Consider the following 107,538-nt stretch of genomic DNA (forward strand, 5'->3'; position numbering starts at 1 on the left):
GATCTTTTGGCGCTTAAATAATAAAACCATAAGTTATTATTATAAAAAAGTACTTATGGTTCTTTCTTTTATGTGTAAGCTATTTGACGCTTACCTATTATCAATGATGAACTTGAAATTAAATATTATCATAGTTCTACGTTTGAAGAATGTACTGATTTTGTTTTGAATGATGGGATATTGATGTTGGAAGAATTTAAAAAGATACTAAAATAGAGTGAGATTTTCTCACTCTATTTTTCTCTTTCTTCATTACGTTTACGTTTATATTCAATAATAAACATAACTTCCTTTAAATCCTCATCTGGTAATTCTGTCAAAAGTCGTGCAATATTAGCAATATTATAGTAATCATATTTCTTACCACTTATTATTTCTTCAACACTGCGGCCATATAAATTAGAAAAAATCTTGAGTTCCCCAACTGTAATATCTCTTTTACCGTTTTCAATATCAGAGATAGCAGAATGTGGTACTTTTAAATATTTGGCTACTTCTTTTTGAGTAAGATGTTTAAAATTACGATAGGATTTTAATCTGGCTGCTAAATCTTTATCTATCATCGTCACACCTCCAGTAAATAAATTTTAGCATTTTCCTTAGCTATCTTCAATAAAATTTTATGTTTTTATAAGTTATTCACTATTATAATAACATTTTTTTCTAAAAAATGATAATTAATCATAAAAATATCCATTTGTATGATTAATAAAACTAGGAATTTGTTGGATTTTACCAGCTAAAATTTGTTTAAATTGATCATAAATAAATCTTGCTGTTTGACCATCTTCATCGCTAAATGATAACAAAATAAAATCTACATTTAGATTATCAAGTTTATTTATATATAAACTATGACTATTAAAAATCAGATTATTACAGTTATTATCTGTTAAGATCCTAAATTTTTCATTTTTACGATCAACTAAATGATAGTTTCCTTTTTTACACATGTTACAGTCAATCATTTTTTTCTTAAAATAATGATTACTAATCAAACAGTGCTTTAAATGCATATTAATTGTTTTGCCATATACTGTTACAATTATGTTTTGTGTGATATTCGATAAATTATTGATTTGTTTTTTACTCATTTCTAAAGATAAGATGGCATCATAGGCTTTTAAATAGTTTAAGGCATAACTATTATAAAGATTAAAAGTTGTATCTAAAATGCACTTTTTATCATTAAATATTTCTAAAGCACCATAGTTTCCAACTAGTATGGCATCGATTTCTAAATATAATTTACTATTTTTGAAGTTAAATAACTGTTTTTCATCGTTTAAAAAGCCCGTAAAAGGAATAATTTTTTTATGATGTTTTTTGGCAATTTCAATAGCGTCTTTTAATTGTGGTGATAATGGAAAATAATAAGCCTCAATATCTACATCAAGCAAAGCTTTTAGCTGTTCTACAGAATAAACACGAACACAAATACCCTTGATCATTTTAATCAAATGAGTAGTTTTCTTTTCTTCTATTAATGGAGCTATTGAATTAAAAGCTGTTAGAGATGCAACTAATTTATCGATTGCCTGACGACGCATTTCATTGATTTCTTTAAGACTAAAAAAAACATTTTCAGGAATTTCAACAATTATATCAGCAGCTTTAAAAACAGTATTGCCTAATTTACTAAGCTGTTCTTCGATACGTTTAGTATTTAGTGGTGCTTTGCTGGCAGCTTCCATTATTAGCTTTGATACAACCGTAATTGTTTTATCTTGATATGTAATAGTAAGGGTGGGATGATCATTTATTTGCCCTTTAAAATGCATTGTGATAGGATTTTTAATTTGTTCTTTTTGATAGCTGTCATGGGCTTTTTCAATTAATTCGATATCAATTATTTTATATACAGATTCACCTTTTTTAACTGGTGTATTTAATTCGATTTCAATAATATCTTTGGCTGCAGCCTGATTTACTAATCGATGATTTAAAAATAGTTTAGTTATTGTTCTAGTATAATCAACACTTTTAAAACTGATCCTATCCCCTTGTTTGATCTTATCGATCAATTTAATCTTTACAACTTTTCGCTTTTTATCATAATCAAGAACAGAACCTAACTTGATGCCACGATTACCAGGATAATCATCAGCCATTAAATCTTTATCCTGTAATAAATAACCATCCGTAAAGCCGCGATTAAACATTTGTTTCATCTCTTTAATTTGTTTAGAATAGTTTTTTGGATTCTGTTTTTGAAAATAAGCATCAATAGCTTCACGATATTGTTTAACGATTATAGCAACATATTCTGGTCTTTTCATACGCCCCTCTATTTTAAAAGAGGTAATTCCTGCTTCAATTAAATCACCAACATTTTCAATTGTGCAAAGATCTTTAGGTGACAATAAATATGATGGTACCTGATCGAGATTTTTACCATCTTTTTGCAGTTTGTATGCTAAACGGCATGGCTGCCCACAGGCTCCTTTATTTCCGCTTCTTTTAGCAATCATACTAGACATCAAACACTGTCCTGAATATGACATGCATAATGCGCCGTGGACAAAGACTTCAATATCCAATTTAGAGTTATTACTAATATTTTTTATTTCTTCAAGACTATTTTCCCGAGCTAAAACAATTCTATCAACACCAATACGTTCAAAATACTTTACCGCACTTAAACTATATATACTAGTTTGAGTAGACATGTGGATTTCAAAATCAGGAAAATATTTTTTTACATATGCCATTAAACCAAGATCTTGAATGATCAAAGCATCAACATTTATTGATGATAAAAACAAAAGATAATCTTTTAAATTTTCAAACTGATTATCTTCATATAATGTATTTACCGTAACATAGATCTTGACATTTCTTAGATGACCATAAATTACTGCCTGTTTTAATTCATCTCGATTAAAATTAGTAGCAAATGCTCGCGCACTAAAATCATTACCACCTAAATAAATGGCATTAGCGCCATTTTGAACAGCCGCCTGCAAAGCTTCATAGCTTCCTGCTGGTGCTAATAGTTCTATTTGTTTTTTCATGATTGATCCTTAATTAGTGATACACACATTAAAGCTGAGGCATTAGCAGCTTTATTTAAATATTCATCAAATTGGATAGTTGAATCACCTTTATCAAAAACATCACTTAAAGAACGGGTAATAATAAATTTAGTATTAAATTTATAACATGTTTGTCCCACTGCTGCTGCTTCCATTTCACAGCACTTAGCATCTTTAAAATTTTCTTTGATATAATCAACTGTATTTTTATCAGCAACAAACTTATCACCAGAAACAATTAAACCAGCTGTAGAGTTTAGTTTTAAATTTTCAAGGACATTTTTTGCTCGATCAACTAATTCCTGATCAGCTTTGATTTTTGGCGGTAATCCAGGAACTTCGCCTAATACGCGATCAGGAAAAGCGGTAATATCAAAATCATATTGGCAGACTGCATCTGAAATTACCACGTCTCCTACTTCCTGATCTAAACAAAGACCACCAGCAGAACCAACGTTTATGACAAAATCAATTTGATAATTTGTTAAAAGCAGGGTCGTACAAATAGCTGCGTTTACTTTTCCGATTCCGCCTTGTAATAAGACAACTTCTTTGTTTTCAATCGTCCCTTGATAAAAAGTACAGTCTAAGATAGTTTTCGTATCTACAATATTCATATATTTTTTTATTGCGTCTACTTCTTCTTTCATTGCTCCAATTATACCGATCATTTATTTACCATCCCTTCTTTTACGACAGACAAAAATAATTCTTTGTGATTTATCATGATATTTTTCAAATTCACCGTAATACTCTATTTCCATAAAACCGGCCTGCTGCAACATTTCATAGTATGTTTCAATACTATAAGTTTGCTGATGATGTATTTCTTTGATATGTTCGTTGTTTTCTTTATCGATTATTTCAATCAAATGTTCGATTTTTCCAAATGCTGTCTTTTTAGCTTCCCATTTAAAATAAAAATCATCAGCATCTTCTTCTTCAAAATAACCATCAAGAATTTCATCCATTTTATAAAGACTATCAACATCAAAAATAAATGTTCCATTATACTTCAAAGCCTCATATATATTTTTAAACGTTTGTTTAACTTTTTTGCGACTTAAAACATAATTTATTGAATCACATAAACAAAGAACCAAATCAACAGCAATATCTGTTTTAAAATCACTCATGTCAACACGACCAAGCATTAAATTGACATTAGCTTCCATGGCCTTTAATCTTGCCACTTCCAGCATATCTTTTGATAAATCTGTAGCATAGACATTCTTATTATCATTAGCCAGACGAATAGCGATTTCTCCAGTTCCACAGCCAAGTTCTAAAACTGTTTTAAAATCAGCTTTTTCATTAATGAATTTGTAATAATCATGATAAAATTGTTCATCCATCAAGCTATCATAATAATAAGCAAAATTTTCATATGACATTATTTTAAATACCCAGAAATATCAATTCTTGGCATATCTGACCATAATTTTTCAAGATTATAATTAATTCTTTCATCTTGATCAAAAATATGAACGATAATATCTCCATAATCCATTAATAACCATTTACTGTTACGGCGCCCTTCTATTTTTTTCACCTCAAAGCCACTATTTAACATATTTTCTTCAACACTGTCTCTAAGTGCATTCATCAAACGCTCATTTGCAGCTGAACAGATAACAAAAGTATCATAAATTGGACTAGCCATTTCCATATCGATTGCAACAATATCCTCTGCTAATTTATCATCTAAAGCTTTTATAATAATTTCTAATTTATTCATTAATATCTCCTTTTACATATTTGTTATAAATTTCAAAAAAACATTCATCGATTTTTCGCCCTTTTTTATTGGAAAAATCATAAAAATCTTTTAAGCAGGCTCTAAATCCGGCCACAACATCCTTTTTACATAAAGCAATTTCTTGACTAGAGTCATAATCACGGCTAGGATCATATTTATCGGCTTCATATATACACATATCTAATTTAGACATATTGATAGAAGCTGTAGTATGATGTCTAATAGCTTGTAGAATTTCCAGGTCATCTACTAAGTACTCATCTTTAGCCACAAGATATGATAACCATTGATGCCAAATCGGTTCTGGTTTATCAAGATACTCAGGAAAATATTTTTTCATTAAAGCTAGTGCCTGATCATGAGGCATTTCTTTAGCAATATCATGCAACATTCCAGCAACATATGCTTTCATTCCATCTAAACCATTACTTTCAGCAATTTCCTTAGCTAGTTTTGCCATACTGACCGTGTGAATATATCTTTTTTTTGACATCTTAGTTTTAACGATCGTTTCTAAATAAATGCCATTAGCTACGATATATTTTAAAACTTCAGGAGTCAAGGCATGTAATTTACCATTACGAATATCACTGCTAGCATCATCACTAGCAATAAGATCTAATTTAGTAAAATTATATTTTTTTAAATTATCATTTATTTGATAACCAAGGCGTTCAAATACTACTAACGATACTAATTCGCTTATTTTTTTAGCGTCTTTCCATTTATGAAAAAGACTTGCCTGATCCATCCCCATAATAAAATATAAATGGTCATCGGGATAAATGGATTTTAAATAATTGATCGTATCGATCGTATAATTTTTATTGCTGCCATCTTGATCTATTTCATAACGACAAATTTCAACACTACGGTATCGTCTTAAAGCAAGATCCAACATTTCTAAACGCTGTTCTTTATTAGCTCCTGTAGTATCTTTCCAAGGATTATTTGCAGTTGGAACAACTAATATTTTATCAAGTTTTAATTGTTTTAAAGCTTCTTCGATCACTCTTATGTGTGATTGGTGAATGGGATCAAAGCTGCCGCCAAAAATACCGATCTTCATCATGGTAATTTATAGATTCCTTTTTCACTAGGACGATATAAAAGAATCGTTCTTCCTAAAATTTGGACGACATCAGCTTTTGTTTTCATGCTTATTTCAATTGCAACTTCATTTTTAGTTTCACTGCAAGATTCTAAGATCTTGATCTTAATTAATTCATGTGCTTCTAAAGCAGCATCGATTCCTTCGATCTGAGTTTGGTGAACACCTTCTTTTCCAATTTGGAAAATTGCATTTAAATTGTGTCCTATTCCTCTTAAATATCTTTTTTGTTTTCCTGTTAACATATTTTAAATCCTTTCTTAAATTAAAGCTTCGCGAATAAATACCCCAATACCTCTAGGAACATGGATCTTTACCTTCGCATTTGGGCAATTAACACTAATAAACCCTAATCCGGAAATGACAAGATCCACTTTATGTTGTGGTAGTTTAAAATCATAAACTTTCATTTCTTTAATATCTTTGACTGTTTCAATTTCCGGTTTTAAAGTTAGGTGGCGATTATATAAACTATCACTTTTTTCTAACTTAGTACGATGAATTTTAAGTAATTTAGGAAAATAACAAGTAAATGAACTATGTTTCCCACTTATAAAATCCATTCGGGCAAGACCGCCAAAATACAAACTTTGTTGATCGTTTAATTGAAAATTAATAGGTCTTAGTTCACTTTTAGGAATAATTACTTTAAGATCTTCATCTTTTACTAAATGAGCCATTTGATGCGAATTGATAATTCCTGGAGAGTCATATAAATAACTTTGATCATCTAAAGGAATTTCGATCAAATCAAGTGTCGTACCAGGAAATTCACTCGTTGTAATCAAATTATCATCACCGCTGCCATAATGTTTTAATAACGCATTTATTAACGAAGATTTTCCTACATTAGTCACTCCAACAATATAAACATCTCGACCATGGCGATATTCATTGATCTTATCGATCAGCAAATCTAAGTTATAATTTTTTACCCCACTAGATAGAATCACATCGACTGGTTTGATGCCGATTTCTTTTAATTGACGACGTAACCAATGTTCTATTTTAATATCCTTTAATGATTTAGGTAAAATATCACGTTTATTGCCAACTACGAGAATATCGTTGTTATTTAAATGTCGCGGCAAACCATTTATTAAACTTCCATTATAATCAAATAAATCAATCAAATAGACAACCAAACAATTTTGATCACCTATTTTTTGAAGAATATTTAAAAAATCATCGCTTGTAAGATTTGTTTTTTGTAACTCATGATAGTTTTTTAAACGAAAACAACGTTTGCATAAAACCTTTTCATTATTTAAAGCATTTTTAGGGATAAATCCAATCTTTTTTTCATCTTCACTTTGAATTATGGCTCCACAGCCAAAACATCTTATTTTTTCGCTCATACATTCTCCTTTTCAAAACTATCCCCATTGTACCTTATTTTGCACTACTTTTAAAGTAAATAAAATGAACAATTCATAAATATTTTGTCCTAAAATAAAAGATTTACAATATATATGTATCAGGGGTGAAATTCATGTTTTCAACAATACTATCATTATTAACAAACGGCTTCTTTTTATCATATATTAAATCTAAATCTTTTGAAATTCCTTTAAGTGCAAAGGAAGAAGAAAAATATTTAGAACGTTTTTTTAATGGTGATCAAGAAGCTAGAAATATTTTAATTGAAAGAAATCTTCGACTTGTTGCTCATATCGCTAAAAAATATGAAAATAATAAAGATTTACAAGAAGATCTAATTTCAATTGGAACAATTGGTTTAATCAAAGCAGTTGACAGCTACAAACAAAATCATAAAACTAAATTAGCTACTTATGCTTCAAGATGTATCGAAAATGAAATTTTAATGCATCTTAGAACCAACAAAAAAACCAGCTTAGATGTTTCATTAAATGAAACTATTGGTATCGATAAAGATGGCAGCGAAATTGTTTTAGGTGATATTATTGCCGCTAAGCAGGAAGAATTTATTGATATCGTTGATAAAAAAGATACTTTAAATAAATTTGCTAATTATTTTAAAATCTTAGAGCCACGAGAAAAAGAAACATTGATCATGCGTTATGGCTTAAATAATACAAAAAAATATACCCAAAAAGAAATTGCTAAAAAGTTAAATATATCACGTTCTTATGTCTCACGGCTGGAAAAAAGAGCATTAATAAAATTGTTAAAAGAACACATGAAGGAAAAACCGTAAAATAATTTTACGGTTTAAAATTCATCTTCATTTAATATATCTTCTAAACTTATTTTTTCGTATTTTACAGGTTTAGATTTTTTTACTGATGGATTTTTCTTTTTAGTTATTTTATTTTCTATAATCGGTTCATCAAGTTCATCTAATAAAGTATGCTCTTTAGGCTGTTTGAAAATATCCGGTACAGCATCTTTTGATTTTAGATCCTGATAATCATCAGTAGAAATTGGTGTGTCTAAATAAACATCATCAATAAATTGATTATTTGTCAACTTAGTAAATGCAGTCGGTTTTTGTTCAAGGGAAGCATTGTGATAATCAGATGCTTTAAATGTAAAATTAGTTTGATCATTTAATGTTAAAGTTATTTGCTGTTGATTATTGATAACAACAGCTTTTTTGACATAAATGACTTTGCTTTTAGGATTTTTATACAATAACGTTCCCTTGGTTGCTCGATTACATGGTGTAATATCACCAATTTTGATTCGTTTTATGCCACCATTTTCACTAATCAACATTAATGAACAGCTTGTCATTGGATCAAAAATATTTAAACTTATTAATTCATCATTTTTTAAATTGATAGCTTTGATACCAGCAGCTTTTATTCCCACCACGGATACTTCCTGTTCTGAATATAGAGCTCCATAACCTGCCTTAGTAGTTAAAATAATACCTTGATTGTTATCTGTTAATTTAACATCGATTACTTTATCATCATTTTTAAGTCCCATACATTTAAGCGGTTTTGAAAAACGGGTAACTTTAAAATCTTTTAATAAAGTTCGTTTTATTTGACCGTTTTTTGTAGCCAGCATTACATATAAAGGCAGATTAAAATCTTTTACTAAAATAGTTCCAATAATTTTTTCACTTGAACTAACTTTGATCAAATAACTAATATGTTTACCAGCATCTTTCCATTTAAACTCTTCAATTTTATGAACCGGAACAAATAAATAATTACCAGCGTCTGTAAATAACAATAAATGATCCAGCGTGTTAGCCTGATACATAGAGACAAGATAATCATTTTCTTTTTTACCAAAAGGCGTTGTTCCTCTAGCTTTGATTGAACGCTTACTGATTCGTTTGATATAACCATCTCTAGTAATTGAAATATTAACGTCTTCAGATAAGATCATTGCCTTTTCATCAATTTTAATTTCCTGAATCTCATCACGAATCATTGATAATCTTGGCATAGGATACTTTTTCTTGATTGTTTTTAATTGATCGATAATTACTTTACGTAAAACATCATCGCTATCTAAAATATTATTTAAATAGGCAATTTTTTCATCTAATTCCTTATTTTCATTTTCCAATGTAACAATATCAGTATTAGTTAAACGATACAATTGTAACATTACGATTGCTTCAGCCTGCTTTTCACTAAAATCAAACTTAATGATCAAATTATTTTTAGCATCACTTTTATCTTTAGATTGTCTGATTGTCTTTACGACATCATCTAAAATAGATATTGCTTTAATTAAGCCGCTAACGATATGCTTTCGCGCCTTAGCTTTGTTTAAATCATAAATTGAACTTCTAGTAACAACATCAATTTGATGATCAATATATCCATCTAAAATATCCATAATTCCCATTAATACAGGACGTTTATCCCTGATGGCTACCATATTATAATTATAATTTTTCTGTAGATCAGTATTTTTATATAAATAATTTAATGTATTTTGTACTGAAATATCTTTTTTTAGATCAATTACGATTCTAAGTCCATTACGATCAGATTCATCACGAACTTCAATAATACCATCGATACTGCGATTAAAACGAATTTCATCTATTTTTCTTACCAATTCAGCTTTATTCACTTCATAAGGGATTTCCGTAACCACGATCTTATTCATTGTTTTTTCTTCAAGTATTGTAGTTTTACTACGAACAATGACTTTTCCTCGACCGGTTTTAAAGGCATTTAAAATCCCTTGTTTACCCTCTACTATCGCTCCAGTAGGAAAATCGGGACCTTTAACAAATTCCATGATTTTCTCTAACGAACAGTTAGGATATTTAATGCGGTGAATCGTCGCCTCGATCACTTCTTCTAAATTATGCGGGGGAATATCAGTAGCATAACCGGCTGAAATCCCCGTCGCTCCATTTACCAGAAGGTTTGGATATGCTGCTGGTAAAACTGTTGGTTCGTATTCAGTGTCATCAAAGTTTAATGACATCAACACAGTTTCTTTATCTAAATCTTTTAATAATTCAGCAGCAATTGCTGAAAGTCTCGCTTCAGTATAACGCATCGCTGCAGCTGGGTCATTATCAATTGAACCATTGTTCCCCTGCATATCAACTAATGGTGCTCGCATTTTCCATTCTTGTGATAAACGAACCATCGCATCATAAACAGAAGTATCACCGTGAGGATGATAATTACCAATGACATTACCAACTGTCTTAGCTGATTTACGATATGGCTTGGTATATAGATTTCCTTCTTTGTACATCGAATAAAGAATTCTTCGCTGTACTGGTTTTAAACCATCACGAACATCAGGTAAGGCACGATCTTGAATGATATATTTTGAATATTTTCCAAAACGGTCACCCATAATGGTTTCTAATGACATGACTATTTTTTTATCCATATCAAATTTCTCCTTAATCAATTGCAAAATTATCTTCTAATGTAAACTGAACATTTTGTTCGATCCATTCACGCCGTGGTTCAACCTTATCACCCATTAAGACAGAAACCCGTCGTTCTACAATTGCAGCATCATCGATAGATACTTGAATCAAAGTTCTTGTTTCTGGATTCATCGTTGTTTCCCATAACTGACTGGCATTCATTTCTCCTAAACCTTTATAACGCTGAACATTATATCCACGACCAATTTTTTTCTTAGCTTCTTCTAGTTCATCATCTTCCCAAGCATAGATAGCTTCCTCTTTTTTTCCGTTTTTCTTAGAAACTTTATATAATGGCGGTAAGGCGATGTATACTTTTCCAGCTGTAATCAAATCACGCATATAGCGATAGAAAAAAGTTAATAAAAGAATTTGAATATGAGCTCCATCAGTATCAGCATCGGTCATGATGATGACTTTACTATAGTTGCTGTCTTTTTCATTGAAATCGGGACCAACACCAGCGCCTATAGTATTAATGATAGTTGCAATTTCTTCATTCTTTAAAATTTCGCTCATCGCTGCTTTTTCTGTATTCACAACTTTTCCACGAAGTGGTAAGATAGCCTGATATTTACGATCACGTCCCTGTTTAGCACTTCCCCCAGCAGAATCTCCTTCGACCAAATAAAGTTCTTTCCGTTTTTTATCTTTTGACTGTGCCGGAGCCAATTTACCACTTAAAATTCTTTCTTGTTTTGCCCCTTTACCTTTTCGAGCTGCCTCGCGAGCTTTTCGAGCGGCATCGCGGACCTGGGCTGCTTTAATCATTTTTTTAGTTAGAACATCAGCTGTTTCTTTGTTTTCTTCTAAATAAAACGATAGTTTTTCATAAACAATATTATCAACAATATTTCGTGCTTCTGGTGTTCCTAATTTAGATTTTGTCTGCCCTTCAAACTGTAAAAAATGTTCCGGCACTTTTATCGAAATTATTGCCGATAATCCTTCACGAACATCATTACCTTCTAAATTTTTTTCTTTTTCTTTTAACAAACCGTATTTACGGGCATATTCATTAAAAGTTCGCGTTAAAGCAGCTTTGAATCCCGTTTCATGAGTTCCACCATCACTAGTTCTAACTAGATTAACAAATGACAGTGTATTTTCTTGATAACCGCTTGTAAACTGTAAGGCCACATCTACTTCGATTTCATTTAAAGAACCTTCAATGTTAATGATCGGATTAAGGGTTTCTTTTTCATAATTTAAATATTCAACAAAAGCAGTCAAACCATTATCATATTGATAAGACACTTCTTTATTATTCCGTTCATCTTTCAAATCAATCTTGATTCCTTTTAATAGAAAAGCACTTTCCATCAATCTTTCACTGATCGTAGAATAATTATATTCGCACACGGAAAAAATATCCGGATCAGGTAAAAAATGAATCGTAGTCCCGGTTTTATTAGTTTTACCAATCACTTTTAACTTGCTGATCTTATTACCGCCATCTTCAAATTTTTGATACCAGATTTTTCCATCACGATAAATCGTTACTTCTAACCATGATGATAAAGCATTAACAACAGAGGCTCCGACACCATGCAATCCCCCTGATGTTTTATATCCCCCATCTTCACTAAATTTTCCCCCAGCATGGAGAACTGTCAAAATAACTTCAGTCGCTGGTCTTCCTGAAGCATGCATTCCAGTTGGCATTCCTCGACCATGATCACTAACTTCAATACTATTATCACTATGGATTGTTACTTGAATGTTATCACCAAATCCGCTAAGAGCTTCATCGATAGCATTATCGACAATTTCCCAAACCAAATGATGTAAACCGCGACTATCGGTTGAGCCAATGTACATTCCTGGTCTTTTTCTAACCGCTTCTAATCCTTCAAGAATTTGGATATTTGATTCATCATAATTACTTTTAGCTGTCATTAATCAATTGCCTCCTTTAATCACTTTTGTCATTATAACTAAATTATCTGTATTTTTCAAAGGTTATTGTATTTTAACGTGTTATGAAAAAATAATCATTTAATATTTTATCACAACTATCTTTAAATAGTTAAAGTTTTAGAATAAATGATTGCTTTTTTAAACTAATAATATATAATAAATGAAGGTGATAAATATGATTTCAGTAATTTTAATAATTCTCGCATATCTTTATGGGTCGATTCCATTTGCATTAGTAATTGGAAGACTTTTTTATAAAACAGATGTTAGAAACTACGGTTCTGGTAATTTAGGCGGTACAAATACTGGTCGAGTTTTAGGAAAAAAAGCGGGTTTTGCAGTAATTGTTCTCGATGCTTCAAAAGCTTTATTAGTGATGCTTTTGACTAAATATTTTTGTTCAGAATTTTCTTTAAATGAAGATCTGCCTTATCTATGTGCACTGTTTTGTGTTATCGGCCATTGTTATCCGATCTTTGCAAATTTCAAAGGGGGAAAAGCTGTATCGACAGCAATCGGATATTTTTTTGCTGTTGATCCTTTAGGAGCTGTTTTAGCTCTAGTAGTTTTCTTTATTGTTTTAAAAATCAGTAAATATGTATCGCTTTCATCAGTTTTAGCTTCTTTATCAGTTTTACTGGCAGTTCCTTTTTTGGATATTTCGTTAACTGGTAAATTGGTTACTGCGGCAATTATTTTATTATTGGTTTACCGACATCGTGAGAATTTAAAAAGAGTTAAGCAAGGAACAGAAAGCAAAATAAGCTGGATGTAATAAAATCAGTCAAAATGACTGATTTTATTTATAACTAATAATTTCTTCATCTTCTAGATGACTAGCATCGCCAATATATTTGATTGTAAAATTTTTACCATCATAATCTACTTCACTAAGCGAACAACCACGCACGACATGCTGATTGATCTTAGTTAGATCACTGATTTTATAGTTAAGCATCAAGCCATGTAAAATAATAAATAACATTCCATGAATCGTAATAAAAATATTTTTATCATGATGTTTTTGATAGATATCAGCAATAAAATCTTTTAATCTTGATTGAACCTCAAGATATGATTCACCATTTGTTAATCTAATTTGATCATCAGGATGATTCCATAAATCATCATACTGCTTATCATTTACTAATTCTGCTATTTTTCTTCCTTCATAAATACCAAAATTCATCTCTTTTAAACGATCATCTAGAATAATATGATCAAATAAAATCTCACTTGTTTGTTTAGCACGATTGATCGGACTACTATAACAATAATCGATCGGTAATGTTTTGATACGTTCTTTTAATAGCAAGGCATCTTTGATGCCTTGTTTTGTTAAAGGTGAATCTTTCCAGCCCTGAAGTCTTTTTTCTTGATTCCACAATGTCTTTGAATGTCTAGTAATAAATAATTTCATAAAGTAAAAATAAGGGTCTTCCCCTTATTTATATTGTGCCATAATAGATGACATAATTTTTTTTATTTGTACTTCGCTAGGTTTGCGTCCCATTTCCATATACATTGCACGAATCATTTTTTCATTGATTGGTGGATTTTTTTGTAATTGTTTTTTAAACATATAACGAGCCCCAAAGAAACCAATAATAGCGCCGATAATTACCCCAATAATCATATTTAAGATCATGTTCATACCTCCAATTTTTTTACTTGCTCACTAATTATAACATAACTTTTTGAAATTTGATATAAAATCTCAAAGAATATATTGCTTTTTTTAGCTGCCTCAATAATTACATAATAATCAAAAACTTTACAAACTATTTTTTCTTTTGTCAACTGATTATCAATAATATGAATATTATTATCTCTTAAATAATCGTAACGTTCTTTTAAGCGATGTTCAATATAATCACTTACTCCCTCGTTATTACCAAAAAAGCATTCCATCTGCTTAGTTAAAAAAACATTTTTGGGTTCCAATTTAATAATTTTTTCTTTTATTTCCGGATATTGTTCAAAAAGTTCCCTTACATTAGGATTTAATCTATATATTTTATATGTATTCATTTCTATCACCGTAATAATCTTAGCAAGATCAAATGATAAAAATTGTCAAAAAATGTTTAAAAACAAAATATATTATTTTTTAATTTAATATTGAAAACAGTTTATCCAAAGAATCTAGTTTACAGCTTGAACAATAAAAAGAGTTGTATCAAAACAACTCTTTATAAGATTTCTTTAATATTTTTAATAACATTTTCCACTGTGAAACCATAGTTTTCAATTACTACATTAGCTGGTGCACTAGCTCCAAATTTACTTACTGACATTGTTTTACCATCTAATCCAACATATTTATGCCAGCCAAAATCACTAGCCATTTCGATTGCTAAACGAGCTCTTACATCATTAGGAAGAATCGATTCTTTATAAGCTTTATCTTGTTCTTCAAACAATTCCATCGATGGCATCGAAACTACCCGAACATCGATATTTTCTTCTAATAAAGCTGCTTTAGCTTTCATTGCTAGATTTACTTCACTACCAGTAGCGATAATTATTGCATCAAGATGATCGACTTCTTTACCAACGATATAAGCACCCCTGCTTACTCCTTCATATGAAGTATTTTCCATTGTCGTTACATTTTGTCTAGTTAGAATCAATGCTGTTGGTTTATTAGTAGATTCGATTGCTAATTTCCAAGCCGCTGCCGTTTCGATTGCATCTGCAGGTCTTAATACCCGAATGTTTGGTAAAGAACGAAGCATTACTAACTGTTCAATTGGCTGGTGTGTCGGTCCATCTTCTCCTACAGCAATTGAATCATGTGATAAAGGAATTATGATTGGCAATTCCATTAAACAAGACATTCTTAATGCTGCTTTAAAATAATCAGAGAAAACTAAGAAACCACCTGCTGATACTTTGATTCCTGTATGTAAGGTAATTCCATTCATCATGGCAACCATAGCAAATTCACGAATTCCAAAAACTAAATTACGCCCATCATAATTTTCAACGCTAAAAGCATTTTCATTAGCGATTTCCGTTTTTGTTGAACAAGCTAAATCAGCAGTTCCTGACATAAATGTAGGATTTTGTTTAGCTGCTTCCTGAATTAATTGTAATGAAGTATTTCTTGTTGCATCATTGAAACCAGGTTTGTAATTTTGGATGATTTCTTCAATATCTAAACTGTATTTTCCATCAATTGCATCTTTTAATTCTTGAGCTAATTCAGGAAATTCTTTTTCATAATTTTTAAATAAACGCTGCCATTTATTATAACGATTTTTACCACGTTTAATACAACTATTTGCAAAATCGTCATAAACTTCTTCAGGAACATAAAATTCCTCATGATCAAATCCATAAGATAATTTAGCATTTCTACCATCTTCTTTGCCTAAAGGACTACCATGTACCTTGTTTGTTCCCTGATTACTTGATCCATAACCAATAACAGTATTAACAATGATCAAAGTAGGTTTATACAATTCCTTTTTACCTTTACGGATTGCTTTTTGAATATCATTAATATTATTACCATCTTTAACATTGATTACCTGCCATCCAATTGCTTCATAACGTTTTTTTACATCTTCACTAAACGACATTGATAAAGGACCATCAAGAGTAACTTGATTAGCATCATATAAAACAATTAATTTTCCAAGTGAAAGATGTCCAGCAAGTGAAGCAGCTTCATAAGTTACCCCTTCTTGCATATCACCATCACCACATAATGCAAATGTATAATGATCAACAATATCATAACCATCACGATTATATTTAGCTGCTAAAAACTTTTCTGCTAAGGCCATTCCAGCAGCCATTGGAATTCCTTGTCCTAAAGGACCAGATGAAGCATCTACACCATCAGTAAGATTGCATTCAGGATGTCCTGGTGTTGTCGAACCCCATTGTCTAAAATTTTTTAAATCATCCATTGAGATCTGATATCCTGATAGATGTAACATTGTATACAATAACGCTGAAGCATGCCCTGAAGCTAAAACAAATCGATCTCGATTAAACCATTTTGCCTGCTTATGGTAAAAATTCATTTCTTTAGTAAATAACGTATATACAGCAGGTGCTGATCCTAAAACCATTCCAGGATGCCCAGAATTAGCTTTGTTGATAGTATCAATGCCTAAAGCACGAATTGCTGCAATTGATAAATTCGATGTTTCCATTTATTTCTAATTCTCCTTTTACACATAAAAAACTTATCCTTATTATACACAAAAATGTCTAAAATTGAATAAGTTTCTAAAAATATCTTTAATTTTTTGATTTTTCATCTTTTAATTTTTTTGGAGTTACATCATTTCCTTTTGTATCAACTACTTTGATTGTCATTAACTGCTGTTTAAAACCACTTCTAAAAGCTTTTAAATACTCCTGACGTAATTTTTCTTGTTCTTTCAACTCAGCTGGAGTGATACTGCCATCCTTTTTCTTTTTTGCCAGTTCATTAATTCTAGTAATTAATTTTTGATCTATACTACTCATTGCCTTTCTCCTTGTATAAAAAAAGGTAGAGAGTTTTAGATATTTCCCTGTTTTGTACAGGTGGGTACCTTTAAATACACTTTAGGATCCCTATTCTAAGATAGGTCTTCAACACCGCAATTTAAATCAGGTTCCCTTATCTATGATGTGGAAATTTATTTACTCTCTAACCAAGGTTATTATAACATAAGCATGACAAGTGTCAACTATTATTAATAACCGTTATTTAACATATTTTACTTTTTTTTAACAATACAAACACTGGTATATTCACTGTCAAAGTATTTAAACATATCATAAATATCATCAAGAGTGATTTTAGCAATCTCATCTACTAAATCTAACGCAATTATTCCTTCAAAATAATAACGACTAAATAAATTAGCAATGCTTTCAGGTCCATTGAATAAATTAATGAATAAACCAATATTTTTCTTCTTGATTCTTTCGAAATCATTTTTAGAAATTTCGATATTTTGGAAATTTTGAATCAAAGTAAGTATATGTTCCTTTAATGTTTCATAATCATCACAGTCACAGCCTATCTGGATAAATGCATAATCACGTTCCTGGGTAAAATTAGCACTAAATGAATCATTGATGATTCCTTTATTCAACCAGTCATTATATAATCTAGCACTTTTTGAAAATAATAAATCGAATAAAAGATTGATTGCTAATTCACGTCTGATTTTTAATTTAGGATCATCCAAGATTTCATTTACTTTAATTGAAACAATTATTTTATTCATTTCAACATCCATCGTTAAAACATTTTCTTTGATCTTGATATTACATGGCTCAATGTTTTTTTGACAAACAATAGGTTTCGCCGGTGCAAAATTTTTCTTAGCCTGATTTTCTTTAATTACTGTCATTGCTTTATCAGCTTCAATATTACCAACGATAAAAATCATCATGTTACTTGGATGATAGAAAGTATTGTAGCAGATTTCTAACATATCTTTAGTAGTATTATTAACGGTTTCTACTGTTCCAGCAATATCGACTGCAACGGGATGATTGTTGTAGAGATTTTGAATCGATCCGAAATAAACTCTCCAGTCAGGATCATCATCATACATTTTAATTTCTTGACCGATGATTCCTTTTTCTTTTTCAACACTTTCTGGTGTGATTTCTAATTTTTGAACAAAATCTAATAATAATTCAATACATGGATATTCATTAGCTGTGGTACTAAATAAATAGGCAGTTCGACTTGAAGAAGTAAAAGCATTAGTACTTGCTCCTAATTTAGCAAATTCATCAGATGCATCACTACCATTCATATCAAACATCTTATGTTCAAGAAAATGAGCAATACCATCTTCAACTTTGATCATTTGTTCTTGACCGATTGGTACAAACCGCGTATCGATTGCCCCAAATCTAGTTGAAAATAAACCATATGTTTTTTCAAAACCTGGTTTTGGCAGTAAATAAACTTCTAAGCCATTATCCATCTTTTCGTGATATAAGGTTTCTTTTAAAGTTTCAAAATATATTTTTTCCATTATTTATCACTCCCTGTAAGCAAGAAAATCGTATCTAAATGAACTTTTTTACTTGCAGCAATAATTTCTTCTTTAGTAACATTTAAAATATTTTCTAGATATTCATCATCTGTTTCCTGTTTGTTAGTTAAATCACGATTATAAGCCAAAGCAATCAAGCTCATTGGTTCGTCTTTTGTTTTTATAAATGAGCTTTTTAACATCAACTTAGCTAAAGCTATTTCATCGTCATTAAGATCACCATTTTGAATTTTAGCTAATTCTTCGATAATCAACTGTTTAGCCTTTTCATAATTACTGCCTTCAATTCCAGCATTAACTGTCATGATACCGCTAAAAGCCCCATAACTAGAGGAAATATAATAACAAAGACTATGCTTTTCTCTGACTACTTTAAACAATCTTGATTGCGAAAAGCCACCAAAAATAGCATTAAAAACCGTCATCGCATAAGTACTTTCATCTAAAAAATTACAATCTACTACAAAACCAAGATTTAATTTTGCCTGAGTTACATCCTGTTTCTCAATTACTTCAAGCACTTCTTTTTTTGTTGATTTGAAATTTGTTACTACTTCATTTAAATGCGGTGCAGAATCAAAACTTAAATTTTCTTTGCATATTTCAACAATACTTTCATCGACATCACCAACAACATATAAATGTTTTACATCATTTTTTATACAATCTAATAAATACTGATACAATTCTTCATTAGAAATTTTATCAAGTTCTTCAATATAACCATTATTGCTGATTGATAAAAATCCTCCTTCACCCATATTTACAAATAACTGATTTAGACCATACATAAATTTATCATCATTTTGAACGATCAAACGCTCTTTAAGCTCTTTTTTCTTGATATTAAAAGTCTGCTCATCAAATTTACCATTCAAAGCATTAGGATGATAAAGGACATCATTAAATAACTTAATTTGCTGTTTTAATAAATCTTCTTGATAAGGTAAAAAAGCTTCATTGATACAAACACTGGAAATATTTAATACTTGTGATAATCCTTTAGTCGCTAAATTAGTTCCAAAGTTCATCCCATAAAGATCTTCTAAATGGGTAGATAAAGCTTGTGTTGATGGATATTCTTCAGTTCCACCAGTTAACATAAATGCCAATAATGATCTTTTTGTGACATTTTCTTTAGTCAATTTATTTTCTAATTTTAAAGACATCGTTATATTCTTAAATTTCTTTGTCGGAATTACATGCAATGTATATCCTGATAACTGATAACTTTTTTTCATATGACACTCCTTCTTTAAATCTAATGTCTATATTATACACTAAAAATTGAAAAATAAAATTAAAACCATATTTTCTTGATAAAATCCTACTCATAATTATTTTCCAAGATCAAAAAAGATGTCTGCTTAGACATCTTCTTCTTGATAACCGCGAATATATACCTCACGAGGTTTTGAGCCGATTTGAGGCCCAATTACACCATCAGCTTCTAATTGATCAATGATTCGAGCTGCTTTATTATAACCAATTCTAAATTGTCTTTGCAGCAATGAAGTACTAGCCTTTTGAACACTGATAACAAAACTGCGACACATTTCGTATTCTTCATCTTCCTCTTCTTCTTTTGAAGCTGCACTCATCGAAGTGGTGTTCAACTTAACATTAATATATTTTTCATCATAATTAGCTCCCTGCTGGCTGGCTGTATGATGAGTTATCGCATTAACTTCTTCATCAGATACAAACGCACCTTGAACCCGAACTGGTGAACTTGAACCCATTGGAGAAAAGAGCATATCGCCTTTACCAAGTAGTTTTTCAGCACCTGAAGTATCTAAAATAGTTCGTGAATCGATTCCTGATGATACTGCAAAAGCAATTCTTGAAGGAATATTGGCTTTAATAACTCCCGTAATGATATCAGTTGAAGGTCTTTGGGTAGCTACGATCAAATGAATTCCCGCAGCTCTGGCCATTTGGGCTATTCGCATGATACAGTCTTCAACTTGTTTACTGGCAACCATCATTAAATCAGCTACCTCATCTAAAATAATGACATGAAATGGTAAAAATTCTAACTGTTCATCTAAAGCTAAAGTCTCATTCTTTTTATGAATATAGCTATTATAGCTTTCAATATTTCTAACATTAGCTTCAGCAAACAAATCATAACGTCGTTCCATTTCTACAACTACTTCTTGTAAAACCGCAGCTGCTTTTTTAGGATCGGTCACGACCGGAGCTAATAGATGCGGAATCCCATTATAATTAGCTAATTCTACTTTTTTAGGATCGACCAAAATAAATTTAACTTCATCGGGTCTGGCCCGCATTAAAATACTGCAAATAATCGTATTGATGCAAACAGATTTACCGCTTCCGGTTGCCCCGGCAATCAGTAAATGCGGCATTTTATTTAATTGAGCATAGATTGTTTTCCCACTAACGTCTTTTCCTAAAGGAACCAAAAGCTTATTTGCCTGCAGTTCTTTAGGAATATCTTTAATAACTTCTTTAAAAGTAACTGTAGTTGCAATGCTGTTAGGAATTTCCACTCCAACTGCTGGTTTACCGGGAATTGGAGCTTCAATACGAATATCTTTTGCCGCTAAAGCTAATTTTATATCATCTTGTAACTGAATGATTTTATTGACTCTGATTCCCGTTTCGAGTTTTAATTCGTATTTAGTAACAGATGGTCCGATAAAAATATCGCTAATGGAAGCATTAACACCAAATTCATGAAGAACATTAGTCAAGGCTTCGGCTTTTTTTAAAGCATTATCTTTATTATCACTGGATTTTTTGGAAGTTGGATTTTTTAATAGTGATAATGCGGGTAGACGATAATTTTTATTGATTTTCTGCTTTGTTTTTAAACTGTCATTATCATGTATTTTAGGTTCTTTTTCTTTGATTTCTAAAGTCATTGATTTTTCATCAAATTCCATAGCTGAAGGAATGCTGTCATCTTCTTCTAGATGAGCTGTATGGATTCGCGCTGATGTCTTCTTTTCTGGTTTTTTGTCATCTATTTCAAATATGTCATCAGGAAAAAAAGCAATATCTCTTTTTTTAGTAAAGAAATCAATAAATTTGCTTTGGGTTTTTTCTTTGTTTTTCTTCTTTTTAGAAGTTGTTTGTTTCTTTTTTCGCTGTTCAAGATAAAATTTACTTCCCAATAATGCCAAAGAAATCACTAAAACAAAGCCAGAGGCGATGATTGCTCCTGTTTTATCAAACAAAGCACTTAATAATCCGTATAACAAGGCTCCGATAAAGCCACCACGGTTACATGGGGCTTGTTGAATATATTGGTCAATAACTTTCATTCCGGTCATATTATTATCACTAAGTGAAGACATAAATGTTAAAACTGCTCCCGATAACAAGTAGAAACCAATGGCGTTAGGACCATTAAAACGAGGTAATTTCGCATGATAGATTACATATATACTAACTAGGATCAATGCCACATAACCAATTCCTACAAAATTACCTAATATGTATGTACATAAAAAATTTAGCTGTACTCCTATTAACCCTAGTTTTAACGTTGCAACGATCGTTAAAAACAATCCTACAGCAGCAATGATTCTAACTTTTAAATCTTCACTAAGTTGTTCTTGTTTAGATTTTTTTGAACGACTTGTTTTAGCCATGACTCACACTCCCTACTCTAACTCAACCATTATAACATAACCATCTGTTTTAGCCAAAGAAAAAAGCAAGTTAGACTTGCTTAAATTTCGATAATAATTGGTAAAACAACTGGTTTTTTACCGGTTTCTTTAACAATAAATTTATTAGACTTTTCTTTGATTTCCTGACGGACTTCAATTGCTTCTAAATTAGGATCATTTTTCATTTGTTCAACACATTTTTCAGCAATATCCGCAATTCCTTTAATAATATGTTCAGAATCTCTCAAATAGACAAATCCCCGTGATTGGACATCAGTATTAGCGATAATTTCACGACTATTACTATCAATAGTTACACCAATAATAACTACACCATCATTTGAAAGCTGAATTCGATCATCAATAACTTTATCACCAACATCACCAACACCGATTCCATCGATCATTACATCCTCGACTTCAATTGTATCACGATAATCTTCTAATTTTCCATTTTTGAAACTCAAGAATTCACCGTTATCGATCAACGGAATATTTTTTGCATCAATTCCCATACTCTTAGCTACTTCCATATTAGAAATGAAATGCTGATATTCACCTTTAATTGGAACAAAATAAGTAGGATCGAAAATTTGAATGATTACTTTAATATCTTCTTGAGAAGCATGCATTGAAAATAACTCTTTGTTTTTTAAAACATGAATTTTAGATTCTGTTTTATACAATTCATTGATTGCTTTATTGGCAATCTTTTCAGTTCCTGGAATTACTGGAGATGCCACGATAAAAGTATCATTTTCATTAAGTTTTAAATACTCATCACCACCATCAATGATATCACTAATATCATGATATATACGCTGTGGCTTACCACTTAGCAAAATCACTAAATTATCATCAATGCCTTTTTTACCAATATCAGTAGAAAATCCAATTATTTCTTTAGGCACCTGAATTACTGCTTTTTTCAAATGCTGTCCGATCCTTACGATACTGTTTGTACTATCATACTTATCACGACCATAAAAAACGATCTTACGCTTATATTTTTTTGTTAGCTCAACGATTTCTTTTGTTCTAAAGATGTTTTGAGCATAGGATGAAATAATAATTCGTCCTTCACTATCTTCAAAAATATTATCAATTTTTTCAGTTAATTTATGTTTTGGAGAAGTATAGCCAGTGTTTTTAGAATATGATGATTCACACAACAATACTAAAACACCTTTTTTGCCAATTTCCATCATTTTTTGAATATCGCATCTAAAACCATCGGGAGCACCAAAATCAATGATAAACTCACCGCCATATACGACATAACCATCTCTTGTCCATAAAGCAACACCAACACTTCCAGGAATAGAATGAGTAACAGGGAAAAATTCTACTGGTACCCCCGCTATATTAATTGAATCATTACGTTTGACTTTTATAAGTTGATAATTAAGTTTTAAATTATTATGTTTTTTATGACGTTTCATCATTTGATCAATTAAATCAGCAGTTAAAGTTGGCGCATATACAGGAACATTGACGTTCTCTAATAAATATGGTAACGCCGCCATTACATCATCATGTCCATGAGTAACAATGATTGCTGCAATTCGTTCTTCATTTTCTTTTAAATAATCAAAACTAGGAATGATAATATCTACTCCTAATTTATTGATTTCTGGAAATCTAAAGCCAGCATCTAAAATAAAAATTTTGTCTTTTATTTCAATACAGTACATACTTTTACCCATCTCAGCTTGTCCGCCAAGAGGTAAAATTTTTACAATATCTTTTCTCATCTTTTCCTCCCTTATTATTTTATTATTTCAAACATATGTAAAAAACAATCTCTAATATATTACCATAACATAATGCACTTGGCTAATACTTTCTAAAAATATTGTAACAAAATTTAAAGAAAAAGAAAAATAAAATTACTGCCTCTTTTCAATACTTTTAATAAAATTATACCCATTAAATTTATTTTATATAAAAAATGTTAGAACGATGTACATCAATACCTCCTTCCAACATTTTATTTTTATGATTTCAAATTAATAAAACTGCACTTTTAATCACTTAAAACAATTAAATCATGCAATAAATTAAGATCTTGTTTTTGCATCTTGACCTTAACATAATAACTATCTATTTCTTTAGTAGAAGTAAGCGCAAATTTTTCTAAAAAGTTTCGATAAATATCATCATTTTCCAATTCACAACCAACAAAATGAACTTTTGTATAAGCGTCGATCTTTGTATACCTGCTCGTCAATTTATGAAGATCTTCTTCTAAAATAAGATAATCATTTTCATATTTATCATATAAATAATTAAAATCTTTTTTGCTGATTTCTTCATCAAAACGAATCAGCCAATAATTAAAATCAATTGACATCGTTTTTATTTTAGTATCATCATGATTAATTAAAGTACCAATATTCCCATTATAAATAGAACGTAAATTAATTTTGAAGCCATCTTTTTTATACCCCTCTAAAAGAGCTTTATAACAGATTATCCGAGCTTTATGTTTCGCTAGATCCAACGCCTGGCGATATCCTACATGTTTAATTAAACGAGCTCCATTGATATATTTAGGATCTCCTGTATATATACCGCAAACATCGCTATATATATAAACTTCATCTAAATTCATTCTTCGCGCAATATAAACAGCACTATAATCACTGTCACCTTTTTCTAAAATACGAACATTTTTAAATTTATCTACTCCTTGAAACCCGGGAATTATGACAACATCATATTTTTCTAAATATTCCGTTACTTTTTTCTTATTAAAATCAACAAAACGATGCCCTTTAACTTTTAAACCAGCTTGTAAAGATGAAAGTGAAATAGCTTTTATATCTTGTTTCTTTAATTCACTTGATAAAACAACGCTGCTGATCGTTTCGCCACAACTGACGATCCGACTATATTCATCAAAAGATAATTGCCAGGAAACTAACTCTTTTAAAGTATCCGTAGCATAAGGATCGGGATAGCGCCCCATCGCACTTACAACTATTACTAATTTATGATCTAAATGTTTTTTTATTATTTCAATTACTGAATCAATTGTTTTTTTATCACGTAAAGATGTACCCCCAAATTTTAGGACTCTATACATCTTTATTACCTTCAAATACAGGTTGTACTTGTTTATTATTCAATGCATTGATTAAAGTCTGGAGTACTAAATTTTCGTCAAATAACATACTATTTGGTTTTTTTATACAATCATCTTGATACATTGGAACTAAATAAAAATGTTTAGTATTTAAAATCTGCATAATATTTTTTCCTGAATTACTTAGGGCATCATTTGTTGCAATTGCTAAAACAACATTATGTTCATTACGTAAAGTTGATTTACAAGCCATCGTTACTGCATTATCATTGATTCCATAAACAAGCTTTGCTAATGTATTGCCACTACAAGGCATGACTAGCATCAAATCTAAAGGGATTTTAGGACCAAAAATTTCCGCATTTACTACATCAGTAATAACTTTACGTTTTGCTATTTTTTCGATCTTTGCAATCAGTTCATCAGCTTCACCAAAACGAGTATCACAAGTTAATATTTTTTCACTGACAAATACATATAGATCACAGTCTTGTTTTGCTAATTCATCTAAAACGGTTATTGTTTTTTTTAAAGAACAAAAAGAACCAGTAATTCCAACCCCTATTTTTTTATTTTTTAACATTACGATCAACCGCCCTTTTAATTGCTTTAAATAAAGCTAGAGCACTGCTATGATATGCATATTTGGTTGGTAATTGTTTCAACAAATGATAATTAGTATCACGTTTATTACTTTGTAATCCATACGGCTTTGAAGCAACATCATAAATTTGGCACATATCGTCTTTCGTTTTTAACATTTCTTCAGTAATTACATTACATGGAATAGTATTGATAATAAAATCATATCCATCTAATGTAAGCTCATTTAAACGTATATAACGATATCCCTTAGTAATTACTTCATCATGATGGTGATCACTGCGATTAGAAATTGTGATCTTAGCATTAAATCGTTCTAATTTATTAGCTAGATCTTTGCCACAATGACCATAACCTAATATTAAGATATTTGAATTTGAAAGACTAATATTATTATCAATGATCATATAAGCAATTAATGCTTCATCACTAATATAAGTATTTTCATTAATAAATTCTTCATCATGATATAAATAATCATACTTAAAACCTTTTAGTTTACTTAAATAACATAATCGCTGATTTTTTAATAATGTCAAAACAACGGCATCACAAGCAAAATCTACTTGTTCAAAACTTTTACCATCTTTTCCCAAAAATACGATTTGACAAGATGATATATAATTTTTATCATTTTCTATTTGATAACCAGCTTTAGCCATCAGCTTAGCTAAATATTTACACCGATTATCAGTTCCATTAATATAGACTAACATATTCCACCTCTATTATAAAATATGAAAATAATTCAAGTTTGTTACAGGGTTGATGAATTTCTTCAACCCTGTAGATCAATTCCCATCTCTTCACTAATTAGTCCAAGAATAACTTCAATCCGCTCTTGAAGTAAATCAACAGCCTGATCAAGAATTATTTTTTCATCTACATTACGATCATAATTTTGAATTTCAAAAACACATTTAACGACAAAAAGCTGTTCTTTTTTCTCACCCACCTTGATTTGATAATTAAGGCTTAGATTTCCTCTTTGACTATGGCTATAGCCTATTTCAATATGAGCCTTAATATCTTTAGATACTCGAGTCTTTTTGTCATTAACAACATTTCCATGAATACTTCTTAATTCAATTTTCATTTAAAATTCCTCCTCATTATTCTTTACTTCAAAAAAAAGGATTTTTCTTTTATTATTTACATTTTTTTTCGATTTTATTAAAATAACCTCGATGGAGGTCAAAAATGTACTATCTAATGCTTATTTACACATTTTTACTATCATTAAAAACTTCCTGGACATATAATAATTTTACTTACTTGTCATATCAAAAGGATCTAAGAATTCATTATCTACTTTGGATCATGATCATTTCTTGTTTTTTACTATACAAAATAAATAAATTATTTAAAAAAATTACTTATTTATCCCCTTTAAACAAAACATTGATAATATTTAGTTTTTTATCAGTAATAATTGGTTCCTTTTTGCCTTATCATCCTGATAATGAAAATATTATTTCAATGTTACATATTATTCTGTCATCTTTTGGGGCTTTATTACTATTAGTAATACTTCAATTATTAATTAATCGAATCATGTTAATAGATTTTGAATTTTATCAAAAAACAAATATTTTATTTCATCGCTCATTGTTGATATTAAGTATGTTTATTATTATGTTTGGCACAATTAATAGCATTATAGAATTATTTCTTATTTTTACTGTATTGATATTATTAAACATGATTGAAAAACATTTTTATAAACTGAAAAGAAATTTACGAAAATAATAAAAGTTGCTGTACTTGACCAAGCTTAAAAAACTTAGCTTTATCAATAAAACACGTCGGCAGTACAGTTGTTGAAGGATTAGCGGCAAAGCCAATTATCGATTTTGATATTGTGATTGCTTCAACATCTGATTTAAATAAAGTAATCGAAAAATTAAATCAGATTGGCTATATACATGAAGGCAACTTAGAAATTCCAGACAGAGAAGCTTTTAAATATACGGGAAAAGAACATTTACAAACGCATCATTTATATGTATGTCCTAAAAATTCAAAGGAGCTGCAAAGACATATCACTTTTAGTGATTATTTAAAAAGCCACCCTGAGGCTATCAAACTTTATAGTCAGGTAAAAAAAGAGGGCGCAAGATTATTTCCTGATAATATTGAAAAATATTTAGAATATAAATCAGATTGTATATCTGAGTTATATAAAAAATGTGGTCTTATAAAATAAAGACAGTGATTTTTAATTGAAAAAGGAGACTAATAAAAATGGATTTAAAAAAATTTAAATGGACACGAAAACCAGAAAGTTACAAAATATATGATGATCGAATTGAAATTATTACAAAACCATATACTGATCTATGGCAAAGAACATATTATCATTTTCAAAATGACAATGCGCCCGTTTTACAAATAGAAACAGAAGAGAAATATTTTAGTTTTATTGTAAAAACAGATTTTAAAGAAAGTCATCATCGGTTTGATCAATGTGGCATTGTCATGTATTTAGATAGTGAAAACTGGTTAAAGGGTTCTATAGAATATGAAAATGATGAATATCAGCATTTAGGCAGTGTTGTAACAAATCACGGTTACTCAGATTGGGCTACTACAGCAATCGATGCTTCGATCAAATCGATGTGGTATCGTTTAAGCAGAAGAGAAGATGATTATTGTATCGAATGCTCTTATGACGGAGTTACTTTCACCCAAATGAGAATTTGTCACATGTTCAAAGGCGCTAATAAAATTGCTTTTGGTATTTATGCCTGTTCTCCTGAAAATTCTTCATTTAAAGCCGTATTTTCACAAATGCAAATTACAGAATGTCAGTGGTCTGCCCATACAGGGCAACAGCCTGATTAAAGCAGTTATTGTAGATTTTCGAAAAAATATTTCCTATTTTCAATTAAAAAAAGATTTCAAGATCTGAAATCTTTTTTAATCAAGATATTTTTATCTCAAAACCTAATTCATACAGAGTCAAATTATCATCAATAACTTCTTCATAAATTCCAGCAGCTCTTTTCAAGCCAGCCTTTTGATAAAGATTTATCGCCGCCTTATTATTATCCACAACAAATAATCTTAAATACTCACCATTCATTTCCTTTGCAAGAGCCATTGCTTTATTAATAGTAAGAAGACCCATTCCCCTTCTTAAATAATCGACATTTACACCTAAACGTTCAATATATAATGCTTTAGCATTTTTATCTGACCAATTTACACTTTTAGAACTGCTACTTAAATCACATAAAACAAATGCCGAAATAATCTTATCATCGTCCCATAATAAATAAAGCTGATTATTTTCAATATCATTTTTAAAATATTTACAAGGATAGATCTCATCCCAAATATGAATACCATTATCATTCATTTTAGCGATAATTTTTTTATACATTTCAATAATTTGTGATAAATCTGACATCACAGCTAACCTTAAATTCATCTAATCCACCGCCAAACTAATCTTCTGATTCATTTTAAAAAATGGACACTTTTTTTGAATACACTGATTATTCATCGTAGAACGCTTACAAACGATCTGGCTGCTTTCCATTTCAATATTCAAATGCTCCTTAACAAATTTGATTGCTGCTAAAATTGCAAGATATGAATCTCGTTTACAACATCGCGGCCCGCCATGCTTCGCGATTTGGTTTAATGAAGCCGCTGTCATTTGATTTGAAAGTCGCCATTCAATGTTAGAAAGTGGGGTTGATTTAGTAACAATAGCAATAAACATCCCACTGCTTATTCCGGCTCCACAAGCACCCCAAAAACCGCAAATTCCCCCAGGAATCTTTTTACCCCGATTTTGCATTTCTATTAAAGCACTTTTTAGATCTAGATCGTCACCTGCGTTTTTATAAGCCGTCAACAAAGCTGAGCCTACCATTATATGATGTTCTGGACCATGCATATGACAAAAACTCAAATCCATTAATTTTTCCATTATCATAATTGGATCAAGTGAAGTTTCATTTAAACAAACTTGAATGATATTATCGATTCCCTGCATATGACACTTTTCGCATACATAATGTCCATTAATACAGCGTGTTTTACTATACTCCTGACGGTGGCAAAGAATACACTCCATCAACGTATCAGTCTCAAGATATTCTAACGGCGCTTTACAAATCAAACATTCTTCTTTCATCCTTGCTCTCCTTTACAAATCATAATATTTCTTTTAATTAATTTTAACATGAATGAATTTATTCTCAAAGCAGATTTAATTTTTAGGACTAAAAAAGAAGAGCTGCCTCTTCTTTTTAATTAGTTTTATATTTTAATTCTAATCTTTCATCTTTGTTTAAAGATGACTGTCTGATACTTGCAAAAATTGAACCAGAAATATTATGCCATACACTAAAGATAGCTCCTGGTAAAGTAGCAAGCGGATTAGCTGCAAAATTTACGGTTGCTAATGAAACCGCTAGACCACTGTTTTGCATTCCTACTTCAATTGCAATTGCTGTAGCTTTAGAATATTCAACATGCAAAACTTTGGCTGCTACTAAACCAAGCATCATCCCTAATAAATTATGAAGGATAACTACACATAGTACTAAAATACCACAGGCTATGATTTTTTCGGTATTAATTGCAACAATTCCGGAGATGATCATTACAATCGATACAACCGAAACAAGCGGTAATATATCAGAAATTTTTTGAATCTGTTTTCCAAATAAACTGCGAATCAAAATTCCTAGTAAAACAGGAATCAAAATAACTTTTACTACCGATAAAACCATTGACCAAAAAGTAACTTTTACCCATGTACCGGCTAAAACATAAACCAATAATGGCGTCATCAGTGGGGCAATTAAAGTTGATATGATCGTCATTCCTACTGAAAGTGCGACATCACCACCAGCAATATAAGTTATCACATTACTAGCCGTTCCGCCAGGACAGCAGCCTACCAGGATAACACCTATTGCCAAGTCTTCAGGTAATTGAAAGATAACTGCTAATAACCATGCGGCTAAGGGCATGATCGTATACTGAGCTACACAGCCGATAATAACTTCTTTAGGGTGTGAAAAAACAATTTGAAAATCTCCCATTTTTATTGCCAGTCCCATTCCAAACATTGCAACTCCTAAAAAAACAGAAGTATAATCGGTTGTCCAGGCAAAACCCTGAGGTATTAAAAAGGCTAATCCGGAAAAAATAATGATTATAATGCCAATATATTTAGTTAATAATGAACTGATTTTTATGATTTTTTTCATTGATTACACCTCATATGAAAAATTATCGATCAATCGTGTTTTACCAATGTAAACAGCCATTGCAATAAGAACATTTCGATCAACTTTTTTTACTGGCTGCATCGTTAGGGCATCCACTACTGAGATATAATCAATTTTAGCAAGCGGTTGACTTTCAATAACCTTTTGCATAGCTTTTATTACATCACTGGCCAAACATCCTTGAAAAATGACATTTTGTCCTTCTTTAACAGCTTTTGATAAACAAAGTGCCACTTTTCTTTCTTCACAATTAAGATACGTGTTTCGTGATGATTTAGCAAGACCATCGCTTTCACGAACGATTGGACAGCCAATGATTTCAATATCAAAATTTAGATCCTGTACCATTTTTCGAATGATTGCTAATTGCTGAGCATCTTTTTGACCAAAATATGCTCTATCAGGGGTAATAATATTAAATAATTTTGCTACTACCGTACAAACACCTTTAAAATGAACTGGTCTTGATTTACCACAAAGGGTCGTTGAAAGTAAATCGATATTTACATATGCCTGGGGGTCACAATACATATTTTCTGGATCAGGATTAAAAATCAAATCTGCTTTCAGACTTTCACATAACTCACTATCACGTTTAAAATCTCGGGGATAAGCTTCTAAATCTTCGTTAGGTCCAAATTGCGTTGGATTAACAAAATCTGAAACCACAACAATATCATTTTCTTCCCGACATTTTTTAATCAAACTTGCATGACCTTCATGTAAAAAACCCATCGTTGGTACAAGACCGATCGTTTTTCCTTCTTTTTTCCATGCTTTAATAAGTTTTCTTGTTTGTTCTACTGTTTTTGTTATCTGCATTTTATTCTCTTCTTTCTTATGGATTTAGAGATAGTACCCTTAACTGACATCACTGCTGATTATTTCATATCTTTTAATAAGCCGTGTTTTTCATAATTAGTTACTCGGCTAATTTTATTCTCCTCATCCACAAAGACAACTGCAGGTTTATGTGATTTTGCTTCTATTGGATCATAATTTCCATAGGCCATAATAATAACCTTATCGCCAGTATTTACGCATCTTGCAGCAGCACCATTTAAACAGATCATCCCACTGTCCTTTTTACCACTAATAGCATATGTTTCAAATCTATTTCCATTATCAACATCTACAATTTGTACTTTTTCATATTCTAAAATTCCCGCCGCTTCAAGCAATTCTTCATCAATCGTGATACTTCCGACATAATCTAATTTAGCTTGAATAACGGTAGCACGATGAATTTTTCCTTTTAACATCTCTATTGTCATTTCATACATCCTTTCTTGATTTAAAATACAATAAAAAAGCATTTATAGGGCTATGACCCTAAAATGCATGATAAATTATTTGTATTTTTTGAGTCCCATTTAAAAAATATAAGCTCTTTATTTACTATATTTATATGAAATTCCAGTGAATCAGATCGAGTATAGTTTTGTTGCCAAATACTATCTCCATTGCTCATTTAAGCATGTTGATAATTGTTTGTCAATATAAAAAGATGCCCTGTTGGCATCTTGAACTATTTTTAAATATTTTCTTCTAAATATTTATACTGCATTCCCTCTTTGATTGCTGAACTATCTATTCCAAGGGCTTCTAAAAGAGTATATGCAAAAGCCAAAGCAGCCCCAGGACCTTTACCAGTAACGATATTACCATCTTTTAAAACTAAAGCTTCCTGATAATTTGCACTATTTAACTGGGTTTCAAAACCAGGATAACAAGTAACTGTCTTTTCTTTGATAACTCCTGCTTTTTCTAAAACGATTGGTCCCGCACAAATAGCACCAATGATTTTATTATCAACATTAAATTTTTTTACTAGCTCAATTACTCTTGGATCATCTCTTAAATTAGTTGCTCCGGGCATTCCCCCAGGAATAACAACAGCATCATATGTTTCAATTGTTTCATCATATATACGATCCATCAATATTTTTATTTGGTGAGCGCTAATGGCTTCTAATTTATCCATTCCTACCATTGTACATTCAACATTGGCACGACGCATTACATCTACTACTGATAATGCTTCAAGTTCTTCAAATCCATCATGAAATAAAACTGCTATTTTTTTCATCTTAAAACCTCCTTGACTGTTATTTTATCACTAAACTAATCAAAATGCATTATTTTAAATTGAAAAGCAGCTAATATCGTACTATAATTACATTGTTGTTAAAATAAAAATTTAGTAATAACTTGATATTAACTATCTAATTATTTAATGACTAAAATATTATTACACCGTATCTAAAGGAACGGTAGTGGAGGAAAAAATGAAAAATAAAAAAACTAAAGATCTTGTTTTGTATGCAATGTTTATTGCAATTGAAATGCTGCTTGTATTTATACCATTTTTAGGATATATTCCAATTGGTCCATTGCGTGCAACAACACTACATATTCCAGTAATTATTGCCGGAATTATTTTAGGTAAAAAAGGTGGTTCGATCATCGGATTAGTTTTCGGTTTGAGCAGTTTGTTTTATAACACAATTAATCCTACTGTGACTTCATTTGTTTTTTCACCATTTATTAGCGGAAATATTTTAAGTGCTGTTATCGCTATTTTACCTAGAGTAATGATTGGTTTTGTTGCTGGTTTTATTTTTGAACAAGTAATCAAGCATAAATGGAATAAATATGCTGGAATGATCGTTGCTAGTTTAGCTGGTTCATTAACTAATACTATTTTAGTACTAAGCGGTATTTATTTGATTTTTGGTCAAAGTTATGCTCAAGCAATTGGTCAAGATTTTAATTTGTTATTAGCATACTTAATTGGAATCGTTACTAGCAGCGGTTTATTAGAAGCTGTTGTCGGAACTATTATTGCTGTTCTTGTTTGCCAGCCTTTATTAATGTTTACAAAGAAAGGAAATTAAGATGAAAACAATCGTTGTAGGAATTAGTGGCAGTATTGCTGCCTATAAAGCTTGTGAACTTGTCAGAGCTTTAAAAAAGAAAGAATATGATGTAGAAGTAATTATGACTAATAATGCAACAAAATTTATTAGTCCCCTTACTTTAGGAGCTTTGATCAACAAACCAGTATTAATTGATGATTTTGATGATAATGGCTATGAAATCAAACATATTAGTTATGCCAAAAAAGCTGATTGTTTTGTTATTGTTCCTGCGACTGCTAATATCATCGGTAAAATTGCCAACGGTATCTGTGATGATGTATTAACATCTTCTTTTATTGCTGCTACTTGTCCTAAATTGATTGCTCCAGCGATGAATGTTAATATGTATGATAATCTTGCTACTCAGCGCAATATTGAAAGATGTAAAACCTATGGGATTAAATTTGTAGAACCAGGATATGGACTTTTAGCCTGTGGTGATACTGGTCGTGGAAAACTTGCTGATTTAAACCAAATCGTTGCAATGATTGAATATTGCTTAAGTGATAAACCATTAAAAAATAAACGAGTCTTAGTGACCGCTGGTCCCACTCAGGAAGCCCTTGATCCAGTAAGATATATTACTAATCATTCAAGTGGAAAAATGGGTTATGCTCTAGCAAAAAGAGCCTTTGAATTAGGCGCAAAAGTTACGTTGATCACTGGGCCTACAGGTCTTGATTTTCCTTATGGTATAAAAACTATTGAGATCCAAACAGCCAAAGAAATGTTCATGGCAGTTAAAGAACATTATCAAAAACAGGATTTTATTATTAAAGCGGCTGCTGTTGGTGATTATCGGGTCAAAGAGATTGCTAAAGATAAAATTAAGAAAAAAGAAGAAACTTTAACTTTGGAATTGATCAAAAACGATGACATTTTAGCTTTTTTAGGAGAACATAAAACTAATCAAATTATTTGTGGCTTTGCAATGGAAACACAAAATTTAATCGAAAACGCTAGAAAAAAACTTATTCATAAAAATTGTGATCTTTTAGTTGCCAATAATTTAAAAGAACCAGGGGCAGGATTTAAAAATGATACAAATAAAGTAACCTTTTTAACTGCTGAAAATACTCAGGAAATTGAATTAATGTCAAAAAATAATTTGAGTGATTTGATTTTAAAAAAATTAATAGAAATTCAGGAGGAAAAAGCATGTTAATTGTAATTGATATCGGTAATACCAATATTACCATGGGGCTAGTTGATAAAGATGAAATTATCGATAATTATCGTTTAACAACAAAATTAGAACGTACCTCTGATGAATATGGTTTTATGCTCTTGAGCTTTTTAAGTGCTTCAAATATTCTTATCGATGAAATTGAAGATATCATCATTGCTTCAGTAGTTCCTAAAATCATGTATTCTTTTACTAATTCAATCAAAAAATACTTTGATCGTGAACCGATTATTGTTGGCCCTGGAATCAAAACGGGGATCCGTATTAAAATCGATAATCCTAAAGAACTAGGTGCCGATCGTTTAGTCGATGCTGCTGGGGCTTACTATATCTATGGCGGTCCCTGCTTAGTTATTGATTTTGGCACTGCTACAACGTTTGATGTCGTAAATGAAAATGGTGATTTTTTAGGTGGGGCTACAGCACCAGGAATCGGTATTAGTATCAATGCTCTTTCTAGTCAAGCTGCAAAACTGCCGGAAATCGAAATAAAGAAACCTAAAAATATTATCGCTAAAAATACTGTTACAAGTATGCAGGCTGGTATTGTTTATGGATATGTCGGTCTAACCGAAAATATTATTAATGAAATAAAAAAAGAATATGGGCAAAATTTAAAGGTTATTTCAACTGGTGGTTTGGGACGTATTATTTTTAATGAAACTAAGTTGATTGATGTATATGATCCTGATCTTACATTTAAAGGTTTAAAAATCATCTATGATAAATATAAAAGAAAAGCATAAAAAAACGATTAATTAAAATCGTTTTTTTATTTACCCTAAATTTAATCAAAATTCTTTTCTACTTCATTTATTGTATATGTGACAATATTACTATTATCCTCTTGAAACATTAGAATAATATCTGCAAGCGGTATTCCCTGTACATTTAGTTCATTTTCAAGCCATTTTTCATTTTGTCCAATAGTTTTAAGATTTTCATAAAAAATTTTTCCTTCTTTAACTAATACTGTTGGCAATTTAACTTTATTGATCTTAATATTCAAATCATCTACTACAACAGGCCGATATTTTTCTTTTGGAAAAAAACTAAAACTACCATTAGTTTCTAACACTACCGTTTGCAGTTCATTTAAATTAAAATAACCAGCAATACGACATTGCATTAAAAATTCATCAATATCTAATTTAGCTTTTTCCAATTCCTCATTATAAATTTGATTATTCTCATATAAAACAACTGCTTCACCATCAATAATTTTTCTTAATTTCAAAGAAGAAGCAGCTAACTTAGATAAAGTTATTATTACAATTGCATAAACGATCATTGCAATTAAAGGTTGTAAAATATTATCAAAACCACCCATTACTAACTCACTGGCAATACTACCTATCGTAATTCCATTAATATAATCATACATATTTAATTGACTAACCTGACGATACCCCATCATCTTAGTAATAATAAACAAGACAACTAAAGATATGATCGGAACAATTATATATTCTAATATTTGCATAATCTCACCAGTAATATTATGGACAAAATCAATATAAATAAACGAAAAAGAATTATTCTTTTTCGTTTATATAAGCATCTTCAATTTCTCCAATATAAATATAATGATAATCATGATCAGGATAATTTTTTTCATCAAGACTGTCATCAATAAACCCGTTTGGTTCAATTTTACCTTGATATAGTTTTTTACAAATAAAAACCATTTTTCCTTGTTTAAAAGCTGGCTGTCCCTCAAGCAATTCTACATCAAAATCAACCTCTTTGATTTTATCGCCATCACGTCCCGATTTAGAACCTAATATACCTAATTCTTTTTTATAACCTTCAAAAAAAGTTAAAGTAAAATAGTCAGAAGCATCGACAAACTCTCTTGTATAACGTTGAGGTCGAATATAAACAGTTACGACATTTTTATTCCAAATAACTCCAATCCCGCCCCAGGAAGCAGTCATCGTATTGATTTTATTTTCTTTTAAAGCACTAATTAAAAGCCAGTCTTTCCCAATCGTTTTAAATGGATTTAAAACGATTTCATTAATATCAATTTTTTTAAAACTCATTTTAATCATCCTTTCTTAGTTTACCAAATAAATCGATTCCTTTTTTAGCTGTCATAAGATTTGGCACTCGATAAGTCCAGTTTATATCATTAACTTCACCAGGAACATTAAAGCGCTGGTCATTGTCAACACCAAGCAGGTCCCAAATCGGAATAATTACATCACTAGCCTTTGAATGTAAGCAGTAATCTAAAATTGCTAGATTTAAAGGCAGTTTATCGCCTACAGTTTCTACAATTTTATCACAACTTTGCTGGTCTAGATTATCGATCCAGCCTTTGATTGTTTCATTATCGTGAGTCCCTGAATAAAAATAACTATTATTGTCAACTTTATCAAAGCCCTCATCAAGCATAAATTGAAACACTTTCATCCCTTTTAAGTGATAATGATCTTTTAATTCAATTACTTCTGGTCTTAAATATCCTAAATCTTCAGCAACTAATTCAATATCTCCTAATTTTGCATAAAGACAATCAAACAATTCATAACCTGGAGCATATTTCCAGCAGCCATCAATAGCACTAGTAGAAGCTGCCGGAATATCCCAATAAGAGTCAAATGCTCTAAAATGGTCAATTCTGGTAATATCAAAAATCTTACATGCCCAGCCGATTCGGTCAACCCAAAACTTAAATTCATTATTTTGTAAATGTTCCCAATTATAAATTGGATTCCCCCAATATTGACCTGTAGCACTAAAATAATCTGGCGGTACTCCGGCCACATCTGTAGGATAGCCGTTAGAATCCAACATAAACGATTCGTTATCTAGCCAAACTTCTACAGAGCCATGATCCACATAAAATGGCATATCACCAATTATCTTGATACCATGTTCATTGGCATATTTTTTTAAAGTAAACCATTGTAAATAGAAAATGTATTGAACAAATTGATAATACCCAATTTCAGCTTGATATTTACTCAAATCAACTTGATGAAACTTAGGATACTGTTTAAATCCCTGGGGCCATGAAGCCCAATCGTATGAATCATTGATATTGGCAAAAGTACAATATAATGCATAATCATATACCCAAGGACATTTTTTTAAAAAAAGATCATATTCATCATTACTTCTAAAATTTTTATATGCTTTTAATAAATATTTATGCTTAAACGCTCTAATTTTATCATAATAAACTATCTTTGCATCAGCATTAAATTCCGGGACCTTATCTAACAGTCCCATTTCTACTAACTGTTCTAAATCAATATATATTTCATCCCCAGCAAACGTACTTACTCCACGATATGGAGAATTAGCTTGAGTTGAAGGATGAAATGGTAAAATTTGTAAATAATTTGCGCCATTATTTGCTAGAGCGTCAATAACTGCATAAGCATTTTTGCCTAAATCACCAATCCCATGATTTGATGGAAAACTAGATAAAGGGAATAAAACTCCACAATTCATCTTAATATCCTAAATCCTGGTTAACAACGACTATTTTAATTCGATCGATGTTACCTTGATATCCTAATTTAACATAACTGCTGCAAATACGTTCTGGCGATAAACAATCCATACATACTCCCGTTTTAGTACATGGTGTCTTTTTATTTAAGCGTACAGCATTAGCTGGAGCGCTAATTGTTTTAATGTGATTAATGGCTTCAGTTTCATTTTCAAAAATTTTATTTTTTCCTGCAATTACAATAACTTCCTTAGGTCCATAGATCATCGCGGCTACTCGATTACCATTTCCATCCACATTATATAAACAACCATCAGTTGTCAAAGCATTAGTGCTGGTAATAAAAATATCACTAGTAAAAGCTTTTCTAAATACTTCTTGCATCTGCTTTCTTGACAATCCTTCTTCATAGCGATCATATAAAATCACATCACTTTGTCTAATTAAATCAATGACTCCAGTTTCAAATAAAGTCATCGATCCCCCCAATGCAATTGTTTTTTGGTTACATAAATATCTTTTTAAATAATTATGTAATTGTTCAAAATTATCTACAAATGTTATTTGCATATTATTTTGATTAAAAGCTTTGATCATTCTATCTTCTCTAATCTTAATAATTTCCTTCAAATTCTCATCCATAATTGTAAGTCCTTTCAAAAATATCCACGAATATTATATTATTTGTTGACTAAGAAATCAATAAAGCAAAATGATAAACTATAAATGCTACAACGTATGCTACACCGGTTTGATACAGTACTGTTAAAATTGCCTGAAGCCATGAACCTAGTTCTCTTTTTGTTGCAGCAAAGGCGGCAACACAGGGCATATATAAAACCGTAAAGGTTAAAAAGGCAAAGGCACTTGCTGGTGTAAGTAAGCCGTTTAAAGCATGATATAAAGCATCAGGAGTACTTGAATTAGTTAATACTGATAATGTTGAAACAACAGATTCTTTAGCTGTGATTCCCGTAATCAATGCGGTTGATAAACGCCAGTTAGAAAAACCTAATGGAGCAAAAATAAATGATAGTTTATTTCCAATAAAAGCTAAAATACTTTTTGAACTGTCACTGACCATTTCAAATTTAAAATTAAAACTTTGTAAAAACCAAATCAATAAAGAAGCAATAAAAATAATTGTAAAAGCTTTTTTTAGAAAATCCTTTGCCTTTTCCCACATATGCATAATTACATTTTTGGCAGTAGGAATTCGATAACTTGGCAGTTCCATTACAAAAGGAATTGGATCGCCTGGAAAAATCGTTGCTTTTAACAATAATGCGGAAAAAATAGCCACTAAAATGCCAATACAATAAATTGTAATCATTACAAATGGCGCTTTAGTACTAAAAAAAGCCGCAATGATCATGCCATAAATTGGCAATTTAGCACTACATGACATAAATGGTGTCACAACTATTGTCATTTTACGATCACGAATAGATGATAAAGTTCTTGTTGCCATGATTGCTGGAACTGAACAACCAAATCCAATTAGCATTGGAACAAATGATTTTCCTGATAATCCAATTTTTCTTAATAATTTATCCATAACAAAAGCAACTCGTGCCATATAACCACTATCTTCAAGCATAGATAAAAAGAAGAATAAAACAACGATCAATGGTAAAAATGATAAGACACTGCCGACTCCGGCAATTACGCCATCTTCTAATAAAGAAATCAACCAAGGAGCAACTTGATGATTTGTTAAGAATGTTATTAATGTATCCCCAACAAAATTAACGCCTAGCTCCATCAAAGATTGTAATGGTGCTCCAATTACATTGAATGTCAAAAAGAAAATTAATAACATTATAATAATAAAAATTGGTATTCCCAAATACTTATGTGTCAAGATTGCATCAATTTTTTCAGAACGTATTTGTCCTGTGGTTTCTTGTTGCTTAAAGACTGTTTTACTAGTAATATCTTCAATGATTTGATAGCGCATTTCTACTAATGCAGCATCTTTATCAAGACCTTCTTTTTCTTCCATATCTTTAATAATGTGTTCAATAATATGCAGCTGTTGTGAATCTAATTTTAATTGTTTGATTATTTCTTGATCACCTTCTATTACTTTGGTAACTGCGAAGCGTTTAGGAAGATTAGCTTTTATCGCATTTTCTTCAATTAAATGATTGATTGAATGAATTGCTTTATGAATCTCACCACTACATAAATCTAAATGGGAACAGTTATTTTCTTTCAATATCGATTCAACTGCTTCAATCAATTCTTCGATTCCCTCATTTTTACTAGCCGAAATAGGAACTACCCTTAATCCTAAAGCAGTTTGCAAGCCATCAACATCAATACAGTTACCACTACTAATAACTTCATCCATCATATTTAAAGCTAAAACCATCGGAATATTCAATTCCAGTAATTGCATTGTTAAATATAAATTTCTTTCAATACTAGTTGCATCAATAATGTTGATAATCATCGATGGCTTTTCTTTGATTAAAAAATCAGTAGAAACAATTTCTTCCATCGTATATGGTGTTAGTGAATAAATACCTGGAAGATCGACTAATTTAATCGTGGGGTGTTTTTTTATTGAGCCGGATTTTTGCTCAACTGTAACTCCAGGAAAATTACCCACATGCTGATTAGAACCTGTTAAAGCATTAAAGAGTGTTGTTTTTCCACAATTTTGATTTCCAATCAAAGCAATTGTTTTAGTTATCATTATCAATCACCTCAACTTCTATCATTGATGCATCATCTTTTCTAATCGTTAAAACATAACTGCGCAAATATAATTCAATTGGATCTTTCATAGGCGCAACCTTACGAACTTTAACTACTGTTTTAGGAGTTAAACCCATTTCTAGTAAACGTCGTCGTAATAGTCCTTCTCCATGAACAACAGTAATTTTACCACTCATTCCTGGTGTTAATTTATCTAATGTCATGATATCCCTCCTCGTATTTAAATTACCTGATACATATATATTACAACTAAACTATTATTTAACATCAAACATAATAAATATTAAAAAAGTCACAAGATATTCACAAATTGTGACTTTCTATTCATCTCTTACTTTAATATTTATAGTTTTAATAGATAAGATATATATTATGATAATTTTTGCATAATTAATTTATCGATTAAATTATACACTATATTATAAAATTTTTATAGTCTCCAAATTTTTAATTCTTTTATTTAATAATAACTGCTATTATTTACATCATCAATTAATAATGTTAGAATGAGTCAAAAAGTTGGAGGCTCGAAATGAAAAAATTATTAGTTGTAATTGATTATCAAAATGATTTTGTAAATGGTAGTTTAGGATTTGAAAAAGCTGCTGCACTAGAAGAATATTTGGTTGGTTTAATCAATAAATATCATCATAACAATGATGATGTTATTTTCACATATGATACACATCAAGAAAATTATTTAGAAACTCAAGAAGGTAAAAACTTACCAATAACTCATTGTATTGAAAATAGTAAAGGCTGGCAGCTGTATGGTAAAGTAAATGAACTTGCTGTAAATGATAAAAAAATTTTAAAAGAGACTTTTGGATCATTAGAGTTAGGTAATTATTTAAAAGACAAAGACTATGAAGAAATTACTCTAGTTGGTATTGTTTCTAATATCTGTGTTATTTCTAATGCCATAATTATTAAAGCAGCTCTACCAGAGACTACAATAATTATTGATCCAAAAGGAATTGCCAGTAATGATCCTGTCTTAGAGCAAAAAGCACTTGATATAATGAAAAACTTACATATAAAAATAAAGGATGGCATTTAAGGGTTCTTACTTGATAATGGACAATTAAAAACGAATAACTAAATAAATTTTGGGTTTTTATAAGACCCTCTTTTTTATATCTTAGATGAATTTGGTTCACTTCATAATAGTTCAATTAGCATAATTAAGATATCAACGAAATTAAAAATTGTTTCATTTTGCCAATATAAACATAAATTAATATACTCACTAAATTCTATTTATTATTTTTTAAACATTTCTATAAACTGACAGTTACCACTTTCCTTTCCTTATTCTCCCGCCAATCAAAATTATAGTAAATACGATAACAAAAAATATTCCAGAGATCCAAACGGGAGAAAGTACCCATATCCACGACCAGTCAATTAGTCCTATTGATTTCAAAACAATAAATATAAGAGTTAAGGTAGAGGTGATCCCCATACCACCAGTTTGAACTTTTTTATCCATTATCATCACTCCTTGTATAAACTAGAATTTTAAAAGCTGTTACATACTAACTATTTTTTTAATAGTATTTGCTGTTCGTATCGTCAATTTATTGCTAATGTTTGCATTTGCTGTTTTAGACCACCAGTTTGTTTTCTGATAATCTTTGCGATTAAAAGACCAAAATATCACTTCTTTGTAATTTTCTATCTTCTCTAATTCTTTCTTGGGTTCACCAATCTCATTATATACATCAGAAAATTTTACTGGTGGCATAATAAAAATCAGATTATCATAAATTTCTTTGTTGTCATCATCCCACCATTCAGGTGCGTTATGTAGAATATCAATAATAACATCTTTTGAAATAACAAAAACTGGAATATTTAAAGTAAACTGCGTTTTAATCATTTTTTCAATTTGATTTGTAATATTCTTTAGATCATCTTCATCACTAGAAAAAACTACATTGCCACTGTTTAAATAAGTCTTTACTTCTTGAAACTCAAGGTTTTCAAAACCTTTCTTTAATTCTGCCATAGAAATTTTATTTTTCCCGCTTATATTGATACCTCTTAATAAGGCAACATACTTTTTCACACTTTTAACCACCTTTAATAATTTGATTTTATCGAGTTAAGCAATAAACCATTATTGCTTGTTGAACCTCCAGCAAATATTTCTTAAATTCATATCCACCAAAAAATTCTGATTCAATCACTTCTTCAGAAACTTCTTCTCCACGATAAAATGGCGGACACGGATTTAGAATCACATTATCATTTGCCATTTTCATTACATCAGTCGTAACATGACAATCTTTGAAATCTTCAAAAGCACATGCAGGTAAAGAGTCAGTACATACAATATCTTTGCCTATCACTGCATCATGAATATTATTATAGATCGTTAAACCATCAATTTCATAACCGCTGCCACAACATTGTTCTAAACTAAACCCCATGACCTCAGAAGCCTCTTTCCATGCCAATCCTATATTCCCGCATTCTCCAACAAATAAGAATTTATCTTTTATAAAATTCTTTCGTATCTTAGACAAAGTATACATATCTGCTAAAACCTCACAGGGATGATTTACATCTGTCATAGCATTGATAACAGGTATTCTTAAACAATCAGACATTTGTTCCAATAAATGAATATCTTTATGCCGCACAATAACCAAATCGGCCCAGTTATTTAAGTATCCACACACATCTCTTATATCTTCTTTTTTGTCTAAAGTTTCCATTGGAAAAAGAATTGACTGTCCGCCTAATAAATAGATTCCTTTTTCAAATGTTACTCTTGTCCTGATACTAGAATCAGGACAAAATAATAGTACGCTTTTTCTTTTAAGTAAGCTTTGGTATTTTCCTTCTCTAATTTCATCTGTCAATGCAAATATATTATAAATATCGCCTGCATCATAATCTGTCAATCTAATTAAACTTTTCAAAATACTTACCTCCATAAAAATCTATCTTGTCAGCCCGATTTAATTTTAGGCTCTTTACAAACATCATACAAAACATTTTTGAAAAGCGGCATCATATCTTATTCATTAAGTTGATATTCTTGAATTAATTCATCTTGCATAGTATCAATTCTATAAACATGGTTAAACATACTAACATTTCTTTGATATTTAAAAATATTAAGTATTTAATATAAACTTTTCTATTTGTTTTATCAATATCAAATTCAATATCTGTCTATGATTCTATTATACTACGCAGTAAAGACAAATTCTAGCAACTGAAATTATAGTATTTGCTATCATTTTTAACATGATTCAAGAATATAAATCAAAATTATTCACTTCATTTTTTCCAATCTATAAACAATTGTTTGCTAGGAATATTTCCAATAATATCACTTTGATGACGTGAGCAGTTATACTCTGAATCAAAAAATTCTATAATCTTTAAATTACAACAGCTGACTTGATATTGAGTATAAAATCCTGTATCATATAATTTATATCATCAGTATCAACTGACGATTGAAAAGGGACAGTGTTAGAGGGTGAGAAGCTTTAACGGGCTGTTTCTTTTCTTTTTCCTTTCATAATATTGATTGATAGATATCATACACTATTCTGCAAATAAAAAACAGATTAAGATTGATGCAGTGCAGTTTGAAACGGCATCTTTCTTAATCTGTTTGTTTTTTTTTATTTGCAGTTTTTGTATTATTTTTTTGTAGAGAATTTGCGGTTTAACAGTGGGACAAATTATAGCCAATTTTACCATCGATTATTACTATTATGACATCAACTTAAAAAAGCAGAAATTAATTATGATGATTTTATCTAAATTAAATAGTTAGTCAATCAGCAATTGGTAGATAGCGAAAAACATTGTCTAGCGTGTGCGCTGGCAGTATCGTACATAACTATCTTTCTCAAAGATTGAAGAAATTCCCTCTCACTTTTTAGATAGAGCTACCCACCGTTCTATAAAGCATTCGTTGTTCTTGAACAACAAGAACAACAGAAAGTATCAATGCTAATGCGTCACTAACAGGTTGAGCAGCAAAAATACCATTAATACCCCAAAACCTAGGAAAAACATAGATAAGTGGTATCAAGAACAATATCTGTCTTAAAAATGTTATCACGATTGAGGGCATTGGTTTTGCAAGCGACTGAAAGAATGTTGTTACAAGCATTACAAACCCTAAAATAGGTGTAATACAAAAATTTGTTCTTAGTCCAATAATACCAAGTTCTAACATTTCTTCAGAAGCACCAAAAGCTAACAGAATCGTTTTTGGAAAAAACATGACAATGAGCCAAATAATACAAGTAACACCAACAGAAAAAGCAGAGGCCTGATACAAGGTAGACATAACTCTCTTGTAATTTCCGGCGCCAAAGTTATTGCCAACAATAGGCTGAATTCCCTGGCTGATACCACTTGCAGGCATAATTACAAAGGTCATAATACTTGCAACAACAGCATATACACTAATAGCTGTATCGCCACCATACTTACCTAATTGACTGTTATAAACAAGACTAATTAATCCCATAGCCATTTGTGCGAGCCAGAAAGCGAAACCACAAGAGATGATTTTTTTAGAAAGTTCAAAATCAAAAGAAAATGTTTCTCTTTTTATCTCTACTTTTGTGTATCCTTTCAAAATGATATATACACCAAACAACGTGGAAATGATTTGTCCTATTACAGTCGCCCAAGCTGCACCTATAACGTTCCAGTCTAAAACCGCCACAAATACAGCATCAAGAATAATATTTGTTACTGCGCCAATACCTGTAACGCACATACCTAAAACAGGTTTTCCAGAAACACGAACAAAATCACAAAAAACTTGTGTAAGACCTTGAAACAAACAGCCTAATGCAACAATCCGATAATATTCAGCTGCATATACATATGCTGTTTCTGTTACTCCAAATACTTTAAGAATAAGATCTTCAAAGATAAGTAAAAGTACAGATAAGAAAATTTCAAAAATAGCGACTAAAATCAACGCATTTCCAAAGGAACGATTCATATCTTTTTGTTTGCCTTTTCCAGCAAATAAGCTGAATAAAGACGAACCGCCTGCGCTGCAAGTAAGCCCAAAAGCCATCATCATATAAGAAAGCGGAAAGCAGATCGATAATCCAGCCAATGCAGAAGTACCATTAAAGTTTCCTATAAAAATACGGTCAACGATGTTATAAATTGCTGTAATCAGAAGCGAAATTGCTGCTGGAATAGAATACTTCAAAATCATAGGGAACAATTTCCCTGTCAAAAAATTATTTATTTCATTCATAATTATATACCTTTCATTTAAGTTAGTTTCCTAAGTATTAAACTAAAAATTTTGGATAACATATCTAAAATTTTTATTCAGACAGGTTATCCATCATTTTCTCAATTACTTTGAAAAAGACCTGTAAATCTGTCTCGGAAATGTCCTTTACAAGGGTTTCTTCCAATGCAGTCAAGTCATCTACAACCTGCTGCTTGTATAATAAAGCTTTATCTGTCAAAACAATCTTTTTCAATCGATTATCATAAGGAACCGGTTCACGAACAATCAACCCATTTTTTTCCATTTGCTTTAATAATTCAGTAGCAGTAGATGGGCGGATACTGTATTCTTCCTCGATATCCTTTTGAAATATATCATCTGTCTGTGCGAGTAAAAAGTGAAGTGTTCTTCCCTGTGAACCACTAAAATCTTTTCGAGAAGAAAGCATATCCAATTTTCTACGTAATTTGTTAGATAGCTTACTTACATATCTTGCTGCACTTTGTGTAAGAGAAATCATAGCGTCCTCCTTGCTTAGCTTCCTAAGTAATTCTACCTTGCTTTTTTTGTTTGTCAATATCTGATGAACTGCAAAAGCAGTTAAAAGAACATATAGGCAAGTAAACTATTTTATTATGAAGGTTATTCACATTTGACATAAATTTTTTTAATTTTAGACAAGTTGATTTTTTCTATCATTAAATAGTCTTTTCCTTTGTAGTAGCTAGAAAAAGATGACAAAAAGAATTATGCCTTATTCATCTTTCTTTGCACCATGTATGACAGCAGTCTATTTCAAGCAAGTACCACCAATAAAATAGTCATTTTATTAGACCACTTATGCATAAATTTTTTCTGTTTACAATTATCCTTTACCCTTATATTTATTCATAACAAGAATAATATTGCATAAAATCGTATATAACTATTAATAAAAATATTTTTTCCAATTACTTTTACATAAAATAAAGCAACAAGATATATCTTTATTTACAATAAAACACTTTTTTTCATAAAAATCATATCTTATCTGCATTTCTTAGATAAATTCTATCTTGTAACAAGACTCAAATAAGAGTATACTTATAGGTAAATCAAGGGGGTATTTTAACAATGGAAATTAAGATTGAAAGAGCTCAAACTCTAAAAGAAAAACCAGATCAAAATAATTTAGGTTTTGGTAATTATTTTACTGATCACATGTTTGTCATGGATTATACTGAAGGTAAAGGATGGCATGATGCAAGAATCGTTCCTTATGGACCTATTGCTATGGATCCTGCTACTATGGTATTACACTATGCGCAAGAAACATTTGAAGGATTAAAAGCATATCGTGATCCTCAAGGAAATATTACATTATTTAGACCAGAAATGAATGCTCGTAGAATGATTAATTCAAACAAACGTATTTGTATGGCAGAATTACCAGAAGAAATGTTTGTTGAAGCAGTTGAAGCAATCGTCAAATATGAGCAAGACTGGATTCCTACGGCTAAAGATACATCATTATATATTCGACCATTCATGTTTGCTAGTGAAGCTGGAGTTGGGGTTCATCCTGCTAAAACTTATAAATTTGTAATTATTTTATCACCTGTAGGAAATTATTATCCTGAAGGTGTCAATCCTGTAAAAATTTGGGTTGAAGATGAATATGTACGTGCTGTCAAAGGTGGAACTGGGTTTACTAAATGTGGTGGAAATTATGCTGCTAGTATCGCTGCCCAAGTAAAAGCTGAAGCACATGGTTATACTCAAGTTTTATGGCTTGATGGTGTTCATCGTAAATATGTTGAAGAAGTGGGAACTATGAATGTAATGTTTTTAATCGATAACACTATCGTTACAGCTCCTCTTGAAGGATCAGTATTGCCTGGAGTTACTCGTGATTCAATTATTCATATTCTTAAAGATTGGGGATATAAAGTTGAAGAACGTGAACTTAGTATTGATGAATTAATGGAAGCTGGACGTAATGGAAAATTAACTGAAGCATTTGGTACAGGTACAGCAGCTGTTATTTCACCAGTTGGTCAGCTTTATTATAAAGGCGAAGAAGTAGTTATCAATAATTTTAAAACTGGCGAATTAACACAAAAACTTTATGATACTTTAACAGGAATTCAATGGGGTCGTTTAGAAGATAAATATGGTTGGGTTCGTCATATTAAATAATTAAGATATTATATACAGATCAGTTAAACTGATCTGTTTTTTTATAAAGTTTATGAGCTTATACTGATTCATATAGTAAAACCACAGATTTTATCTGTGGTTTTATCAAAAATTTAGCTTTACTTACGCAACTAACATAGTTATTTACTTTCACTAATTTCATCAAGATAGCTTGATAAAATTAATATTACTGCTGCATTCTATAACCCAAAACACAAACAAGCTTTAAATACTTTTACATAAACAACTTATTTCTTAATGATAAAAGGAGGTATCATTTTATTTTCGTTTATCGATTGGGATATATTCATATGTTTCACCAACATATTTAGCAGCTGGACGAATAATACGACCAGAATATAATTTATTTTCAATATTATGTGCCAGCCATCCTACTGCTCGACCTACCACAAACATTAAAGTATATAATTCGGTAGGAATACATAACATATCATAAATTAAGCCACTATAAAAATCAACATTAGCACATACCGTAATTCCTTTACGTTTTTTTATTGCAGCGATTGCTAACTGTTCAAAACGATAGTAAAAATTAAATTCATTTTCACGTCCTTTTTCTAATGACAATTCTTTACACTGTTGTCTTAAAATAACACAGCGTGGGTCGCTAAGTGTATAAACAGCATGACCAATACCATAAATCAAACCACTATTATCATTAAAGTTTTTATCTAAGATTCTTTCAATAATCATTTCGATTTGTTTATCACTAGCTTCTAATCCTATTTCATCAATAACTAATTTCATTTGTTTCATAACTGCTAAATTAGCACCACCATGCTTAGGACCTTTTAATGAACCTATTGCTCCAGCAAAACTTGAATATATATCAGTTCCTGTAGAACTGATTACTACATTAGTAAATGTTGAGTTATTTCCACCCCCATGATCAGCATGTAAGACAAGACACATATCAAGAACTTCAGCTTCTTTAGGTGTAAAATGTTTATGATCTCTTAAAAGATACAAAATATTTTCGGCAATTGATAAATCAGGTCTAATTTGATGAATGTATAAACTTTCTTTATCAAAATAATGCACCTTGCTACGATATGCATAGCAAACAATAGAAGGAATTTTAGCAATCAAATTTAATCCTTTATACATTGTTGATGAAGCACTAATATTATCAGGATCATCATCATATGAATAAAGCATCAAAACTTCCTGCTGTAATTTATTCATTAGATTTTTAGAAGGGAATCCCAAAATTTTTGATTCCAGATAATGTGGCGGTAATTCATAGCGATCTGATAATTCTTTTTTAAAATTTTCTAATTCTTCGACCGTTGGTAAATAACCAAACAAGATCAAAAAACATGTTTCTTCAAATAAAAATCTTTGATGCGGCTCCCTTTTATTAATAATATCAGAAACATTGATACCCCGATAATAAAGCTCGCCCTCACAATCGACCTTTTTATTTTCAACCCTTTTATAACCAACGACATCAGCAATTTTAGTTAATCCAACTAATACTCCTGTACCATCTTCATTTCTTAACCCTTTTTTTACATCATATTTTGAATATAATTCATTATCGATTTTATTGTTACTTTCTCTTGCTTTTTCAATAAAACCGTCTATAAATCTACTCATATAAGCACCCCCTAAAATTAATTAATTTCTATTATAGCATCATTCAATAAAATTGTATACAATTTATAATAAAGATTGTATACAAAATATCTTAAATCTCTTAAACATTCTTAAGCAAAATTAATTGTTTAATCACCATAATTAAGTTAAAATGAGTTGTAAAGGTGGTTGATATTATGAAGATAAATAATCAAAATTATCCTGGTTTAACTAGTCTTCAAGTTAAACAAAGAATTGATGAAGGTAAAATTAATCATATAAACAACAAAATTACTAAATCATATAAAGAAATTTTTCTCAATAATACTATTACTTTTTTTAATATTTTAAATGCAGCTTTATTAGGTTTAGTTCTCTTTGTTGAATCTTATAAAAATACTCTCTTTATTTTAGTTATAATCACTAATACAATTGCAGGTATCTATCAAGAAGTTAAAGCAAAAAGAACATTAGATCGTCTATCAATCATAACAACAGCAAAAGTTGAAGTAATTCGCGATGATCATCTAAAAGAAATTTCGATTGATGAAATTGTTTTAGATGATTATCTAGTTTTAACTACTGGTATGCAGATTCCCACAGATAGTATTCTTGTAGATGGTCAAATGGAGACAAATGAAGCTCTTTTAACCGGGGAATCAGATCCTGTTTTAAAACAAAATGGCGATCAACTTTATTCTGGAAGTTTTATTACCTCAGGAAAAGGAATATGCAAAGTTATTCATGTTGGTGATGATAATTATATGAATAAAATCACTAATGAAGCGAAACGTTTGAAAAAGCATAATTCGCAATTGAATCAGTGTTTAAACACCATTTTGAAATATGTAAGTATCTTTATTTTGCCAATTGGCGGATTATTGTTTTTAAAACAACTTATATATAGTGAACAAGGCTTTAATGATGCCATTGTAAGTACTGTTGCCGCGGTTTTAGGAATGATTCCCGAAGGCCTTGTATTATTGACCAGTGCGGCATTGACACTTAGTGTTTTAAGGCTAGCTAAACAAAAGACTTTAGTTCAAGAATTGTTCTGCATTGAAACATTAGCACGGGTAGATGTCTTATGCCTTGATAAAACAGGGACAATTACCGAAGGAACAATGAAAGTTGAGTTTGATATTAAAACATGTAATCTTGATTTTCAAGAAATTATGGGAAATTTAATGCATACATTGACTGATGTTAATGTAACAGCTCAAGCCTTAAAAGAACATTATCCCTGCAAAACTAACTTTAAACCCTGTCATGTTATTCCTTTTAGTTCTGATCGTAAATATAGTGGAACTTCTTTTTATGACCATGGTACATATTATCTTGGAGCTTATCAATTTCTTTTTCCGCAAGGAGATGAGGATCTAGAAGAACTTTGCTTTGATTACACAAGTAAAGGCTATCGTATTTTAGTATTAGCTCATACAAATAAAATCATCAACAATGAAAATTTGCCGTCTGATTTAAAACCATGTGGAGTAATTGTTTTAAGCGATGTCATAAGAGATGATGCTAAAGAAACTTTGCGCTATTTTGAATCACAAGGCGTTGATTTGAAAATCATTTCTGGTGATGATCCAATAACTGTCTCTGCCATCGCTAAAAGAGCCGGTTTAAAAAGCAGGCATTATATAGATGCAACAAAATTGACAACAGCAAAAGATATTCAAAAAGCAGTTAAAAATTATTCTGTTTTCGGTCGGGTCACCCCACAACAAAAAAAAGAGATGGTCTTAGCTTTAAAGCAACTAGGTCATACTGTAGCTATGACTGGTGATGGTGTCAATGATGTCTTAGCTTTTAAAGAAGCTGATTGTTCGATAGCTATGGCTTCAGGAAGTGATGCCGCAAAAAATACAGCTAACTTAGTTTTATTAAATAATAATTTTAATGCTATGCCTTATATTGTTGATGAAGGGCGTCGCGTTATCAATAATATTACAATGTCGGCATCAATGTTTTTAATTAAAACAATCTTTTCAGTCTTAATTTCAATTTCAACGATTTTCTTTGGTCAAGCCTATCCTTTTGAACCAATTCAATTATCTTTGATCAGTGCCTGTTGTGTGGGAATTCCTACCTTCTTTTTAACATACGAAGCAAATTTTGCACATGTAAAAGGCAACTTTTTTAAAAATGTTTTAGAAAAATCATTTCCTTCAGCTTTTACGATTGCTTTAGGAACTACTTTGATAACTAATATCGGTCTTTATTTAGGCTATGATCCTAATATGCTGTCTACTGTTTGTATTTTATTTACTGGTTGTAATTATACGATTGCTTTATTACGAATTTATAGTCCTTTGACCCGTTATCGAAAAATTATTATCTATACAACCCAAATGGCTTATTATATTTCGATGATCATTGGCCAGTCTATATTAGATTTGACGGGGCTAGATTTTAATTGGCTGATGGTTTTATTAGCATTAATTGCCTTTTCTCCTTTATTAGTTGATTTCTCTGGCTATTTATTTAGATTATTAGAACAATTATTTAATAAATATAAAAAAAATAAAATTAAACTATAAATTCAAATAATGTATTATTGGAAAAGATACAAGAAAATTGCTAAAATATAATAAAGGAGAAGGAATGAATATGTATGAAAAAATTAAATCTTTAGCAAAAGAATATTTTCCTGAAACAGTTCAAACAAGACGTGATTTTCATAAATATGCAGAAAGAGGCTGGTTAGAAATGCGAACTGCCTCAATCGTAGCTAGAAAACTAAATAATTTGGGTTATCAAGTATTGGTAGGAAAAGAATTGATGTGTGAAACGACAAGAATGGGGCTGCCAAGTAAACGTGTATTAACACTCAATTATAAACGGGCTATCTTACAAGGAGCTGACCCCTACTATTTAGAAAAAGTGAAAGATGGCTTTACAGCAGTAGCGGGAATTATAAAAAATGGTGATGGTCCAGTTGTAGCTATCAGATTTGATATGGATGCCTTGAGTATTATGGAGGATGATTCTGCTGATCATAATCCTGGTAAATTTGGCTTTATTTCATGTAATCCTGGAGCTATGCATGCTTGTGGTCATGATGGACATACAGCTATGGGATTAACTGTCGCTAAAATTTTAAGTGACATCAAAGAACATCTTCATGGAACCCTAAAACTTATTTTCCAGCCGGCTGAAGAAGGTGTAAGAGGTGCCAAAAGTATTGCAACAAGCGGTTTTTTAGATGATGTTGATTACATTTTTGCAGGACATATTTGGCAACAGGCACCAGGAGAAGATTATGATATTTATTTAGGGATGGATGAAACTTTTGCCACAACGAAATTAGATGTAATCTATCACGGAGTTTCTTCTCATGCCGCTGGTATGCCTCAATTTGGAAAAAATGCCCTTCTTTCAGCTGCTTCATGTATCTTGAATCTTCACTCAATTCCGCGTAATAGCGACGGCTGTACAAGAATCAACGTAGGAACGATCAACGCCGGAACAGGGCGTAATGTTGTTCCCGAAACAGCAAAGTTAGAAATAGAAGTACGTGGAGCAACTACAGAATTAAACAATTATATGGAAGTATATGCTACTGATGTAATCCGCGGAGCTGCTTTGATGCATGATACTATTGTTGAAATCAATAAAATGGGGAAAGCTTATTCACTTGAATGTGATAAAAAAATGATGGATATAATTCGCCATGTCTGTGATGATCATTTAAAAAATATTAAAGTTGCTCCAAAATATTTAAGTCCTTTAGATGGTAGTGATGATTTTTCTTATATGATGGCTACTGTTCAAGCCCACGGAGGAATTGCTACCTATATGAAATTAACTACTGATCTAGCAGCTTCACCACATAATTGTGCCTATGATTTTGATGAAAATGTTCTTTTGACAGGAACTACAGTTTACAGTAGTGTAGCATATTATTTATTAAATAAAATTCATAAATAAAAACAGCAAAAGAGCTGCTTTTATTTTAAATTAGTCCACCATTTACTTTGATAAAGATCATGGCCATACGTAATGGTTTCGCCAATTTTAGGAACGATCCACTTGATATTTTCTTTATCCGCTTTGTTCGTAAATCTTTCTACTGGATCATCCCAAGGATGCTCGGCTAAACTAAAGGTTCCCCAATGAATCGGCATGATCATCTTAGCTTTTAAGATCATCCCAGCTTTTACCGATTCTTCAGGTGTCATATGTGTAGCTCGCCATTTTTCATTATACTGTCCCGCTTCTAAAACGGCTAAATCAAATTCACCGTATTTCTTGGATATTTCTTCAAAATGACTATCAAATCCAGTATCGCCACTTTCGAATATTTTATGATATTCATCAATAAATACCCAGGAAGACCATAATGTTTTATAACTGTCATTAATAAAATTTCTAAAAGAACTATGTCTAGCTGGCGTACAAGCTACTAATAATCCATTTATTCTTATTTCTTCCCACCAGGCTAAACTGATAATTTTTTCTTTCTTTATTTTCCATCTTTCTAAATGTTTTTCAATTCCTAAGGGAACAATATATCTTGTTACTTTTTTATCTATTTTTTTAATCGTTTTATAATCTAAGTGATCATAATGATCATGGGTTATAACTACAATATCGATCTTATCAAATTCATTGATTTTAATAGGTAAAGCACTAAATCGACGCATTGAGGGAAAAGGAAATGGTGAAGCATGATTGCTAAAAACTGGATCAATTAAAATATTCATCCCATGCATTTGAAAAAAGATAGAAGAGTGTCCTAGCCATGTGATAGTTAATATTTCATCATCAGGATTTTTTAGGATTTTTGGAGTTTTTGTGATAATTTTATCAATAGGAATATTATCTTTTATCGAAAGATAGTTATTTTTTTTAGCTTTAATATATATTCGTCGATACTTATTTTCATTATAAAATTTATGATGTTTAAAATTTTTAGCTCTTGAAGCATAATTTAAGCGATCTTTTTTTGATGGTCTTTTACCAAAAGGAACCCATAATTTTAAAAATAAGAAGATAATAGAAAATATTAATAGTATAAATTTCCATATTTTTTTATTCATTTTCTTTAACCTTTCTAACTAATATAGTTCATCCAAACGTCAGTATAAAATATATGTATCCATTTTTTCTAACAAACATTTTTTAACAATTTATTTGCTGTCTTAATCAACTAATCATAACTTATTTTAAAATTATTTAATTCTTTTTTATCTTCATCTATTAGAACTAATCCTTTTAGGACCTGATTTTGATTCACAAATAATAGAATATATTAAATTAACTTTTTCTAATCTCAATAATAAAAGATAATCGTACTTTCAAAAATCTTTTCAAACCCATAAGAATTTAACTTTAGCGATATTTCATACCCAAATAAATTATCTAATACTCTATAAATATTCGCGAAAATTACATAATACTATTTAACTCCATTGTAAAACAAGATAATTTATAAATCAATTATCTTTGCCTTTGAACCATCACATCTATATTAAAAAGGGATCCTCGATCCCTTATTCATTAGTCTTTTTAGTCTCAAAAAAATTCATAAAATCATCTACTGCATTATCAATTCCATTACCTAGTTTTGTTGTAAATTCATCAAAATCACCTTCGGCATCGCTGATAACATTATCAACTTCATCATCACTGGCATGATAAACTTTATTAGCATAATTTTTAGCTTTAATTCCTAGGTTTCGAATCGTATCATCTTCACCGACATCTCCATAATTTGCTGCCATTTCTAAATAACTGCCTTTTTCATATAATTTTTTTGCAACTTCTTTATCTTTTACATTATCAAGATTATTATTAATATAATTAACAGCATCAATTACATCATCTCGATTAACTTCATAATCATTACCAAATTGATTTTTGATCTGTGTATCAATCTCATCAAAATCATCATTATTTGTTGTTTCATTTGTTGAATTGTTAGCTTCATTTGTTTTGTCATCATCATTATTATTAGCACATCCAGCTAAAGTAAATAATAATGTTAAACAAAATAAATATTTTATTATTTTTTTCATAAGTATTCTCCTTTATAATTTTCTACTACTATTTTTAACCAATTTTATTTTTTTAAACAAAATAGAAAAAAATAATGTATAATATAGAAGGTGATTTTATGAAAGAAAAACAATTAGATGCTTTATTAGAAAATATTAATTACGAAATTTCATTATTAGCAAATATGAGTGCTTTTATTAAACAAGAATTTGAAGATGTTTCATGGGCTGGTTTTTATCTTAATCGAGATCAACAATTGATCTTAGGTCCTTTTCAAGGATTAACTGCTTGTACTATTATTCCCTATGATCGCGGTGTATGTGGTGCATGTGCCACAGAATTAAAGACTAAACGCATTGCTAATGTTCATGATTTTCCTAGTCATATAGCTTGTGATAGTGCCAGTAATAGTGAAATTGTTCTACCAATAATAATCGATCAAAATTTGTATGGTGTTTTAGATCTTGATTCAACGAGTTTTGACCGTTTCCAGGAAAGTGATCAAATAATTTTGGAAAAGTTAATAGTGATTTTGATCAAGCATTTAAAAAGAATCCAACTTTCTATTTAACAATTTTTTGGGATTTTGTTTTGCTAAAAAACTTAGGTCTATTTAGCCTAAGTTTTTTTAATATTAACTTTTTTTATCAAAGCGATTTTTACATGTAGGACAGGTTATCGTGATTTTTCCGCGTCCTTTAGGAACTCTGACTATCTGCTTACAGCTTGGACATAAATAATATTTATGTTCTTTATCTTGATGATTCTTTTTAATTACATTAAATCTTTTCTTGATCGGTTGAATCATTTTTAAATATTTTTCATTTTCTTCTCTTCGTTTATATATATTACGTGAATATGTTCTAAACAAATTACAAATTAGTAATAACCATACTACAGCTGAAAGAAATGAGCTTCTAATAAAAAACAAGTTTAAGCACATTATTACTACCGCTAGAACTAATAAAAAAACATTAAACTGATCAGAACCATATCTTCCTGCCATGAATCGATATAATGCATTTTGAAATTTATTCATATTAACCCTCTTTTCATATTTACTATAATTTAATAATATTAATAGATTATGAATTAAGATTTATTTTTCTTATATTCTTTGCGACTATTATTATTTTCTACTAATAGCACTTTAAAAAATTGAATTAAAGCATTTCGCGATTCACTATCCATATTTTTTAGTTCCTTCAAAGCAGCAATTAAATGTGTAAATGTTTTTTCTGAAAAATCATTTATCTTTTTTATTCCTGCAGCCTCGATAATACTAAAAAGACATTCAACAGCATTCTTTCGCGTTTCTTCATCCACTTTAACAAGCCAGGATTTAAATGCTGTATCCATTGCTTGACTCTCTGCATTAATAGCTTTGCTTTCAACAAAATGAATACCTTCGATCTGCCATGTAAAACCACTATGCTGCATTAATCCTTTTGCATCACTTTTAACAACGATCATTTCTTCAAGATATTCAAGCATTATCCCAAAAACACAGCCCTCAGGAACAAATTTTTTGATTTTTTTAGCTATCTTTTGATACTCCGGAATTTCCAAGATTTCTTGATTAAATCCTGGACCATCATTATTATAAATTTCAATGATTCTGTTTATTATTTTTTCACTGCTATTACATGCTGCATATACAGCCAGATTTCCACCTTTAGAATGTCCTCCTAAACGCATCTTCACACCAAAAAAATATTGGTTAAAATAATTCTTTATAGTATTTAAACCACTAGTTTGAAAACTACGATTTTTAAGTAAATAAAATAAACTCTTATTATATTTTTTTCTTGCAATGGCAGATAAATATTCTTTAGCTCTAATTTGTGAAGGAATCGGCATAGTATAAGTCATCATAAAATCTTCTTTCCATCCTAGAATCGTATCATCAGTTCCCCTAAATGCAACATATATACTACTATCTGGTAATTGAAAAGTTATTGCTGCAAATTGTTTAACAGCCTGATAATCTAATTCATTTAAATAATCAGATAATAAAATATTTTTATATCGTTTTGATTTAGCTGCGATTTTTAATAAAATGATAGCATCTTTAATAAAAGAAAATTCATCCATCAATTTATCAAGATCATTTAAATAAAAAAAATCATTTGCTACATCTTCTAAACTTCGACTTTCTTTTGATAAAAAAGTCGGTACTATTTTATCAAAATCAACATATGCCAGTTCACTTAAAATTAGTCCATCAATATCATTGAAAGGATCGATCTGTAAATCAAGATCACCACGCCATTTTATATAGTCAATTATATTTGCCATTATTTTCCCCTTTGCTTTGATCTATGATTATTTATTTAACTTATATGAATATTATAAACAAATTTATTAATAAATAACATTGATAATAAAAAGTATTTTAATGATTTTAAGAGTAATTAAGAAATTCTTTAGTTTTTTTATGATGAAATTTTAATATCTTAGTTATATTATAAATAGAAATTATTAAATATCTACTATAGGGGAAATAATGATGGAAAAAATAACCGGATTGACTAATGAAGAAGTTGATTTAAGAATTAAAGCAGGTAAAGTTAATATTGCACCTAAACCTGTTGTTAAAAGTAATTTACAAATTATCATAAGTCATATTTTTAATTTATTCAATGCTTATAATTTTATTATTGCTGTAGCTTTAATTGCAGTTAAAGCATATTCAAGCTTGTTTTTTGTTGTAATCGTTGTTTCTAATACTGTTATTAGAGCTAAACAAGAAATCAAATCAAAAAACATGGTTGCCAAATTAAATTTGATTGTCTCACCAAAAACAAAAGTAATTCGTGAAGAAAAAACAATTTCAATCAATAACGAAGAAATTGTTTTAGATGATATCGTTTATTTTGAAACTGGTAATCAAATCAGTGCTGATGCTAGAGTTGTTAAAAACAGTGTTGAAGTTGATGAATCACTATTAACTGGAGAAGCCGATCCTGTCACAAAAAATCCTGGAGATATGCTATTGTCGGGCAGCTTCATTTTAAGTGGCGCCTGCTTAGCAAAAGTAATTCATGTTGGCAAAGACAATTATGCTAGTAAAATCACCGATCAGGCAAGGACGCGAAAACCAGTTAACTCAGAATTATTAAATACATTCAACACAGTTACTCGCTATACTAGTTATTTAGTTTTACCATTAAGTATCTTGATGCTTTATCAAGCTTATATAATCCGTGATCAAAGTATTACAAGTACGATCGTTAATACAGCAACCGCCCTTTTAGGAATGCTGCCAAAAGGCCTAGTCTTACTTACTAGTGTCTCTTTAGTCGCCAGCGTTGTTAAATTGGGTAAGCAAAAAACGCTTGTTCAAGAGATGTTTAGTATTGAAACATTATCAAGAATAGATGTTTTATGTTTAGATAAAACTGGTACTCTTACTGAAGGAAAGATGGAAATTGAACAAGTTGTTGAACTTGATAATTCCTTTTTGTATGATCTAAATAAAATTATGAGTTCGTTTGTTGCTGGTTCATTAGATAATAATATAACTTTTAAGACTTTGAAGAATTATTTTAATGAACCGAGTACTTATAAAACATTAAATAGGATTGCCTTTTCTTCAGCTCGTAAATGGAGTGCTGTAGAATTAGAAACAATTGGAACAATTATTGTTGGGGCTCCAGAAATCATTAAACCTGAGTATCCTTTACCTCAAAAGATTACGGCAATGGCTAAAAGCGGTGCGCGAATTTTAATGATCGGTCATCATGAAAATATCGATACGCTTCAAGAAACGCTCAATAAAACAATTCCTTTAGGCTTGATCGTTATTAAAGATCCAATCCGAAAAGATGCAAAAGAAACATTAAAATTTTTTAGTGAAAATGATGTTGATATTAAAGTGATTTCCGGTGACAATCCCGCTACAGTAAGTGCCATTGCAAAACTTGCTGGTGTCAATAATGCTGATAAATATATTGATGCTTCATCAATTAAAACAGATCAAGAATTAGAAAATGCTATTTTAAACTATAATGTCATTGGTCGTGCTACGCCTTTTCAAAAGCATCAAATGATTCTTTGTTTACAAAAACATAAACAAAAAGTTGCTATGACAGGTGACGGCGTCAACGATGTTTTAGCTCTAAAAGATGCTGATGTATCAATTGCTATGGGATCAGGATCTGATATTGCAAGACAAGTTGCTCAATTTATCATTATTGATGGGAAGTTAGAAACATTAGTTGAAGTAGTTCGTGAAGGTCGTTTAGTTATCAACAATGTTACCCGTTCTGCTTCAATGTATTATTTAAAAACGATCTATACTATCTTACTTTCTATATTATCGATCATCCTAAATATTCCTTATCCTTTTATCCCTTTTCAAATGACCTTATTAGATATGTTTATTGAAGGTTTTCCATCATTTATGATCTTATTTGAACGAAATATTGAAAAACCAAAAGAATCGATTGGACATCATGCTTTGCGTTACTCACTACCTAACGCCCTAACAATCGTTTTAACTGTTGCGATAATAAAATTATTAGCACCCTTACTCCATTTATCACTACCGGAAGTATTTACAGTTTTATATTTTACAACGGCTTTTATTTCTATCCATATGATCTATAGAATTTACAGTCCTCTCAACTGGTATCGTGGTGGTGTACTAGTTATTGATATAATTGGCTTTATTTTATCTACGCCAATATTTTGGCCATTACTACAGATGCATAGTTTAAATTCAAAATTGATCAGTTATATTTTAATAACTATCATTGCTGCTATCCCTATTTTAATCATTCTTACTAAATTAGTTAGTATGTATTTAAATAAAATTCAAAATAATCTTAAATAAGCAGATCGTCATGATCTGCTTACAAATTTTTATCCAACCACTTCTTTATCACCATCATTCATAAAAGAATGCTCGCTATGTTTAGATATAGTTAATTTTGCATGTGTAGATCTCACAAAATTTTTTATAACTGAAAATGACTGCAAATTATCTTTTCCTCCATAAAGGATGTAGGTTAGACTATCCCACCTTACAATAGGATTATTTTTAACATACTGATAATAATCTCAAGTTAAGATATCTATTGGTGTAGAAATTTCTCTTTCAGTATTCAATATTTCTTCAGTAATATCAAACCATTTAAACATATTTTTGATAAGATATTCCATATCGACAATTAATACAATCTTTATATGCTTGCAAACTAAAATATGCACCCAAACTACAAGCATATAAAGAAACTGTTTTCCAATTAGCTAAAGCATATGCACTTATTTGCCTAAGATCAAAAACACCATTAAAAACATTACATCGATAATTTTCATCTTTTCGCTCTCCGTGTTCTGGTAAATCGAAACTAATTGTCTGATATCCCCTACTTTGCGCTATTGAAGCAAAAAGTTTAGCTGATTCTTTATTAGACATTTTTCCATGAACATAAATGAATACTTTGTCTGATTCTACGGACCATATAATAACGGGAATTTTTGCAAGATAAAATTTTGTTGTTTTCATTATCCATCACCAATTAGATAATATCACCAAAAGTACTGTTTTCAATATATAATTAGTTACAGAATTGTTTTTTATTCAAAAAAGATCGTATTAAAATACGACCTCATTTTTGATAAATTATTTTTTAATTGAATAAACTGAAAGGTAATAGCTATCAGCTAATTCATCAATACTTTTTCCTTGTTGATAATCTTTCTTTATCTTTATATTTCTTTGTTTAATTTCTAATTTATAACCACTCAATTCGCCCCATTTCTTTTTGTTGTCCTTTTTTGAAGGAATATAAATATATCCACCCTGGATATAATTTTGTAGTTCTTCAACTAAAGCAACAGGAAGTATTGAATCGGCTTTAATATATTTCATGCAAGCTCGCTCCTTTACCTTTTTATCATCAAATTGCAAAGCCAGCACTATCCTTTATTACTCCATGCAACTATGATAAACACTTACTGACTTTGCATGGAGTAAAGCGACATTCTTTCTTTTTTTATTTACCATTATGATCTCACCCCTTAATTTTTTACAAATAACAGCAAATATATATTTCTATTATACAAGTTACAATAATTACATCATCTAAATTCCTTTTTAGCTTCAACATATTTATTTCAATAAACTAAAATCTATCGTATTTCGTCTTTTTAAAACCGCATATAAGTTAAGTATTGTAACAATTACAAGAACAATAAGATATCCGATCATCATAATCGGATAGATATCCAGGATTCCGGCAATATCATTGCTATTTACTCTAGTTATCATATCATACAATGAATACAATATCGCTAACGAATAACATACATAGCTCAATACTACCAAAACATTAAATTTTCTGTATTTTTTAATGACTGCAATTATTGCAAAAATTATTGCAGCTAAACAAAGTATCAAATCAATAATTACCATAATCAATCTCCTTTAAATTTTATTATATACATTATTCATGTATTTCCAAAGGTAATCCATCGGGATCAAAGAAAAAAGTCATTTTCTTTCCAGTATAGTCATCTATACGTATAGGTTCCGTACTAATTCCTTTTTCATTAAGTTCCTTGACCGTTTCTTCCACAGATTCAACCCAAAAAGCAAGATGCCTTAAACCATATGCTTCAGGATAACTAACTCTTGCCGGATGATTTGTAGCAATAAATAATTCCAATTCGATATCATCTAGCTGCAAATCAATCTTATAATCATTTCTACTTTCTCGATAATTTTCCCGAATTATCTTAAAACCTAATAAATCTACATAAAAATGTTTTGATTTCTTATAATCACTGCCAATTACCGCAACATGATGAAGTTTTTTTAGATTCATAGCCGATCTCCTTTCAAATATTAAACTTTAGTTATTAACTATTTTTTCTTTCCAACTCACCACAACCTCTTTACCACAATGAGCTAATCCTATATAGATTATCTTTCCTTCTAATCCTTTATCATATTCTTTTTCAATGATCTGTTCAATCGCTACATCTGATAAGCTTTCTAGTTCTTCTTTATTTTTACTATACTTGAATTCAATTACATATGATGGTAAATCCTTTTTGGCTTTTAAAATAATATCACATCTCCCTGATCCGGCTTCTCGATTACTAATTATTTCATACTCTCCTGTCAACCAGGCACTCATCCCTAATAACATCATATGATAACTGTTTTCATCTTTTAAATCATGATATGATGGTATTCTTTTTAAAATATTTCGATAACTATTTTCAAATAATTCTCTGTCTCTCGTTTCCAAGGCATAAAATAAATCATTTAAAATACTTTCTGATACTTGTAAATGATAGGCCGTCAGTGACATAAATTCCTGTTGTACTTCTTCATTAGGAACTCTGATTCGATATCTATTTTTTCGCATCCTCTGCTCTACTGTTAAATACCCGGCATTTACAAACAACCCCCATAAACTTTCTGTTTGTGACTGTTCATAAAAACTGGTCTCCATCATTATCTGGGTTTCTAAATATCCCTGTTTGATCAATGTTTCATAGCCTTCTTTAAAGCTTTCTTCACTTTCTACCATTGCTTTTTTGATCATCATATTACTGCTGGTATTCACCCAATATGGAATTAGTTTCTTACTATCTGCATAATTAATGATCGACCAGGGATTATATATTTCTACTCCACCAATATGATAACCATCATACATTTCTTTTACTTCATCATTTAATAGTAAATCATAATATTTTAATAGTTCTTCTGTTTCTCTTTCAGTAAAACCAAAATATTGGTCATATCGTTCATCCATTACTGTACACACTATAAGATTGTTTAGATCACTGAAGATATTTTCTTTGGCTACTCTCTGAATTCCTGTAAGCATTGCATACTGAAGGCTTGGTGATAGTTTTAAAGCATTATGAAGCAATCCTGCTAACCCGCCTTTTATTTCATCATAAAAACCACCTACATGTCCTTCAATAAACGGTGTATCATATTCATCGATAAACAGCATGACTTTCTTTTGATAATATTTTTCTAACTGTTCCATTAAAAATGATAAAGCATCAACAATATCATTTAATTGATTATTATTAAAATTAAATAGTCCTTTCTTTACTGATTCATAAACTGATTTATCAAATTCATCTAAATCTTTTAAAATAAATTTATAACGTTGATATTCTTTTAAGATTACTTTTTTTATCCAGCTTACAATTTCCTGTAAACTGCTTTTAGCTCCTGCAAAAGTGATAAAAATAGTTGGATACTGATTGATGTAATCAGCATATTCAGTTTTCATGATCTCTGTATCTTTAAATAATTCTCTAGAATCTTTGGTAATATCAAAGAAATTAGCTAACATTGACATATTTAAAGTCTTGCCAAATCTTCTTGGTCTCGTAATTAATGTAACACCACTTTTCCTTTCAAGAAATTCTTTGATCATCAATGTTTTATCTACTGCATAATAATCATCTTTTATTAGTTTTTCATAATCCATTATTCCAAGTGGAATTGCTTTTTTCATTTCTATCATCCCTTCTGCATATATACATTATACCTTATTTTATTTTCATTGACTATAAAACTCATTGAATCAAATCTAATTTATTAATTAAATCATAATATCTAAAAATCAAAATATATTTAAGTAAAACAAGTATATACTAGATATGGTATAATAGAAACAATCATGCAAATAATGAATTGTATTGCTTTTTCTATCATATTACAGCTCTATTAAAAAATATATTGTATCAAGATTCATTAGTTGTAATAAAATAAGTTTTTTAGTTATAAATTATTTGAATGATTAATGCCATGATTACAAATCGTATATAAAATTTAAAATTAAGACTGTATTTTAGTAAAATTTAGTGCTATAATATGTTTACACGATGGCCTGTTGGTGAAGTGGTTAACACTCTGGATTCTCATTCCAGCATGCAGGGGTTCGAACCCCCTACAGGCTACCATATTAAAATAAAAAGCAGGAACTTATTCCTGCTTAATTTTTATATTTGGCTGGGGTACCTGGATTCGAACCAGGGAAATGGCAGATTCAGAGTCTGCTGCCTTACCGCTTGGCTACACCCCAATGTCTATATATACTTTACTACTTTTTTTAGAAAAAGAAAAGGAGAAATTTAAAAAAATGCAAAAAATTCGTACTCGGTTTGCACCTAGTCCTACTGGCTATATGCATATAGGTAATTTAAGAACCGCTCTATACAGCTATTTGATCGCTAAACATGAAGATGGTGAATTCATATTAAGGATCGAAGATACTGATCAACAAAGAGAAGTTGCTGGTGCTGTTGATATCATTTATGATGTTTTAAAAAATACCGGTTTAAATTATGATGAAGGCCCTTTAAAACCTGGAAACTTTGGCCCTTATATTCAATCAGAAAGATTGGCCATATATCAAGAATATGCCCATAAACTAGTAGATTTAGGTTGGGCTCACTACTGCTTTTGCCGTGAAAAAGCAGATCATCATGAAAATGGTGAATATCTTTACCATGACCCTTGTAAAAAGATAAGCCTAGAAGAAGCTCGCAAAAGAATTGCTGATGGTGAATCTTTTACCATTCGCCAAACGATTCCAGCTACGGGAACAACAGTTTTTCAAGATGCTGTTTATGGCACTATCGAAACTGAAAATGCTTTATTAGACGAAGGAATCTTATTGAAAAGTGATGGCTATCCTACATATAATTTTGCTAATGTAATTGATGATCATTTAATGAATATTACTCATGTTATAAGGGGCAATGAATACTTATCCAGTACTCCAAAATATAATTTGATCTATCAAGCTTTTAATTGGCAGATTCCAACTTATATTCATGTGCCCCCAGTGATGAAAGATGCTCAAAATAAATTGAGTAAACGTAATGGTGATGCTAGTTATCAGGATTTGATCAAACAAGGCTTTTTAAGTGATGCAATTATCAACTACATTGCTTTATTAGGCTGGGCTCCAGAAGGTGAAGAGGAAATATTTTCACTTGAACAGCTGGTTAACATTTTTTCTGTTGATCGCATTAGTAAATCACCGGCTATCTTTGATCTTGAAAAATTAAAATGGATGAATGGCGTCTATTTACGAAAGATGTCAATTGAACAATTTAATGATCATGCTTTGAGTTATTATCAAGACAATATCAAAACCAAGATCAACTATTTAGAACTTTCTAAAATTTTACAGCCCCGTATTCAAGTATTAAATGAAATTCCTGAAGCTGTTGATTTTATTGATAGTCCCCATCCGTTTAAAGCCGAGCTGTTTATCAATAAAAAAATGAAAACAACGATTGAAAATTCTTTAGAGGCTTTAGAAATCGTCTTGTCAAATTTAAGTGATTTAGATTTTGATGATGAAGAGAAGATAAAAAATAAGTTTATTAAACTAGCTAAAGAAAATGGAAAGAAAAATGGACAAATCATGTATCCGATCAGAGTTGCTTTAACTTTTAAAGCATTTACTCCAGGGGGAGCAGTTGAGATTGCTCACATCTTAGGTAAAGATGAAACAATCAAGCGCATTAAAGATGCAATTGCTAATTTAAAAAATGTATAATTTAAAACGGTATGAAATCATACCGTTTTAAGATATTATTTTTTTGTTGAAAGATAAACTTTATTTAATCTTTGATAAGCATTTTTGATATTTACATCGTGTTCTTCAGCAAATATAATCGTTGTATCTTTTAAAACGATTACTAAACAATAACGTAATTTTCGATTTAAGCGATAATCAAGCAGTTTTACATGATTAAAAAGCAGATCATTTACTTCGATAATCCTGCCTTTTAATTCATCAGTAGTTCCAAAAATAATTTTGTTTATTTGATTATACGAAAATTTTTTACTTTTAATCAAACCATTTACAAAAAAGCAATCATCTTTTATTTTTAAAGTATAAACTGCACGCTTATTATAACCGCTAATTCCACCAATATAATTAAGATTGTATTGAAATGTCATAAGTTTTTTACTCCTCATTATAATCTTTAATTTCCTGTAACAAATAATTATATCCTTTTGGCTGCCGTCTTTTAAACTCAGCCATTTTTTCTTTATTTAAATGTTCAACTTCCAAACGTAATTCCCGCGCCGAAATTCGTTTAGCCCCCTGCCCTAAAACAATCAGCTGTTCTAAAGCATCCGATGTTGCTACAGTAATATTATATTTACTTGCAAGTTCATGAGTTGCTCGTTCAATATACATATCAGCCGTCTGGGCTTCTTTAGTATAAGCAATATAAATATTATGATATTTATAAGTAGTCCCCAGATTATCTTTCACTTTATAAGCATCAAAAACTAGAATTAAAATACATTTTCTGTATCCCTGATAATTACACATAATATCGACTAGTCGGGTTCTAGCAGCATCTAGACTGTCTTTAGCCAATTCTTTTAACTCTGGCCATGAATGAATAATATTATAACCATCAACAAGCAAACATTCTGGAATCTGTTTATAAGTAGAAGTGTTTTCTGATTTCATTAAAGGCTTTTTACTATTCGTTCTTGTTTTAACCGGTCCATAAGTACGAATAAAGATATTTTCAAGTTCCTCATCCTCACTATTAAACTTTCTATTTTCGTAAACTTCTACTTTTGAGTTTAATGTTTTTTGGTACTGAAAAGGAATATGCATATGATCCTTTACTTCATCCCATTTGACATTATATCCTGAACCATGACTGCAAAAAACTGATCCGGTAGGATTTTCAATATCAGCCTCACTATCATAATTAAACTGCTTAATTATGTCTTGTTCATCAAGGCATGGCTGATAGCCATCCATTTGACAAATTAAACGACCCTTTCCTTTAGTATAATTAATGACTTCATTTTGATAATCCTGCATTTTACTTACAGGTGCCCTACCAGTAATAGTAATGATTTCATCATGATCTTCAGGTAATGTAAATGTTCCTTTCATCGCTTCAAGATCATAAATTGCTTTACTCAAATATTCTCCAGGTAATTGTAAAGAGAATTTAAAATAGGGTTCTAAAAGAATCGATTTAGTACTTTTTAAGCCTTGGCGAACAGCACGATAAGTAGCTTCACGAAAATCTCCGCCTTCAGTATGTTTCAAATGAGCGCGACCGGATAAAAGAGTTATTTTCATATCTGTAATTGAAGATCCCGTTAATACCCCTAAATGTTCTTTTTCTTTTAAATGTGTTAAAACTAGACGCTGATAATTACTTGATAAAACATCTTCTTTACAAGAAGTAAAAAATTGTAAACCACTGCCAGGCTTACCTGGTTCTAAAAGTAAATGAACTTCTGCATAATGACGAAGCGGTTCAAAATGACCAACACCTTCTACAGTTTCCAAAATCGTTTCTTTATAAATAATATTTCCATGATCAAAATCAACATCGATGTTAAATCTTTCGCTGATTAAATTCTTAAGTACTTCAATTTGAATTGCACCCATTAATTGAACATATATTTCTTTAGTTTGATGATTATAATTGATATGTAATTGGGGATCTTCCTGCGCTAACTGCATTAAATCTTTTAATGTTTTATGGTAATCACAATTATCAGGCAAAATAATACGATAATCCAGATATGGTGATAATACGGGCTGAATCACATTATCTTCAAAACCTAGTCCTTGTCCAGCAGTAATATTTTTAAAACCTTTGATTGCACAAACTGCTCCTGCTTTAACTTCATTAACTAATTGATATTTATTACCAGAGTATATTCTAATTTGATCTACTTTTTCATCTTCATTGATCAAACTTTTTACTTTTAAAGCGCCACCTGTAATTTTTAGATGCGTTAATTTATTTCCCTGTTCATCATGACTTATCTTAAATACACGAGCTCCAAAATCATCTGAATAATTTTTTTCTCTTGTATAATCACTAAATCCGTTTAAGAAAGTATCAATGCCATTCATCTTTAAAGCTGAACCAAAGAAACATGGAAATAGTTGTCTTTTATTAATTTCATCAATCAGCATATCTTTTGTAAGGGTATTATGATCTAAATAATAATTTAATAACGCTTCATTATTTAAAGCAATATTTTCATAAAAACTTTCGTCAAGATCTTCAAAATCATAACAATTTTCACTTAAGTGACTCTTTAATTCCTTCAATAAAGCATCTTTATTAGCATTTATATTATCCATTTTATTAACAAAAATAAACGTTGGAATCTGATAATGCGCTAATAATCTCCAAATCGTTTCACTATGACCTTGAATTCCATCAATTCCGCTAATTACTAAAATAGCATAATCTAATACTTGTAATGTTCTTTCCATTTCAGTTGAAAAATCAACATGACCTGGCGTATCGATCAAAGTTATTTGACAATCATTCCAATTAAAAATAGCCTGTTTTGAAAAAATGGTAATGCCCCGATTTCTTTCTTGAAGATTATAATCTAAAAAGGCATCGCCATGATCAACTCTACCTAACTGACGAATCGTTTTGCTTAAATACAGCATACTTTCAGTTAATGTTGTTTTACCAGCATCAACATGGGCTAATATGCCTAATACTATTTTTTTCATTTCTATCATCCCACTTTTAATGTAATAATATTATTATAAATATTCTTATAGAAATTACAATATCCTTGAAAATTATTTTATAAATTCTTTTTTTTGAAATATTTGGTAAAAAAAGATAAACAAAATTGAAGTTATTGACCAGGTAATCGGATATGAAACAATAACCATCTTAAAAGTTGGATAAATTGGCGAAATAAAGATGACCCAGATAATTCTAAGGACACAAATGCCTAAACAGACTACGATCATTGGTTTAAAAGATTCACCACAGCCCCGCATTGTTCCAGATATTATTTCGACACAACAATAAGTAAAATAAAACGGTGATAAAAAATGCATGATACTGCTGCATTCTCTTACAATATTGGCATCATTAGAAAATAAAACTATTATATTATTACCAAAAAATCTAAAAAAACAGCTTAATAAAACAGCTGATCCCAGCGCCATTATTAAACAACTTTTCATTCCACTTCGTACCCGATCAGTTGCTCCAGCACCATAATTTTGTCCTGCAAATGTTGTAATAGAAGCCCCAAATGCTCCCATGATCATCCAAAATAAAGCATCGATTTTGACATATACGGCCCATGAAGCAATCGTATTAGTTCCAAAAGTGTTAATACTGGTTTGAAGGACAATATTTGAAATTGAATACATTGTTGACTGAATTCCAGCTGGTATGCCAATTTTAATGATTCTTTTTAAAATCATTAAATCTATTTTGATTTCTTTTAATTTTAATTGATAGCTTTCTTTACTGCGCATTAATTTAACGGTTACTAAGATTGCACATACAAATTGAGCAATTACCGTAGCAATCGCAGCTCCTGCAATCCCCATTTTCATATTTGCAACAAGAAATAAATCAAATAAAACATTTATAACACTGCAAACAATTAAATAATATAGCGGTGTTTTTGAATCTCCAACAGCCCTTAAGATCCCTGAGCCAATATTATAAATAACCCCTGGTAACATACTAAAAAAATAAAGTTTCATGTATAAACTAGAATCGTTGATAATATCGTTAGGTACCCCAATCAGCTCTAAACACTGTTTAGAAAAAAAGATACCAAAAATCATCATCAAAATACCACAAATAATTGACATTGCAAAAGCACTATGCACAGCTTTAAAAACTTTTTTATGTTCATTTGCCCCATAAAACTGAGCGATTACAACAGTTGCCCCAGATGATAAGCCCACAAAAAAATTAACGATCAAATTAGTTAAATTGCCGGTTGATCCTACTGCCGCTAGAGCTGGAGTACCTACATATTTACCGACAATGATCGTATCTACAGTATTATAAAGCTGCTGAAAAAATGTTCCAATCAAAATTGGAAAGAAAAATAACAATAACTGTTTCCAGATCGTCCCTGTTACTAAATCAACTTTTTTATCCATAATAATTCCCCCTGATGATTACTAAATAATATCATAACACCAGCTATATAACACATCAATAAAAAAGTACCTAAGCTAACTTAGACACTTGTTTTATTGATTTAAATATCTCTTTAAAAATTCTTTTGTTCTAGCTTGAGTTGGATGATTAAAAATATGATCTGGCGATCCTTCTTCAACAATAACTCCGTCATCCATAAAAACAACTCTTGAAGAGACATCTCTTGCAAACTGCATTTCATGAGTAACCACGATCATCGTTAAACCATCATTCGCTAAATCTTTCATTACTTTTAAAACTTCATTGACCATTTCAGGGTCTAAGGCACTTGTTGGTTCATCGAATAATAAAACTTCAGGTTCCATACATAATGCTCTGGCAATCGCTACACGCTGTTTTTGTCCTCCTGAAAGCTGCATGCTGCCAGCTTTTGCAAAACGTTCCATTCCTACTTTTTTCAAGTATCTCATTGCTATTTTTGTAGCCTCTTCACGATTTCGCTTTAAAACTTTCATTTGTCCGATCACACAGTTTTCAAGAACAGATTTATTATTGAAAAGATTAAAACTTTGAAATACCATTCCAACTTTACTGCGATGAACATTAACATTGATCTCACCTTTTAAAATATCTTTACCATGATACATCACACTACCGCCATTAGGAGTTTCCAAAATATTTAAACAGCGTAGAAAAGTTGATTTCCCACTACCACTAGCTCCAATGATCGTTACTACTTCACCTTTAGAAACAGTAAAATCAATATCATGTAGAACTTCTAGATCACCAAAAGATTTCTTTAAGTGTTTTACTTCAATAATCGGTTCCATTATTTTACACTCCCTTCTGCATCAAAAGAAATAGCTTTTTTTCGATTCATTCTATTTTCAATATAATTCAAGATTCTTGTTGTTGGGAATGTTAAACATAGATAGATCAATGCAACAACAAAGTATGTTGGAACAAACGCATATAAACTACCAGCAACACTCTTTGCCTGATAGAATAACTCAGTAACAGCAATAACATTTAACACACTACTATCTTTAATATTGATTACAAATTCATTACCGATAGATGGGAAAGAATTTTTAATGGCCTGTGGTAAAATAATATAAATCATTGTTTGAATGTTATTCATTCCAATACTTCTAGCCGCTTCGCTTTGTCCTTTATCAACTGATTGTATTCCAGAACGAACAATTTCAGCCATGTAAGCTCCAGTATTGATCGTAATAACAAAGATACCTGCCGTAAAGGGATCCCAATGAACAATATTTTTAAGGCCATAATAGATAAATGCTCCTTGAACCATCATTGGCGTACCTCTAAATATTTCAATGTATAAAGTCGTAATTATCCATGCAATTCTTTTAATAGTTTTACTCACTAGGCTATCTCTTTCTTCAACTTTGATTGCTCGAATCGCACCAATTATTAAACCAATCAATAATCCTAAGATCGTTCCCCCAAAAGCCAAAGTTAAAGTAGAACCGATCCCACTAAAAAATAACGGACTATATACTTCAAAAATCTGCTTAGCAGCAACAAAAATGTTATCACTTAAATTTGTAATAGTAGCCGGAATTCTTTCAATTGCTTCATCCATCATTTCTTTTTTATCTTCATCAGACAAAGTATCAAGATATTCATTGATTGCATCTTTCAATTCCGGATTATCTTTATTTACAGCAATCGATACTGAAGTATCTGTTAAATCAACATCAAATCCTTTTCCATCGTCAAATTCAACATACGTTAAATCGGGATTTGTCGCAATGATTCCCGCAGCTACAGGTAATTCAGCTGTCACAGCATCAACTAATTCATTATTTAACTGCATTACCATCGCTGGATAATCTTCTAATGCTGTAGCATGTTTAACATTTGGTATTTGATCAATAACAGTATCATATAAAGTATTTAATTGTCCTAATACTTTTTTATTAGAAAAGTCTTTTAGACTTTTAGCATCTTCTAGCTGATCACCTTTTCTTATAATTAAAACCATCTGAGATTCATAATATGTTTGTGTAAAATCAACCCTTTGGCGACGATCAGCAGTATCAGTCATCCCCGCAATAATAGCATCAATGACTCCAGCTTGTAATGCTGGTTCCAAACCATCCCAGCTCATTTTTTTAATTACTAGCTCTTTTCCTAAATGTTTAGCAATAGCCCGAGCGATAGTTACATCATAACCATCAGCAAAGCCACTGCCTTCTAAGGGCACTGTCGTATCCGTCTCATTGACCTGAGTCCAGTTAAACGGTGCATAATTACATTCCATCCCGACAACAAATGTATTGTCATCCTCTTCTTCGGCCTTTACAGTATTTACTGGTATTAGTATTGAAAATACTAATATAAATGCTGTAAAGGTTTTTAATAGTTTTTTCATTTCCCTTCTCCTCACTTGATATTAAAAAAATCGTGCTATTAACACGACTTTTATTTTGCGTTAATAGCGCCCTTCATAACTGAAGGAGTGCTGTAAGTATTCCCTACAGCCCCTAGATAATAAATTGCCACTTATTATCTATCGGCAAAGATTACCTTTCCTATAGATCATCGTATGCCTACTCACTATAGTACTCTGACGCTTTGCAACCTCTATCCTTTTTCTCTTTAACAATATCTTAATCTAAGAAGTTTGTCAATATAAATAAATTTACCTCTTATATTTATCTAAATTTGATATCCGCTTGATAATTTTATGATAGATAAACAGCATATTTTTTTCAGTTACCAGCTTATCTATTTCATTGATCATAAGCCATTTTACGGCTTTATTTTCATCAAGTTTAGGTCTAATACTCTGCTTTTCATCAGCCATAAAAGCATATGAAATATTGAGATGAAGATGCGCCGGAACGATCTTATTATTTTTACAATGTGCTTGAACTGGCAGTATTTCTACTGAAATACAAGTATCAGTTAAAAGCTTCAAATTTTCAATTCCCGTTTCTTCTCTAGCTTCACGTCTGGCTGCTTGAACTAAATTTTCATTATCATCGAGATGACCTCCCGGCCAACTCCAAGAATCATAAATATTATGATATATCATTAAAACTTTATCTAAAGAAGAATTAGTGATCCATGCTGATACAGTTATGTGTGCTATTTCATTGTTTCGGGTTAAGTTATCGGGATTTTCCTTAATGAATTTTTTGATAATTTGAAGCTCTTTAACTTCAAATTCATCTTCTGAAACAAACTTTTCTAATTCTTTTAAAAACATATCTTAACACCTATGATCATTGATTTTAAAAAATTTCTTAATTTCCATTTAACTGTATTTTGGTAATTAGCTATAAGATCTATTTTGTAATTTAACTTTTCCATACTGTTCCTTTTTTATTATCGATAATATTTAAGATATTTTATTGTGTTTTTGTCTAAAATCAAACTATTTTTTGTATTTGGATCAATGATTATTTCATCAGTCTTAGCCATCTTTTTCATAAATTGTAAGCAGTCGATCATATTTACTTCTAAACAATATGATTGATTAGAGGTAAAACTGTTATTAGAATAAACAGAAAAATATTGTCGATTATTTATAATTGATATATTATTTAAAATCATTAATAAATCATCTTTGGGTATTTGCTTTAATTTTTGTTTAGAAATTTTGATTGTCGTATAAATATAAACAGATTTACTTTGTAAATAATCTAAAATATCTTTTAGATTATTTAATTCTTTATCAGCATTATATCTAGCTATTAAATTTGATAATTTATCTTCCATTATTCAACACCTTATTTATTTTTTACCAATCGATCATTATCATCAATATTTCGCAAAATCCGACAAGGATTACCAGTGGCAACCACATTAGCTGGAATATCCTTACTTACTACTGCTCCGGCACCGATCACAGCATTATCCCCAATAGTTACACCAGGTAAAATAATCGTACCACCGCCAATCCAGACATTATTACCGATCGTTACAGCTTTGCCATATTCAATATTTTTCATTCTTTCTTCGGGATCAAGGCTGTGGCAGGCTGTATATATTTGAACATTTGGTCCAATTAACGTGTAAGCGCCAATTCTGATTGGACAGACATCAAGTAAGATACAGCCATAATTCAACATAACATTTTCACCTATATAGTTATAACCATAATCACAGAAAAATGGCGGCTTGATCCAAAAATTACCGCTAGTATTAATTAATTTTTTAATTAACCTATTTTGCATTCTAATTTCATGAAACTTTTTTTGATTATATCGTTGACAAAGTCTGCTCGCTTTATCACGCTCTAAAACTAATCTTGGATTTAATGGATCATAAATTTTTCCATTAATCATTTTTTCTTTCTCACTCATCATTGATCCTTTCATCATCTAACTATTAAATGAATATGCAAAATTATATCACATTAATATTATGTCTACAATAAAAGCAAATTAGTAATTCTTTTTCTAATCTAAAAATAATTGTTTTCATATTTATCACTTATTTTTAATAATATATCCTATATATAAGACTGTATCCCTTTTATTGATTGACTTTGCCTCTTTAATCGTTATAATTCGACAGTGATAATTTCTAAAAATAAACTGGAGGTTCTGTAATTATGTTTTTCTTTAAGCATCTTATTTTAATATTATGTATAGTTCTATTGCTTCTATGTATGCTGGTTCCCTTAAAAAAGGAAGGTGTTTTTCCTAAATTATTAAGTTATCATAAAGCATATGCAATATTATTAGCTATTTTTTCTTTGCTTCATGGAATCTTAGCTGGACATAATGCTGGGATAACTAGCGGAATAATTGCGTGGTTAATTATGCTCGTTTTAATTTTATCAGCATATCTTATTAATAGGGATTCTATGATTTGGAATAAAATTCATCTTTTTTTGTCATTCATTCTTGTATTTGCTGTTATATATCATATTTTTTATGTTTATAGTATTTAGAAAATAAATAAAGGAAGAATTTATTGATAAATCAATCTTTCATCTTCCTTACTTAGAATCTACTATAAAATATTATATTTTCAATTATAATTTATTTTTCTTAACTTTATAACTTGGAACCCCTGGGCCCGCATCAATAATTGCTTGTGGGAAATGATCATAATTCTTAAAGTTTTCAACAAACATTTCTACTAATTTACGAGCTGTTTTATCATATTCACTTTTATGCAGCCAGGTTGAACTTGGATCCAATAATTCTTGTGGAACCCCTGGACAAAACTTTGGAATATTTAAATTAAAGAATGAATCTGTTTCATAAGCCACATAGTCTAGATCACCATTCATCGCAGCATTGATCATTGCTCTTGTATATTTTAATGGAATTCGTTTTCCAATCCCGTAAGAGCCGCCTACCCAGCCTGTATTTACTAAAAATACACTTGCTCCAGATTTTTCTACGTGTTTTTGAAATTGTTTTGCATATAGTAAAGGATCCAATGGTAAAAATGGTTCCCCAAAACAAGTTGAAAATGTCGCTTGTGGTTCTGTGACACCATCTTCTGTCCCTGCTAATTTGCTTGTATATCCTGATACAAAGTGATATGTTGCTGAATTTGGATCTAATTTAGAAATTGGTGGTAAAACACCAAAAGCATCAGCTGCCAAAAAGAAAATTGTTTTTGGCGGCTTCCCTACTCCACTTGGTTCAATGTTTGCAATAAATTGTAGTGGATACCCTACTCTTGTATTTTCTGTAATCGAATCATCATTGAAATCAATAATGCGGGTGTCTTCAAATAACTGGACATTTTCAGCAACTGCCCCAAATCTAACTGCATCCCAAATTTCTGGCTCATTTTCTTTAGATAGATTAATACATTTTGCATAGCAGCCACCTTCAAAATTAAAAATACTTGTTTGCGACCAGCCATGCTCATCATCACCAATTAATTTACGTCCCGGATCAGCAGATAAAGTGGTCTTTCCTGTTCCCGACAAACCAAAAAATAGAGCTGTGTTCCCATCGCGTCCAATATTAGCAGAACAATGCATCGTAAAAATATTTTTTTGTGGTAGTACAAAATTCATGACACAAAATATACTTTTTTTAATTTCACCGGAATATCCTGTTCCCGCAATTAACACAATATGTCGTTCGTAGTCGATCATAACGGCAACTTCACTATTTAACCCTATTTGCGGATCAACTTTACATTCTGGCGCTGCTAAAATCAAGTAATCTTCTTGAAAGTGTTGAAGTTCACGAGGCGTTGGTTTGATCAATAAATTTGAAATAAATAAATTTTGACTTGCTTTTTCATTGATAATTCTAAAAGCATATGAATATTTAGGATTAGCTCCGGCATAGCCATCAAATATATAAATATCTTTATCTTTAAAATGTTCAATCATTTGTTGATATACTAAATCAAATTTTTCACGTGATACTGGTTTATTCACTTTTCCCCATGCAATCAAATCATGAACAGCTGGAGTATCGACAATATATTTATCATCTGGCGATCTTCCTGTACGCTTGCCAGTATGAATGCATAATGCCCCAGCACGACTTAAACGTCCTTCCCCTTTTAACAAAGCTTTTTCTACTAATGATCCTGGGGGAATATTTCTAAAAATAGATCCTGTTGTGACAATACCATACTTTTCAATACCGTATGTCTCCATATAAAATACCTCCTTTTCTTTTTTTGCCTCCTAATAAATATCATACAAGGTAAATAGTAAAAAAACTAGTTATTTTAAATATTTTTTATATTTTATTAATAAAAAAATGTATGTAATTAATAATATATCTCTTACATACTTTAATATCTAAAATAATCAAAAGTTTCATATTGAATAATAAAAAACAGATATAACTTTAAATTTTATAATCTTTTAATTAAATATCCCGCTATTACATAAATGATCCAATTAATAAATATTCATAACTAATCAAATAAAACAAATCCTAAATGATAAATTAACTCATGAAACATTTTCGTATTAAACCCATAACAAATACAATCAAAATATTCTCCATCCCAGTCATTATTTAATTTATCTAATAATGGCTGTACTTCATCTTCTAATAAATCACAAGTACAATAAAATTCACTATGATCTTTTAATCCTTGATATTGTCGGGCTGGTGAAATAGAAAATTTAGGATCAATATTCAATAATAATTGTTTGATCATCTCAATATCTTTATCTGCTTCACTTGCAATAATCACATGTAATCTAGCTAACATTGTTTTTCACCTCTTCTTTATTTAATATTTTAATTAAAAGTAAACCACATTTGCAACTAATCTGATAATTCTTCTAATATAATATGTCTTGTTAAATAATATATTTTTATTATATAACATTAACGTTAATTTTAAAATTTCTATTTTCTTTGATCCATAAATCATATAGACACAGTCTAATTGTATCATCAATATTAAGCAGAAAAAAACCAGCAGGAGATCCTACCGGTTATTCACTAACAATAGCACTTTCAATAATCAAACGACTTGCTTTAACACGATTAAAATCATGTTTTAAATTTTCACGTTCAACATGTTTTAATACTTCTTCTTTAGACATTTGATTATATGAAGCCAGCTTTTCAATTTGTTCTTCTAATTCTTCAACAGTTGTATCAATATTTTCGATTTTTATAATTTCATCAATGATGGCTTCAAAAATAGCTTGTTGCTTAGCTGATGGTTCAACTTGTTGACGAAATGCAGTTTCATCCATATTCATCATTTGTAAATATTGTTCTAACTGCATCCCTTGTTGAGCTAATTGCATTGTAATATGTTGAAGCTGTTTTTCTAAAGCAATTTTTAATTCATCATCAGCTATCTCAACATCACTATCAGCTAAAACTTTATCAAAAATGGCATTTTCTTTTTGTGATTGATATGCTTGATCATATTGTGCTTGAAGATTAACCTTCATACTTTCATATAAATCAGCAACTGTTTTTAATTCTGGAACATTTAAAGAAGCAACAAATTCATCATTTAATTCAGCTTCTTTTTTAGTTTCAATTTTATGAACTGTTACTTTAAATACAACATCAGCTCCTGCTAAATCCTGAGCGCCATAGTTTTTAGGGAAAGTAAGATTTAAATCTCTTGTTTCACCTTTTTTCATCCCAATCATTTGCTCTTCAAAGCCAGGAATGAATTGACCAGAACCAATTTCTAACTGATGACCTTTAGCACTACCACCTTCAAAAGCAACACCATCTTTAAATCCTTCAAAATCGATTGTTGTAACATCGCCATTACTAACTTCACCATCTTTTTCTTCAAGAATTGAATTTTGCGCTACTAATGCTTTTATTTGATCATCAATTTCTTCTTGAGTAACAGTTTGTTTATTTACCGTTACTTCGACATTTTTGTATTGTCCTAATTTGTTTATTTTACTCATCATCTTTTTCCTTTCTGTTATGAGGTTCACTAATTGTAACATAACTATGTCTATTTAAGCAAGATTACTTAATGATCTGCGGCATTATTTATTGATTTACTTTTTTCATTACTTTGCATGGATTACCATAAGCAATACTATTAGCATCAATATCTTTAGTTACGACACTTCCCGCACCAATTACACAATTATCACCAATTGTAATTCCCGGTAAAATCACAACATTACCACCAAGCCAGACATTATTCCCAATAGTAATTGTAAGAGCCTGCTCTAACCCTTGATTTCTTATTTGAAAATCTAAAGGATGATTTGCTGTATATAAGCCACATGAAGGACCAATAAAAACATTATCACCAATTATGATCTTACCACAATCCATAAAATAGCAATTACTATTAATAAAAACATTTTTACCTAATTTAATATTATTTCCATAATCACACATAAAAGGACTGATCAGTTCTAAATTATTAGGCTGATAGCCTAATAATTTAATCATCAAAGCCGCTCTTTTATCTTTTTCTCCAGGTCTTGTTTGATTAAGATCAAAACATATATCCTTAGCTTTAAGCCTTTGTTCAATTAAATATGCATCATTGCTAGCATCATACCATAAACCTTTTTTCATCTTTTCCTTTTCATTCATAAACATTCTCCCTTGATTTTATAACTAATAAATTTAATTAATATTTGTAGTTTCCAAATAAATAACTTCATAATTGCTTGTTTACAATTTTTGATCTTCAAATTATCACAAATATAACTTATCTGAATAAATAAAAGTGCGTCAATTTTGCAATAATTCGATGATTCTATTTACTGTATCCTTTTTCAAATATCTGTCTACTTTTTTATACAAAACTCGATCTGTCTCAGCGATATTTTCTAAAATGTAGTCATTAGAAACGGGACTGTTAAAATTCAATAAATACACAAACCATCAATCCTGCATTCTGACTTTATTTCTATGTCTTTAAATCTTATTTTGCTGATTTTGATAATTAAATAGATAATAATTATCAATAATATTATTAAAAGTAACGCCATCATTTTTACCACCTGGTTTTAATAATCAATAATTAGATTTCATATCTAAATTATATCTATACTTATACAACAAAACAAGCATCAAAGATGCTTGTTTATTAATAATCTGAATAACTTTTATTTGTGGTTTTTAAAATATCAGTTGCATTTGTACCTTGATTTTGAACATCATCAATAATTTCTTGATCAGTTAATGATTGAAGATAAACATAAGCTGTATCACCACTAAAATATACAGCATAATTAACATCAGGGTCATTTTTTTGGATAATATTATAACAATCTGCGATTCCTCGCTTTTCAAATGTAACTGTTGCATTTGACTCATACTCTTTTTTTTCAACATTATAAATACCAAATTCAGCTGATGAAAAATCTTTGTTTAATTTTAAAAATGTTATTAAAGAAAAGCCTCTAGCATTAATATATGCTTCTGAATAATAATCAGTTGTTGTTGATGTTTCTTCATCAATGTTATCTAAGTCGGGAACATCAAGATTTTTTGCTAATTCTGGTAAATTAACAAAATCATATTCATCATAATTGAGATTAAATTCTTGTTGAAAATCATTGATCAAAGTAAGATATGCATTTAGTGCTTCTTTCAACAAAGGAACATTATCATAGGTTATTTTATTATCATTTCCGATCTTAAATTTTCCATTTGCTTCTTTACCATCATGATAATTTTCATTTTGATACTCTTCATAGCTATAAATGATTTTATATTCATGATATGATTCATCAGTTGACTCAATTGTCACTGTTTGGTCATAACGATTATTATTGTCTGTTTCACTTTTTTTGTAAATATATGAAATTGTTTTTGTATCATTTTGATTTTGTAAAGAAAACATCGTTGTTTTAGTTACGTTTTTCTCTTCAAAAATCTCACGAATTGTTAAAGATCGATGTTCTTTGTCTTCAATCTGAGACTTATCTTGAACGCCAATTTGCCAATTTCCTTCATCATAACTATTATTTTCTAACTTATCTTCTAAAACATTAATAGTCGCAGCCCAAAAATCATTATTTTTTTCTGCACTATTACCGCATCCTGTAATACCTAATATGATCATAGTCATTAAAACTAATTTTTTTATTTTCATAATACCTAAATACCTCCTGCATATATTATAGCTAGATATTATGAAATTAACAAGTTTGTGAAATTTTAATCAACATAGCTGATAATGATTCTTGTTTTCCCTTTAAATGTTATTTTAGAACAATCGGCAGGGATCAAAATATTTTCTGTAAAACCAAAATCTATAATTTGATCTTTATAAATTATATGGCAATCATTTAAAACATTCGTTAAACAGTAAAAAGTATCTCCATTAGGATAAAGTGTATATTTATCATTTATATCAATCAACTTTATTGTAAATTCTTTCCTTTGATATACTGTTGTTTCCTGCTGTATTTTAAAAGGATAAGAAAATTTTTGCCCTTTTTTTGAAAAATCAACCACATCAAAACATTTATCTAAATGAAGTTCTCTTTCATTACCACTGGCATCTTTGCGATGAAAGTCGTAAAAGCGATATGTTACATCACTATTTTGACTAATTTCTAATCCTAACAATCCACTTCCAAAAGCATGCAGCTGTCCTGATTCAATACAAATAAAATCGCCTTCATTCATCTCAATTCTATCAACATAATCTTCAATCTTTTCATCTTTGATTGCTTGTTTAATAACTTGAATATCATCAGTAGTTGTTCCTGCAATTAAATTACTTTTAGGATCTGCTTTTAAAATATACCACGCCTCGACTTTTCCTTCATCGTTTTCATATTTATGAGCATAGTCATCATTTGGATGTACTTGAATTGACAAAGAGTCTCGAGCATCCAAAAAAGAAATTCTTAACATCTGATTTCTTTTCTTTTTTCCTAAAATTTGTTTAGGATATAAGTCTAATAAAGTTGATAGTGTCTGTCCTTTATATTTACCATTGGCAATACAGTTATCAGCATGAGGATGAGCACTGATTTCCCAGCTTGAGCCGATTATTTCATCTCTACCGCGAATCTTAGCAAATTTCGTATTCCCCCATACAGTTTCTACATAAATGGGTTCGAATTTAAACGGATACATGTTCTTCATCAAATCCTTTCAAAATTGCAAATGATGCACTTGTTCCAATTCTAGTAGCCCCGGCTTCGATCATCTTTTTACAAGTTGCCCAATCTCTAATACCCCCAGCTGCTTTAACTTGAACTTCATCACCAACTACTTCTTTCATTAATTTGACATCCTCAACTAAAGCACCGCCAGTTCCAAAACCAGTACTAGTTTTTATAAAATCTGGTTTTACTATTTTTGCAATTTCAGCTAATTTCTTTATTTCTTCTTTTTCTAAATAACAATTTTCAAAAATTACTTTTGATAAGACATGATGTTCTTTACAAAGAGTTACGATACTTTTCATTTCTTCTTGGATGTAATCCCAATCTTTCATTTTTACTTTTCCGATATTTACTACATAATCAATTTCATCAGCGCCATCTATGATTGCTTTTTTGGTTTCAGCCAACTTTATTTCTAAAGGCGTTTGTCCTAAAGGAAATGAAATTGCGGCTCCAACATGAACTGATGAATCTTTTAACTGTTCTTTACAAAAGCTCACTGGCGCACTATTGATGGCTACCATGGCGGCATTGATTTCTTTTGCTTCTTTACATAACTTAATAAAATCTTCTTTTGTTGCATAAGGTTTTAAAAAAGTATGATCAAACATTCTAGCTAATTGTTCTCTTGTTAAAGTTTCTGTTTCCATTTTTACTTAGTTAACTTAGAAACTGTTCTAAGTTATATTCCTTTCAATATTTTTATTTAATGATTCCAAATTCCAATAAACAATTTTTAATTGCTTCTTTAGTCGGCATAAAAATTAAGCCAGCCTGAGTTGCTTTAGTCGTATCTAAGCGTAAATCACGGGGATCATCTTTGGTATAGTGACTATCATCACTAATTAATCTATCTTCAATGATCTGCTGGTCGACACCTAATAACTCCATAATATATTTTACTACATCATAACGACCTAAATCATTGATCGATCCAAAATGATATATTCCATAAGGTGCAGAAAATAATTTTTCTAAATTAATACATATTTCTTTAACATCACTCATTCCTCGATATTCATAATGAGTAGTTGTTATCGTTTTACCAGCAAGTAAACTTTGGATCGTATCCCATAAAATATTACTTCCTAAAGCACAATCTCTTTCCGGTAAGCCAAATAGCCATGTAAAACGGACGATCCAATATTCTTGGAGAATATCAGGTAATCTATTTTCTACTTCTAACTTATTTTCTCCATAAACAGTATTTGGACATGGCTCACTTTCTTCACTATATGGTCCAGCTTCTTTTGAACCATTAAAAACTTGTTCAGTAGAAATAAAAACTAATTTTGCATTGATTTTTTTACATGCTTTAGCTACATTTATTGCCCCATCAACATTAACCGCTCTAGCTCTTTGAGGATGTTCAATACAGTACTGCTGATCAGGAATCGCTGCGGCATGGATAACATAATCAGGTCTTTCCTTTAATAAATACTCGTTGACTATCTTTTCGTCTGTTACGTCTAATTCTTTAGAACCAGGCGTTAAAACCTGATACTTATTCTCCCACATTTTTAAAAAGCGGGAACCAAAAAAACCTTTTCCACCAGTTATAATAATTTTTTTCATTTTCTTACTCCTTTGTTATATTGTAATTACAATATAACATTAGTTTTTAATAAAATCAATAATTTAAAAAAAATCTATCTTCAAGATAGATTCTAATCATTCAATCTTAGCTCAATTTGAAACTGTGCAATCGCCCCATTATATCTTGCAATTGAATACTCAACTGGTTCTTCATTTTTATCTTTTCCAATTGTTTGACTATATAAAATTGGTTCTTTTGTCTCTATTTCTAAATAATCAGCAACTTCTTTACTGCACTGGCTGGCTTTAATTATTCTTTTTACACTTTCTACAGGTCGTCCTATTTTTTTCATTGATTCATACAAAGATTCTTTTTCTAAATCATATGAAAATAAACTTTGATAACTATCATATGGTAAATAAGTATCAATATAAACTAGCGGCACATTATCGCTATAACGTAATCTTGTTAAATGAATCAGTTTATTAGCATTTAATATTTCACGGGCTTTTTGATCTTTAGTGATTTCAAACTGTAAAACTTTAGTCTTAACTTCCATGTCTTCAGCACTTAACTCATTATAATAATTTGTTAATTCCGATAAAAATTTACTAAGAACTTTAGGCTTGGTTACTACTGTTCCTTTTGATCTTTTTCTTTGGATATAGCCTTTAGTTGATAACTCTTTATATGCCTGACGAATCGTTGGTCTACTTATTTTAAGAATTTTTACGAGTTCATCTTCTGGAGGTAAACGATCGCCTTCTACCAGTTTATTTTCTTTAATTAATTGTTCAATATAAGTATATAATTGATAATATAAAGGAATTGCTGAATTTTTATCAATGATATTACTTTGAAATAAATCATCCATCTTATTTACCTCCTATTGTTATTACAATTTTACTATATTTTTAATGATTAAACAAACTTAATTTATTAATATTATTAAATTATTATGATGCTATTGCAATATTTCTATAAAATCATTTTTACCATAATAAAAATGTAACAGCCAAATTAGCTATTACATTTTGTAAAAATAATCTAATTAATGTTTTGCTTTTTCAGCATCACGCCAGTTATTTTGATACCCCGTTAATAAGTCAACAAATCTTTTTGCCGTTAAATGCGGTCTAGTAATAGCACTTCCAACAACAACACTATGTGCTCCTAAAAAAATACATTTCATCGCATCTTCTGGGGTATAAATATGCCCTTCCATCATAACATAAGCATCATCTTTAAAATCTCTGCACATCCTTGCAAATTCACGCATATTTGGCTCTTCGATATGTGAAGTTTCTTTAGTATAACCATATAGGGTTGGTGCCACTATATCAGCACCGTTTTCTATCGCTCGTTTTGCTTCATCATAATTAGACACATCAGCAAAAATAATTGCTTCGGGAATTTCTTTTTTTACATCTTTAATCAAATCCCATGCCTGAGTTCCTTCATGAGTAATTTGAGCGGTACAATCTAATGCAATAATTTCTGCTCCTGCTTCCCAGATAGCTCTTACTTCTTTCATCGTTGGAGTAATAAAAACATCTGTATCATCGTGCCATACTTTCCATAAACCAATCATTGGTAATTCGGGAACAGCTTGTTTGATAGCTTTGATCTGTTCAGGCGAATTAGCTCTGATTCCGACTGCCCCTGCCCATCTTGCAGCCTCAGCCATTTTAACTACCATATCATCTGTATAAATTGGATCGTCATGTTGAACTTGACATGAAACAATTAATCCACCTTGCATTTTTTCTAATATTTCTTTTTTTCTTTTATCACTGGTTTTCATTTTTTATCTCCTCTTGATTAATTTTGATTTATTTGATTCATTACACCTCAATTTTAACAATACTATCATTTTAATTATTGGATAAAAGTGATAATTTTGGGATAAAAGTTATTATTATTTTGATTTTATTCTTTTATAATATTGTTTTGGTGTTTCCCCAGTGAATTCTTTAAATATTTTCGTGAAATGACTTTGATCATGAAAGGATAAATTGGCAGCTAAATCAATTAAACTGATATTTGATGATTGCATGATTCTTTTTGCTTCTTCGATTTTTTTACGATTAATATAATTTTTAATCGTTTCATTTGTCTCTGCTTTAAATCGTCTTGATAAATATTTACTATCTACATCAAAGTATGATGCAATAAATTGAACCTTTAAATTTAACGAAATATTTTCCATTATATAATCTTTACAATCGCGAATCAACTTCGTATTCCCTTGGCGTTTAAGTGATCTTACTTGTTTCGATAAATCATATAAAACATCAAGCTCCAGCTTTTCTAATTCTATACTAGTAGTTTTCTTTTCAACTAAACTAATATATTTAAGATTAAGGTTACTGGCATATTCATAATCCATTCCACCTTCAATTGCTGCTTGAACCAGCATAGCTAGGTAAGAAATGGTAAAATTTTTTCTATCTCGTAAAGTTCCTTTCAATAACTCTCTTCTTCCTGTATATGTCCAATAATCTTGAATAAATCTTTTTATTTCTCCAGGATAACCATTTTTTACGCATTCAATCATAATTTTATCACTGTTGTAGCCATTATGAAGATATTCTTTTTGATTAATAATATCTTCATTACGAATCAACTGCATTTCAAAAGCAGTATTTGTTTGGAAAAAAAGAGTATTTTCTTCGCTATCAAAATATTCATTGATCATATTTTTACATAAAGTTCCATAAGTACAAATTGCTTCATAAGATATTTTTTTGACACATTTATAATAATTCATTATAAGATCAATATCATAAATTTCATTATTTTTATCATACATCAAAATAATTTCGATACGCTTATACGTCTTTGTAACAAAGGGACCAATAATATACTTACCATAATGTACATTATGCAACAATAGATCAATTCCTAAATAATACAATCCTTCTTTAGAACATATTATTAATGGTCTATTTTGAATAGATGTATCTTTAAATAAATCAATAAGATAATTTGTCGTATTTTCTTTATATGGTGGTGTCATATTGGACGTATATTTTCCACTTAATCGATTATTATTCTTATCTAAAAAAACTACCTGAGATTTAACCAATTCATGTATTTTCAAACATACTTCATTAATTAAACTTAAAATCGCTTCATTCATTTTAGCTGCAAATAAGATAATTATCAGGCAGTTCTTTATTTTGCGGGAATGAGTCGACATATATAACATTAAATTCTTCTGTATTTGCCCAAGTACAAAGAGCTTTTATATTAAATTTTGAAGCATCAATAAGAAGATAATTTCTAACGCTTCGTCTTAGTATTTCTTTTTTTACTGCTCCAATTGAAAATTCAAAAATATATATATCACCACTGTCAATATCAACACCATTAGTACTAAAAAAAGCATGATCAAAATTAAACTGTCTTATCATTTCTAAAGTTAAAGGCCCGTAAGACATATCATATTCTTTTTTAAATTCACCACCCAGCAAATAAATATCACCATTAAATGAATCGGGAAGCTTTCTAATCAAATAAGTGCTCGTTGTAATGATTTTAATATTTTTATTAACGATATGTGGTAGTAAATATACTGGTGTCGTTCCAGAATCGATATAAACGCAGTCACCGTCATTTATTTTTTTAGCTGCTTCTTGACAGATCTTCTTTTTTTGTTCTACATATAAAGTTTCTTTATTGGCAACTGGAACTTCATTAAAACTGCTTAATGTACTGATCGTAGCATTTTTAATTGCAGCACCCCCGCGTTCTCTTTGAATAAGACCCTGCTTTTCTAATTCGATAAGATCTCTCATCACTGAAGATCTTGATACCCCTAATGCTCCTGTTAACTCTTTTATCGTTATAAACGATTTTTCATTTAATAAATTCATAATAACAAATAATCTTTCTTTTGACAGCACTTTCATCCCTCCTTTTTAATTAAAGGGTATGATTGTATTTCATACCCTAACCGCCAATTTTCACCCTAATATTTTTATGCTTTCCATATTCAACATACTCTTTTAAAATATCTTTAGTCATCATTGGTAAATCAGCATATTGATAATCTTTTTGTAGCTGCAGCCATTTATTTTTCCCTAAAGAATGATATGGTAATAAATCAACTTCAGCTATTCCTAATTGACAAGCATAATCAATAATGCCTTGCAATATTTCTTTTTCATAATTGAATTTAGGAATAACAGGAACGCGAATCACTATTTTATCTAAACAATTGCTTGCAAGATACTCTAAATTTGTAAAAATCAGATTGGGATTTGCACCAGTTACATCTTTAAGCTTTTTGCAATCAAGATGTTTTATATCGAATAAAAACAAATCTATATATGGCAAAGCTTCTTTTAAATATTTTAATTCATAATTTCCGGTTGTTTCAATTGCGATGTGTAATTTATTTTTCTTTAACTCTTTGAGCAGTTTTAACATTGACTCAAATTGCTTAAAAGGTTCCCCGCCAGAAATCGTAATACCGCCATGACTATTTTCATAATATTCTTTATCTTTCAAAACTTCGTCAACAACATCTTGAATCGATATTTCTTCACCAGCAAATTTTATCGCATTATAAAAACATCCCTGAACACATTTTTTACAGCGATGACATTTAGATAAATCATATCTAAACTCATTTTCAAACTTGATTGCATGATTTTTACAGTTCAACATACATTTTTTACATTTTACGCATTTTTGTTTATCATACAACAAAGTGGATTTAAGACTCCAGCTTTCTGGATTAGCACACCAAGGGCAATGAAGGAAGCAGCCCTTTAAAAAAATTGTTGTTCGAATTCCCGGTCCATCATGAGTTGCAAATTTTTCAATATTAAAAACATTAATCATATAATACTCTGCTTAACAATTCATCTTGAATATCTTTTGATAGATTGACAAACACGGCACTATATCCAGCAACTCGAACAATCAAATCAGGATATTTTTCAGAGTGGATCTGGGCATCTTCTAAAACTCCTTGATCAACACATGTAACCATTAGCTGACAGCCGCCTTTTTTGAAATATGTATCAAATAAAGCTTTTACTTTTACTTTATCTTCGTGCATCATTCTTGGTGTAAATTTAATATTTTGAACACTTCCACCATGATATTTAGCTTTAAATTTTGCAAGAGAATTTAAGCAGGCGGTCGGTCCATTTTTTGATGCTCCACCTTGGGGATTATTCGCCGGGTTCATATAAACACCTTTATTTCTTCCGTCTAAAGAAGCAGCTGTTTCAAGACCCCAATCAGTATTTGTCTGATTATTTGAGATGACGATCAAATAATATCCCATCTGATTATCAATACCCCGCTGTCTGATTCCTTTAGCAACATATTCATATAAATCATTTGCCATTTCATCACAAGCATGATCATCATTACCATATTTGGCTACATCTAAAATATCTTTTTGAATTTGCTGATAATCGACATAATCATGTAATGCGGCAGTATTTAATTGTTCCAAAGTATATTTCTTTTGATCATATACTAATGTTTTTATTGCATACAGAGCATCTGATGCATTTATATTTCCGTATGTTTCGTTTGTTCCCCCAAGAATCTCAACCCCACCATCTAACAAGGCTTTTCCTCGAGCGATACAGTCATCCATTAAGATAGATGTAAATATAAAGGAAACTTCCTGATTCATCACTTTATAGCTATAAAGCTGTGCTTCAACACTTAAATCAAAATAATAATCTAATAATTTTTTATATTGATCATAGAAATCTTCAAACGTAGCTATTTTAGATAGCGGTTTTACTTTAACATCACCTGCTTTATAAATATGATCCATCGGATCATATCCTTCATTTAAAGCCAGCTGCATGATTTTAACTAAATTCAATAGAGTATTAGGTGTTCCAACACTTTTTCCTTGAATAACAAACTCGCCACAGCCAAAAGGGATATACTGCTTAGCCGTTTCACGGTCAACCCTCATTGCATATTCAACAGCTGGAATATTGACTTCATCGTTATATAAAGTAGGATAAGTAGCTCCCGATGCAATACATTCATAGGCCATATCTTTAATATCTTCAGGCGTATCTTTACATAGCCGTAATGTAAATTGTGGTTCTGCATACCTTGTATCTTTGCAGACGCGTAAACAGATTCTTGTAAACATATCACATGCTTCAATATTATCTCTACCTTCACCACCCACGATAATTCTACCATTTACCGTAGTACGTCTATTTTCAATCATTAACCATAAAGATTTTAAATAACGATATGCATCATCTTCGTTGATTAAATGATTATCAATATCATGTTTTAAATACGGTCCTAAAACGATATCCATCCGTCCATAGTTAATAACACCAGCACATAAAGCATAGATCCAAAAAAGCTGTAATGCCTGATGAAAAGTTTCTGGTTTATTTTCCTTTATATGATGCAGACTTTCATACATAAGTGATAAATCTGCCTGACGTTTAGTAGAATTTGTTTTGAGCATTGCTTCTTTGACTAGCTCTTTTTGTCTTTCAATAACATCTTTTAATAATCTCATTGCCTCTATAGATGCTTTAATAAATTCGTTTTGTTTTTGCTGTTTTAATAAGTCAATAATGCCATTAATGCCATTATCCATTAATTTACGATAATCCAGCATCATTCCACTCAACCTTGCAGTTGCCATAAATGGATATTTACAATCAATAAAACGTCCCGTTGTCGTATCATTTAAGATATCTTGACAATACAGTGATTTTAAATCATGATCCTGCCAAAAATCATATAATACATCAACTCTTGCTTTTTCTTCTTCACTTTCCAACAAATTTTTAAACTCTCTTAATTTATGGAAGACACAGTAATGTCCAACCCCACCGACACTCGTTACACAACCAAAGCCAATTGGTAAAAAGTCTAGGCGACCAGCAATTAAATCAGTATCTTCGATCGTTCTAAATAAAACAGGGTAAATAGTTTTTAAACAATTTATCTCTCTTCTAGCTTTATCCAGTCCAATACTGTCTTTGTAAGCCCGGGTATATGCTTCCATGATTTCCAACTGTTCAAGCGGAGTTTTTTCGCAAGGAATTTTAACACTCACTTCACAATTCTGAATCCCATCAATATTAATTTTAGCCATATTTCTTCTCCTCGATTTTAAATTTGTAATGAATCAAATAAAAGAATAAATACGTCACTTTACATTATCAATATATCAAAACAGTTTAATTTAGTCAATATTTTTAATCATTTTAATTCATTTTTATTCATAATGTTTCAAAACAATTCTTTAAAAATAAACTCCTGCAATAAATTTACATCTATAATTCTAAATTCTTTTCAATAAAATCCTTGATTATATCTTTAATTCTTCATATTGAAAATATTTTATGATCTTTTTAATTTAACCAGTACATCATAAAAAAAGTGAGGTGAATTTACCTCACTTTAAATTATCTTGATAAAATCAAGTGGTTTTTTAGATTTCTGATGCATTACTTAATTAATTGTAAAGTTTCTGTATTAGTTGAAAATTTAGTTAAAAAATCATCGTACCATTTTTTTATTTCCTGCATTTGTGCAAATTGTTCTAATGATGGTGTTCCTGATAAAATAGTATTATCACTATATCGATAAACGATCAAAGATTCCCCACCAACTGAATAACCGCACGTATTTTGGCTTGGAATATACATATAGCCAGTTTTAGCATCCAAATCAAATCCAGCATCTAAAACCATACATAACTTATTCATAATAACTATTTTATAAGCTTCATTTGAACTGATAATTTGACGACCAACACTGTCTTTTTCATAATTATAACCATTTTCCTGAATCGTTTCCAATACTTCACCAGCTGTTGTTTGAGCATCTTTAATCAAATTAGTTCGTGTTTCTTCATTAAAATATCTTATAGCCCACTGAACAAATAAATCTGTAGATAATCCTAATCCTTCAAAATTTTCCTGGTATGCTTCATAAGCCTCTTTTCGTCCCATAATCACTAAATTTTTCAAGATCATCTTCATCTACAACAAATTTTCCATCTTTTAAACAAAAATATAGCCACTGATCTGATGCATCTTTATCAGGTATAACTTCAATATTATAAATGTCATCTATTTCCAATGGCTAACTAATAAAATGATCTTTGGGAGTTCCTTCAACATCAAAACTAACACTAAAATTCATCTTGGCAAAACCAAATTTCCAAAATAATCCCGTACTATCAAAGCCGTTATCTTTTAAATCATTATCATCAATAATCTCTTCAACATCATTGATCGTTTCGACTGTCTTAACTTCTTTATTATCACCACAGGCAGTCAGAGTAAAACACACAATACATACTAATAATACTTTAATAATTTTTTTCATTGTAATATCCCTTCCCCATTTATTATTTTTTGATATTTTAGAATTCTTTCCCTTTGTATCTATTCTAAAACCACTGTTTATATTTCAACAATCACCTCTCTAGTTATCAACAATATAATTAGTTCTATAAATTTTACAGCAAGATAATGTAATTTCCCTATAACCCTTGATAATTTTGTATATTATAAAAATTATATATTAATAAATCTTAAAAAGCACAGAAATTAAAAGTACATTTAAAAACATGATTCATCAAGATTTAAACTTTTTTTATTTACATTTAACTATAAAATTTAAAATACTATTATTGTATCATGTAATCGATTACAATACAATTATAATAATATATAATTATCGTATTCCTCATTTATTCCAATAATTTTCTATCTTTTTTTCAATTAATCCTTCTCCAATAACAATTATTACTTCCTGACCTGTTTTGATTGGTTTAATGCTTATCTCGTGATGTGTAGCGTTTAATTCGATCCATTCATCATTTGGTAATTGCATAAAACCTTTAATTCTAAATATTTTTCCACACGATGAATCGTCCATCAACGCTTTAACTGCCGCTAATAATTTTTCTTTAGATAAATGAACATTCATAAAATAAAGAGATGTAAATGTTTTACTTTGATCAAAACTTAATTTTACATAATTTTCTGATTGATATCCACAAGACAAGATATCATTAAAATCTTGATCTTTTAAATCATCCCAATTTTTACAGATAATTTCATTTTCTAACCGCCGTTTACACTGAACCTGCTTCAAGGCTTTATTTAGATGATCCACTGTATTTTTAAGCTCTGCTTTTGAAGCATCCTGACTTTTACTTAAAATAACACATCCAGCATTAGCTACTTGTGATGCCAACAAATAATCAGATTCTTTAGATAAATTATTTTCCAACTTTGCATCTACGATTGCTATAACATTACCAATTTCATACCACTTGTTTAATGGCTCTTCATAAAGAACATCAAAAAATTCATCAACATCATATATCCCTGATGGCTCGATTAAAATCCGATCATATCGAAGCATTTTCATCGCAATCAATTTAGTTTTAAATCTTCTTCGATGGGTTTCTTCATCACAGCCACCAGATATCATCTCTAATTCACATTTATCTCCCATCACATCTTGAAGCAGCATCATATCAACATTAACTGCCCCAAAATCATTTTCAATAATACCTATTTTATATCCTTTTTTAAGCAAATAATTAGCATATTTCTTTATAAAAGTTGTTTTTCCAGATCCTAAAAATCCTGTTATTAAATCTATTTTTATCATCGTTATATCCTTTCATTTTTTTATTTCACTACCAGTTTATAGCTTTTTTAGTAAAATAACAAGGATCATGCTAATCCTTGTTATTTAATAAGTCATTATATTTATCTTTAAGATTCTGTGAAAAATTTATTTTTTGCTTTGATCCATATTCATAAATAAATATCCAGGCTTGATCATTTTCATACCATTCAGCAATTTCTAATGCTTGATAAATAATTTCATTTTTAGATCGTTTAACATGTCTAAAATAGTAATTTAACTCCTTATTAGTAAGAGAATCTGATAGAGAAAAAATAAGTATTAAATCTGATAAATTTGCAATTAAATTATTAAGATAATATCTTCTATCATCATATTTTTTATCTTACATAGTTTTGCTTCCTGCTCATTGATTATTTACATACTAATATCAATAATTATTTTTTGCCTGTTGATACCATGAAAATGCCGATATAAAACATCCAACAGATAAATAGTTAAACATTCACTACTAAGAGTTACATTAGTAGCACCTAAAATTAATTTTCTCATTTTTTCTTCATCAATTTGTGATTGCCACATATGGTCAACAACTTGATCAAACAATTCTTCTTGTGCCATTTTAACTGAACGAAACGAATCATCGGCAGAAAAAATATAGACCTTACAGCCATAACATATTATATATTTGGTATAAATAATCTGCAGCTTCTTGATAATGTTCGTCTAAAGGCGATAAAGCTAGTAAATGATTGATAAACCGTTTGACTTCAAAGCGCTATTTAGAACGCATTGGTTTGGGAATAACGCGATTAGGTGCAAAATAATATCCAGCATAAGCACAATCTAGAAAATATTGAATTTGACTAAATATATTAGGCTAATCAACAACTTCTTCTTTTTTTTGCTTTTGGCAGCATTTTATATACTTAAACAAAAGCATCGATTGTATTTTTAGGATCTTTATGATCCAGTAATTCTCTTAATTCTTTAACTTTCATCTATTTCCTTACCATTACTAATACATCCTTCAATATATGTTAAGATATCATCACGATGTTCTTCATGAAGGATATCATGACGCATATTATCAAATAAAACATATTCAATATTTTCAACACCTTGTTTTTTCATTAATGCAACAGTTTTAACAATACCTTTGCCAAAGTCACCCACAGCATCATTTTTACCAGATAAAAGATAAATTGGAAAATCAATCTTTATTTTATGATCTTTTTGACAGCAAAAAATCATTCCTGATAATAATTCTCTAAATAAACCAACACTAACATGTTTCAAACAAAGGGCATCATTTAAATAAATATTACGTTCTTTTTTATTTGCTAAAAGCCAATCGATATTAGATTGGGGATCCGGAAATTTTTTATTGTAGTTATCAAAAGCAAGTGAATCAATTAATTTACTATAGTTATCTTCACCAATTTTGTTGCCATGCTGTTTAACTATGAATCTAATTATTTTTAATACTAATAACGGTTGTGTTCCTGTTCCTAATAAAAAGCAGCCTTTTAGATCAAGTTCTTTATTCTTTTCTATCAATATCATTCTAGTAATAAAAGACCCCATTGAAAAACCAATCATGTAACATGGTAAATCTGGATATTTCTTTGTCATGATCAAATAACTTTGATAAACATCAGCAACTACATTTTGAAAACTGCCCTCTTTACCAAAATAACCTTTAATTTTTCCAGCATACAAAGATTTTCCATGACCAATTACATCTATTCCAAAAACTATAAAACCCCGCTTTGTAAAATAAGTTGCAACATCTTCATAGCGGCCAATATGCTCAGTTATGCCATGAACTAACTGAATCATTCCCACTGCTTTATTTTTGGGTTGCCATATTTTACCATAAATAGTTGTTTTTTTATCACTTGATATAAATTTCATCTGTTTTAACCTTCTTTTCTTTTATATCTATAACAATAACATAAAAGTGCCATTTTTTTAATGACACTTTTAGATAATTTTAATTTTCTGTTGCCTTTGGTGCTGCTTCCATATTTTTTGGTAGGACTAAATTAAGAATGATTGCTACTAAAAATACAACTGCAACACAGTTTTCAGCAAAAATATTTTGAACTAACTGCGGAAAAATATTAAATATCTCAGGTACTTGAGTAAAACCAATACCGGTACTTAAAGATAAAGCTGCAATCGTTATATTTCTTTGTGAATAACCACATTTACTAATCATTTGTAAGCCGCTTACGACGATCGTTCCAAACATCATAATCGTACAGCCTCCTAATACCGCATCTGGTAAAGTTGCAAGTAACACCCCAAAGATAGGAAATATTCCGGCTAAAATCATAATTAATGCACCTAATCCAATAGTAAAACGATTGACAACTTTTGTCATTGCAACAAGTCCGACATTTTGACTAAATGATGTAATTGGTAAACATCCAAATACTGAAGATAAGGCACTGATAAATCCGTCACAAGCAAGAGAGCCAGAAACTTCTTTTGGTGTAGCATCACGACCAAGTCCTGACATAGCTAAAGCAGAAGTATCACCGATCGTTTCTGTTGCTGAAACTAAGAAAATAAGGACTACCGATAAAATAGCATCAGCATTAAATTCCGGTTTAAATGGCATTAACGATGGTAAAGCAATAATAGATGCATCTTTAAATCCTGAAAAATCTACTACTCCCATGCATGCAGCTACGATATATCCAACTACTAGACCAAATAAAACTGATAATTGTTTCCAATAAGATTTTGCAAAAATATTAAATAAAATACAGCAAAGTAATGTTATAGTACCAAGGATCCAGTTTGTTGCTGAACCAAAATTACTACTTCCGCTACCACCGCCAAAAGAAGCGGCACCTACTGATAAAAGAGAAAAACCAATTGCTGTAACAACACTGGCTGATACGATCGGCGTAATCAATTTGATCCAGTATTTTGCAAACAAGCCTAAAATTCCCTCGATAATACCACCGACTAAAACAGCACCAACGATGGCATTATAGCCATATGTTGGCCCTAAATAACAAAAAACTGAAACAAACGTAAAACTGATTCCCATAACTATTGGTAATCCTGACCCAATTTTCCAAAGCGGGAAAAGTTGGATCAAAGTTCCAATTCCAGCGATGATCATAGCACTTTGAATCAGCATCGCACTATCGCTTGAATCAAGCCCGCTTGCTCCAGCAACAATGATGATTGGTGCAATATTGGCTACAAACATTGCTAAAATATGCTGTAACCCAAAAGGAATTGCTTTACTAACCGGAACCTTTCCATCTAATTTATAAATATTGTCAATACTTTTAGATTTATTATTCATAATATTTTATACCTTTCCTTGATACTTATTTCCTGAATACTATTTTTCCAGTTTTTGGATCCATACTTTCAACAATTGCCAGCGACTCTAAACGATATCCGAGATTTCTAATTACTCTCCCGCCAGATTGGAAGCCTTTTTCAATAGCAATACCGATTCCTTCTAATGAAGCATTTGCTTGTGAAACGATAGAAATCAAGCCCTGCAAAGCACAGCCGTTGGCAAGAAAGTCATCAATGATCAAAACATGATCATCAGGTCCTAAAAACTTTTTTGAAACAATGACCTGATTTTTACATTTATGGGTAAAAGATTCTACTTCAGCTATGTACATATCACCTTCAATGTTAATACTCTTTGATTTTTTAGCAAAAACTACAGGTGCCTTAAAGTATTCAGAGGCAATACATGCAATTCCAATTCCTGATGCTTCAATAGTCAGTATTTTATTAATATGTACACCAGCAAAACGCTTTTTCCATTCTTCTGCCATTTGTTTAAAAAGCTCAATATCCATTTGATGATTTAAAAAACTATCAACTTTAAGAACATTTCCTTCTTTTACAACACCGTCTTTTTGGATCCTTTCTTCTAAACAATTCATTTTTCCACCCCTTCAATATGTTTACATATTCATGAAATATCAATGATATTTCTATTAACAGTATTGACACATGATCATTTTTATTGTATTTCTACTGTACCAAAAATAGTATCAAATTGATATTATCATTTCAATATTTTTTTATTTAAAATGACATAAATATCTTAAAATTATCATATTAAAAAACATAATAACATCCTGCTTAATATTTTTTTATTCCCTCTAAAACTTCTTTTTTAAAAGCTCTTTTTCTTGCATGAATCTTAATATAATTATCAACAAATTCATTTACTGAATTTATTTTACCGTTATTCTTTAATATTTCCCCTAGAACAATGATTTGATTAGCACATTTATAATAACTTTTTCGATACGTACCACCAACTATTGCTTCTGTTCTTTGATCAATTTCATGGAAAAGCCATTGTAAACACTCTTCTTTAAAACTGTCATCTAATTGAAATTTTCTTTTCCATTCTTTAAAATATTCTTCAAAAAGATCATATTGAGATGAATTGATCATTAATCGGCTTTGCAAGTCACTCATGACCCGCCCATCAGCATAGTATATCTTCTCATCTTCTTTTAATAACATTAATAGTAACGGAATGATCGTTCCTTTTAGGCTCATACTCCAGCCAAGAGATTCTTTATCATTGAGACATTCCTGATAGATTTCTTTGTAATCACCTAATAAAAAGCGATATATTTTTAGCTCTTTTTCAGTTACATTTTGATAGCAGTTTTTTAAAAAATGTGTTTTGATTTGTGAAATATTGGTATTTGCGCTATATAAACGTAAACAATTTAAAGCCGTGGGTTTTGATAAAAATGCTGTTTCATAAAAATATGGATCTTTGCATTGGGCTTGAACAGCCACATCAATGATGTCAGCACGAATTGACTGGGATTCAGGAATTTTTTCAATTGCTTCTTTAGCAATTTCAATGCATAAATCATGATTACCTTTTTCTAATGCTAGTTCACAGCACCTTTTATATAATAATGGATGTTCTTGATAAGCTTTTCGAGCATAATTCAATAATTCATCCTGATTGCCTAAATAAAGCGCTCCCTCAATTAAAAACTGCGTTGCTTGATTGCCAGAACGACAAAGTAAATATTCACAAATCTTCTTTATCAATGATTTACTATTTTCAATTTCCTCAGGCCCATATGCTAAAATATCATCAATATGTAAATCTGTTTTACCATAACTATAATAATAATTAAAAATAATTTCAGGACTTTTATCAAGCTTCATCACACAATACAAACAAGCTAAATAAAATTCTTTGATGTCTATTTCAATTAGATCATGATAATTTAAATCATCTAAACATAAATGACCACAATCACCTATTTCATCATTAATATAAAATATTTCCATTTTTTCTAAATCTGATAATAATAAATATGCTTTTTCATACTGCTTAGCTAAAATAATCTCATAACATATTCTAATACATTCTTCGATTTTAGGTAAAACTTTAAAAACATCGCTATAGTGTGATATATAGTCCCAGTCATGATAAATTTCATCATAATATTCTTCATCATAGACCTGCAAATAGATTTCCTCATCTTTTATTTCTTCAAATATTTTTAAATATTTATCTATATCATATGATACTTCTTTTGATGATGTATCTAAACTTTCTAAAAAATTTGTCCGATAATCACTATTTATTTTTCTTGCATATGCATAGATCCAGTTATCTTTATCTTTTTCATTCATTTTAGATAATTTTTCTTTTACTAAAGTTATAAATTGTTGATAATCCATATTTATTACTACTGAATATTCAGCTTACTCCTTTTTTATAAATATATTTAATGATCAATTGTTAAAAAACTTGATTTTTTATGTTTTGAACAAGTTCTTTTAATTCATTTGGTAAATTCTTTTCATCCATCTCTAAGACCTTTTTTCCTAACTGATAAATAAGTTCTTTGGGTATTGCCGTCTGTTCAATTTGATAAAAGTTTTTAACTTCTAAACTGCAAATCAAATTTTCTTGTCTCATCTGATTAATTAAACAAAGTCCTTCTAAAGATTTTACCCGACTTAATGCTACATACAACTGCCCGCAATCAAAAGAATAGGGAATCAAATTGATCTTTTCATAAGTTTGTCCTTGACTCTTATGCATTGTTATCGCATAAGCTAATCTTAAGGGAATTTGTGAAAATGACCCAACTTTCTTTTTACTTAGTTTATGATCTTCGATTTCATCGTCAATACTTTTAGCTAGAACATAATCTTCGATGACCCATTCATGATAACCAAATTCAATTTTTAGATTATTGGCATCTAAGCAAACTGTTACACTTCTTTCATTAAGTTCTTCAATCACACCAAATGATCCATTTTGATAAAAGCTGCCTTCAGAATCATTGATCAATATCATTACTCTAGCTCCTACTTTTAAACGCAACTCATCTTGAGTGGGCTTATCATAGCTTTTAACATCACCACTTATTATTGATTTATAAATTTTAGCTCGAGAGGGAATTTTATCTAATTCTTCATGATTGATCTTATTAGCTACTTTATTAGTTGCTGTTAAGATGATTCCATCATCGATCTTTTGATGTTTAGCGTGATGGTTGAAATAAGCAATAGCTGAACTATCACCGATACGAATCTTATTGAGTTCACGAATAAATTCTGGATCATTTTGTCTAATAACTTCTTTTAATTCGATTATATGAAAATCCAAATCTTGCCAGTTTGTCGATTCAAAAGCATATCCTTTATTGTAAGTAGGATATAATTCTTTTAAAACCTTTTTATCATTAGGCGTTGTAACTGGTGGTAATTGAAAAAAATCACCAACGACAATTATTTGTTTTCTTTTTAAAGACTGCTCTTCAGCTTTCATTATCGTTCTTACCACAAAATCAAACAAATCGATTCGACACATACTAATTTCATCAATAATGATGATATCACTCTCTTTTACAACTGCGGGAACTTTTTTAATATTATGAATAACTTGTGGTTCTGGTGATGCCTGGAAACAGCGATGAATAGTTACCCCTTTAATATTGATTGCAACAATTCCGGTTGGCGCACAAACTAAAACATTTTTTCCTTGTTTTTCTACTGTTTCAATAAAATGATTGAGCACAAATGATTTACCAGTCCCTGCCCCACCAGTTAAAAAAATATTTTTTCCTGAAAGTAAATGATCATATGCTTGTTTTTGATCAGCAGTTAATGAGCGATTATCTTGTTTTGATCGTATTATTGATTTAGATAATTTAGGTTGTTGTTCTTTTTTTATTTTATTTTCTTCACCAAGATATTTTTTTGCATCTTCTTCTAAAATAAAACTTTTATACTGAGCCCCTTGATATTTATCTACTTGTTTCTTACATTCTTCCCATGAATAATATATGCCTGTTTTTCTTCCTTTTTTTACAGCATAATATTTTTTCATAATAGTTGTGTCCTCCTATCAAAATATGATCATTTAACATTTCTTTTATCTTATACAGCTTCATTTATAATATATACAGCTTCATTTATAATATATACAGCTTCATTTATAATAATAATTTATTATATTGTCTCATTTCATCACTTATTTAACAAGCAATTTCTTAAATTTCATCCTATAATAAAAATAGCGTTACTATACTCATAATATTTTACAGTATATTTGGATGTGCAGATAAATCCAGCGCTATACTGATATTTGAACGATCTAACAACACTGGCGTAGTTTTATAAACTGCTTTTATCAATTTTATATATTTCAAATTAAAAACATTGATAAATGAATATTTTAAATACTAGCATAATATACTTGTGAATATGTAGTTTATATATTTTATTATTACGAAAAAATGGTAAACAATCCAAAAGTTCGGAGTTAATTATAGATATTAGAGAAATTTTTATTTATATTAATTACTTAAGAGAAGATAATGGCATGATTAAAGTTATTACCAGCGTGAAAAGATCGGGAAAAATATAAAGCTTTACATAAAGGAAAAACTCATTATAACGAACTTAAAAAACAAGAATATAATATAGGTATAGGTGTTGAAGAAGTAAGGGAAAATCAAAATAGTAAAAACATAAGAAAACAATTAGAAGTTGATTTTATTGCTTATAAAGGTAATAATAAATATTATATTCAATCAGCTTTTACACCTCATGATAATAATAGAAAAATTCAGGAAGAAAGACCTTTATTAAACATTGATGATTCATTTAAGAAAATTATAGTAGTAAGTCAATATATGAAATTAAAACGTGATGATAAAAGTATAACAGCTATGAAAATTAGAGTATTTCTAAAAAATGAGAATAGTTTAGACTTATAGCCTAAAAGAATAATGATTATTAACGAAATAATTAATCATTGTTCTTTTCTATTTGTACTAAATCTTCAACTATGTTCCTAAATTTGAGATTTACTAATCAGTTATCTTGATAATCAAATTTATCAGGATATATCAATTTTATAAAAAATAATTTAACTGATTTTAGCCAAAAATATATTTTATATGAACAAGTATATACTACTTATTTTAAATCATAATATTTTTTGGTATGATCAAACGCAGTATTAAATGATCATTAATCATTCTTAAATATGCTGGTGAATAATTTTCTTTTATTGGAATCAAGCACTTACACAATTATTTCTTTTACTCCGTAATATTTAATAGATTTTATTATTCATATCAAAAATTTTTATATTAATCCCTGTCTTTTTTTATTAGACCATTTAAAAAGGTATTTATTTCTATAGCAATATCACCTGTTGTTGTTGGAAGTCTTAGAATTGGAATATCAGCCTTTTTCAAAATACTGTTTTTTAATTTATCTCTCTTCATTTGAACCTCGGTACTATGATGGTCACCATCAACCTCAATTACACCAATTGGCAATTTATCCATATCATAATATATAACAAAATCACAACTTGCACCATTGTCTATAAAATTTTGTTCCTGTTCCGTAAGCGTTAGATTAGTCGAAACAATTTGTTTTAAATAAATTTGCATCCGAAAATACAAGCGAGAGAATTCTTGCTTTTCCATAACTTCCCTTAAAAAAGCGGCAGCAATTTGTTCAGATTCATATCTTGAATCTTTTTTATTTAAACGCCTTCTTAAATTTTCTAATGCACTATCATATTCAGCATAAAGTAAATCAAAGCCAGAGATTACGGGGCTTTCAAAAATACTGTCATCTTTTGCATAATATTTCATATACTTTATAAGTGGTTCGATATATTTATTATTGTCTTTAAATATGTCTTTTCCAGTAACCAAAGTAAATTTATTTTTTGCTCTAGAAACGGCAACATTAATTAATCTTGGATCATCAACAAAATCAATTTGGGGACTTTTTTGTGCTTTTTTATCTAATACAGTAGAAAATATTATTTCATTGCACTCTCTTCCTTGAAATTTATGTACTGTAGATTTTATAATTTCTGATGAAAGTAATTCTTGTGCTAAATTCACTTGTCGATTATACGGAGCAATAAATCCTGTGTTTTCATCTATAAATCCACAATCATCCGTTACTTTTAAAAAAGATTCTAATTCACGTCTGTTTTCTAAAGTTCTCATATGATTTCCCTTTGATGTAACGATCAAAGATAATGCATCTTCACCATGATCTTCTCTCATCGGAACCAGTTCGTTATTATAAAACATTTTATTACAAAATTGGATAATTTTAGGATGACACCTATAATGCTCTTTTAATAATGTTTTGGGGATTTTGCTACCAAAAACAGCAATTACAGAATCCAGCAAACTTAATTTTTCACAATCATATAGATTATTTGGTGCTTTTAACCCTCCTTTTGATGGTATAAATTTTAATTGCTTTCTATCGCCTACTACTATTATATTTTTTGCACAAGCAAAACTTATAACTCCAGATAAAATATCCTGCTGTGAGGCCTCATCTATAATTACATAATCAAGTAGATATCCATTAGATATAGAATTAAATAGTGACTGTGTCCCACTACCAATCACTGGGAAACATTTCAAAAATTCATTGAATCTACTCTTATATGTAGAATCTGTAAAATGAAGTTTATTAGTAGATACATTTTGAGTGATATAATGGTAAAAATAATTTAATGATTTTTGTGTTAAATCTTTTAAATCATTTTTATAATTATTGTGTTTTAGTTTTTTATTTATTTCTTGAATTTCAATTTCTTTTTTATGAATCATCGTCTTATAATATGTATATTGTAATGAAAAAATAAAATTTATTTTATCTATATTATTTTGTAAAAAATTGGGGTTAAAAATTTTATAGTTAAACAATAGTTGTATTCGATTAAAAAAGGTTAAGGGTTTATCTAATAAATGATTTAAATACACCATAAGATTTACAATTTTATCTTTGTTTAATTTGTATTTGTTTATAAAATTGATTTCTAATTCAGGATGCAGGCTATGCCATTGTTCTAAATAACTCAGCTCTATTTCCAATTCTTTTAATTCCACATTCAATAAAGAAATTTTATTTTTAAGCGATAAATTATGAGAAATTCTTTCTGAAATTTCTTGAATTTCATTTATATCTACTTCTTCAGATTTAGGAATTTCTTGAAATTTCATATTTTTAAAAAATTTTTCTCTATTCTCTTTCTTTCCTAATTTCGCAATTATTGAATTTAGATGATATTTTTCTAATTTTTCATAAATATTTTTAACAGCATCATTGTTATTGGAAATAATTGCACATTTTTTCCCATTCACCACAATATTTGCTACAATATTCAATATTGTTTGCGTTTTACCTGTTCCTGGTGGTCCTTCAATAATACTGATTTGTGAACTAAAAGCTTTTTCGACAGCTTCCTTTTGCGTTTCATTTATATCAAAAGGATAGATCAATGGCTTTTTCTGGACATATTTATTACATTCTCCATTTAAATATGAATATAATGCTGTATTTTCTACTGCCATAATTGAATTTATTTGTTTTAAAAGATTATCTTTTATTTTTTTATCATCTTTATCTGAAGCAAGCAAAAATTGCCTTTTAGCTGTATTTCTAAAATATTCTAATAGATTTCCATGTTCCTTATCATCTTGTAATATCTTAATTCTTTCAAAATTAAAAACATATTTCTTATTAGAAGTAAGATAAGAAACTACAATATATTTATCACCATATAATTCGGCATTTTTAATCCGAGAAATACAACCTGTTTTGTTATCATAAATTACATTTGCATCAAGTTTCTTAGTAGGCGCAATTTCAACATCTTTAAGCTCTTTAAAATAACATTTTTTTGATTTATATATAATTTTTAATATTAACTCATTTCTATTCTTATCACTATATATTTCCCAATCTTCATAGTTTTTCACTTCTTCATCGTTTATAAAAATTTTTACCATAACCATTACCCCAAAAATATCCTTAACTTAGCTTATCTATGATTCCATTAGATTATTATCAAATTAACTTGCCTGTTCACAATGAAATCTAATATATTTATTATAATATTAATTATTAACTAATACAATAAATGTAAGCGGTAAATTATGTTCATATCAACATAATTTACCTTATGTTTAGAAAATAATTATGTTAAGAAACTATAGAGAAGTCCTCTTTTTTATAAGGTCTTCTCATTTTTTTTACTTCATTTTCTTAACATAATTATTTAACCATTCTTTCAAATCATTTTTTTCGTTTTCGTTATATTTCGAATCAATTCCCAATTCTTTATTTCCACTCATAATTTGTTCTCTAATTTTAATATTGTCAGGTGTTGCATAAATTTCTGTTGTAGTTACTGATGAATGCCCCAAAAACTCTTTTATTGATAATAATGGTACTCCATTATTATATAAATGAGTCGCTTTGGCGTGGCGAAATGAATGTGGATGATACTTTCCCTTAAATTTATCTGGATATTTGACTTTTAAATTTAATACTATTCTATTGATCAAATCATATATGCCAAATCTTGTGTATGGTTTCTTAAATTTGGTATAGAATAAATACCCATCACCGAAATCAGTATAATTTTTATTTAGATATCTTTTAATAATTGTAACCAGTTCCTTGCTTATAAGAACAACTCTTGTTTTATTCCCTTTACCATTTCTGATAATTATTGATGGCATTGCCTGCTCTAGAATGACATCATTTTTCATTATATTAATCAATTCAGAAACTCTAGTGCCTGTTTCATAAAGAACAGAAATGATAACTAAAGTTTTGTAATCTTTATATTTTAAAACATAATCGATAATGAGCTTTATTTCCTCTTCTGTAAAGAATGATATTACTTTAGAACTTCCTTTTTTATTTTGAATATTCAATATTTTTGAACAGGAATATACTAGATCAGGATTGTTACGTTGAACATATTTAATAAAACTTTTAATGGCTGCTAATCTTTGATTTCTGGTACTAACACTTGCTTTCCTTACATCTTCACACCAATCAAGAAAACTTAAGATTACATCTTCTGATAGAATTGTATTAAAAGTAATTTTGCTGGGTTGGATATTATATTTATCATTAAGAAATTCAATAAGTAAACAAAAAGTTGAAGAATATGATAGCAATGTATTAATAGAATAGTTTCTTTCATTAATTATATAAGCTGTCAAAAAATTTTGTAATTGAAGACTGAATTTATCAGCATTTTTACTCATTGGTCATCACATCCTTAAATAAGTATTCTGATAAACTATTATTTGCTTCAATTATTTTTTTCTTTTTGTCGATAGTAAATTGAAGATAATGTTCTGTTTCTTTAATACTGTTATGTCCTAAATATCTGTGCAGATAAGCGAGTATTACATTTTCATCATATCCCTTTGTTAACATAAGATTATAAGTTGTATTTGTGAATTGATGTCTAAGATTGTGCAAGGTTGCATTTGTATTAAAGTTTAGTGATTTCAATATGTCTCTATAAAATTTTAATAGATATGCATTATCTATCTGGTTTCCTCGAGTATTACAAAAAATAATTCCTGTCCTTATATTGTTGATATGCAAATTATTTTGACTCAAAAAACTACTGTTTATGCATTCGTAAATTAGTTAAAATTAAATATAACTAATTTAATTTGATAATATTTTATTCAAATTATTTTATGCCGAGAAAACTTATTTATAGTGGATATTCCTAAGTTATACTTTTTCATAAGCAAAATCTTCTTGATTTTGCTTGGTTTTAACGGTTCTTAGGAATTTGGCTCCACTGTAAATAAGGAAATTGGAATAAATTAATTTGATTGTTTGTGCCATTATATTTTGCTATTTTTTACTAATTAGCTCATATCTTTTACTTCTGT

Annotated in this window: 99 protein-coding genes, 2 tRNA genes and 1 riboswitch; of the genes, 15 read left to right on the forward strand and 86 right to left on the reverse strand. The window is 29.9% G+C overall.

Going from position 1 to position 107,538, the window contains the following annotated elements:
• Positions 1–233: 233 nt before the first annotated feature.
• From BR82_RS0101360 to yqeH, 8 genes are all read right to left on the reverse strand, one after another.
• Complete coding sequence (locus BR82_RS0101360) at positions 234–563, reverse strand: helix-turn-helix domain-containing protein (protein ID WP_027088689.1); 330 nt, start codon at positions 561–563, stop codon at positions 234–236.
• Between the two features lie 114 nt (positions 564–677).
• The gene (locus BR82_RS0101365) at positions 678–3,014 is read right to left on the reverse strand and encodes a U32 family peptidase (RefSeq protein WP_027088690.1); all 2,337 of its coding nucleotides are present in this window, start codon (positions 3,012–3,014) and stop codon (positions 678–680) included.
• The gene (locus tag BR82_RS0101370; protein ID WP_027088691.1) at positions 3,011–3,706 is read right to left on the reverse strand and encodes a 5'-methylthioadenosine/adenosylhomocysteine nucleosidase; all 696 of its coding nucleotides are present in this window, start codon (positions 3,704–3,706) and stop codon (positions 3,011–3,013) included. Before BR82_RS0101370 ends, BR82_RS0101365 begins: the two co-directional genes overlap by 4 nt.
• Positions 3,707–4,429, reverse strand: a complete 723-nt coding sequence (locus BR82_RS0101375; protein ID WP_027088692.1) for a class I SAM-dependent methyltransferase — start codon at positions 4,427–4,429, stop codon at positions 3,707–3,709.
• Positions 4,429–4,773, reverse strand: coding sequence for a ribosome silencing factor (gene rsfS, locus BR82_RS0101380; protein WP_027088693.1), 345 nt, complete (start codon positions 4,771–4,773; stop codon positions 4,429–4,431). Before rsfS ends, BR82_RS0101375 begins: the two co-directional genes overlap by 1 nt.
• Positions 4,766–5,866 (reverse strand): nicotinate-nucleotide adenylyltransferase, encoded by a 1,101-nt coding sequence (locus tag BR82_RS0101385; RefSeq protein ID WP_027088694.1) that lies wholly within the window; start codon positions 5,864–5,866, stop codon positions 4,766–4,768. The genes rsfS and BR82_RS0101385 overlap by 8 nt, the downstream gene beginning before the upstream one ends.
• The gene (gene yhbY / locus BR82_RS0101390; RefSeq protein ID WP_024720533.1) at positions 5,863–6,150 is read right to left on the reverse strand and encodes a ribosome assembly RNA-binding protein YhbY; all 288 of its coding nucleotides are present in this window, start codon (positions 6,148–6,150) and stop codon (positions 5,863–5,865) included. Before yhbY ends, BR82_RS0101385 begins: the two co-directional genes overlap by 4 nt.
• A 15-nt stretch (positions 6,151–6,165) precedes the next feature.
• The gene (gene yqeH / locus BR82_RS0101395) at positions 6,166–7,263 is read right to left on the reverse strand and encodes a ribosome biogenesis GTPase YqeH (RefSeq protein ID WP_027088695.1); all 1,098 of its coding nucleotides are present in this window, start codon (positions 7,261–7,263) and stop codon (positions 6,166–6,168) included.
• A gap of 134 nt (positions 7,264–7,397) precedes the next feature.
• Here yqeH and sigK point away from each other — a divergent pair, with 134 nt between their 5' ends.
• Entirely contained in the window at positions 7,398–8,084 is a 687-nt protein-coding gene (gene sigK / locus BR82_RS0101400; protein WP_027088696.1) for an RNA polymerase sporulation sigma factor SigK, read from the forward strand.
• 14 nt (positions 8,085–8,098) lie between these two features.
• Here the strand turns inward: sigK and parC are convergent, their stop codons facing one another.
• The gene (parC, locus tag BR82_RS0101405) at positions 8,099–10,714 is read right to left on the reverse strand and encodes a DNA topoisomerase IV subunit A (protein ID WP_027088697.1); all 2,616 of its coding nucleotides are present in this window, start codon (positions 10,712–10,714) and stop codon (positions 8,099–8,101) included.
• A 13-nt stretch (positions 10,715–10,727) separates the two neighbouring features.
• Positions 10,728–12,656 carry a DNA topoisomerase IV subunit B gene (gene parE / locus BR82_RS0101410; RefSeq protein ID WP_027088698.1) on the reverse strand — a complete coding sequence of 643 codons (1,929 nt, stop codon included), beginning with the start codon at positions 12,654–12,656 and terminating at the stop codon, positions 10,728–10,730.
• Positions 12,657–12,852: 196 nt separating this feature from the next.
• Between parE and plsY the strand changes: the two genes are divergently transcribed.
• Positions 12,853–13,452, forward strand: coding sequence for a glycerol-3-phosphate 1-O-acyltransferase PlsY (gene plsY, locus BR82_RS0101415; RefSeq protein WP_418080433.1), 600 nt, complete (start codon positions 12,853–12,855; stop codon positions 13,450–13,452).
• Between the two features lie 24 nt (positions 13,453–13,476).
• On the opposite strand, the gene BR82_RS0101420 is transcribed toward plsY, so the two are convergent.
• The 13 genes from BR82_RS0101420 to BR82_RS0101480 all read right to left on the reverse strand — a co-directional run bounded on the left by BR82_RS0101420 (position 13,477) and on the right by BR82_RS0101480 (position 27,134).
• The gene (locus BR82_RS0101420; RefSeq protein WP_024720528.1) at positions 13,477–14,097 is read right to left on the reverse strand and encodes a histidine phosphatase family protein; all 621 of its coding nucleotides are present in this window, start codon (positions 14,095–14,097) and stop codon (positions 13,477–13,479) included.
• A 24-nt stretch (positions 14,098–14,121) separates the two neighbouring features.
• Complete coding sequence (locus BR82_RS0101425) at positions 14,122–14,325, reverse strand: YneF family protein (RefSeq protein WP_187116129.1); 204 nt, start codon at positions 14,323–14,325, stop codon at positions 14,122–14,124.
• Positions 14,326–14,327: 2 nt separating this feature from the next.
• Positions 14,328–14,708 carry a sporulation inhibitor of replication protein SirA gene (locus tag BR82_RS0101430; protein ID WP_027088701.1) on the reverse strand — a complete coding sequence of 127 codons (381 nt, stop codon included), beginning with the start codon at positions 14,706–14,708 and terminating at the stop codon, positions 14,328–14,330.
• A gap of 161 nt (positions 14,709–14,869) precedes the next feature.
• Positions 14,870–16,846 carry a transketolase gene (gene tkt / locus BR82_RS0101435; protein ID WP_027088702.1) on the reverse strand — a complete coding sequence of 659 codons (1,977 nt, stop codon included), beginning with the start codon at positions 16,844–16,846 and terminating at the stop codon, positions 14,870–14,872.
• An 88-nt stretch (positions 16,847–16,934) separates the two neighbouring features.
• Entirely contained in the window at positions 16,935–17,165 is a 231-nt protein-coding gene (locus tag BR82_RS0101440; protein ID WP_027088703.1) for a DUF896 domain-containing protein, read from the reverse strand.
• Positions 17,166–17,401: 236 nt separating this feature from the next.
• Positions 17,402–18,682 (reverse strand): EF-P 5-aminopentanol modification-associated protein YfmH, encoded by a 1,281-nt coding sequence (gene yfmH, locus BR82_RS0101445; RefSeq protein WP_027088704.1) that lies wholly within the window; start codon positions 18,680–18,682, stop codon positions 17,402–17,404.
• Positions 18,682–19,944, reverse strand: coding sequence for an EF-P 5-aminopentanol modification-associated protein YfmF (gene yfmF / locus BR82_RS0101450; RefSeq protein ID WP_027088705.1), 1,263 nt, complete (start codon positions 19,942–19,944; stop codon positions 18,682–18,684). Before yfmF ends, yfmH begins: the two co-directional genes overlap by 1 nt.
• Before the next feature lie 126 nt (positions 19,945–20,070).
• Positions 20,071–22,326 carry an FtsK/SpoIIIE family DNA translocase gene (locus BR82_RS0101455; protein ID WP_027088706.1) on the reverse strand — a complete coding sequence of 752 codons (2,256 nt, stop codon included), beginning with the start codon at positions 22,324–22,326 and terminating at the stop codon, positions 20,071–20,073.
• Positions 22,327–22,406: 80 nt separating this feature from the next.
• Positions 22,407–24,101: a ribonuclease J gene (locus BR82_RS0101460; RefSeq protein ID WP_027088707.1), complete on the reverse strand. Its 1,695-nt coding sequence runs from the start codon at positions 24,099–24,101 to the stop codon at positions 22,407–22,409.
• A 272-nt stretch (positions 24,102–24,373) separates the two neighbouring features.
• Complete coding sequence (locus BR82_RS0101465; RefSeq protein ID WP_027088708.1) at positions 24,374–25,435, reverse strand: amino acid kinase family protein; 1,062 nt, start codon at positions 25,433–25,435, stop codon at positions 24,374–24,376.
• Positions 25,428–26,018 carry a dipicolinate synthase subunit B gene (locus BR82_RS0101470; RefSeq protein ID WP_024720518.1) on the reverse strand — a complete coding sequence of 197 codons (591 nt, stop codon included), beginning with the start codon at positions 26,016–26,018 and terminating at the stop codon, positions 25,428–25,430. Before BR82_RS0101470 ends, BR82_RS0101465 begins: the two co-directional genes overlap by 8 nt.
• On the reverse strand, positions 26,005–26,754 hold the full coding sequence (locus tag BR82_RS0101475) for an NAD(P)-dependent oxidoreductase (protein ID WP_027088709.1): 750 nt from the start codon (positions 26,752–26,754) through the stop codon (positions 26,005–26,007). The genes BR82_RS0101470 and BR82_RS0101475 overlap by 14 nt, the downstream gene beginning before the upstream one ends.
• Before the next feature lie 62 nt (positions 26,755–26,816).
• A complete protein-coding gene (locus tag BR82_RS0101480) occupies positions 26,817–27,134 on the reverse strand; it encodes a hypothetical protein (protein WP_027088710.1) in 318 nt (105 codons plus the stop codon).
• A 699-nt stretch (positions 27,135–27,833) separates the two neighbouring features.
• Between BR82_RS0101480 and BR82_RS16920 the strand changes: the two genes are divergently transcribed.
• The gene (locus tag BR82_RS16920) at positions 27,834–28,244 is read left to right on the forward strand and encodes a GrpB family protein (protein ID WP_147590195.1); all 411 of its coding nucleotides are present in this window, start codon (positions 27,834–27,836) and stop codon (positions 28,242–28,244) included.
• Positions 28,245–28,282: 38 nt separating this feature from the next.
• Entirely contained in the window at positions 28,283–28,882 is a 600-nt protein-coding gene (locus BR82_RS0101495; RefSeq protein WP_027088712.1) for a DUF1349 domain-containing protein, read from the forward strand.
• Between the two features lie 79 nt (positions 28,883–28,961).
• Here BR82_RS0101495 and BR82_RS16925 read toward each other — a convergent pair whose 3' ends face one another.
• From BR82_RS16925 to BR82_RS0101525, 6 genes are all read right to left on the reverse strand, one after another.
• Positions 28,962–29,471 carry a GNAT family N-acetyltransferase gene (locus tag BR82_RS16925; protein WP_027088713.1) on the reverse strand — a complete coding sequence of 170 codons (510 nt, stop codon included), beginning with the start codon at positions 29,469–29,471 and terminating at the stop codon, positions 28,962–28,964.
• Positions 29,472–30,185: a DUF5714 domain-containing protein gene (locus BR82_RS16930; protein ID WP_027088714.1), complete on the reverse strand. Its 714-nt coding sequence runs from the start codon at positions 30,183–30,185 to the stop codon at positions 29,472–29,474. It abuts the gene before it with no gap.
• Between the two features lie 115 nt (positions 30,186–30,300).
• Positions 30,301–31,269, reverse strand: coding sequence for a bile acid:sodium symporter family protein (locus BR82_RS0101510; RefSeq protein WP_027088715.1), 969 nt, complete (start codon positions 31,267–31,269; stop codon positions 30,301–30,303).
• A gap of 3 nt (positions 31,270–31,272) precedes the next feature.
• Complete coding sequence (panC, locus tag BR82_RS0101515; protein ID WP_027088716.1) at positions 31,273–32,112, reverse strand: pantoate--beta-alanine ligase; 840 nt, start codon at positions 32,110–32,112, stop codon at positions 31,273–31,275.
• Between the two features lie 59 nt (positions 32,113–32,171).
• On the reverse strand, positions 32,172–32,564 hold the full coding sequence (panD, locus tag BR82_RS0101520; protein WP_027088717.1) for an aspartate 1-decarboxylase: 393 nt from the start codon (positions 32,562–32,564) through the stop codon (positions 32,172–32,174).
• A 260-nt stretch (positions 32,565–32,824) separates the two neighbouring features.
• Complete coding sequence (locus tag BR82_RS0101525) at positions 32,825–33,379, reverse strand: DJ-1 family glyoxalase III (RefSeq protein ID WP_027088718.1); 555 nt, start codon at positions 33,377–33,379, stop codon at positions 32,825–32,827.
• A 199-nt stretch (positions 33,380–33,578) separates the two neighbouring features.
• Here BR82_RS0101525 and BR82_RS0101530 point away from each other — a divergent pair, with 199 nt between their 5' ends.
• Genes BR82_RS0101530 through BR82_RS0101540 form a run of 3 tightly spaced genes read left to right on the forward strand, consistent with a single transcriptional unit; the run spans position 33,579 to position 36,143 of the window.
• Positions 33,579–34,187: an ECF transporter S component gene (locus BR82_RS0101530; protein ID WP_027088719.1), complete on the forward strand. Its 609-nt coding sequence runs from the start codon at positions 33,579–33,581 to the stop codon at positions 34,185–34,187.
• A 1-nt stretch (position 34,188) separates the two neighbouring features.
• Positions 34,189–35,376, forward strand: coding sequence for a bifunctional phosphopantothenoylcysteine decarboxylase/phosphopantothenate--cysteine ligase CoaBC (gene coaBC / locus BR82_RS0101535; RefSeq protein WP_027088720.1), 1,188 nt, complete (start codon positions 34,189–34,191; stop codon positions 35,374–35,376).
• Positions 35,370–36,143, forward strand: a complete 774-nt coding sequence (locus BR82_RS0101540) for a type III pantothenate kinase (RefSeq protein WP_027088721.1) — start codon at positions 35,370–35,372, stop codon at positions 36,141–36,143. Before coaBC ends, BR82_RS0101540 begins: the two co-directional genes overlap by 7 nt.
• Before the next feature lie 41 nt (positions 36,144–36,184).
• Here the strand turns inward: BR82_RS0101540 and BR82_RS0101545 are convergent, their stop codons facing one another.
• Genes BR82_RS0101545 through BR82_RS0101570 form a run of 6 tightly spaced genes read right to left on the reverse strand, consistent with a single transcriptional unit; the run spans position 36,185 to position 41,793 of the window.
• Positions 36,185–36,880, reverse strand: coding sequence for a DUF421 domain-containing protein (locus BR82_RS0101545; protein WP_027088722.1), 696 nt, complete (start codon positions 36,878–36,880; stop codon positions 36,185–36,187).
• 52 nt (positions 36,881–36,932) lie between these two features.
• Complete coding sequence (locus tag BR82_RS0101550; protein ID WP_027088723.1) at positions 36,933–37,442, reverse strand: flavin reductase; 510 nt, start codon at positions 37,440–37,442, stop codon at positions 36,933–36,935.
• A 1-nt stretch (position 37,443) separates the two neighbouring features.
• Positions 37,444–38,862 (reverse strand): 4-alpha-glucanotransferase, encoded by a 1,419-nt coding sequence (gene malQ, locus BR82_RS0101555; RefSeq protein ID WP_027088724.1) that lies wholly within the window; start codon positions 38,860–38,862, stop codon positions 37,444–37,446.
• A gap of 1 nt (position 38,863) precedes the next feature.
• Entirely contained in the window at positions 38,864–39,505 is a 642-nt protein-coding gene (locus BR82_RS0101560; protein WP_027088725.1) for a lactate utilization protein, read from the reverse strand.
• A 49-nt stretch (positions 39,506–39,554) separates the two neighbouring features.
• Complete coding sequence (gene feoB, locus BR82_RS0101565) at positions 39,555–41,567, reverse strand: ferrous iron transport protein B (protein ID WP_027088726.1); 2,013 nt, start codon at positions 41,565–41,567, stop codon at positions 39,555–39,557.
• The gene (locus BR82_RS0101570) at positions 41,557–41,793 is read right to left on the reverse strand and encodes a FeoA family protein (RefSeq protein WP_027088727.1); all 237 of its coding nucleotides are present in this window, start codon (positions 41,791–41,793) and stop codon (positions 41,557–41,559) included. The genes feoB and BR82_RS0101570 overlap by 11 nt, the downstream gene beginning before the upstream one ends.
• A gap of 329 nt (positions 41,794–42,122) precedes the next feature.
• Between BR82_RS0101570 and BR82_RS0101575 the strand changes: the two genes are divergently transcribed.
• Positions 42,123–42,650, forward strand: a complete 528-nt coding sequence (locus tag BR82_RS0101575) for a cysteine hydrolase family protein (RefSeq protein ID WP_027088728.1) — start codon at positions 42,123–42,125, stop codon at positions 42,648–42,650.
• A 234-nt stretch (positions 42,651–42,884) separates the two neighbouring features.
• Here the strand turns inward: BR82_RS0101575 and BR82_RS0101580 are convergent, their stop codons facing one another.
• The 5 genes from BR82_RS0101580 to BR82_RS0101600 all read right to left on the reverse strand — a co-directional run bounded on the left by BR82_RS0101580 (position 42,885) and on the right by BR82_RS0101600 (position 47,352).
• Positions 42,885–43,082, reverse strand: coding sequence for a hypothetical protein (locus BR82_RS0101580; protein ID WP_027088729.1), 198 nt, complete (start codon positions 43,080–43,082; stop codon positions 42,885–42,887).
• 39 nt (positions 43,083–43,121) lie between these two features.
• Complete coding sequence (locus BR82_RS0101585) at positions 43,122–43,661, reverse strand: DUF1697 domain-containing protein (protein WP_027088730.1); 540 nt, start codon at positions 43,659–43,661, stop codon at positions 43,122–43,124.
• Positions 43,662–43,689: 28 nt separating this feature from the next.
• Positions 43,690–44,520: an ornithine carbamoyltransferase gene (locus BR82_RS0101590; protein ID WP_027088731.1), complete on the reverse strand. Its 831-nt coding sequence runs from the start codon at positions 44,518–44,520 to the stop codon at positions 43,690–43,692.
• 977 nt (positions 44,521–45,497) lie between these two features.
• Entirely contained in the window at positions 45,498–46,850 is a 1,353-nt protein-coding gene (locus BR82_RS0101595; RefSeq protein WP_034863912.1) for an MATE family efflux transporter, read from the reverse strand.
• Positions 46,851–46,923: 73 nt separating this feature from the next.
• Complete coding sequence (locus tag BR82_RS0101600; RefSeq protein WP_027088733.1) at positions 46,924–47,352, reverse strand: MarR family winged helix-turn-helix transcriptional regulator; 429 nt, start codon at positions 47,350–47,352, stop codon at positions 46,924–46,926.
• Between the two features lie 593 nt (positions 47,353–47,945).
• Here BR82_RS0101600 and BR82_RS0101605 point away from each other — a divergent pair.
• On the forward strand, positions 47,946–49,010 hold the full coding sequence (locus BR82_RS0101605) for a branched-chain amino acid aminotransferase (RefSeq protein WP_027088734.1): 1,065 nt from the start codon (positions 47,946–47,948) through the stop codon (positions 49,008–49,010).
• Positions 49,011–49,289: 279 nt separating this feature from the next.
• Here BR82_RS0101605 and BR82_RS0101610 read toward each other — a convergent pair whose 3' ends face one another.
• The gene (locus BR82_RS0101610) at positions 49,290–50,630 is read right to left on the reverse strand and encodes a citrate synthase (protein ID WP_027088735.1); all 1,341 of its coding nucleotides are present in this window, start codon (positions 50,628–50,630) and stop codon (positions 49,290–49,292) included.
• 176 nt (positions 50,631–50,806) lie between these two features.
• Here BR82_RS0101610 and BR82_RS0101615 point away from each other — a divergent pair, with 176 nt between their 5' ends.
• Positions 50,807–53,155, forward strand: coding sequence for an HAD-IC family P-type ATPase (locus BR82_RS0101615; RefSeq protein ID WP_027088736.1), 2,349 nt, complete (start codon positions 50,807–50,809; stop codon positions 53,153–53,155).
• Between the two features lie 64 nt (positions 53,156–53,219).
• Complete coding sequence (locus BR82_RS0101620) at positions 53,220–54,545, forward strand: amidohydrolase (RefSeq protein ID WP_240474482.1); 1,326 nt, start codon at positions 53,220–53,222, stop codon at positions 54,543–54,545.
• Positions 54,546–54,565: 20 nt separating this feature from the next.
• Here BR82_RS0101620 and BR82_RS0101625 read toward each other — a convergent pair whose 3' ends face one another.
• Positions 54,566–55,657 carry an MBL fold metallo-hydrolase gene (locus BR82_RS0101625; protein ID WP_027088738.1) on the reverse strand — a complete coding sequence of 364 codons (1,092 nt, stop codon included), beginning with the start codon at positions 55,655–55,657 and terminating at the stop codon, positions 54,566–54,568.
• 453 nt (positions 55,658–56,110) lie between these two features.
• The gene (locus BR82_RS0101630) at positions 56,111–56,635 is read right to left on the reverse strand and encodes a hypothetical protein (RefSeq protein ID WP_027088739.1); all 525 of its coding nucleotides are present in this window, start codon (positions 56,633–56,635) and stop codon (positions 56,111–56,113) included.
• Between the two features lie 98 nt (positions 56,636–56,733).
• Between BR82_RS0101630 and BR82_RS0101635 the strand changes: the two genes are divergently transcribed.
• Positions 56,734–57,186, forward strand: coding sequence for a GAF domain-containing protein (locus BR82_RS0101635; RefSeq protein WP_147590196.1), 453 nt, complete (start codon positions 56,734–56,736; stop codon positions 57,184–57,186).
• Positions 57,187–57,249: 63 nt separating this feature from the next.
• On the opposite strand, the gene BR82_RS0101640 is transcribed toward BR82_RS0101635, so the two are convergent.
• Together BR82_RS0101640 and BR82_RS0101645 are read right to left on the reverse strand one after the other, a co-directional pair.
• A complete protein-coding gene (locus BR82_RS0101640) occupies positions 57,250–57,654 on the reverse strand; it encodes a hypothetical protein (protein ID WP_027088741.1) in 405 nt (134 codons plus the stop codon).
• 53 nt (positions 57,655–57,707) lie between these two features.
• On the reverse strand, positions 57,708–58,913 hold the full coding sequence (locus BR82_RS0101645; protein WP_027088742.1) for an Mbeg1-like protein: 1,206 nt from the start codon (positions 58,911–58,913) through the stop codon (positions 57,708–57,710).
• Between the two features lie 211 nt (positions 58,914–59,124).
• On the opposite strand from BR82_RS0101645, the gene BR82_RS0101650 reads away from it, so the two are divergent.
• Positions 59,125–61,452 carry an HAD-IC family P-type ATPase gene (locus BR82_RS0101650; protein WP_027088743.1) on the forward strand — a complete coding sequence of 776 codons (2,328 nt, stop codon included), beginning with the start codon at positions 59,125–59,127 and terminating at the stop codon, positions 61,450–61,452.
• Between the two features lie 300 nt (positions 61,453–61,752).
• On the opposite strand, the gene BR82_RS17560 is transcribed toward BR82_RS0101650, so the two are convergent.
• From BR82_RS17560 to BR82_RS0101675, 5 genes are all read right to left on the reverse strand, one after another.
• Entirely contained in the window at positions 61,753–62,127 is a 375-nt protein-coding gene (locus BR82_RS17560) for an alpha/beta hydrolase (RefSeq protein WP_240474483.1), read from the reverse strand.
• Between the two features lie 117 nt (positions 62,128–62,244).
• Positions 62,245–62,493, reverse strand: a complete 249-nt coding sequence (locus BR82_RS0101660; RefSeq protein ID WP_027088744.1) for a CD3324 family protein — start codon at positions 62,491–62,493, stop codon at positions 62,245–62,247.
• Positions 62,494–62,733: 240 nt separating this feature from the next.
• Entirely contained in the window at positions 62,734–63,036 is a 303-nt protein-coding gene (locus tag BR82_RS0101665; RefSeq protein ID WP_027088745.1) for a hypothetical protein, read from the reverse strand.
• A 31-nt stretch (positions 63,037–63,067) separates the two neighbouring features.
• On the reverse strand, positions 63,068–63,448 hold the full coding sequence (gene gloA2, locus BR82_RS0101670) for an SMU1112c/YaeR family gloxylase I-like metalloprotein (RefSeq protein ID WP_027088746.1): 381 nt from the start codon (positions 63,446–63,448) through the stop codon (positions 63,068–63,070).
• Positions 63,449–63,475: 27 nt separating this feature from the next.
• Entirely contained in the window at positions 63,476–65,113 is a 1,638-nt protein-coding gene (locus BR82_RS0101675; protein ID WP_051592712.1) for an AAA family ATPase, read from the reverse strand.
• Positions 65,114–65,485: 372 nt separating this feature from the next.
• On the opposite strand from BR82_RS0101675, the gene BR82_RS0101680 reads away from it, so the two are divergent.
• A tRNA-Glu gene (locus BR82_RS0101680) sits at positions 65,486–65,561 on the forward strand.
• A 46-nt stretch (positions 65,562–65,607) separates the two neighbouring features.
• Here BR82_RS0101680 and BR82_RS0101685 read toward each other — a convergent pair.
• Positions 65,608–65,683, reverse strand: a tRNA-Gln gene (locus BR82_RS0101685).
• Between the two features lie 57 nt (positions 65,684–65,740).
• On the opposite strand from BR82_RS0101685, the gene gltX reads away from it, so the two are divergent.
• Positions 65,741–67,171 (forward strand): glutamate--tRNA ligase, encoded by a 1,431-nt coding sequence (gene gltX / locus BR82_RS0101690; RefSeq protein ID WP_027088748.1) that lies wholly within the window; start codon positions 65,741–65,743, stop codon positions 67,169–67,171.
• A gap of 35 nt (positions 67,172–67,206) precedes the next feature.
• Here gltX and BR82_RS0101695 read toward each other — a convergent pair whose 3' ends face one another.
• The 35 genes from BR82_RS0101695 to BR82_RS17895 form a co-directional block, all read right to left on the reverse strand.
• Positions 67,207–67,578 (reverse strand): hypothetical protein, encoded by a 372-nt coding sequence (locus BR82_RS0101695; protein WP_240474484.1) that lies wholly within the window; start codon positions 67,576–67,578, stop codon positions 67,207–67,209.
• 7 nt (positions 67,579–67,585) lie between these two features.
• Positions 67,586–70,147 (reverse strand): translation factor GTPase family protein, encoded by a 2,562-nt coding sequence (locus BR82_RS0101700; RefSeq protein WP_027088750.1) that lies wholly within the window; start codon positions 70,145–70,147, stop codon positions 67,586–67,588.
• A 72-nt stretch (positions 70,148–70,219) separates the two neighbouring features.
• Positions 70,220–71,557, reverse strand: a complete 1,338-nt coding sequence (locus tag BR82_RS0101705) for an MATE family efflux transporter (protein WP_027088751.1) — start codon at positions 71,555–71,557, stop codon at positions 70,220–70,222.
• 93 nt (positions 71,558–71,650) lie between these two features.
• Positions 71,651–72,388: an amino acid ABC transporter ATP-binding protein gene (locus tag BR82_RS0101710; protein WP_024720696.1), complete on the reverse strand. Its 738-nt coding sequence runs from the start codon at positions 72,386–72,388 to the stop codon at positions 71,651–71,653.
• On the reverse strand, positions 72,388–73,959 hold the full coding sequence (locus tag BR82_RS17865) for an ABC transporter permease subunit (RefSeq protein WP_027088752.1): 1,572 nt from the start codon (positions 73,957–73,959) through the stop codon (positions 72,388–72,390). The genes BR82_RS0101710 and BR82_RS17865 overlap by 1 nt, the downstream gene beginning before the upstream one ends.
• Before the next feature lie 56 nt (positions 73,960–74,015).
• Positions 74,016–74,182: riboswitch (Lysine riboswitch) on the reverse strand.
• Positions 74,183–74,229: 47 nt separating this feature from the next.
• On the reverse strand, positions 74,230–74,799 hold the full coding sequence (locus tag BR82_RS0101720) for an NUDIX hydrolase (RefSeq protein ID WP_027088753.1): 570 nt from the start codon (positions 74,797–74,799) through the stop codon (positions 74,230–74,232).
• A gap of 119 nt (positions 74,800–74,918) precedes the next feature.
• Positions 74,919–75,311, reverse strand: a complete 393-nt coding sequence (locus BR82_RS0101725) for a hypothetical protein (protein WP_027088754.1) — start codon at positions 75,309–75,311, stop codon at positions 74,919–74,921.
• Between the two features lie 11 nt (positions 75,312–75,322).
• Entirely contained in the window at positions 75,323–75,898 is a 576-nt protein-coding gene (locus BR82_RS0101730) for a sugar O-acetyltransferase (protein WP_027088755.1), read from the reverse strand.
• A gap of 677 nt (positions 75,899–76,575) precedes the next feature.
• Positions 76,576–78,177 carry a phosphoenolpyruvate carboxykinase (ATP) gene (gene pckA, locus BR82_RS0101740; RefSeq protein ID WP_027088756.1) on the reverse strand — a complete coding sequence of 534 codons (1,602 nt, stop codon included), beginning with the start codon at positions 78,175–78,177 and terminating at the stop codon, positions 76,576–76,578.
• 266 nt (positions 78,178–78,443) lie between these two features.
• On the reverse strand, positions 78,444–78,746 hold the full coding sequence (locus BR82_RS0101745; RefSeq protein WP_027088757.1) for a hypothetical protein: 303 nt from the start codon (positions 78,744–78,746) through the stop codon (positions 78,444–78,446).
• Between the two features lie 229 nt (positions 78,747–78,975).
• Positions 78,976–79,926 (reverse strand): trigger factor, encoded by a 951-nt coding sequence (tig, locus tag BR82_RS0101750; RefSeq protein WP_027088758.1) that lies wholly within the window; start codon positions 79,924–79,926, stop codon positions 78,976–78,978.
• Between the two features lie 88 nt (positions 79,927–80,014).
• Complete coding sequence (locus tag BR82_RS0101755; RefSeq protein ID WP_027088759.1) at positions 80,015–80,575, reverse strand: sugar O-acetyltransferase; 561 nt, start codon at positions 80,573–80,575, stop codon at positions 80,015–80,017.
• Between the two features lie 499 nt (positions 80,576–81,074).
• The gene (locus BR82_RS0101760) at positions 81,075–82,085 is read right to left on the reverse strand and encodes a hypothetical protein (protein ID WP_027088760.1); all 1,011 of its coding nucleotides are present in this window, start codon (positions 82,083–82,085) and stop codon (positions 81,075–81,077) included.
• A gap of 65 nt (positions 82,086–82,150) precedes the next feature.
• Positions 82,151–83,089, reverse strand: a complete 939-nt coding sequence (locus tag BR82_RS0101765; RefSeq protein ID WP_240474485.1) for a type I phosphomannose isomerase catalytic subunit — start codon at positions 83,087–83,089, stop codon at positions 82,151–82,153.
• The gene (deoC, locus tag BR82_RS0101770; RefSeq protein WP_027088762.1) at positions 83,067–83,762 is read right to left on the reverse strand and encodes a deoxyribose-phosphate aldolase; all 696 of its coding nucleotides are present in this window, start codon (positions 83,760–83,762) and stop codon (positions 83,067–83,069) included. Before deoC ends, BR82_RS0101765 begins: the two co-directional genes overlap by 23 nt.
• Before the next feature lie 52 nt (positions 83,763–83,814).
• Positions 83,815–84,687 (reverse strand): SDR family oxidoreductase, encoded by an 873-nt coding sequence (locus BR82_RS0101775; RefSeq protein WP_027088763.1) that lies wholly within the window; start codon positions 84,685–84,687, stop codon positions 83,815–83,817.
• A 92-nt stretch (positions 84,688–84,779) separates the two neighbouring features.
• On the reverse strand, positions 84,780–85,523 hold the full coding sequence (locus BR82_RS0101780) for a GntR family transcriptional regulator (protein WP_027088764.1): 744 nt from the start codon (positions 85,521–85,523) through the stop codon (positions 84,780–84,782).
• 177 nt (positions 85,524–85,700) lie between these two features.
• Positions 85,701–86,453: an N-acetylmannosamine-6-phosphate 2-epimerase gene (locus BR82_RS0101785; RefSeq protein ID WP_027088765.1), complete on the reverse strand. Its 753-nt coding sequence runs from the start codon at positions 86,451–86,453 to the stop codon at positions 85,701–85,703.
• A 114-nt stretch (positions 86,454–86,567) separates the two neighbouring features.
• On the reverse strand, positions 86,568–87,791 hold the full coding sequence (locus BR82_RS0101790) for a helix-turn-helix domain-containing protein (RefSeq protein ID WP_027088766.1): 1,224 nt from the start codon (positions 87,789–87,791) through the stop codon (positions 86,568–86,570).
• A gap of 1 nt (position 87,792) precedes the next feature.
• Positions 87,793–88,563 carry a DeoR/GlpR family DNA-binding transcription regulator gene (locus BR82_RS0101795; RefSeq protein WP_240474486.1) on the reverse strand — a complete coding sequence of 257 codons (771 nt, stop codon included), beginning with the start codon at positions 88,561–88,563 and terminating at the stop codon, positions 87,793–87,795.
• A 40-nt stretch (positions 88,564–88,603) separates the two neighbouring features.
• Positions 88,604–89,500: a glycyl-radical enzyme activating protein gene (locus BR82_RS0101800; RefSeq protein WP_027088768.1), complete on the reverse strand. Its 897-nt coding sequence runs from the start codon at positions 89,498–89,500 to the stop codon at positions 88,604–88,606.
• Positions 89,493–91,763 (reverse strand): pyruvate formate lyase family protein, encoded by a 2,271-nt coding sequence (locus tag BR82_RS0101805; RefSeq protein ID WP_027088769.1) that lies wholly within the window; start codon positions 91,761–91,763, stop codon positions 89,493–89,495. The genes BR82_RS0101800 and BR82_RS0101805 overlap by 8 nt, the downstream gene beginning before the upstream one ends.
• Before the next feature lie 355 nt (positions 91,764–92,118).
• Positions 92,119–92,643, reverse strand: a complete 525-nt coding sequence (locus BR82_RS17580; RefSeq protein ID WP_240474487.1) for a hypothetical protein — start codon at positions 92,641–92,643, stop codon at positions 92,119–92,121.
• The gene (locus BR82_RS17585) at positions 92,603–92,755 is read right to left on the reverse strand and encodes a hypothetical protein (protein ID WP_240474488.1); all 153 of its coding nucleotides are present in this window, start codon (positions 92,753–92,755) and stop codon (positions 92,603–92,605) included. Before BR82_RS17585 ends, BR82_RS17580 begins: the two co-directional genes overlap by 41 nt.
• Positions 92,756–92,758: 3 nt before the next feature.
• The gene (locus BR82_RS17590) at positions 92,759–93,004 is read right to left on the reverse strand and encodes an LptM family lipoprotein (RefSeq protein WP_240474489.1); all 246 of its coding nucleotides are present in this window, start codon (positions 93,002–93,004) and stop codon (positions 92,759–92,761) included.
• 363 nt (positions 93,005–93,367) lie between these two features.
• Complete coding sequence (locus BR82_RS0101815) at positions 93,368–94,303, reverse strand: GTP-binding protein (RefSeq protein ID WP_027088770.1); 936 nt, start codon at positions 94,301–94,303, stop codon at positions 93,368–93,370.
• Between the two features lie 396 nt (positions 94,304–94,699).
• The gene (locus BR82_RS0101820) at positions 94,700–94,903 is read right to left on the reverse strand and encodes a hypothetical protein (RefSeq protein WP_027088771.1); all 204 of its coding nucleotides are present in this window, start codon (positions 94,901–94,903) and stop codon (positions 94,700–94,702) included.
• 369 nt (positions 94,904–95,272) lie between these two features.
• Positions 95,273–96,199: an alpha/beta fold hydrolase gene (locus BR82_RS0101825; protein ID WP_027088772.1), complete on the reverse strand. Its 927-nt coding sequence runs from the start codon at positions 96,197–96,199 to the stop codon at positions 95,273–95,275.
• Positions 96,200–96,278: 79 nt separating this feature from the next.
• Positions 96,279–97,613: a uracil-xanthine permease family protein gene (locus BR82_RS0101830; RefSeq protein ID WP_027088773.1), complete on the reverse strand. Its 1,335-nt coding sequence runs from the start codon at positions 97,611–97,613 to the stop codon at positions 96,279–96,281.
• Between the two features lie 25 nt (positions 97,614–97,638).
• Entirely contained in the window at positions 97,639–98,217 is a 579-nt protein-coding gene (locus BR82_RS0101835; protein ID WP_027088774.1) for a xanthine phosphoribosyltransferase, read from the reverse strand.
• A gap of 202 nt (positions 98,218–98,419) precedes the next feature.
• On the reverse strand, positions 98,420–100,003 hold the full coding sequence (locus tag BR82_RS0101840; RefSeq protein ID WP_027088775.1) for a hypothetical protein: 1,584 nt from the start codon (positions 100,001–100,003) through the stop codon (positions 98,420–98,422).
• Positions 100,004–100,064: 61 nt separating this feature from the next.
• The gene (locus BR82_RS14995; protein ID WP_051592713.1) at positions 100,065–101,663 is read right to left on the reverse strand and encodes a ribonuclease H1 domain-containing protein; all 1,599 of its coding nucleotides are present in this window, start codon (positions 101,661–101,663) and stop codon (positions 100,065–100,067) included.
• 1,270 nt (positions 101,664–102,933) lie between these two features.
• Entirely contained in the window at positions 102,934–105,618 is a 2,685-nt protein-coding gene (locus BR82_RS0101850; RefSeq protein ID WP_027088776.1) for an AAA domain-containing protein, read from the reverse strand.
• A gap of 243 nt (positions 105,619–105,861) precedes the next feature.
• Positions 105,862–106,890, reverse strand: a complete 1,029-nt coding sequence (locus BR82_RS0101855; protein ID WP_027088777.1) for a tyrosine-type recombinase/integrase — start codon at positions 106,888–106,890, stop codon at positions 105,862–105,864.
• Positions 106,883–107,254, reverse strand: coding sequence for a tyrosine-type recombinase/integrase (locus tag BR82_RS17895; RefSeq protein WP_161635113.1), 372 nt, complete (start codon positions 107,252–107,254; stop codon positions 106,883–106,885). Before BR82_RS17895 ends, BR82_RS0101855 begins: the two co-directional genes overlap by 8 nt.
• Between the last annotated feature and the right edge of the window lie 284 nt (positions 107,255–107,538).

Origin of the sequence: Thomasclavelia saccharogumia DSM 17460 (assembly GCF_000686665.1) — a bacterium.
GTDB lineage: Bacteria > Bacillota_I > Bacilli_A > Erysipelotrichales > Coprobacillaceae > Thomasclavelia > Thomasclavelia saccharogumia.

Bases quoted from the DNA above. Each gene is read 5' to 3' on its own strand.
- BR82_RS0101745 (WP_027088757.1), bottom strand. From the start codon at position 78,746: ATGTTAGCTAGATTACATGTGATTATTGCAAGTGAAGCAGATAAAGAT.
- gloA2 (WP_027088746.1), bottom strand. From the start codon at position 63,448: ATGAATCTAAAAAAACTTCATCATGTTGCGGTAATTGGCAGTGATTAT.
- BR82_RS0101785 (WP_027088765.1), bottom strand. From the start codon at position 86,453: ATGAAAACCAGTGATAAAAGAAAAAAAGAAATATTAGAAAAAATGCAA.
- BR82_RS0101610 (WP_027088735.1), bottom strand. From the start codon at position 50,630: ATGAGTAGATTTATAGACGGTTTTATTGAAAAAGCAAGAGAAAGTAAC.
- BR82_RS0101540 (WP_027088721.1), top strand. From the start codon at position 35,370: ATGTTAATTGTAATTGATATCGGTAATACCAATATTACCATGGGGCTA.
- BR82_RS14995 (WP_051592713.1), bottom strand. From the start codon at position 101,663: ATGAAAAAATATTATGCTGTAAAAAAAGGAAGAAAAACAGGCATATAT.
- BR82_RS0101630 (WP_027088739.1), bottom strand. From the start codon at position 56,635: ATGAAAAAAATAATAAAATATTTATTTTGTTTAACATTATTATTTACT.
- BR82_RS0101795 (WP_240474486.1), bottom strand. From the start codon at position 88,563: ATGAAAGTGCTGTCAAAAGAAAGATTATTTGTTATTATGAATTTATTA.
- panD (WP_027088717.1), bottom strand. From the start codon at position 32,564: ATGACAATAGAGATGTTAAAAGGAAAAATTCATCGTGCTACCGTTATT.
- BR82_RS0101525 (WP_027088718.1), bottom strand. From the start codon at position 33,379: ATGAAAAAAATAGCAGTTTTATTTCATGATGGATTTGAAGAACTTGAA.
- BR82_RS0101475 (WP_027088709.1), bottom strand. From the start codon at position 26,754: ATGTTAGTCTATATTAATGGAACTGATAATCGGTGTAAATATTTAGCT.
- BR82_RS0101700 (WP_027088750.1), bottom strand. From the start codon at position 70,147: ATGAAAAAAATAGTATTAGGCATATTAGCCCATGTTGATGCTGGTAAA.
- BR82_RS0101600 (WP_027088733.1), bottom strand. From the start codon at position 47,352: ATGATTTCTCTTACACAAAGTGCAGCAAGATATGTAAGTAAGCTATCT.
- BR82_RS0101580 (WP_027088729.1), bottom strand. From the start codon at position 43,082: ATGGATAAAAAAGTTCAAACTGGTGGTATGGGGATCACCTCTACCTTA.
- BR82_RS0101460 (WP_027088707.1), bottom strand. From the start codon at position 24,101: ATGAGAAAAGATATTGTAAAAATTTTACCTCTTGGCGGACAAGCTGAG.
- BR82_RS0101430 (WP_027088701.1), bottom strand. From the start codon at position 14,708: ATGAATACATATAAAATATATAGATTAAATCCTAATGTAAGGGAACTT.
- BR82_RS0101420 (WP_024720528.1), bottom strand. From the start codon at position 14,097: ATGAAATTATTTATTACTAGACATTCAAAGACATTGTGGAATCAAGAA.
- BR82_RS0101720 (WP_027088753.1), bottom strand. From the start codon at position 74,799: ATGTTTTTAAAAGAATTAGAAAAGTTTGTTTCAGAAGATGAATTTGAA.
- feoB (WP_027088726.1), bottom strand. From the start codon at position 41,567: ATGATAACTAAAACAATTGCTTTGATTGGAAATCAAAATTGTGGAAAA.
- BR82_RS0101650 (WP_027088743.1), top strand. From the start codon at position 59,125: ATGGAAAAAATAACCGGATTGACTAATGAAGAAGTTGATTTAAGAATT.
- BR82_RS0101550 (WP_027088723.1), bottom strand. From the start codon at position 37,442: ATGAGTTTTAAAAAAATTGATATTAATGAAATCGTTTTAAATCCATTT.
- coaBC (WP_027088720.1), top strand. From the start codon at position 34,189: ATGAAAACAATCGTTGTAGGAATTAGTGGCAGTATTGCTGCCTATAAA.
- BR82_RS0101765 (WP_240474485.1), bottom strand. From the start codon at position 83,089: ATGAAGAACATGTATCCGTTTAAATTCGAACCCATTTATGTAGAAACT.
- pckA (WP_027088756.1), bottom strand. From the start codon at position 78,177: ATGGAGACATACGGTATTGAAAAGTATGGTATTGTCACAACAGGATCT.
- BR82_RS0101780 (WP_027088764.1), bottom strand. From the start codon at position 85,523: ATGGATGATTTATTTCAAAGTAATATCATTGATAAAAATTCAGCAATT.
- BR82_RS0101605 (WP_027088734.1), top strand. From the start codon at position 47,946: ATGGAAATTAAGATTGAAAGAGCTCAAACTCTAAAAGAAAAACCAGAT.
- BR82_RS0101575 (WP_027088728.1), top strand. From the start codon at position 42,123: ATGAAAAAATTATTAGTTGTAATTGATTATCAAAATGATTTTGTAAAT.
- tkt (WP_027088702.1), bottom strand. From the start codon at position 16,846: ATGGAAACATCGAATTTATCAATTGCAGCAATTCGTGCTTTAGGCATT.
- sigK (WP_027088696.1), top strand. From the start codon at position 7,398: ATGTTTTCAACAATACTATCATTATTAACAAACGGCTTCTTTTTATCA.
- BR82_RS0101755 (WP_027088759.1), bottom strand. From the start codon at position 80,575: ATGAATGAAAAGGAAAAGATGAAAAAAGGTTTATGGTATGATGCTAGC.
- BR82_RS0101640 (WP_027088741.1), bottom strand. From the start codon at position 57,654: ATGAATAAATTTCAAAATGCATTATATCGATTCATGGCAGGAAGATAT.
- yhbY (WP_024720533.1), bottom strand. From the start codon at position 6,150: ATGTTAACAGGAAAACAAAAAAGATATTTAAGAGGAATAGGACACAAT.
- BR82_RS0101365 (WP_027088690.1), bottom strand. From the start codon at position 3,014: ATGAAAAAACAAATAGAACTATTAGCACCAGCAGGAAGCTATGAAGCT.
- BR82_RS0101805 (WP_027088769.1), bottom strand. From the start codon at position 91,763: ATGGCTAAAATTAATATTGATGGGATTCAGAATTGTGAAGTGAGTGTT.
- tig (WP_027088758.1), bottom strand. From the start codon at position 79,926: ATGAGTAAAATAAACAAATTAGGACAATACAAAAATGTCGAAGTAACG.
- BR82_RS0101725 (WP_027088754.1), bottom strand. From the start codon at position 75,311: ATGGAAGATAAATTATCAAATTTAATAGCTAGATATAATGCTGATAAA.
- BR82_RS0101825 (WP_027088772.1), bottom strand. From the start codon at position 96,199: ATGAAATTTATATCAAGTGATAAAAAAACAACTATTTATGGTAAAATA.
- BR82_RS0101375 (WP_027088692.1), bottom strand. From the start codon at position 4,429: ATGTCATATGAAAATTTTGCTTATTATTATGATAGCTTGATGGATGAA.
- BR82_RS0101560 (WP_027088725.1), bottom strand. From the start codon at position 39,505: ATGGATGAGAATTTGAAGGAAATTATTAAGATTAGAGAAGATAGAATG.
- BR82_RS0101455 (WP_027088706.1), bottom strand. From the start codon at position 22,326: ATGGCTAAAACAAGTCGTTCAAAAAAATCTAAACAAGAACAACTTAGT.
- BR82_RS0101660 (WP_027088744.1), bottom strand. From the start codon at position 62,493: ATGAAATATATTAAAGCCGATTCAATACTTCCTGTTGCTTTAGTTGAA.
- BR82_RS17590 (WP_240474489.1), bottom strand. From the start codon at position 93,004: ATGAAAAAAATTATTAAAGTATTATTAGTATGTATTGTGTGTTTTACT.
- BR82_RS0101635 (WP_147590196.1), top strand. From the start codon at position 56,734: ATGAAAGAAAAACAATTAGATGCTTTATTAGAAAATATTAATTACGAA.
- BR82_RS0101815 (WP_027088770.1), bottom strand. From the start codon at position 94,303: ATGATAAAAATAGATTTAATAACAGGATTTTTAGGATCTGGAAAAACA.
- rsfS (WP_027088693.1), bottom strand. From the start codon at position 4,773: ATGAATAAATTAGAAATTATTATAAAAGCTTTAGATGATAAATTAGCA.
- BR82_RS0101665 (WP_027088745.1), bottom strand. From the start codon at position 63,036: ATGGTAATTATTGATTTGATACTTTGTTTAGCTGCAATAATTTTTGCA.
- BR82_RS0101820 (WP_027088771.1), bottom strand. From the start codon at position 94,903: ATGGCACAAGAAGAATTGTTTGATCAAGTTGTTGACCATATGTGGCAA.
- BR82_RS0101830 (WP_027088773.1), bottom strand. From the start codon at position 97,613: ATGAATAATAAATCTAAAAGTATTGACAATATTTATAAATTAGATGGA.
- BR82_RS0101360 (WP_027088689.1), bottom strand. From the start codon at position 563: ATGATAGATAAAGATTTAGCAGCCAGATTAAAATCCTATCGTAATTTT.
- yqeH (WP_027088695.1), bottom strand. From the start codon at position 7,263: ATGAGCGAAAAAATAAGATGTTTTGGCTGTGGAGCCATAATTCAAAGT.
- BR82_RS0101840 (WP_027088775.1), bottom strand. From the start codon at position 100,003: ATGGATTATCAACAATTTATAACTTTAGTAAAAGAAAAATTATCTAAA.
- BR82_RS0101370 (WP_027088691.1), bottom strand. From the start codon at position 3,706: ATGATCGGTATAATTGGAGCAATGAAAGAAGAAGTAGACGCAATAAAA.
- BR82_RS0101510 (WP_027088715.1), bottom strand. From the start codon at position 31,269: ATGAAAAAAATCATAAAAATCAGTTCATTATTAACTAAATATATTGGC.
- BR82_RS0101570 (WP_027088727.1), bottom strand. From the start codon at position 41,793: ATGACATTAGATAAATTAACACCAGGAATGAGTGGTAAAATTACTGTT.
- yfmF (WP_027088705.1), bottom strand. From the start codon at position 19,944: ATGAAAAAAAGTTATCAGTTATCAGGATATACATTGCATGTAATTCCG.
- BR82_RS17865 (WP_027088752.1), bottom strand. From the start codon at position 73,959: ATGAAAAAACTATTAAAAACCTTTACAGCATTTATATTAGTATTTTCA.
- malQ (WP_027088724.1), bottom strand. From the start codon at position 38,862: ATGAATTGTGGAGTTTTATTCCCTTTATCTAGTTTTCCATCAAATCAT.
- BR82_RS0101855 (WP_027088777.1), bottom strand. From the start codon at position 106,890: ATGAGTAAAAATGCTGATAAATTCAGTCTTCAATTACAAAATTTTTTG.
- BR82_RS17560 (WP_240474483.1), bottom strand. From the start codon at position 62,127: ATGAAAACAACAAAATTTTATCTTGCAAAAATTCCCGTTATTATATGG.
- BR82_RS0101440 (WP_027088703.1), bottom strand. From the start codon at position 17,165: ATGAGTAGTATAGATCAAAAATTAATTACTAGAATTAATGAACTGGCA.
- BR82_RS0101775 (WP_027088763.1), bottom strand. From the start codon at position 84,687: ATGAAAAAAATTATTATAACTGGTGGAAAAGGTTTTTTTGGTTCCCGC.
- BR82_RS0101620 (WP_240474482.1), top strand. From the start codon at position 53,220: ATGAATATGTATGAAAAAATTAAATCTTTAGCAAAAGAATATTTTCCT.
- BR82_RS0101760 (WP_027088760.1), bottom strand. From the start codon at position 82,085: ATGAAAATAAAAAAATTAGTTTTAATGACTATGATCATATTAGGTATT.
- BR82_RS0101530 (WP_027088719.1), top strand. From the start codon at position 33,579: ATGAAAAATAAAAAAACTAAAGATCTTGTTTTGTATGCAATGTTTATT.
- BR82_RS0101625 (WP_027088738.1), bottom strand. From the start codon at position 55,657: ATGAATAAAAAAATATGGAAATTTATACTATTAATATTTTCTATTATC.
- BR82_RS0101705 (WP_027088751.1), bottom strand. From the start codon at position 71,557: ATGGATAAAAAAGTTGATTTAGTAACAGGGACGATCTGGAAACAGTTA.
- BR82_RS0101800 (WP_027088768.1), bottom strand. From the start codon at position 89,500: ATGATTAATGTTTTTAATATTGAAAAATTTGCAACTCATGATGGACCG.
- BR82_RS16925 (WP_027088713.1), bottom strand. From the start codon at position 29,471: ATGAATTTAAGGTTAGCTGTGATGTCAGATTTATCACAAATTATTGAA.
- BR82_RS0101790 (WP_027088766.1), bottom strand. From the start codon at position 87,791: ATGAATGAAGCGATTTTAAGTTTAATTAATGAAGTATGTTTGAAAATA.
- parC (WP_027088697.1), bottom strand. From the start codon at position 10,714: ATGGATAAAAAAATAGTCATGTCATTAGAAACCATTATGGGTGACCGT.
- BR82_RS0101615 (WP_027088736.1), top strand. From the start codon at position 50,807: ATGAAGATAAATAATCAAAATTATCCTGGTTTAACTAGTCTTCAAGTT.
- BR82_RS0101835 (WP_027088774.1), bottom strand. From the start codon at position 98,217: ATGAATTGTTTAGAAGAAAGGATCCAAAAAGACGGTGTTGTAAAAGAA.
- BR82_RS0101730 (WP_027088755.1), bottom strand. From the start codon at position 75,898: ATGAGTGAGAAAGAAAAAATGATTAATGGAAAAATTTATGATCCATTA.
- BR82_RS16930 (WP_027088714.1), bottom strand. From the start codon at position 30,185: ATGAAAGAAGAATGTTTGATTTGTAAAGCGCCGTTAGAATATCTTGAG.
- parE (WP_027088698.1), bottom strand. From the start codon at position 12,656: ATGACAGCTAAAAGTAATTATGATGAATCAAATATCCAAATTCTTGAA.
- deoC (WP_027088762.1), bottom strand. From the start codon at position 83,762: ATGGAAACAGAAACTTTAACAAGAGAACAATTAGCTAGAATGTTTGAT.
- BR82_RS0101545 (WP_027088722.1), bottom strand. From the start codon at position 36,880: ATGCAAATATTAGAATATATAATTGTTCCGATCATATCTTTAGTTGTC.
- BR82_RS0101480 (WP_027088710.1), bottom strand. From the start codon at position 27,134: ATGAAAATTGAATTAAGAAGTATTCATGGAAATGTTGTTAATGACAAA.
- BR82_RS0101675 (WP_051592712.1), bottom strand. From the start codon at position 65,113: ATGAAAAAAGCAATTCCACTTGGAATAATGGATTATGAAAAACTAATA.
- gltX (WP_027088748.1), top strand. From the start codon at position 65,741: ATGCAAAAAATTCGTACTCGGTTTGCACCTAGTCCTACTGGCTATATG.
- plsY (WP_418080433.1), top strand. From the start codon at position 12,853: ATGATTTCAGTAATTTTAATAATTCTCGCATATCTTTATGGGTCGATT.
- BR82_RS0101495 (WP_027088712.1), top strand. From the start codon at position 28,283: ATGGATTTAAAAAAATTTAAATGGACACGAAAACCAGAAAGTTACAAA.
- BR82_RS0101710 (WP_024720696.1), bottom strand. From the start codon at position 72,388: ATGGAACCGATTATTGAAGTAAAACACTTAAAGAAATCTTTTGGTGAT.
- BR82_RS0101425 (WP_187116129.1), bottom strand. From the start codon at position 14,325: ATGATCTTAAATATGATTATTGGGGTAATTATCGGCGCTATTATTGGT.
- panC (WP_027088716.1), bottom strand. From the start codon at position 32,112: ATGCAGATAACAAAAACAGTAGAACAAACAAGAAAACTTATTAAAGCA.
- BR82_RS0101695 (WP_240474484.1), bottom strand. From the start codon at position 67,578: ATGACATTTCAATACAATCTTAATTATATTGGTGGAATTAGCGGTTAT.
- BR82_RS0101850 (WP_027088776.1), bottom strand. From the start codon at position 105,618: ATGGTAAAAATTTTTATAAACGATGAAGAAGTGAAAAACTATGAAGAT.
- BR82_RS0101465 (WP_027088708.1), bottom strand. From the start codon at position 25,435: ATGTATAGAGTCCTAAAATTTGGGGGTACATCTTTACGTGATAAAAAA.
- BR82_RS0101385 (WP_027088694.1), bottom strand. From the start codon at position 5,866: ATGATGAAGATCGGTATTTTTGGCGGCAGCTTTGATCCCATTCACCAA.
- yfmH (WP_027088704.1), bottom strand. From the start codon at position 18,682: ATGGAAAAAATATATTTTGAAACTTTAAAAGAAACCTTATATCACGAA.
- BR82_RS0101595 (WP_034863912.1), bottom strand. From the start codon at position 46,850: ATGAATGAAATAAATAATTTTTTGACAGGGAAATTGTTCCCTATGATT.
- BR82_RS0101470 (WP_024720518.1), bottom strand. From the start codon at position 26,018: ATGTTAAAAAATAAAAAAATAGGGGTTGGAATTACTGGTTCTTTTTGT.
- BR82_RS0101645 (WP_027088742.1), bottom strand. From the start codon at position 58,913: ATGGCAAATATAATTGACTATATAAAATGGCGTGGTGATCTTGATTTA.